The organism is Roseixanthobacter psychrophilus, from assembly GCF_043195195.1.
GTDB lineage: Bacteria > Pseudomonadota > Alphaproteobacteria > Rhizobiales > Xanthobacteraceae > NCEH01.
Map to the genome: position 1 here is coordinate 1 of NZ_JBAFWT010000003.1, position 112575 is coordinate 112575.

General features: G+C 63.7%; 113 protein-coding genes and 1 tRNA gene (1 of these 114 only partly in view). 73 read left to right on the plus strand and 41 right to left on the minus strand.

All coding sequences use genetic code 11. From position 1 onward, the window contains the following. Together V5F77_RS04025 and V5F77_RS04030 are read right to left on the minus strand one after the other, a co-directional pair. On the minus strand, positions 1-188 hold a 188-nt coding region (locus V5F77_RS04025), incomplete at its 3' end, for a hypothetical protein (RefSeq protein WP_429004042.1). A gap of 243 nt (positions 189-431) precedes the next feature. Continuing rightward, complete coding sequence (locus V5F77_RS04030) at positions 432-1058, minus strand: glutathione S-transferase family protein (RefSeq protein WP_429004043.1); 627 nt, start codon at positions 1056-1058, stop codon at positions 432-434. Positions 1059-1324: 266 nt separating this feature from the next. On the opposite strand from V5F77_RS04030, the gene V5F77_RS04035 reads away from it, so the two are divergent. The 5 genes from V5F77_RS04035 (at position 1325) to msrP (ending at position 5612) form a co-directional block, all read left to right on the plus strand. Then, positions 1325-2527, plus strand: a complete 1203-nt coding sequence (locus V5F77_RS04035; protein ID WP_429004044.1) for a pyridoxal phosphate-dependent aminotransferase — start codon at positions 1325-1327, stop codon at positions 2525-2527. Between the two features lie 181 nt (positions 2528-2708). Then, entirely contained in the window at positions 2709-3191 is a 483-nt protein-coding gene (locus tag V5F77_RS04040) for a DUF992 domain-containing protein (protein WP_429004045.1), read from the plus strand. 134 nt (positions 3192-3325) lie between these two features. Continuing rightward, complete coding sequence (locus tag V5F77_RS04045; protein WP_429004046.1) at positions 3326-3814, plus strand: DUF992 domain-containing protein; 489 nt, start codon at positions 3326-3328, stop codon at positions 3812-3814. Positions 3815-3834: 20 nt separating this feature from the next. Then, positions 3835-4536 carry a DUF992 domain-containing protein gene (locus V5F77_RS04050; RefSeq protein WP_429004047.1) on the plus strand — a complete coding sequence of 234 codons (702 nt, stop codon included), beginning with the start codon at positions 3835-3837 and terminating at the stop codon, positions 4534-4536. Between the two features lie 110 nt (positions 4537-4646). Further along, positions 4647-5612, plus strand: coding sequence for a protein-methionine-sulfoxide reductase catalytic subunit MsrP (gene msrP / locus V5F77_RS04055; protein WP_429004048.1), 966 nt, complete (start codon positions 4647-4649; stop codon positions 5610-5612). A 5-nt stretch (positions 5613-5617) separates the two neighbouring features. On the opposite strand, the gene V5F77_RS04060 is transcribed toward msrP, so the two are convergent. From V5F77_RS04060 to V5F77_RS04070, 3 genes are all read right to left on the minus strand, one after another. Next, on the minus strand, positions 5618-6445 hold the full coding sequence (locus V5F77_RS04060) for a COG3904 family protein (RefSeq protein WP_429004049.1): 828 nt from the start codon (positions 6443-6445) through the stop codon (positions 5618-5620). A 6-nt stretch (positions 6446-6451) separates the two neighbouring features. Continuing rightward, the gene (locus V5F77_RS04065; protein WP_429004050.1) at positions 6452-7765 is read right to left on the minus strand and encodes a hypothetical protein; all 1314 of its coding nucleotides are present in this window, start codon (positions 7763-7765) and stop codon (positions 6452-6454) included. A gap of 124 nt (positions 7766-7889) precedes the next feature. Continuing rightward, positions 7890-9122 (minus strand): ornithine decarboxylase, encoded by a 1233-nt coding sequence (locus tag V5F77_RS04070; RefSeq protein ID WP_429004340.1) that lies wholly within the window; start codon positions 9120-9122, stop codon positions 7890-7892. A 342-nt stretch (positions 9123-9464) separates the two neighbouring features. Here V5F77_RS04070 and V5F77_RS04075 point away from each other — a divergent pair, with 342 nt between their 5' ends. From V5F77_RS04075 to V5F77_RS04090, 4 genes are all read left to right on the plus strand, one after another. Continuing rightward, complete coding sequence (locus V5F77_RS04075; RefSeq protein WP_429004051.1) at positions 9465-9929, plus strand: hypothetical protein; 465 nt, start codon at positions 9465-9467, stop codon at positions 9927-9929. Further along, entirely contained in the window at positions 9926-10612 is a 687-nt protein-coding gene (locus V5F77_RS04080; RefSeq protein WP_429004052.1) for a ribonuclease T2 family protein, read from the plus strand. The genes V5F77_RS04075 and V5F77_RS04080 overlap by 4 nt, the downstream gene beginning before the upstream one ends. 25 nt (positions 10613-10637) lie before the next feature. Beyond that, positions 10638-11489, plus strand: coding sequence for a 23S rRNA (adenine(2030)-N(6))-methyltransferase RlmJ (locus tag V5F77_RS04085; protein WP_429004053.1), 852 nt, complete (start codon positions 10638-10640; stop codon positions 11487-11489). Positions 11490-11657: 168 nt separating this feature from the next. Then, positions 11658-12251: a glutathione S-transferase family protein gene (locus V5F77_RS04090; RefSeq protein WP_429004054.1), complete on the plus strand. Its 594-nt coding sequence runs from the start codon at positions 11658-11660 to the stop codon at positions 12249-12251. A gap of 169 nt (positions 12252-12420) precedes the next feature. On the opposite strand, the gene V5F77_RS04095 is transcribed toward V5F77_RS04090, so the two are convergent. Together V5F77_RS04095 and V5F77_RS04100 are read right to left on the minus strand one after the other, a co-directional pair. Beyond that, a complete protein-coding gene (locus V5F77_RS04095; RefSeq protein ID WP_429004055.1) occupies positions 12421-12813 on the minus strand; it encodes a DUF1236 domain-containing protein in 393 nt (130 codons plus the stop codon). A 249-nt stretch (positions 12814-13062) separates the two neighbouring features. Further along, the gene (locus V5F77_RS04100; RefSeq protein ID WP_429004056.1) at positions 13063-14463 is read right to left on the minus strand and encodes an aspartate aminotransferase family protein; all 1401 of its coding nucleotides are present in this window, start codon (positions 14461-14463) and stop codon (positions 13063-13065) included. 228 nt (positions 14464-14691) lie between these two features. On the opposite strand from V5F77_RS04100, the gene tmpT reads away from it, so the two are divergent. Beyond that, a complete protein-coding gene (gene tmpT, locus V5F77_RS04105; RefSeq protein WP_429004057.1) occupies positions 14692-15330 on the plus strand; it encodes a thiopurine S-methyltransferase in 639 nt (212 codons plus the stop codon). Between the two features lie 25 nt (positions 15331-15355). Here the strand turns inward: tmpT and V5F77_RS04110 are convergent, their stop codons facing one another. From V5F77_RS04110 to V5F77_RS04120, 3 genes are all read right to left on the minus strand, one after another. Beyond that, positions 15356-16840, minus strand: coding sequence for an aldehyde dehydrogenase (locus tag V5F77_RS04110; protein ID WP_429004058.1), 1485 nt, complete (start codon positions 16838-16840; stop codon positions 15356-15358). A gap of 303 nt (positions 16841-17143) precedes the next feature. Further along, positions 17144-17368 (minus strand): DNA gyrase inhibitor YacG, encoded by a 225-nt coding sequence (gene yacG / locus V5F77_RS04115; protein ID WP_429004059.1) that lies wholly within the window; start codon positions 17366-17368, stop codon positions 17144-17146. Beyond that, positions 17365-17985, minus strand: a complete 621-nt coding sequence (locus V5F77_RS04120; protein WP_429004060.1) for a Maf-like protein — start codon at positions 17983-17985, stop codon at positions 17365-17367. The genes yacG and V5F77_RS04120 overlap by 4 nt, the downstream gene beginning before the upstream one ends. Before the next feature lie 230 nt (positions 17986-18215). Between V5F77_RS04120 and V5F77_RS04125 the strand changes: the two genes are divergently transcribed. Beyond that, positions 18216-19217, plus strand: coding sequence for an alpha/beta fold hydrolase (locus V5F77_RS04125; RefSeq protein WP_429004061.1), 1002 nt, complete (start codon positions 18216-18218; stop codon positions 19215-19217). A gap of 75 nt (positions 19218-19292) precedes the next feature. Here the strand turns inward: V5F77_RS04125 and V5F77_RS04130 are convergent, their stop codons facing one another. From V5F77_RS04130 to V5F77_RS04155, 6 genes are all read right to left on the minus strand, one after another. Continuing rightward, positions 19293-19751 (minus strand): arsenate-mycothiol transferase ArsC, encoded by a 459-nt coding sequence (locus V5F77_RS04130; RefSeq protein WP_429004062.1) that lies wholly within the window; start codon positions 19749-19751, stop codon positions 19293-19295. A gap of 1 nt (position 19752) precedes the next feature. Beyond that, positions 19753-20238, minus strand: coding sequence for a UPF0262 family protein (locus tag V5F77_RS04135; protein ID WP_429004063.1), 486 nt, complete (start codon positions 20236-20238; stop codon positions 19753-19755). Between the two features lie 4 nt (positions 20239-20242). Beyond that, complete coding sequence (hisD, locus tag V5F77_RS04140) at positions 20243-21550, minus strand: histidinol dehydrogenase (protein ID WP_429004064.1); 1308 nt, start codon at positions 21548-21550, stop codon at positions 20243-20245. A gap of 101 nt (positions 21551-21651) precedes the next feature. Next, complete coding sequence (locus V5F77_RS04145; RefSeq protein ID WP_429004065.1) at positions 21652-22101, minus strand: DUF2948 family protein; 450 nt, start codon at positions 22099-22101, stop codon at positions 21652-21654. Between the two features lie 129 nt (positions 22102-22230). Continuing rightward, on the minus strand, positions 22231-23520 hold the full coding sequence (gene murA, locus V5F77_RS04150) for a UDP-N-acetylglucosamine 1-carboxyvinyltransferase (protein ID WP_429004066.1): 1290 nt from the start codon (positions 23518-23520) through the stop codon (positions 22231-22233). A 68-nt stretch (positions 23521-23588) separates the two neighbouring features. Further along, positions 23589-23882 (minus strand): hypothetical protein, encoded by a 294-nt coding sequence (locus V5F77_RS04155; RefSeq protein WP_429004067.1) that lies wholly within the window; start codon positions 23880-23882, stop codon positions 23589-23591. A 299-nt stretch (positions 23883-24181) separates the two neighbouring features. On the opposite strand from V5F77_RS04155, the gene V5F77_RS04160 reads away from it, so the two are divergent. Beyond that, positions 24182-24257, plus strand: a tRNA-Thr gene (locus V5F77_RS04160). 57 nt (positions 24258-24314) lie between these two features. Here V5F77_RS04160 and V5F77_RS04165 read toward each other — a convergent pair. The 11 genes from V5F77_RS04165 to V5F77_RS04215 form a co-directional block, all read right to left on the minus strand. Then, positions 24315-25400: a site-specific integrase gene (locus tag V5F77_RS04165; RefSeq protein WP_429004068.1), complete on the minus strand. Its 1086-nt coding sequence runs from the start codon at positions 25398-25400 to the stop codon at positions 24315-24317. Positions 25401-25418: 18 nt separating this feature from the next. Beyond that, a complete protein-coding gene (locus V5F77_RS04170; RefSeq protein WP_429004069.1) occupies positions 25419-25673 on the minus strand; it encodes a helix-turn-helix transcriptional regulator in 255 nt (84 codons plus the stop codon). After that, positions 25660-25860, minus strand: coding sequence for a hypothetical protein (locus V5F77_RS04175; RefSeq protein ID WP_429004070.1), 201 nt, complete (start codon positions 25858-25860; stop codon positions 25660-25662). Before V5F77_RS04175 ends, V5F77_RS04170 begins: the two co-directional genes overlap by 14 nt. Next, complete coding sequence (locus V5F77_RS04180) at positions 25857-26162, minus strand: ribbon-helix-helix protein, CopG family (protein WP_429004071.1); 306 nt, start codon at positions 26160-26162, stop codon at positions 25857-25859. The genes V5F77_RS04175 and V5F77_RS04180 overlap by 4 nt, the downstream gene beginning before the upstream one ends. 3 nt (positions 26163-26165) lie before the next feature. Beyond that, a complete protein-coding gene (locus V5F77_RS04185) occupies positions 26166-26861 on the minus strand; it encodes a metallophosphoesterase family protein (RefSeq protein ID WP_429004072.1) in 696 nt (231 codons plus the stop codon). A gap of 3 nt (positions 26862-26864) precedes the next feature. Further along, on the minus strand, positions 26865-27737 hold the full coding sequence (locus V5F77_RS04190) for a hypothetical protein (RefSeq protein ID WP_429004073.1): 873 nt from the start codon (positions 27735-27737) through the stop codon (positions 26865-26867). Between the two features lie 3 nt (positions 27738-27740). Further along, the gene (locus tag V5F77_RS04195; protein WP_429004074.1) at positions 27741-27941 is read right to left on the minus strand and encodes a hypothetical protein; all 201 of its coding nucleotides are present in this window, start codon (positions 27939-27941) and stop codon (positions 27741-27743) included. A gap of 8 nt (positions 27942-27949) precedes the next feature. Further along, a complete protein-coding gene (locus V5F77_RS04200; RefSeq protein ID WP_429004075.1) occupies positions 27950-28762 on the minus strand; it encodes a ParB/RepB/Spo0J family partition protein in 813 nt (270 codons plus the stop codon). 27 nt (positions 28763-28789) lie between these two features. Further along, entirely contained in the window at positions 28790-28990 is a 201-nt protein-coding gene (locus V5F77_RS04205; RefSeq protein ID WP_429004076.1) for a hypothetical protein, read from the minus strand. Then, positions 28987-29337: a hypothetical protein gene (locus V5F77_RS04210; protein ID WP_429004077.1), complete on the minus strand. Its 351-nt coding sequence runs from the start codon at positions 29335-29337 to the stop codon at positions 28987-28989. Before V5F77_RS04210 ends, V5F77_RS04205 begins: the two co-directional genes overlap by 4 nt. A 155-nt stretch (positions 29338-29492) precedes the next feature. Further along, a complete protein-coding gene (locus tag V5F77_RS04215) occupies positions 29493-30101 on the minus strand; it encodes a S24 family peptidase (RefSeq protein ID WP_429004078.1) in 609 nt (202 codons plus the stop codon). A 118-nt stretch (positions 30102-30219) separates the two neighbouring features. Here V5F77_RS04215 and V5F77_RS04220 point away from each other — a divergent pair, with 118 nt between their 5' ends. From V5F77_RS04220 to V5F77_RS04285, 14 genes are all read left to right on the plus strand, one after another. Then, positions 30220-30495, plus strand: coding sequence for a hypothetical protein (locus tag V5F77_RS04220; RefSeq protein ID WP_429004079.1), 276 nt, complete (start codon positions 30220-30222; stop codon positions 30493-30495). Then, positions 30495-30935: a VRR-NUC domain-containing protein gene (locus V5F77_RS04225; protein ID WP_429004080.1), complete on the plus strand. Its 441-nt coding sequence runs from the start codon at positions 30495-30497 to the stop codon at positions 30933-30935. Before V5F77_RS04220 ends, V5F77_RS04225 begins: the two co-directional genes overlap by 1 nt. Before the next feature lie 110 nt (positions 30936-31045). Next, positions 31046-31834 (plus strand): ATP-binding protein, encoded by a 789-nt coding sequence (locus tag V5F77_RS04230; protein ID WP_429004081.1) that lies wholly within the window; start codon positions 31046-31048, stop codon positions 31832-31834. A 5-nt stretch (positions 31835-31839) separates the two neighbouring features. Beyond that, positions 31840-32442 (plus strand): DUF669 domain-containing protein, encoded by a 603-nt coding sequence (locus tag V5F77_RS04235; RefSeq protein WP_429004082.1) that lies wholly within the window; start codon positions 31840-31842, stop codon positions 32440-32442. A 91-nt stretch (positions 32443-32533) separates the two neighbouring features. Next, positions 32534-33631, plus strand: a complete 1098-nt coding sequence (locus tag V5F77_RS04240) for a hypothetical protein (RefSeq protein WP_429004083.1) — start codon at positions 32534-32536, stop codon at positions 33629-33631. Further along, positions 33628-33807 carry a hypothetical protein gene (locus V5F77_RS04245; protein ID WP_429004084.1) on the plus strand — a complete coding sequence of 60 codons (180 nt, stop codon included), beginning with the start codon at positions 33628-33630 and terminating at the stop codon, positions 33805-33807. Before V5F77_RS04240 ends, V5F77_RS04245 begins: the two co-directional genes overlap by 4 nt. Further along, positions 33800-34834 carry an oxidoreductase gene (locus tag V5F77_RS04250; protein WP_429004085.1) on the plus strand — a complete coding sequence of 345 codons (1035 nt, stop codon included), beginning with the start codon at positions 33800-33802 and terminating at the stop codon, positions 34832-34834. The genes V5F77_RS04245 and V5F77_RS04250 overlap by 8 nt, the downstream gene beginning before the upstream one ends. Next, positions 34831-35001, plus strand: a complete 171-nt coding sequence (locus tag V5F77_RS04255) for a hypothetical protein (RefSeq protein ID WP_429004086.1) — start codon at positions 34831-34833, stop codon at positions 34999-35001. Before V5F77_RS04250 ends, V5F77_RS04255 begins: the two co-directional genes overlap by 4 nt. After that, on the plus strand, positions 34998-35330 hold the full coding sequence (locus tag V5F77_RS04260; RefSeq protein ID WP_429004087.1) for an HNH endonuclease: 333 nt from the start codon (positions 34998-35000) through the stop codon (positions 35328-35330). Before V5F77_RS04255 ends, V5F77_RS04260 begins: the two co-directional genes overlap by 4 nt. After that, a complete protein-coding gene (locus tag V5F77_RS04265; protein ID WP_429004088.1) occupies positions 35324-37009 on the plus strand; it encodes a DEAD/DEAH box helicase in 1686 nt (561 codons plus the stop codon). Before V5F77_RS04260 ends, V5F77_RS04265 begins: the two co-directional genes overlap by 7 nt. Positions 37010-37167: 158 nt before the next feature. After that, positions 37168-37371 (plus strand): hypothetical protein, encoded by a 204-nt coding sequence (locus V5F77_RS04270; protein ID WP_429004089.1) that lies wholly within the window; start codon positions 37168-37170, stop codon positions 37369-37371. Further along, positions 37371-37697 (plus strand): helix-turn-helix domain-containing protein, encoded by a 327-nt coding sequence (locus V5F77_RS04275; RefSeq protein ID WP_429004090.1) that lies wholly within the window; start codon positions 37371-37373, stop codon positions 37695-37697. Before V5F77_RS04270 ends, V5F77_RS04275 begins: the two co-directional genes overlap by 1 nt. After that, a complete protein-coding gene (locus V5F77_RS04280; protein ID WP_429004091.1) occupies positions 37697-40087 on the plus strand; it encodes a hypothetical protein in 2391 nt (796 codons plus the stop codon). Before V5F77_RS04275 ends, V5F77_RS04280 begins: the two co-directional genes overlap by 1 nt. 1107 nt (positions 40088-41194) lie before the next feature. After that, entirely contained in the window at positions 41195-42226 is a 1032-nt protein-coding gene (locus tag V5F77_RS04285) for a Rha family transcriptional regulator (protein WP_429004092.1), read from the plus strand. A 52-nt stretch (positions 42227-42278) separates the two neighbouring features. Here the strand turns inward: V5F77_RS04285 and V5F77_RS04290 are convergent, their stop codons facing one another. The 5 genes from V5F77_RS04290 to V5F77_RS04310 form a co-directional block, all read right to left on the minus strand. Beyond that, complete coding sequence (locus V5F77_RS04290) at positions 42279-42707, minus strand: hypothetical protein (RefSeq protein ID WP_429004093.1); 429 nt, start codon at positions 42705-42707, stop codon at positions 42279-42281. A 77-nt stretch (positions 42708-42784) separates the two neighbouring features. Further along, positions 42785-42988, minus strand: a complete 204-nt coding sequence (locus tag V5F77_RS04295; protein WP_429004094.1) for a hypothetical protein — start codon at positions 42986-42988, stop codon at positions 42785-42787. Continuing rightward, positions 42985-43254, minus strand: coding sequence for a hypothetical protein (locus tag V5F77_RS04300; protein WP_429004095.1), 270 nt, complete (start codon positions 43252-43254; stop codon positions 42985-42987). The genes V5F77_RS04295 and V5F77_RS04300 overlap by 4 nt, the downstream gene beginning before the upstream one ends. Positions 43255-43258: 4 nt before the next feature. Then, complete coding sequence (locus V5F77_RS04305) at positions 43259-43579, minus strand: DUF6874 family protein (protein WP_429004096.1); 321 nt, start codon at positions 43577-43579, stop codon at positions 43259-43261. A 109-nt stretch (positions 43580-43688) separates the two neighbouring features. Beyond that, positions 43689-43886, minus strand: a complete 198-nt coding sequence (locus V5F77_RS04310) for a hypothetical protein (protein ID WP_429004097.1) — start codon at positions 43884-43886, stop codon at positions 43689-43691. 537 nt (positions 43887-44423) lie between these two features. On the opposite strand from V5F77_RS04310, the gene V5F77_RS04315 reads away from it, so the two are divergent. The 33 genes from V5F77_RS04315 (at position 44424) to V5F77_RS04475 (ending at position 86908) form a co-directional block, all read left to right on the plus strand. Then, a complete protein-coding gene (locus tag V5F77_RS04315; protein WP_429004098.1) occupies positions 44424-45011 on the plus strand; it encodes a terminase small subunit in 588 nt (195 codons plus the stop codon). Positions 45012-45240: 229 nt separating this feature from the next. Further along, complete coding sequence (locus tag V5F77_RS04320) at positions 45241-45717, plus strand: helix-turn-helix domain-containing protein (protein WP_429004099.1); 477 nt, start codon at positions 45241-45243, stop codon at positions 45715-45717. Further along, a complete protein-coding gene (locus V5F77_RS04325) occupies positions 45714-45914 on the plus strand; it encodes a hypothetical protein (protein WP_429004100.1) in 201 nt (66 codons plus the stop codon). The genes V5F77_RS04320 and V5F77_RS04325 overlap by 4 nt, the downstream gene beginning before the upstream one ends. Then, positions 45911-48256, plus strand: coding sequence for a hypothetical protein (locus tag V5F77_RS04330; protein WP_429004101.1), 2346 nt, complete (start codon positions 45911-45913; stop codon positions 48254-48256). The genes V5F77_RS04325 and V5F77_RS04330 overlap by 4 nt, the downstream gene beginning before the upstream one ends. Next, the gene (locus tag V5F77_RS04335) at positions 48253-48462 is read left to right on the plus strand and encodes a hypothetical protein (RefSeq protein WP_429004102.1); all 210 of its coding nucleotides are present in this window, start codon (positions 48253-48255) and stop codon (positions 48460-48462) included. Before V5F77_RS04330 ends, V5F77_RS04335 begins: the two co-directional genes overlap by 4 nt. After that, the gene (locus V5F77_RS04340) at positions 48459-48635 is read left to right on the plus strand and encodes a hypothetical protein (RefSeq protein WP_429004103.1); all 177 of its coding nucleotides are present in this window, start codon (positions 48459-48461) and stop codon (positions 48633-48635) included. The genes V5F77_RS04335 and V5F77_RS04340 overlap by 4 nt, the downstream gene beginning before the upstream one ends. 6 nt (positions 48636-48641) lie before the next feature. Next, the gene (locus V5F77_RS04345) at positions 48642-49067 is read left to right on the plus strand and encodes a hypothetical protein (protein WP_429004104.1); all 426 of its coding nucleotides are present in this window, start codon (positions 48642-48644) and stop codon (positions 49065-49067) included. After that, a complete protein-coding gene (locus V5F77_RS04350) occupies positions 49060-51351 on the plus strand; it encodes a portal protein (protein WP_429004105.1) in 2292 nt (763 codons plus the stop codon). Before V5F77_RS04345 ends, V5F77_RS04350 begins: the two co-directional genes overlap by 8 nt. Positions 51352-51359: 8 nt before the next feature. Beyond that, entirely contained in the window at positions 51360-52250 is an 891-nt protein-coding gene (locus V5F77_RS04355) for a hypothetical protein (protein ID WP_429004106.1), read from the plus strand. 13 nt (positions 52251-52263) lie between these two features. Next, entirely contained in the window at positions 52264-52449 is a 186-nt protein-coding gene (locus tag V5F77_RS04360) for a hypothetical protein (RefSeq protein ID WP_429004107.1), read from the plus strand. An 89-nt stretch (positions 52450-52538) separates the two neighbouring features. Beyond that, a complete protein-coding gene (locus V5F77_RS04365) occupies positions 52539-53642 on the plus strand; it encodes a N4-gp56 family major capsid protein (protein WP_429004108.1) in 1104 nt (367 codons plus the stop codon). A 60-nt stretch (positions 53643-53702) separates the two neighbouring features. Continuing rightward, entirely contained in the window at positions 53703-54113 is a 411-nt protein-coding gene (locus V5F77_RS04370; protein ID WP_429004109.1) for a hypothetical protein, read from the plus strand. 56 nt (positions 54114-54169) lie between these two features. After that, on the plus strand, positions 54170-54664 hold the full coding sequence (locus V5F77_RS04375) for a hypothetical protein (RefSeq protein WP_429004110.1): 495 nt from the start codon (positions 54170-54172) through the stop codon (positions 54662-54664). Continuing rightward, positions 54664-55374, plus strand: a complete 711-nt coding sequence (locus V5F77_RS04380) for a phage adaptor protein (protein ID WP_429004111.1) — start codon at positions 54664-54666, stop codon at positions 55372-55374. Before V5F77_RS04375 ends, V5F77_RS04380 begins: the two co-directional genes overlap by 1 nt. Next, the gene (locus tag V5F77_RS04385) at positions 55371-55985 is read left to right on the plus strand and encodes a phage adaptor protein (RefSeq protein WP_429004112.1); all 615 of its coding nucleotides are present in this window, start codon (positions 55371-55373) and stop codon (positions 55983-55985) included. The genes V5F77_RS04380 and V5F77_RS04385 overlap by 4 nt, the downstream gene beginning before the upstream one ends. A gap of 7 nt (positions 55986-55992) precedes the next feature. Then, on the plus strand, positions 55993-56898 hold the full coding sequence (locus V5F77_RS04390) for a hypothetical protein (protein WP_429004113.1): 906 nt from the start codon (positions 55993-55995) through the stop codon (positions 56896-56898). Continuing rightward, complete coding sequence (locus tag V5F77_RS04395) at positions 56898-57473, plus strand: hypothetical protein (RefSeq protein WP_429004114.1); 576 nt, start codon at positions 56898-56900, stop codon at positions 57471-57473. Before V5F77_RS04390 ends, V5F77_RS04395 begins: the two co-directional genes overlap by 1 nt. Before the next feature lie 2 nt (positions 57474-57475). Then, positions 57476-59221, plus strand: a complete 1746-nt coding sequence (locus V5F77_RS04400) for a hypothetical protein (RefSeq protein ID WP_429004115.1) — start codon at positions 57476-57478, stop codon at positions 59219-59221. Position 59222: 1 nt separating this feature from the next. Further along, positions 59223-59681 carry a hypothetical protein gene (locus V5F77_RS04405; RefSeq protein ID WP_429004116.1) on the plus strand — a complete coding sequence of 153 codons (459 nt, stop codon included), beginning with the start codon at positions 59223-59225 and terminating at the stop codon, positions 59679-59681. Between the two features lie 68 nt (positions 59682-59749). Next, the gene (locus V5F77_RS04410) at positions 59750-63388 is read left to right on the plus strand and encodes a non-contractile tail sheath protein (protein WP_429004117.1); all 3639 of its coding nucleotides are present in this window, start codon (positions 59750-59752) and stop codon (positions 63386-63388) included. Positions 63389-63464: 76 nt separating this feature from the next. Next, positions 63465-63941: a GNAT family N-acetyltransferase gene (locus tag V5F77_RS04415; RefSeq protein ID WP_429004118.1), complete on the plus strand. Its 477-nt coding sequence runs from the start codon at positions 63465-63467 to the stop codon at positions 63939-63941. A gap of 60 nt (positions 63942-64001) precedes the next feature. Then, a complete protein-coding gene (locus V5F77_RS04420) occupies positions 64002-65087 on the plus strand; it encodes a tail fiber domain-containing protein (protein WP_429004119.1) in 1086 nt (361 codons plus the stop codon). 29 nt (positions 65088-65116) lie between these two features. Further along, a complete protein-coding gene (locus V5F77_RS04425; protein WP_429004120.1) occupies positions 65117-66079 on the plus strand; it encodes a VgrG-related protein in 963 nt (320 codons plus the stop codon). A gap of 1 nt (position 66080) precedes the next feature. After that, the gene (locus tag V5F77_RS04430; RefSeq protein WP_429004121.1) at positions 66081-67331 is read left to right on the plus strand and encodes a hypothetical protein; all 1251 of its coding nucleotides are present in this window, start codon (positions 66081-66083) and stop codon (positions 67329-67331) included. A gap of 78 nt (positions 67332-67409) precedes the next feature. After that, positions 67410-81452 (plus strand): PLxRFG domain-containing protein, encoded by a 14043-nt coding sequence (locus tag V5F77_RS04435; RefSeq protein WP_429004122.1) that lies wholly within the window; start codon positions 67410-67412, stop codon positions 81450-81452. A gap of 85 nt (positions 81453-81537) precedes the next feature. Further along, the gene (locus V5F77_RS04440) at positions 81538-81882 is read left to right on the plus strand and encodes a hypothetical protein (RefSeq protein WP_429004123.1); all 345 of its coding nucleotides are present in this window, start codon (positions 81538-81540) and stop codon (positions 81880-81882) included. A gap of 10 nt (positions 81883-81892) precedes the next feature. Next, a complete protein-coding gene (locus V5F77_RS04445; RefSeq protein WP_429004124.1) occupies positions 81893-82225 on the plus strand; it encodes a hypothetical protein in 333 nt (110 codons plus the stop codon). 2 nt (positions 82226-82227) lie between these two features. Beyond that, on the plus strand, positions 82228-83613 hold the full coding sequence (locus V5F77_RS04450) for a hypothetical protein (RefSeq protein ID WP_429004125.1): 1386 nt from the start codon (positions 82228-82230) through the stop codon (positions 83611-83613). Next, on the plus strand, positions 83610-83840 hold the full coding sequence (locus V5F77_RS04455; protein WP_429004126.1) for a hypothetical protein: 231 nt from the start codon (positions 83610-83612) through the stop codon (positions 83838-83840). Before V5F77_RS04450 ends, V5F77_RS04455 begins: the two co-directional genes overlap by 4 nt. Position 83841: 1 nt before the next feature. Continuing rightward, complete coding sequence (locus V5F77_RS04460; RefSeq protein ID WP_429004127.1) at positions 83842-85035, plus strand: SGNH/GDSL hydrolase family protein; 1194 nt, start codon at positions 83842-83844, stop codon at positions 85033-85035. Beyond that, positions 85019-86143, plus strand: coding sequence for a peptidoglycan-binding protein (locus V5F77_RS04465; protein ID WP_429004128.1), 1125 nt, complete (start codon positions 85019-85021; stop codon positions 86141-86143). Before V5F77_RS04460 ends, V5F77_RS04465 begins: the two co-directional genes overlap by 17 nt. Continuing rightward, complete coding sequence (locus tag V5F77_RS04470) at positions 86140-86478, plus strand: hypothetical protein (RefSeq protein ID WP_429004129.1); 339 nt, start codon at positions 86140-86142, stop codon at positions 86476-86478. The genes V5F77_RS04465 and V5F77_RS04470 overlap by 4 nt, the downstream gene beginning before the upstream one ends. Positions 86479-86614: 136 nt before the next feature. Further along, on the plus strand, positions 86615-86908 hold the full coding sequence (locus V5F77_RS04475) for a DUF6378 domain-containing protein (RefSeq protein WP_429004130.1): 294 nt from the start codon (positions 86615-86617) through the stop codon (positions 86906-86908). Between the two features lie 426 nt (positions 86909-87334). Here the strand turns inward: V5F77_RS04475 and V5F77_RS04480 are convergent, their stop codons facing one another. Continuing rightward, positions 87335-88267 (minus strand): LysR family transcriptional regulator, encoded by a 933-nt coding sequence (locus V5F77_RS04480; RefSeq protein WP_429004341.1) that lies wholly within the window; start codon positions 88265-88267, stop codon positions 87335-87337. 301 nt (positions 88268-88568) lie between these two features. Between V5F77_RS04480 and V5F77_RS04485 the strand changes: the two genes are divergently transcribed. From V5F77_RS04485 to V5F77_RS04495, 3 genes are all read left to right on the plus strand, one after another. Then, a complete protein-coding gene (locus V5F77_RS04485) occupies positions 88569-89117 on the plus strand; it encodes a hypothetical protein (RefSeq protein ID WP_429004131.1) in 549 nt (182 codons plus the stop codon). Between the two features lie 88 nt (positions 89118-89205). Beyond that, entirely contained in the window at positions 89206-89349 is a 144-nt protein-coding gene (locus V5F77_RS04490; protein ID WP_429004132.1) for an alcohol dehydrogenase catalytic domain-containing protein, read from the plus strand. A gap of 5 nt (positions 89350-89354) precedes the next feature. After that, entirely contained in the window at positions 89355-89456 is a 102-nt protein-coding gene (locus tag V5F77_RS04495; protein ID WP_429004342.1) for a zinc-binding dehydrogenase, read from the plus strand. Between the two features lie 158 nt (positions 89457-89614). Here V5F77_RS04495 and V5F77_RS04500 read toward each other — a convergent pair whose 3' ends face one another. Continuing rightward, positions 89615-90523, minus strand: a complete 909-nt coding sequence (locus V5F77_RS04500) for an AraC family transcriptional regulator (protein ID WP_429004343.1) — start codon at positions 90521-90523, stop codon at positions 89615-89617. Between the two features lie 95 nt (positions 90524-90618). On the opposite strand from V5F77_RS04500, the gene V5F77_RS04505 reads away from it, so the two are divergent. Beyond that, the gene (locus V5F77_RS04505) at positions 90619-91368 is read left to right on the plus strand and encodes an SDR family oxidoreductase (protein ID WP_429004133.1); all 750 of its coding nucleotides are present in this window, start codon (positions 90619-90621) and stop codon (positions 91366-91368) included. Positions 91369-91493: 125 nt separating this feature from the next. Here V5F77_RS04505 and V5F77_RS04510 read toward each other — a convergent pair whose 3' ends face one another. After that, the gene (locus tag V5F77_RS04510; protein WP_429004134.1) at positions 91494-92372 is read right to left on the minus strand and encodes a LysR family transcriptional regulator; all 879 of its coding nucleotides are present in this window, start codon (positions 92370-92372) and stop codon (positions 91494-91496) included. 112 nt (positions 92373-92484) lie between these two features. On the opposite strand from V5F77_RS04510, the gene V5F77_RS04515 reads away from it, so the two are divergent. Genes V5F77_RS04515 through V5F77_RS04530 form a run of 4 tightly spaced genes read left to right on the plus strand, consistent with a single transcriptional unit; the run spans position 92485 to position 95426 of the window. Next, positions 92485-93117 (plus strand): glutathione S-transferase family protein, encoded by a 633-nt coding sequence (locus tag V5F77_RS04515; RefSeq protein ID WP_429004135.1) that lies wholly within the window; start codon positions 92485-92487, stop codon positions 93115-93117. Positions 93118-93166: 49 nt separating this feature from the next. After that, complete coding sequence (locus V5F77_RS04520; RefSeq protein ID WP_429004136.1) at positions 93167-93934, plus strand: enoyl-CoA hydratase/isomerase family protein; 768 nt, start codon at positions 93167-93169, stop codon at positions 93932-93934. 53 nt (positions 93935-93987) lie between these two features. Beyond that, positions 93988-94665, plus strand: a complete 678-nt coding sequence (locus tag V5F77_RS04525) for a peroxiredoxin-like family protein (protein WP_429004137.1) — start codon at positions 93988-93990, stop codon at positions 94663-94665. A gap of 47 nt (positions 94666-94712) precedes the next feature. Then, a complete protein-coding gene (locus V5F77_RS04530) occupies positions 94713-95426 on the plus strand; it encodes an SDR family oxidoreductase (RefSeq protein ID WP_429004138.1) in 714 nt (237 codons plus the stop codon). A 133-nt stretch (positions 95427-95559) separates the two neighbouring features. Here the strand turns inward: V5F77_RS04530 and V5F77_RS04535 are convergent, their stop codons facing one another. Next, positions 95560-96423, minus strand: a complete 864-nt coding sequence (locus V5F77_RS04535; protein WP_429004139.1) for a LysR family transcriptional regulator — start codon at positions 96421-96423, stop codon at positions 95560-95562. Positions 96424-96543: 120 nt separating this feature from the next. Here V5F77_RS04535 and V5F77_RS04540 point away from each other — a divergent pair, with 120 nt between their 5' ends. Further along, entirely contained in the window at positions 96544-97530 is a 987-nt protein-coding gene (locus V5F77_RS04540) for a zinc-dependent alcohol dehydrogenase family protein (RefSeq protein WP_429004344.1), read from the plus strand. A 279-nt stretch (positions 97531-97809) separates the two neighbouring features. Here V5F77_RS04540 and V5F77_RS04545 read toward each other — a convergent pair whose 3' ends face one another. Beyond that, positions 97810-98652 (minus strand): helix-turn-helix transcriptional regulator, encoded by an 843-nt coding sequence (locus V5F77_RS04545; RefSeq protein ID WP_429004140.1) that lies wholly within the window; start codon positions 98650-98652, stop codon positions 97810-97812. 93 nt (positions 98653-98745) lie between these two features. On the opposite strand from V5F77_RS04545, the gene V5F77_RS04550 reads away from it, so the two are divergent. Then, positions 98746-99642, plus strand: coding sequence for an SDR family oxidoreductase (locus V5F77_RS04550; protein WP_429004141.1), 897 nt, complete (start codon positions 98746-98748; stop codon positions 99640-99642). A 9-nt stretch (positions 99643-99651) separates the two neighbouring features. Here V5F77_RS04550 and V5F77_RS04555 read toward each other — a convergent pair whose 3' ends face one another. The 3 genes from V5F77_RS04555 to V5F77_RS04565 form a co-directional block, all read right to left on the minus strand. Next, entirely contained in the window at positions 99652-100563 is a 912-nt protein-coding gene (locus tag V5F77_RS04555) for an HNH endonuclease (protein ID WP_429004142.1), read from the minus strand. 126 nt (positions 100564-100689) lie between these two features. Continuing rightward, positions 100690-101889: an MFS transporter gene (locus V5F77_RS04560; RefSeq protein WP_429004143.1), complete on the minus strand. Its 1200-nt coding sequence runs from the start codon at positions 101887-101889 to the stop codon at positions 100690-100692. 17 nt (positions 101890-101906) lie between these two features. Then, the gene (locus tag V5F77_RS04565) at positions 101907-102941 is read right to left on the minus strand and encodes an aldo/keto reductase (protein ID WP_429004345.1); all 1035 of its coding nucleotides are present in this window, start codon (positions 102939-102941) and stop codon (positions 101907-101909) included. Between the two features lie 104 nt (positions 102942-103045). Between V5F77_RS04565 and V5F77_RS04570 the strand changes: the two genes are divergently transcribed. Beyond that, positions 103046-103942 carry a LysR family transcriptional regulator gene (locus tag V5F77_RS04570; protein WP_429004144.1) on the plus strand — a complete coding sequence of 299 codons (897 nt, stop codon included), beginning with the start codon at positions 103046-103048 and terminating at the stop codon, positions 103940-103942. 75 nt (positions 103943-104017) lie between these two features. Here V5F77_RS04570 and V5F77_RS04575 read toward each other — a convergent pair whose 3' ends face one another. Beyond that, positions 104018-104713, minus strand: coding sequence for a cyclic nucleotide-binding domain-containing protein (locus V5F77_RS04575; protein ID WP_429004145.1), 696 nt, complete (start codon positions 104711-104713; stop codon positions 104018-104020). A gap of 243 nt (positions 104714-104956) precedes the next feature. Here V5F77_RS04575 and V5F77_RS04580 point away from each other — a divergent pair, with 243 nt between their 5' ends. The 3 genes in view from V5F77_RS04580 to narH are tightly spaced (at most 15 nt apart) and all read left to right on the plus strand, a layout consistent with a single transcriptional unit that may run on beyond the window. Then, positions 104957-107710: a nitrate/nitrite transporter gene (locus tag V5F77_RS04580; protein WP_429004146.1), complete on the plus strand. Its 2754-nt coding sequence runs from the start codon at positions 104957-104959 to the stop codon at positions 107708-107710. A 15-nt stretch (positions 107711-107725) separates the two neighbouring features. Continuing rightward, a complete protein-coding gene (locus tag V5F77_RS04585) occupies positions 107726-111484 on the plus strand; it encodes a nitrate reductase subunit alpha (protein ID WP_429004147.1) in 3759 nt (1252 codons plus the stop codon). Beyond that, positions 111481-112575: the 5' portion of a nitrate reductase subunit beta gene (narH, locus tag V5F77_RS04590; RefSeq protein ID WP_429004148.1), read on the plus strand. The gene runs 432 nt beyond the window's last position; 1095 of the gene's 1527 nt are visible here — the first part of the coding sequence; the start codon lies at positions 111481-111483; the stop codon falls past the right edge of the window. Before V5F77_RS04585 ends, narH begins: the two co-directional genes overlap by 4 nt.

Genomic DNA, 112575 nt, shown 5'->3' on the forward strand with positions numbered 1-112575 from the left:
GAAGCACTTGCGCGATCGAATGACAGTACCACGGTTACAGCGCAGATCGCCAACATCAACGCAATCGTGAGAGCAGCCTGAGCCAGCGCATCACCGGCCTTGTGGTTGCGCACCGCCCGCGCCAAAGCATCGGGATCCGCGCAGGAAACGTCTTTTTCGAGCAGAGCAAACTCACGAAACTCGGACATGATGCTTCGCCTCGGCCGGTTCGACTAATCGTAGAAGCCGGGATGCCGCGAATCGGTTCCCTTCGACTCATCAAAAGTTGCCAGCGAAGCAAGCCGCGATTGTGGCGACGCCACGTCAGGCCTTTGAATAAGCGTGGCCTTTTCGTGACTTAGATCACGCGAGCGCGACTCTCAAAGCGGGATCAGGTTGTATCGCTCGCGTCAGACCTCAGCGCGCCCCGCCTCAAGCGGGCCCCGCGCACGTCAGGCGGCCTGCTCCAGCGGCCGCCATTCGATCTCCACATGGTCCGGCTCCGCAGCTATGCGGTGCAACCATTTGCGCACATTGTCGAACGGTGTCAGGTCGAACTCGCCCTCGTGCGCCACATGCGTATGCGCGTAGAGCGCGATATCCGCGATGGTGAGCCCGTCTCCCACGAAAAACAGCCGGCCATTCAGATGGCGCTCCATCACCTTGAGCGCGCCGTAGCCCTCTTCCATCCAGCGGTCGATGTCGTGGGTCCGCAACTCGCGACCGCCGCGCACCTGCTGTAGCCAGAACCGAGCCTGGCCGATGCCGGGCTCGTGGTTATTCTGTTCAAAGAACATCCAGCGCAAGGCCTCCGCCCGCGCCAGGGGAGCGGAGGGAAGCAACGAGGTACCGTCTGCAAGATAAAACAGGATGGCGTTCGATTCCGCGAGCGTCGGCCCGCCTGGCAATTCCAGCAGCGGCACGCGTCCGTCGGCGTTCTTGGCCAGGAATTCCGGAGTCCGATGCTCGCCGGACAAGATGTCAATGTCCACCAGGCGGAACGGCCTGCCGAGCTTCGCCAGGAGCATCCGTACCTTGTAGGAGTTACCTGAGGCTTGCGTCGAATATAGCGTCAGCACGGCGGTCCCCTCTCGGCCACTGCCTACATGGAGTCTTCCCGCGCCACTCGCAAGGCGCCCGTTCCGCGATCCGAAGTCCGATCCATCAGTGCATTGCCGGCCATCCATTCACAATGCTTGCTTGTTCGGGAAAACGCCCTCGACTAAGAAAGTGCCGCATGCCGGATCGCCCAGCGGCGGGCCGGCGCTTCGTCTCACCCTTCGCGTCCGACGGACCCAGCGCTGATGCGTGTGGAGCCGGCGGCCTGCGTCCGGAGTCAAAGGCTATGAGCCTCCTTTCGCCCGCTTTGAAGCGCATCAAGCCGTCGCCGACCATCTCCATCTCCAACAAGGCGCGGGAGCTGAAAGCGGCTGGCCGCGACGTGATCGCGCTCAGCGCCGGCGAGCCCGACTTCGAGACCCCGGACAACATCAAGGAAGCCGCCATCGCCGCTATCCGCCGTGGCGAGACGCGCTATACCGCCGTCGACGGCATTCCCGAGCTGAAGGCCGCCATCGTCGCCAAGTTCAAGCGCGACAACGGCCTCACCTACAAGCCGAGCCAGGTGTCGGTCGGCACCGGCGGCAAGCAGGTGCTGTTCAATGCGCTGGTGGCCACCGTCGGCCCCGGTGACGAGGTCATCATCCCGGCACCCTATTGGGTGAGCTATCCCGATATCGTCGAGTTCTGCGGCGGCACGCCGGTGAGCGTTCCGACCAAGCTGGAAGACAATTTCAAGCTGCGCGCGGATGTGCTGGAAGCAGCGATCACGCCCAAGACCAAGTGGCTGATCTTCAATTCGCCGTCCAACCCCTCTGGCGCCGCCTATACCCATGACGAGCTGAAGGCCATCACCGACGTGCTGGTGCGGCATCCCCACGTGTGGGTCCTCACCGACGACATGTATGAGCATCTCGTCTACGACGACTTCAAGTTCGCTACCCCTGCGCAGGTGGAGCCTAGCCTTTACGACCGCACGCTGACCTTGAACGGCGTGTCGAAGGCCTATTGCATGACCGGCTGGCGCATCGGCTATGCCGCCGGCCCCGAGGCCCTGATCAAGGCGATGGGCACGCTGCAGTCGCAGTCCACGTCCAACCCCTCCTCGATCGCCCAATGGGCGGCAGTGGAAGCGCTGAACGGGCCGCAGGACTTCATTCCCAGGAACAACGCGGTGTTCAAGGAGCGGCGCGACCTCGTGGTGTCCATGCTCAACCAGGCGAAGGGCCTCACCTGCCCGAAGCCGGAAGGCGCCTTCTACGTGTTCCCCTTCTGCTCGGGCGCGATCGGCAAGAAAGCCCCCTCCGGCAAGGTGATCGCGAATGATGAGGATTTCGCCACCGAACTGTTGGAAGCGGAAAATGTCGCCGTGGTGCACGGCTCGGCATTCGGTCTTGGACCTGCGTTCCGAATCTCCTACGCCACGGCGACCTCAGATCTGGAAGAGGCCTGCACGCGCATTCAACGCTTCTGCGGCGCCCTGAGCTGAACCCTCCCTAAAGGCAAGCGTGACTTATTCGTCGCAGGGCCTGCGGAATCTACTGATTTCGCAGGCCCTCGATGGAACCTCGGCCTTTCGTAAGCGTTGGCTGAACACTTGGTCCAGGCTAAGGCTTAACGGCGCCGGTCGTTCCCCCCGCCTGCCGGCGTTTTATTGGAGGAAGCACACCATGAAGATTGCTCTGAAGGCCGGCTTCGCCGCCGCTCTGGCCGCTTCGGTTCTCGCGCTCGGCGCAGCCCCCGCGGCCGCGCAGACCCGCGTTCAGGTCGGGACCCTGGTTTGCCAGATGGCTCCGAACGTTTCGTTCATCATCGGGTCGATCCGCGACATGTCCTGCATGCTGCGCCCGGCGGCCCGCGGCGTGCCGCGTGCGTCCTACACCGGCACCGTGCGTCGCTTCGGCCTCGATATCGGCATGAGCGGCAAGGGCACGCTGGTCTGGGCCGTGCTTGCTCCGACCCGCAAGATCGCCGTCAACGACCTGCGTGGCACCTATGTGGGCGCCTCCGCTAACGCGGCCCTTGGCGTCGGCCTCGGCGCGAACGCCCTGGTGGGCGGCTCGCACAACACCATTGCGCTGCAGCCTCTCTCCGTCGAGGCCCAGACCGGTGTCAACTTGGCGCTCGGCGTGGCCGACATGACGCTGCGCTGATCGCAGCTTCGCCCTGCCCCGCCGCTTCGGCGGCGGGGCATTCGCCCGCCATGGCACGGGCATTGGGTATATTCCGGTATTGTGCCCCTTCTGTCGCCGACGTACCACTGGCGGGTCAGACCATGGGGGATTCGATGCGAATTTATTCGGTTCTTGCTGCCATTGTCGCGGGTGGCCTCATTGCCACTTCTGCGAGCGCCCAGGCACCCGCCAAGGTGCAGGTCGGCGTGCTCCAGTGCAACGTCGCCCCTGCCGTCGCCTTCGTGCTCGGCTCCTTGCGGGAGATGACCTGCCAACTCGTGACCGGTTCGCCCACGGCACCGGTTGTTCAGGGTACCTATAAGGGCACCGTTGCCCGCTTCGGTATCGACATCGGTGTCACCGGTGCAAGCAAGCTCGGCTGGGCTGTATTTGCTCCCAACACTTTGCCAGCTCCGGTCAATCTGGCTGGCAAGTATGTCGGCGTCAGCGCCGATGCGGCCTGGGGCCTCGGCGGCGGCGCGAATGTGCTGCTTGGCGGCTCCAACAGCACCATCGCGCTCCAGCCATTATCTCTCGAAGGTACCACCGGTGTTGCGATAGCGGCCGGTATTTCGGACCTCACCCTCACCCCAACGCGTTGAGGCGCGACGGAGGACGCGACATGACCTCGATCCTCCGCTCCCTTCTCCTCGCTTCCGCGGCCACGTCTGGACTTGTGGCGCCGCTCGCGGCCGCGCAGATCGAATTATCACCGGGGGCTGAACCTTCTGCCTCAGCTCAGGTTGACGGCCAATCGCCAGCCGCCCGGACGGCTCAGGCGCCGCTTGCATCCGGCCAGGCTGCGCAGGCGCCAGTTGCGCCCGCCACCCCTCAGGCTGTCTCCCCTCAAGCCGCAGCCGCAGAACCAGCGACAACCGACCTGCAAAAAGTCGAATCCGGCCTGCTGGAATGTCGTGGCGAATCCGCGATCGCTTATGGCTTCGGTTCCACACGCAAGGTGGAATGCGAGTTCCGCGCCTCTATGGGCATGAACCAATATTATACTGGCACGCTGGAACGCGCCGGACTCGACTTCGGCGTGTCAGACCAGGGAAGCATGCTCTGGATGGTGCTCGCCACGACCCCGAAGCTGGGCGCAGGGGCCCTCTCGGGTCAATATGTGGGCCTCTCCAGCGGCGCGTCCCTCGGCCCCGGTTTCTCCGCGAATGTGTTGATGGCAAAAGATGCTAAGTCCAGCATTGCCCTTCAGCCCTTGAGCATTTCCGCCGACAGTGGGCTGAGTATATCGCTCGCAGCGGCGACGCTCACCCTGCACCCGACCCTGCCGCCCGTTCGCACCAATGAGCAAGTGCTCTCCCGCTAGGAACAGGTGTCACGGTGCCGTGAAAACGGTCCGTTGATACCGTTAACACGGGCGTTTGAATTGCCCGGGCATCCGTTCGAACCGATTCTGCGCGGCAACGGAGGCTCTTCATGTTCATTCGACGCAGACGCGGCTGGGAAATTCCAGAAAGCCAGGCGACGCCAGAGAGCGTCTTCTTTTCCCGGCGCGCCATTCTTGGTGCCGGCGCTGGACTGATCGGTGCAAGCGTCCTGCCGCAACTGGCATCCGCGCAAACCGCGGCGGTGGCAGATCCCTCGGCCAGCCTTTATCCCGCCAAGCGGAACCCGATCTATACGCTCGACCGACCGCTAACGCCGGAGGCCGCCGCCAGCACGGTGAACAATTATTATGAGTTTGGCACCAATTACGACGTGGGCAAAGCTGCGGCGAAGCTGAAGGTCCGCCCCTGGACGGTGCGTATCGAGGGGCTGGTGGAACAGCCGCGCGATGTGGCGATAGACGATCTGCTCAAGGCCATGCCGCTCGAGGAGCGGCTCTATCGCCATCGCTGCGTCGAGGCTTGGTCGATGGCCGTGCCCTGGACCGGATTTCCGCTAAAGGCCCTGGTGGATTATGCCAAGCCGCTGAGCGGGGCCAAATATGTGCGCTTCGAGACGTTCCTGGACCGTGACGTGGCGCCGGGTCAATATGGCCGTTTCTATCCCTGGCCCTACGTTGAGGGCGTGACCATTGAAGAAGCCACCAACGACCTCGCCTTCATGGTGACAGGCATCTACGGAAAGCCCGCGCCGAACCAATTCGGCGCGCCGATCCGCCTCGTCACGCCGTGGAAATACGGATTCAAGTCCATCAAGGCGATCGTCAAGGTCTCGTTCGTGGACAAGCGGCCGAAGAGCTTCTGGGAAGTGGTTCAGGGCGCCGAATATGGCTTCTGGGCCAATGTGAACCCCGACGTGCCCCATCCCCGCTGGAGCCAGGCGACGGAAAAGGACATTGCCACGGGCGAACGGCGCCCCACCCTGCTCTACAACGGGTATGGGGAATATGTCGCCTCGCTCTATACCGGGCTGGCGAAGGAAAAGCTCTTCATGTGAGCAGCTTAGCCGCGTTGCGGCGCGACCGTGGCCGCTGGGTTTGCAGCCGCTGGGTTTGCAAGCGGGGTGGAAGCCGGCGTCGTGAGTTTCAGCCGCGCCATTTCTTCTGCCGTGAAGTAGAACAGCTTCTCTTTCGGCGTCTCCATGGCGCGCAACCACACCTCAAGATCCACACCCATGTCACGCAGATAGCGCTGGCACTCGGCTGAAACCCGCTGTGCCTGCGCCATGCCGTCCGGAACCGCCCCACCGGAGGGGGGTGTGGCACCATAAACTTGGTGGACGCCGATCGCGGCCTTGCGCCCCGCATTGCGCTCCACCCCGCCGGCAAAGACAAGCGGACAGGACGAGGCGCAATAGGCCCCCGCCGGCACCTCTGTCGCGAACCCCTTGGCACGGATGAGACGCCCCATGGCCAGAGCATCCTGGACCGAGCCGCCGGGGGAGCGCAACACCACCGTTTTCACATAAGAACCGCGCTTCTCCACCTCCGCCGCGAACAGGGCGGCGGTGCCGGCCGCGATGGTGCCGGTGGCGGAAAGGCGCCCGTCGCTCAGCAGGTCGAAGGTCATGGGGGCGCCCAGTGCTGCGTCGGCGGCCGGGGCCTGCGGGCCGGTTTCGCGCGACGGGCTGAGGGGCGCGCCGCCGGGTGCCTCCTCCTGCCCCGGAACGGGAGAGGACAGCGCCGCTTGGGCTTTGCGGAGCTGGCCGAAATCCTGCACCAGCATGGCTCCGCTGGCGATCAGCAAAGCCGCGAACAGCAGGTGCAGCAGGGCATCGTCCGGCCGGTGGCGCCACGCGCGCAAGGCCTGGAAGAAGGCGGTGGGGGTCATTCCACCTCAGTCCCGCTTGGAGGGACGCACGCCGTGGAGGGCCGTGACCTTCTCCTCCTCGACGGGAAGCTCCGGTTCGGCTTGTTTGTTTTCAGTCACTTGCGATCCCTCGCCCAGGGCAGGAACCAATGGGGCCCGCAGGTCCGCATGGGCGACCTCAACCGCGCGGGCCATGCGCAGGGCGGCGAGAAGATCGGCAGCGCTCATGGTATCGGCATTGGCCTGCGGCTGCCCCTCGCGGCGCATGTGCGCATGCACGATGCATAGGATGAATACAAGGACAGCGGGGAGAAGATCGATCGAAATCGCGCCTGCCCAGCTTGGAATGAAGTCGGAGGCATAGCGTAGCACCGCTTCCGCCGGCGATATCTGCTGGAACCGCGGGGGAATATAGGCGGGCATCTCAATGACATTTTGCGCGGCACCGGAAAGCGCCTTGGACTGAGCCGCGACAGCGTCTTGAACTCGGCCGACGACTTCGTTCTGTCGCCCGATGACATCGGCGGAACGGCCATCGGCCGCGGGGGCGATGAAGCTGGTGGCGAAATCGGTGGCGGCCCGCTTCACGGCGGGAGCGATGGAGGCCTGTTGGAGCGAGGTCAGGATGCCGGCCAAAGCTGTCGCCTCGCCGCCGAAGGCATCGGCGCGGGGCAGCACGCGGCCGGAGCCAGAGGCCAGCTCGCGCATCTTCGCGAGATGCTTAGAGCCTTGATCATAAAGCACTTTCACCTTATCGCCAGAGGCCGACACCTGCTTCGACAGAGCGCCGAGCTGGCTCGACATCTGGGACAGAAGCTGCACCACGGTACCGGAGCCGGTGGTACCGGTGAGGGAACCGGAGCGCTCGGCATCGGCAAGTTGGGAGAAGCGCGCAGCAGCCATGGTGATGTCGGGCGCCAGTCCCTGCGCAGCCAGAGATTTATTGTGATTTTCTTCCAGCGCGCGATCGTAATCCTCAATCGCCCGGCTCATGTGCTGCTCGATCGCGGCCGATCCGGCGAGCGCGCTCGCATTCAGCCAGGAACACATGGCGACGATCATCAGCGATCCCAAAGCCATGGCGCCGAACATCAACATGCGGCTGCCCCTGTCCTCGATATGGGGCAGAAACCGCATCATGAAAGTCCAGAAGGCATAGATGTCGACCGACACGGCAACGGAATAGATGATCGCTGCGAAAAACACCGCCGTGGCGCTTCCATCCAGCAAATCGCGCACGCCGATATAGGTATAAACACCGCTTGCAAGCGCAAGAACCATCAAACAGATGCGCGCCGTCGTCTCAAGCTGGCGCACACCATCCCGCAAGGCCGTGGCCATGGCAATCTCCAGCACGCCCCTTAGGGCGGCACAAAATTTTAGAAGAACACGAAGTCAAACGACGAATAACCAGAAATTCCGTCGGGAATTTGTTGTGAATACGCCGAATTCTGCAGCGTGACGTTCACGCTTCCTCTACGTTCGCCCGCCGTTCGGGCGCCGCCAGTCCGGCGACAACTCCCTCCGCGTCGAAGGGTTGGGTCACCTCCACAAAGGTATCTGGGTAAAAGCCATTGAACCGGGTGCGCAGGGAGAGGGAATAGGCGCCGATGTGGCCGATCTCGATCCAGTCGCCGGTGTCGATGCTCTCCGGCAGATAGAACGGGCGCGAGAGCACGTCGACGCTGTCGCAGGTGGCGCCATAGATGCGGAACGGCACGATCTTGTCGGAGGCGCCGGGCCGGCGGCGGCGGGCGGGGTCGGGAATGTGGCGCGCGGGCAGCAGAAGCTTGCCGGTCCAGCTATCCGACAGCGAGCCCCAGATGCCGTCGTTGATGTAGAGTCGCTGTCCCTTCTTCAACAGCACCCGCACGATCACCGAGAAGGCGCGGGCGACGATCACCCGCCCGGGCTCGGCCACCAGAGGGGTATCGCCGAAGCCGTGCTGCCGCACCGCCGCCATCACGCTGCCCATCAGCTCCGGCAAGGGCGGCATGGGGGGAGAGGGGCGGCGCGGGTCCTCGGCATATTGGGCGGGGAAGCCGCCGCCGATGTCGAGGGCGGTCACCGGCACCTTGGCGATGTCGCGCACCTCGGCGGCGGTCGCGATGGCGCGCTCATAGGTGGTGGGGTCCACGACCTGGCTGCCGACATGGAACGCGATGCCGCAGCGAAAGCCGATGTGGTGGATGCGCTGAAGCAGTTCGGCCGCATGCATGGGTGCCGCGCCGAATTTCTTCGAAAGCTCGTAGGCCGCCTCCCCCTTGCTGGCGATGCGCACGAACAAGGTGAGCTGCGTCGGGTCGAGGTCGAGCGCGCGGACCACGCGCAGGATCTTCGCCACCTCGTCCTCGTGATCGAGCGCCAGCACCGTGATGCCATGGCGCTCGAGCGCGAGGCGGATGTCCGATTGGGCCTTCACCGGATGCATGTAGAGCAGTTCGCTCGCCGTCACGGCGGCGCGGGCGGCGGCGAATTCCGCCGGGCTCGCCACGTCGAACGCCGAGATGCCGAGGCCGGCGAGGGCGTCGAGCACCAGGGGCTCGCCATTGGTCTTCACCGCATAGGCGGTTTTTCCGGGAAACAGGGAGAGGAAGGCGCGCGCATCGGCCAGCAGCACCTGCGGGCGGAAACAATAGACCGGCTGGTCTGGCCGAAGGCGCAGGGCGGCTTCGCTCCCGGTCGCGAAGCGGGGCAGCTCCTGCGGGCCGGGGGCGGCCACGCCGGGTGGCGGCACGACCATTTGGGGCGAGACCATTTGGGGCAAGACCATCTGGGGGACGAACCGGGGGGACGACATGGCGGCATCCATCTTCTTGACGCAGGGTAAAGACCTGCGTGCAGGCCCCTTCCCTTAACGCCGCACCGGGCACGGGGTTCAGGGCGGGTTCGGCTCACAACATGATGACGACGATTCGCAGCACGCAGATGGCACGGTTTCGCTTTTTGTCGCCGGGTGTGTCTCCGCTGCGCTTGACCGGGACAATTGCCGGTTCCATCGTCCCGCCAAATGTCGGATTGAAGTGACGGGAGAGTGGGAATGGGTCGCACGATGCGCAGCGGGCGGGCGTTTGCCGGGATCGCGGCCCTGTTGGCCGGCCTCGCCTTTGGAGTGCCTGCCAAGGCTGCCAGCATTCTCGACAATTTCTGGCTGCCCAACGACAACTACAGCGGCAACCTGCCGGCCTGCACCGAGCCGCTGGCGCTCGGCACCATTTCCATGCGCTTTGCCGAGACCGAGCGCATGTATTGGAACGCGCCGCTGAACATCCTGTCCTATTCCAACGTGCGTGAAACCGCCTTCCGCCCCTGGGGCGAGGCATTCCAGCCGCGCCGCTATTGCACCGCCAAGGTGGTGCTGTCGGATAACAAGATCCGCCAGATCGACTATTCCATCATCGAGGATTCGAGCTTCCAGGGTTACACCTGGGGCGTGGAATGGTGCATCATCGGGCTGGATCGCAACCTTGCCTATGCACCCGGTTGCCAGATGGCGCGTCCGTGATTCGACGCCTCTGCGCCGCCGCCCTGTTCCTGCTTGCAGCGGCGGTCGCGGGGCACGCGGAGGCGCAGGGGTCTGCGTCCAACCCGGGCACGACACCGCCCAGGAGCTTTGACTTCTATATTCTCGCCCTCTCCTGGTCGCCGACCTTTTGTGCCGAGCGGTCGCGCAGCGAGGCGGCGCAATGCCGCTCCGGGCAGCCGTTTGGCTTCATCGTTCACGGGCTGTGGCCGCAGAACGCGCGCGGCTATCCCCAGTCCTGCCAGACCCCGGCACCCTATATCCCGACCGAAACGCTCAACGGCATCCAGGACCTGATGCCGAGCCGCGGTCTCGTGATCCATGAATGGCGCCGGCACGGCACCTGTTCGGGCCTTTCGCCACACGCCTATTTCGCCACCCTGCGTGCCGCGCGGGAAAAGGTGGTGGTGCCGCCCGCCTTCACTGCGCCGGCTGAGCCGCAGACGGTGACGCCGGCAGCGGTGGAAACCGCCTTCATTGCTGCCAATCCCGGCCTCACCGCCGATATGATCGCGGTCGATTGCAGCGCCAACCGCTTGCGCGAGGTGCGGCTTTGCTTCAGCAAGGATCTTTCGTTTCAGTCCTGTCCAGAGGCGGACCGGCGCGGATGCCGGGCCGGGCGCAGCTTGCAGGTGCCTCCGGTTCAGGTGCCTCCCGTTCGATAGGGCGCTGGGAAAGCCGACGCCGCCGATGAATTATCGCCATGCCTTCCATGCCGGGAACGCCGCAGACGTGATGAAGCACGCCGCGCTGGCGCGTGTGCTCGCCTATCTCAACAAAAAGGACGCTCCCTATCGCGTGCTCGATACCCATGCGGGGGCCGGGCTCTACGATCTCGGCGGGGTTTCGGCCCAGCGCACGGGCGAGGCGGAAGCGGGCATCGAGCGGGTGCTGGAAGCCAACCTTCCCGCCCCGGCCGCCGAGCTTCTCGCGCCCTATCTCGACGCAGTGCGCACACTGCGCAGTCATGCTGGTGCCCGCCGCTACCCCGGCTCGCCCGCGCTGGCGCTGGCCCTCGGCCGCCCGCAGGATCGCTTCCTGTTCTCCGAACTGCATTTTGAAGAGCGGGCGAAGCTGGAGAAGAACATAGGCGGCGATCCGCGCGCAAAAGTGCTGTCGCAGGATGGCTGGAACGCCCTCGCCGCCCATCTGCCGCCGCGCGAGCGGCGCGGCGTGGTTCTGGTGGACCCGCCGTTTGAGGAAGGCGGCGAGTTCAAGCGGCTCGCCGACGCGCTCACCACCTTCCACGAGCGCTTCGCCACCGGCATCCTGATGCTCTGGTATCCCATCAAGGACCTGCGCGCGGTGGACGCCTTCCGCCGCGAGGTGGCCCATGTGGGCCTTCCCAAGACCCTGCGGGTGGAACTGGACTTTGCCGAGGTGCGCGCCACGGATGCGCTCTCCGGGAGTGGCCTGATCATCGTCAATCCGCCGTTCACGCTCGCCGACGAGATGCGGACCATACTGACAGCGCTTTCACCGCTGCTGGCCCATGATGGCAAGGGCCGCTCGCGGGTCTCCTGGATCGTCCCGGAACGCTGACGCGCGTCGCAGGATCGCCGCCCGCCATATCGCGAATGAAAGCGCAGCGCGGTGGAAGTTCTTCCACCTGCACCGCCGCGCGCAGAAAATTCGCGAGAAACCGCTTCTCCCATATCCCAAAGGGGATTAGCTCTGCTGTGGGATCCTCACGCCAGAAGAGCCAGCCGCATGCGCCTGCGTTACTCGCCCGCCTCTCCGTTCGCCCGCAAGGCGCGCGTCGCCGCCGCCCATCTCGGCCTTGCGCTGGAGTTGGAGACCGCCGACACGATGAGTTCGGAAGACTCGATCCGCCAGCAAAACCCGCTCGGCAAAATCCCCGTGCTGCTGCGGGACAGCGGCCCGGCTCTGTTCGATTCCCCGGTGATTCTCGCCTATCTCGACCATGTCGCCGGCGGCGGCCGCATTCTGCCTGCCGATCCCGAGACTCGCTTCGCCGCTTTGCGCCTGGAGGCCCTCGCCGACGGCATCATGGATGCCGCCATCCTCCAGATCTACGAGGCCCGTTATCGCAGCGAGGACAAGCGCGTCGAAAGCTGGGTGGCAATGCAAGCCGGCAAGGTGGCCCGCGCGCTCGCCGAATTGGAAGCCAGCCCGCCGCCCGAGGGTGACCCCAACGTGGGCGACATCACGCTCGGGTGCGCCCTGGGCTATCTCGACTTCCGCTTCGGCGGCCAATGGCGCGCGGATCATCCGGGCCTGGTGGCATGGTATGAGCGGTTCGCCGCGCGCTGCCCGGCCTTCTCGGCCAGCGCACCCGACTGAACCCGACCGCCTCCTGACCGATCGCATTGTCTGTGGTCCGATTGCCTCCCGGCAAACGGTCCTCGCGTGCCCACAGAAATGCAAACACGCCCCAGCACATAAAAATCCCGGCCGGGACGAACCCGGCCGGGAAAAGGCCCTTCACGCGCCAGGGCGGTGACGTGTTGGATCAGGGCGTGACGACCTGAATCACCTTGCGGGTGCCGCGATCCACGATCACACGGCGATCGTTGACGACGGTGTAGGCATATTCGTCATGGTTGGGCACGGAATAGACCTGCACGCTGGGGGGCAGCGGCTCGCCGACCACGACCTCATGCTGGTAGCGTACCGAGGGACGGTTCTCCTGAATCACGTAGGAGCGCACCTCCTGCGGGGGTTCAGCCGCCGCGCCCATGGTGGCGCCCACAGCGCCGCCCACGACCGCGCCCACGGGTCCGCCCACCACAGCACCCACCGCTGCCCCGCCAACGGCGCCGGTCGCAGTGGAAGCCTGCGCGAATACAGCGCTGGGAGACGCAATGGCCAGGGCCAGGGCCGCAATATAGATCGGTGACTTCATGATCATATCCTCACGATGGTTGGTCGAAGTTTCAAACGAACTCCACCCGACTTCGTTCCCGTGAGGATAAAAACGTGAAGACCTGAAATATTTTTCAGCAACACCAGATACGAAACAGCCCCTCATGTGACCTGTTGTTTATAGCTACGCTTCCTAATTGGATCACATCTCCGCTTTACAAGCGCCTTACCCTGGGACAACCGCAGGCTCTGCCGTAAATTTGGAACACCAGAGGCGTTTCGCCCCGGTTTACGCGGCCTTGAGCAGATCGCGTCGCTGCAGCTCGGCCTGGGTGAGGTCCAGCACACGCCATGCGGTCGCCACAATCTGGTCCGCTTCCGCATAGCTCAGCGTAAACGGGGGCGCGAGGATGAGACTGTCGCGCACCGCGCGCATCACCAGCCCCTCGGAAAAGGAAAAATCGCGCGCGATCTGGCCGACCGTCCCCTCCTCCGCCGCGAACTTGGCGCGGCTCGGCCTGTGCGGGGTGAGTTCCATGGCGCCGATCAGACCCACCATGCGCGCCTCGCCGACCAGGGGATGCTCGCCAAGCTTCAGCCAGCGCGCCTGGAGATAGGGGCCGATATCATCCTTCACCCGCGCGACCAGCTTTTCCTCATGCATGATCTTGAGGTTGGCGAGCGCAGCCGCGCAGCCGCCGGGATGTCCGGAATAGGTGAAGCCGTGGTTGAAATCGCCGCCGTGCGCGATGAAGCCCTCGGCCACCCGATCCCCCACGATCACGCCGCCAAGGGGGAAATAGCCGGAGGTGACCCCCTTCGCGAAAGTGATGAGATCCGGCTGGACGCCCATATATTGGCAGCCGAACCATTCTCCGGTGCGCCCGAAACCGCAGATCACCTCATCGCACACCAGCAGCACGTCGCGCTCGCGGCAGATCTTCTGAACTTCCGGCCAATAGCTGGCGGGCGGGATGATGACGCCGCCGGCGCCCTGGATCGGCTCGCCGATGAAGGCGGCGACATTCTCCGGCCCCGCCTCGTCGATGGCGCGGGCCACCTCGCGCGCCGCAGCGAGGCCGAACTCCTCGCGCTCCATGTCGCCGCCCTCGGCCCACCAATAGGGCTGCTGCACATGGATGATGCCGGGAATGGGCAGCCCGCCCTGGGCATGCATGGGCTTCATGCCGCCCAGGCTCGCCCCGCCCACGGTGGAGCCGTGATAGGCATTCTTGCGGGCGATGAAGATGTGCTTCTCTGGTTTGCCCAGCGCGGCCCAATAATGGCGCACCATGCGGATGACGGTATCCACCGCCTCGGACCCGCCGGAGGTGAAGAACACCCGCTTCATGCCCTCGGGAGCCACCTGGGCGATGGCGGCGGCGAGTTCCGCGACAGCGGGGTGCGTGGTCTTGAAGAAGGTATTATAATAGTCGAGCTTACGGAGCTGGTCGGCGATGGCATCGACGATTTCATGCCGGCCATGGCCGACCTGGGAGCACCACAGGCCCGACATGCCGTCGAGGATCTTGTTGCCCTCGGAATCGAAGATGAAGCTCCCCTCCGCATGGGTGATCACCCGCACGCCTTCCGCATTCAGCGCCTTCGTATCCGAGAAGGGGTGCAGATGGTGCTCGGCGTCCAGATGGCGCCAGTGGGCGGTGGAATTGGAGGGGGGAACGGACGTCACGATTGCGATGCTCCTTCAGAGCCGAACGACCGATTTTCCTTAGGGCCGCCCTCCGGTTTTAACAAGCACGCCGTTGCTGTCGCGGGGGTGCACGCGACCTGCGGCAGCCGCCTGCCGACGGTCTCCGCGACCGAATGTCCAATCGGAAAATCGCTGCTTTCGCCCGCATCAAACCTGCTAGGACATGGCCCATTGCCGGCAACGGGTACGCGTACGGGAGATGCCCGAATGGATTTGGATTTTTGGCGGACGAAGTGGGAAAACAACCAGATCGCCTTTCACGAGGGCAAGCCCAACGCCCTTCTCGTGAAGCACATCTCTCACCTCAACCTCCACAAGGGGGCCCGCGTCTTCGTGCCCCTGTGCGGCAAGACTCGCGATATCTTCTGGCTGCTGTCCCAGGGATTTGAGGTGGTCGGCGCGGAGCTAAGCCAGCTTGCCGTGGCGCAATTATTTACCGATCTCGACATCTCGCCCGAGATATCTGAGGCCGGTGCGCTCACGCGCTGCAGCGCCCCCGGCATCGACATCTTCATCGGCGACATCTTCGAATTGACGCGCGACACCCTCGGACCGGTAGATGCCGTCTACGACCGCGCCGCGCTCGTGGCCCTGCCCAAGCCCCTGCGCGAGCGTTACGCGGCCCATCTGGTCGATATCACCGCCGCCGCGCCGCAGCTCCTGATCTGCTTCGACTATGATCAATCCCTGATCGACGGCCCGCCGTTCGCGGTCAGCCCCGACACGACCCGCGCGCTCTATGGGGAGACCTATCGCATCTCCCTGCTGGAAAGCGTCCCGGTGCCAGGTGGCCTGAAAGGCACCTGCGAGGCGACGGAACGGGTGTTCCTGCTCGATCGGCCTTGACCGCCCGATCCGAGAGCGGAAACGCCTAAAGCCGCGTCCACACGGTCTTGAGATCGGAATATTTCTCCAGCGCATGGAGCGATTTGTCCCGGCCGAAGCCGGATTGCTTCACCCCGCCGAACGGCACCGTGATGTCGTCGGCGTCGAAGCAGTTCACATAGACCACGCCGGCCTTGAAGCGGCGCGCCACCTTGTAGGCGGCGGCAAGATCCCCGCTCCAGATCGCCGCGCCGAGGCCGTAGAGCGTGCCGTTGGCGATCTTTACCGCCTCATCCAGGCCGTCGAAGCCGATCACCGACAACACCGGGCCGAAGATCTCCCTCTGATCCAGCGAGGAGCCGGGCGCCACATTGTCGAAGATGGTGGGGGCGACGAAGGCGCCGCCGGTCTCTTCCCGCACCGCCGTGCCGCCCACCACGAGCCGCGCGCCTTCCGCGAGGCCGCGATCGATGGCGGCCAGTATCCGGCCCTGGTGCTCGCGGCTCACCACCGCGCCGGCCTTCGCCTGCGGGTCCAGCGGATCGCCCGGCATCCATTGAGCCGCGGCGGCGGCGATGCGCGCGACGAGTTCGTCCTTGATGCGATTGTCCACCAGCAGGCGCGAACCGGCCGTGCACATTTCGCCCTGGTTGAAGAAGATGCCGGCGGCCGCCGCCTCGGCGACGGCATCGAGGTCGGGCGCGTCGTGGGCCACCACGAAGCCGGTCTTGCCCCCCAGCTCCAGCGCCACCCGCTTGAGATTGCTGTCGGCGGAATAGCGCATGAAATAGCGCCCCACCTCGGTGGAGCCGGTAAACGCGATGGCGTCCACGTCCATATGCCGCCCGAGGGCCGCGCCCGCCTCCTCGCCGAGGCCGGGCACCACGTTGAACACGCCGTCCGGGATGCCGGCTTCCTGCGCCAGTTCGGCGAGACGCAGCGCGGTGAGCGGGGATTCTTCCGCCGGCTTCAGCACCACCGAATTGCCCATGGCGAGTGCCGGGGCGAATTTCCAGGCCGCCATGACCATGGGAAAGTTCCACGGCGTCACGCAGCCCACCACGCCGAGCGGCTCGCGCAGGATCAGCGCGAGATTCTCGTCATTGGTGGGCGCGATCTCCCCATAAACCTTGTCCGCCGCCTCGCCGTAATAGGCGATGGTATCGGCGGTGGCCCGCACGTCGATGGATTTCGCGTCCGAGATCGGCTTGCCCATGTTGAGGGTTTCGAGCAGGGCGAGGTCATCGCGATGGGCCCGCACCAGCTCGGCGAAGCGCATGAGAATGCGCTTGCGCTCGGAGGGCTTCAGCCCGGCCCAGCGGCGATCCTCGAAAGCGGTGCGCGCGGCGTGGACGGCAAGATCCACGTCTGCATCCTCGCACGAAGCGATCCGCGCCAGTTCCTGGCCAGTGGCGGGGTTGATCGCGGCGAAGCGCTTGCCGCTCGCCGCCGGCACGAAGCGGCCGTCGATGAAGGCGTCGGTGCGGAAGGAAGGGGCGGCAGGGGCGGCGGCAAGGGTGCTGGCGCTCATGGGCTTACTCCTTCAAGCGTGGCCGGGTGCGTGGGCGGCACCCTCGCCTTTGTCGCCTTGCGCCGTCAAGGCGGGAAGCGCCCCATCGTAAGGTGGATGTGGCGGGAGCCTGCGGGAAGGCGGATCTGCAACGCCTGCCCCCTCCCCCGCACGCGGGAGAGGGGGCGTGCCGGCATCGCGGGAAATCCCTCCCCTCCCGCACCAACGGATTCCCTCTCCCGCGTGCGGGGGAGGGTTAGGGAGGGGGAAGCAAGAAGGGGCAATCAAGAAAAGGAAAAGCGACGCGGGAACGCAACCGCCCCTTCAGGTCTCGCGCTCGGGCGCGCTGCCTTCTCCGTCCTCGTCCTCATCCTCCACCACCGGAATGGCATAGGCGCCCTTGAGCCAGCGGTTCAGGTCCACGTCGGCACAGCGTTTCGAGCAAAACGGGCGATAGCGCTCCACCGAGGGCTTGGCGCAGATCGGGCACGGCTTGGAAGCGAAAGGACCGGCCGGCGTGGCGGCGCGTTTGGGCTGGTTGTCGTTCACGCCGCCCGCTCCGCCCAGCCGGCCCGCACGGGATACCCCTCCCCCGCCAGCAGAGCGATGGTCTCCGCAAGCGGCAGGCCGACCACCGAGGTGTAGGAGCCCATGAGCTTCACCACGAATGAGCCGGCAATGCCCTGGATGGCGTAACCGCCGGCCTTCCCGCGCCATTCCCCGCAGGCGAGATAGGCGCTGATATCGTCATGCGAGAGCCGGCGGAAGCGCAGGCGCGATTCCACGAGGCGGGTGCGCGAGCGCCCGCGCGCCGAGACCACGCACAGGCCGGTGAACACGCGGTGCGCGCGCCCCGAGAGCAGGCGCAGGCATTCCTCCGCTTCGTCCTGCAATTCGGGCTTGGGCAGGATGCGCCGGCCCACCGCGACCACCGTGTCGGCGGAAACGACGATGGCCGACATGCCGGCCTCCTTGGCGCGGGCGGCGACGAGTTCGCCCTTCTTCTGCGCAAGCCGCAGGGCAAGGTGGCGCGGCAGCTCGCCCTTGTCGGGCGTCTCGTCCACGTCGGCCGGCATGAGCAGGTCCGGCTCAATGCCGGCCTGGTTGAGCAGCGCGAGCCTGCGGGGCGAGCCGGAGGCCAATACGAGCTTCACCCTGTCGTTCACGTCTGCGTCACCTCGAACCGGTCGGAAGAACGCCGTCGCGCATGCAGCGCACGGCGCGCGGACGCTAGCGCAAAGGGTTGCGCGTGTGAACGCCCGTTTGCGCGCATCAGGCCGGCACCCCTTCGCCGGGGGCGGACGGCGCTTCCCTCATCCCGATGCCGCCGACCGTTCATAAAGCGCTGCTAGAAGGCGCGCCGGGGGGATTTGGAACGAGGACACGCGCGATGCGCATGAGTTTCGCAGCCACCGGTCTCCTGCTCGCCCTTTCCGCACTGCCGGCCGCCGCCCAGAGCGGCGTTGCCTATGGTCCGGAGCTGGAGGGCTTCGATTATCCCTATCCCGTCGGGCGGTTCGACTTCACCTCCCAGCGCCAGCCGCTGCACATGGCCTATATGGATGTGAAGCCGCAGCAGGCGAACGGGCGCACCATTGTGCTGCTGCATGGCAAGAATTTCTGCGGCGCCACCTGGGAAGGCGTCATCGCGCCGCTCACCAAGGCCGGCTATCGCGTGGTGGTTCCCGACCAGATCGGCTTCTGCAAATCCTCCAAGCCGCAGGATTATCAATTCTCCCTGCACCAGCTCGCCGCCAATACCCATGCCCTGCTGGCGCAGCTCGATGTCGAAAAGCCCATCATCATGGGCCATTCCATGGGCGGCATGCTGGCCATGCGCTACGCCCTCACCTTTCCCGACGACGTCTCCGGCCTGGTGCTGGTCGATCCCATCGGTCTTGAGGACTGGCGCGAGAAGGGCGTGCCCTCGCTGACCGTCGACCAATGGCTCGTGGGCGAACAGCGCAACAATTTCGAGGGCATGAAAAAATACCAGCAGAGCACCTATTACGCCGGCACTTGGAAGCCCGAATACGACAAATGGGTGGACATGCTCGCCGGCATGTATCTCGGCACGGGCAAGGACAAGGTCGCCTACGACCAGGCGCTCACATCGGACATGATCCTCAGCCAGCCGGTGGTGCACGAACTGCACAACATCAAGGCGCCGACCTTGCTGATGATCGGCATGAAGGACAATACCGCCATCGGCAAGGCTGCGGCGCCCGCCGCGGTCCAGAAGATTCTCGGCAATTATCCCGAGCTGGGGAAGGCTGCGGCAAAGGCCATTCCGAACGCCACGCTGGTGGAATTCGCCGAGCTTGGCCATGCGCCGCAGATCCAGGACCCGGCTGGATTCAACGCGGCATTGCTGAAGGGGCTGGACCTGATGAAGTGAAGCCGGCGCGCCGGCTTCAACGATTTTCCCCTCTCCCGCACGCGGGAGAGGGCACCGCGAGTGAAGCGGTCATCCCTAGCGGAAGCGGGCGCGCACGCGCATTTCCAATTCATCGCGCACGGCCCGATAGGCTTCCAGCCGCTGCTCGCGATTTCCCCCCTCCAGGGTTGGATCGGAGGTCGGCCAATATTCCACGTCGAGCGCATTGGTGCGGGTGATTTCCAGCGCCCGGTGATGGGCATCCGGCGACAGGGAGATCGCGAGGTCGAACCCCAGCCCCTCGTACTCCTCCAGGTCCTCCACGCTTTTCGGCCGGTGCCGATGCACGTCGAGCCCCACCTCCTCCATCACGGCCGTGACGAAGGGATCCGCCTCGCCGGCGATAACGCCGGCGGAGCCCACATAGAGCGACTTGCCGAACAGATGCTTCGCCCAGGCGGAGGCCATGACGGAGCGCACCACATTCTGTCCGCAGATAAAGAGAACCGATTGCGGCCGCGCTGAGCGCGAAGACGCCGCGGGAGGCTCGTCCAAGTCATCCTCTCCAATGGAGCGCGCAGATCAGGGTGAACAGACGGCGGGCGGTGTCGAAATCCACGTCGATCTTGTCCTTGAGCCGCTCCAGCAGAAGCTCGGACCCTTCGTTGTGGAGCCCGCGCCGGCCCATGTCGATCGCCTCGATCTGGGTCGGGGAGGCGGTGCGGATGGCCTGGAAATAGCTCTCGCACACCAAGAAATAATCCTTCACCACCTTCCGGAAAGGGGTGAGGGAGAGATGGTGCTGCACCACGGCCTCGCCGGTCTCGCGCTTGATATCGAGCACCAGGCGGTTGTCCACGAGGCCGATATGGAGCGTATAGGGCCCCTCCCCCGGATCGCTCGCGAGCGCGAAGCGGTTGTCCTCCAGCAGATCGTAGATCGCGGTGGCGCGTTCATGCTCCACGTCCGGCCCGCCCCGGCCGATGGAGGCCTCGTCCAGGGTGACGGTGCAAAGGCGGTCGGTGCGGGAGCTTTGCGTCATGGCATCAGGCGTCCGGGCTGCCGGCATTGGAACGGATGAGGATCGAGCGCCCGTGGGCCTGCAGGCGCTCCACCTCGGCGAGACGCACGGCCGCCCCGCCGATCACGCGCAGGGCTTCGGGCGAGCATTTCAGCAATGAGGTCCGCTTCATGAAGTCCAGCACGCCGAGCCCGGAGGAAAACCGGGCCGAGCGCGCCGTGGGCAGCACATGGTTGGTGCCGCCGACATAATCGCCGATGGCCTCGGGCGTATGGGCGCCGATGAAGATCGCGCCCGCGTGCCGCACCAGACCGGCGAGCCGCTCGGCATCGGCGCTGTGAATCTCAAGATGCTCCGGCGCCACCCGGTCCACCAGGGATATGGCGGCGTCCAAATCATCCACCAGGATGATGGCGCCATGGTCGCGCCAGGAGGCGCGGGCGATCTCGGCGCGCGGAAGGGTGGTGAGCATGCCGTCCACCGCCTGCTCCACCCGTGCCGCCAGGGCTGCGTTGTCGGTGATCAGGATCGACTGGGCGGCCGTGTCATGCTCGGCCTGGGCGAGCAGGTCGGCGGCGATCCAGTCGGCATTTGCTTCGCCATCCGCCAGGATCAGCACCTCGGATGGCCCGGCCACCATGTCGATGCCCACCTTGCCGAACACCTGCCGCTTGGCGGCGGCCACATAGGCATTGCCGGGGCCGACGATCTTGTCCACCGGGGCGATGGTCGCCGTGCCATAGGCGAGCGCGGCCACCGCCTGTGCCCCGCCCACGCGATACACCTCGTCCACGCCGGCCAGGCGGGCGGCGGCAAGCACCAGGGGCGCGATCTGCCCGTCGGGCGCCGGCACCACCATGACCACGCGCGGCACGCCCGCGACCTTGGCGGGCACGGCATTCATCAGCACGGAAGAGGGATAGGCGGCAGTGCCACCCGGCACATAGAGGCCGACCGCGTCCACGCTGGTCCAGCGCTGGCCCAGCTCCACCCCGGCCGAGTCGGTATAGCGCTCGTCCTGCGGCTTCTGCCTGAGGTGATGGGATTCAATGCGCGCCTTGGCAAACTCAAGTGCCTCGCGCGTCTCGGCTGGGATCGAGGCGAGCGCGGCATCGATCTCCGCGTCGGTGACGCGAATGCCCCGCGCGGCGAGGTCCACGCGGTCGAGCCGGGCGGAGATTTCGATCAGGGCATCATCGCCCCGGGCGCGGATGTCGGCGATGATCTGCGCCACCACCGACGCCACATCGGCATCTGTTTCCCGCTTGCTGGCGAGGAAAGCGGCGAAGGCTGCGGGAAAATCGCTCTGCTGGGTATGAAGACGGATCGGCATTCCGTCTCCCTAGAGCATGTACCGGAAAAGTTGAATGCCTTTTCCGCTCCGCCCGCGCTTCCCTCGGCTGCGGAGGACAACACTGCGGCCCCGCGGCGGGCCTATCCGACCTTCAGTTCCGGCAGCGGATCGTGCTTGGGCGCGCAGGTGCAGCCCCAGGCGGGCCCGAGATCGCTGAGGCGCGCCTCGATGCATTCCACCGCGAGGCGGATTTCCGCGCCGCCGGAAAAGGTCAGCAGCACATGGCCGGACGGCGCATCGGTGGGTTCGAACGTGACCGCGAGGAGATTGAGCACGGTGTCCGGCTTGCGGGGATCGAAGCCGCGCGCCTGCACCGCGCTGACCCGTTCGAAATGCAGGCCGGAACGCCGGCGCACCAGTTCGTCGGCGGTTTCCTTCTGATCCCAGTCGAACCGGTTGAGCAGCAGCGCGAACCTGCGGGAGCGCGGCAGGAAACCGATGTCCTCCACCTTGATCACCGCATCCTGAAGATGAGCCGAGATGATGGCGAGGTCTTCGCCATCCATGGCGAGAAGCTTGAGACTGTCCATCGGCGTGCGGCCTTCTTATCGCTTCTTGTGATGCTTGGCAGATGGCGACGCGAGGGCCATCCATCAAGGGATGGCCGCATTTTTGCTTTTCAGCCACCCCCCAAGCGCGCCGGGGCGCGCGGATGCGGCTCAGCCGCTGATGCGCTCGATCTGCGCGCCGCAGCGCGACAGCTTCTCCTCCAGCCGCTCGAAGCCGCGGTCGAGATGATAGACGCGCTGCACCATGGTCTCGCCTTCGGCCGCAAGACCGGCGATGACCAGCGAGACCGAGGCGCGCAGGTCGGTGGCCATCACCGGCGCACCGGTGAGGCGGTCAGTGCCGTCCACCGTCGCGGTATCGCCGTCGAGATGGATCTTGGCGCCGAGCCGCGCCAATTCCTGCACATGCATGAAGCGGTTCTCGAAAATCGTCTCGGTGATGCGCGAGCGGCCCTTGGCCATGGTCATCAGGGCCATGAACTGGGCCTGCAGATCGGTGGGGAAGCCGGGGAACGGGGCGGTGGTCACGTCGACCGGATTGATGCCGGCGCCGTTGCGGCGCACGCGGATGCCCTCGTTGGTGGCGTCAATCTCGGCTCCGGCGGCGCGCAGCGTGTCGAGCGCGCTTTCCAGCAGGTCCGGCCGCGCGCCGGAAAGCATCACATCGCCGCCCACCATGGCGGTGGCCATGGCGTATGTGCCGGTCTCGATGCGGTCCGGCAACACCGCGTGGCGGGCAGCGCGCAGCCGTGGGACGCCCTGGATCTCGATCCGCGGCGTACCGGCGCCGGAAATGCGGGCCCCCATCTTCACCAGGCAGTCCGCGAGATCGACCACCTCGGGTTCGCAGGCGGCATTCTCGATCACCGTATCGCCGTGGGCGACGGCGGCGGCCATGATCGCTGTGTGGGTGGCGCCCACCGACACTTTCGGGAACACGATGCGGCCGCCCTGCAGCCCCCTGGGCGCGCGGGCGAGCACGTAACCGGCATCGATTTCGATTTCCGCCCCCAGCGCCCGCAAGGCGTCGAGGTGGAAATCCACCGGCCGGGTCCCGATGGCGCAGCCGCCGGGCAGCGAGACCTTTGCCTCCCCCATGCGCGCCAGCAGCGGGCCCACGACCCAGAAGCTCGCCCGCATGCGCGAGACGAGATCATAGGGTGCGGTGGTATCGACGATCACGCGGGCATCGATCTCCAGCGTCTGGCCCGCATAGGGATCATCCCCGTTGCGCTTGCCGTTGGTGGTGATGTCGACGCCATGATTGCCGAGGATGCGCTGCAGCAAGGCCACATCCGCGAGGCGGGGCACATTTTCGAGGATCAGCTTCTCTTCGGACAAAAGGCTCGCGATCATCAGCGGCAAAGCGGCATTCTTGGCGCCGGAAATGGGAATCGTGCCTTCAAGGGAAGACCCGCCGACGATGCGAATTTTATCCATGCGCTGAACGCTCCTGGTGCCCGAAGACCGCCCTGCCCCTCGTCACGGCCGTCGAGTAAACGCGTTATCTAGCAAGGCCCGCCCTTGGGCACAATGATCGCCGGCTCCAATCCACCGGACGTTGCGTCATCCGGGGCCGGATCAGCCGGCGATGGCGGGGCGCCGGACCCGTGCAAATCCGGAGCCTGGGGAACCGCATCGAGGGCGTCGGGGTCCTGCTCCACATCCCGGCGCGCGCGCCCCTGCGCCTTGCGGCGGGCGAGATTGGCCCGCAGGGCCTGGGCAAGGCGTGCGGACTTGTCCTGCGCGGGCGGCTTGGGAGTGGGCGTCGTGGGAGCGGGCGGCTTGGGTTCGGATGCCATGCCGATAAGGGTTAGCCGCGCCCGCATCGCGAGGCAAGCGGGCCGGCGCGAAGGCGTGAAATGCGCGCGGAACGGATTGCAAGCGCTTCACGCATCGCCTGCTTCACGCATAAGCTCACCTTTTGCCGGGGATCACCCAAACCCGCATGCACGGCGCGCTTGAATCTCGCGTCCGCTCCACGTATGAGGATCGCCTGTTCGGCCCTCGGGTCGCATCAGCAAGTTCGCGCGCCCCATGATGCGGTAATCCGTGCATGCGGGTCCGGCAGAAGCAAACGGGATGCCCCGCACGCTTCCGGGCCGCAATAGCTCAGCTGGTAGAGCACCTCATTCGTAATGAGGGGGTCGGGGGTTCGAATCCCTCTTGCGGCACCATAACTCAATTAAATCAATGGGTTGGACAGGTCTTTATTTACGATTGGACGTCGTGGATTAGGCGTGCTCGGAGTTAATTCTGCGCAGCACGTTGCCGGCAAGGCGCTTCTGATTTGCGCCCCTGGTGTAACGGTCAACCTCCTGGCTTGTAACGTGCCCGGTAAACGACATGATCTCCCGGTCTGTGCAGCCCAATTCCGCGAGCCGAGCCGCTGACGCCTTCCTTAGGCCATGGGCAGAGCATTCGGACAAACCGGCATCGTCGCACTGTTTACGGAACCAGTTCCCGAAGCCGTTCGAGGTGAACGGCTTGTTGTAGCTGGTGACAAGGAATGTCATGTCCCCTGTGGGGCTGGCTTCGATGATATGCGCCAGATCCGGGATAATCGGGATCTCAAGGCGCACCGGCTTGCGATTGCGGTTCTTGAATTGAGTGAACCGAAGCCAGCCGTCCTTGTTTAGATGCTGCTTTCCGAAGGTCACGATGTCGGACCTCCGCTGACCGGTGTAGAGCAGAAGGGCCAGCGCGAGGCGCGCCTTAGTGCCGATGCCATGTGTACGCTCAAATTGTTCCACCTCTTCTGTGGTCCAAGAGTGGAACCCTTCCGAGCTTCTTTTCAGGCACTTTACGTCGCGCGCCGGATTCATCGTCACGCCCTCTATTTCGGCCTCAATCGCCCACGCGAACACCCCACGGAAATATTTCACGCGCGAGTTCGCAGCATCTGGCGTCTCCACCTTTCGGTCGCGTAGAACCTTGATCGCCTTAGAAGTGACCATGCTTATCGGAGCGCCAGCAAAATCCTCTTTGGAGCCCGGCGCGACTGGCTCGCGGAGGCAATGCCCGATAACGAGTTGCCGGACATGCTGCGTACGAGGATCGAGCGCCCTGAAGGTGGGCGAAGCAAAATACTGCTCACACAGCCAGCGGAGGGTCTGAGCCTTGCTTTCAAGCATCTTTCGAGGCTGCCCCCCGCTCGCGATGCGAGCAATGCGGTCATTCTCGGCCTCAATCGCTATTCTGAACTCGGGCAATTCCGGGTCATCAGGAAGGCGCACCTTCGAGCGCCCCCTGGGGCGATAGTAATATCGCACCGTCCCGTATCGGTCAGTGTCCTTATAAACGTACTTTGGAAGTTCCATTCGTCGCTCCGATTTTGGTCAGGCGCGAAAATGCAAAAAGGGATTGTCGCGCCCGTCCTTATCGGGGAGGTCCTCGAATGCCGCGTCAAGCCGCACCCGGTCCCAGACATTTCGGGTATTGACAAGCTTCGGTTTTGGCATTCTGCCGTCCTGAACCAGCTCATCGAACAGCGTCGGAGAGATGCCAATATAAGCTGCGGCCTCGACGCGGCTCAGGCCACGCGGGGCGAGCGACGGCGGCAGGACATGGCGCTTCTCTTCAACTTGTGCCACGGCCCACCTCCCCCTTCAGCCCCGCGCGCATGGTCTGAACCAGGGCGAGTTCGTCGGTGTGCCGCTGCGCCGACTTGTCGTTGCCGACGCTCACCAGCCATGCGACCCGGCGCTTGAGCACATCCGCGCGGCATCCCAGGGCGGACAGCAGGGCGTCTCGTTCCGTTTTGGTGCCTCGGAACATCATGGCTGGCCTCCTCCGTTGGGAGGTGTGGCGCGAGCGCGTGCGTCATTCTCGTGCTTTACGAAATCCGCCTGCCGCGTCGTGAAAAGCGGATCGCGGCCCCTGGCGAATTCACGATGGATGGAGGCGCACACCGTCCAGGCGATGGTTGCCTCTTTCCACCCGTCCACGGCAGAGCCACTCGGCGTCGCAACCTTCTCCTCTGCCGCCTTCACCATGAAGGCGGATCGGCTCATGCCCGCGAGCTTGGCCGCGCGGTCGATCAATTCCAGATCGCTGGAGTTCAGAGAGATGTTGACGCGCATGCCTCAACCCTCCCGCGACTTGTGGGCGGGCTCGGAAATGATTTCCAAGAAGCGAACCGGGCCGCCTGGGACAGCGTTGTCGAAGACGCCAACGACAAGGCGGCCAGTCTTGACGGCGCCCGTATCTAGGTTGGTGCGACCGCCGAGGAGGATTGGCCCTTTGGGAAACGGCGTGTGCCCATGAACCACATGGCCAGCCGGGTGCTCATAGTCCTCGTCGCGCCCCCAGCGGCGCCAAAGCAAGGTTGCTTCGGTCTGATCGGCGATGGAGCGCGTGGGATCGACGCCGGCATGAACGAAGATGCGGTCCCCGTCCGCATAGATCATGGGAAGGCATTCCAGCCATTTGATGTGGGCGCCGGACGCTGTGTTGTTGCCGAGCGGATGACCCTCACTGGAATAAGACTCAAGGGTGGCGACACCTCCATTGGCGATCCATGCTTCGCCCGTGGACTTCTCCTGAAGGGCATCCACCATCATGACTTCGTGGTTGCCCTTCAGACACACCCACCGCCAGCCGTTCGACGGCCCAGCCATGAGGCGCTCGATGATCTGCCGGCTCTGCGGGCCACGGTCTACATAATCGCCGAGGAACACGACTGTGCCGCACTGGCTATCGTTCTCGATCCGCTCCAGAGCCGACTGGAGAAGATCGAAGCGGCCATGCAGGTCCGCAATTGCATAGGTGAAATTGCTCATTGCTCAGACCTCCACGCCAATGATTGCGGGGCGAGCGCCACGCGGACGCCAGTACGTCGGCTCGGGCCAGCCATTCGGGAAGGCGTCCCCGGCGTCGTTCTCCCACCAGCCGAAGTGCGTTCCCTGGCGCCAATGCCCGGTCTCGACGTGCCAATCGTTCGGGGCGATGTGCCCGCTCGGGCCGCCGAGTTCGATTTGCGACCCGTCGCGGGGCGCGGAGGCGATGGGCTGCCAGTCAGGAGCGGGCGTGGTGGTCCAGCCGTGGTGCCACGCGAAGGCGGCATACGCGGCCACGTCGATTGGATCGCCCTTGTGGACGCACATGAATAGGCTTTGCACCAGATCGCCGTGCCAGTCTGGAATAGCCCAGGCATCCCCGAAGCCGCGCTTCTGTTCGACCATCCGCAGCTTCTTCAGTAGCGCGAGAGCGAACCGACCGACGAGTGAGGCGAGAGGATCGACGCACAATTGCTGCCGACGCTCTGCGAGGGCGTCCTCAGCAACCTCTATAACTGCTTGCCGCGTATCCTTGCCGGGATCACTCCTGTCATTTGCGAGGCCGAGGACCGTCTCCAACGCGTGCTCGGCCATCTCCAGGCGCCGCTCCAGATCGTGCACCTGGGAAGTATCATAAATACGCTTCAACCACTCAGCGTTGTTCGCCGCCAGCAGTTCGGTGACGCGGGCTTCGAACGCCGCCTTCAAGCGCTCGATCTCCTGCTGGTGTGACGATCCGGCGCTGCGATCCAGGGCGATACCGTGCATGTTGATGTAGGAGCCAAAGAACAGATGGCTGTAGCCGGCAGCTTCGAGCTTGACGGCGATTTCGTCGTAGACTTCGGGGCTCACTTCGAGCGTGGCGAACGTATGGGTCATGGTTCATGCGCCTCCCGCGCGGATGGCTTCGACGACATGGTTCATGTCGGCGGTGATGGGACGGGGCCGCCGAGGCGGAGCCAGAAAGCGGTCCAGGGCTGCGAGCGCCGCCTTCGCCATGTCTTCACTGGTCGCGCGACCACGGGTTTCCGCACGCTTATTGAGAATGGCTTCCGCCACGACGGGGATGCGAGGATCGCTCATGGCGCGCCTCACAAGCCAAGCAGCTTTTTGAGGCGCTCATGCTCCTCATCGGTGATTTCCAGGGTGGTGACGCCACCCTCAGACTTGGTAGCGGCGCCTTCGAAGAGATCGCGCAGTTCCGCTTTCAGCCCGGTGCGCGGCACGGATGCCGGAAGATGCTTGGCTGTGGCCTTGGTCTTGCCAGCCGCCTTGGCCGTGGCGACAGCCGCCTGGAGGGTTTCGGCAGCAGCCTGCGGCTCGGGTGCCTGCCGAAGCGTGTCGATTGCAAGCGACGCCGACACCTCACCGGCCACCACCATGTGCTGCACTTCCAGGGGCGCGGCCTGGAGAGAAAGCACCTGGGCAACACGCGTCGTGGAGATGCCGGCGTTGTCTGCGATGTCCTTCTCGGTCCATCCGTAGGCGCGCATCTGCTTGTAGAGCTTGCCTTCCTCGTAGGTGGAAATCGGAAGGCCGCCGTTCAGCACCTTCTGGGAGAACTTACGGTCAGCTTCGGAGCTGTAGCGGTCTTCCAAGAGGACCGGAACAGACTTGATGTCGGCGCCATACACCTCCATCGCGCGCCGCACCGCCCGGATGCGGTTGTGCCCGTCGCTCACCCATGCCTTGCCGTCCTCCCACCAGACGCGAAGAGGATCTTTCACACCGATTTTCGACATCGAGAGCGCGATGCCATCGATGTGCGCCGCAAGCTCAGGCGTTTCTTCGCGAACGTTCCAGCCTTCCCGGATATGGATGTCGCTGGGGGCGAGACGGAAGATATCCTGGCGGCCCAAGGCAATATCCTTGATGCCGCCCTGCTTCTTGGCAGGTTCGGTCATTGTATGATCCTCGGAAGGTTTGAGTGGTCAGGCGACCTTGAGATCGGGCGAATGCGCCCGCTCGATGCGCGCTCGGTTGATTGCGGCGTCCATCAGGTTGGTGATGTCGCGGGCCATGAAGTTCGCGTACTTCAGGTGGACGATGACAGCGCGTTCGTCGCCGAGATCGATGTCGTTATCCAGCAGGCTCGCGGCCATGTCGTCGAGCAGATCGGATTGCGTTTTCATTCCGCCGCCGCCTCGATTTCGACCGGAACCGGCTTCACGAGAATCCGGGTGGAGGTTGAAGTCTTTTCGAACTTCGGAAGCAGCTTCGCGAGCTTCGGGTCCGCTCGCATGGCCTCGGTATCGAGGCGCGTAGATGTCGACTCGCTGGCCGAAATGATCCAGGCTGCGCCCTTCGCGAAGCTCAATCCGCGGCGGAGGATTTCCGCCTTGAACTTCTCAAGCTTGGTTTCGATTGATTTCTTCTGCTGGTTGAGCCGGCCGTACTCGTCGGCGACCTTCTCGGCCGACATCTTCGTCAGATCGTCGGCAACCTTTTCGGCTGATATCTTCTTCAGATCGTCGCCCATATCGTGTTCCTCTGCCCATGTTGGCTGAGGAGATAATTTTAGTTTTTCTGAAATTTGTAAACAGAAAACTTTAGAATTTCGAAAATTTTTGTCATGGACAGCAAAAAGCCCAGCGATTGCCGGGCTTTTATGGTTTCAGGAATGTGAGCAATCCCCTAGGTCCGACCAATGCGCGCTCCTTGACGTCGCGCCCGCCTCACCCATCCGATGCGTGCAGCCCATTCAACGTCCTCGTTCACCAAGGGCGGTGCGTTGTAGCTGTAGAGGGTCCAGCATCCCGGAATCGTTCCTGGCACAAGCACCTTCACGAACATCCGCCCGTCAGTGAGGCGAACCACGCATTCCTCGCCTGACAGTTCCGAGATGTCACTACCTGATCGGTGGTCATGATAGATCAGGTAATCACCGTCATAGTACGCTGGCTCCATGCTAGTTCCGCGTATTTCAACGGCAAATGTGTCTTCATCAGCATCAGGCGGCGCTTCGATTTCATCCAGGCCGCCGCCTTGAGCATGATCGTCGTATGCGAACACCTCATAGCCAGCGCCTACATGGCCGACGACCTGTATTAACCGCTTCGTCGGGTCTTTTCCGATGAACTTATAAATAATAGGTAGTTCATCAACCTTGAGTGGCCGGGTACGATTTAATATAGAGGTCACAGTCGCGTTGGATTTCCCAAGCAACTCTGCCAATTTTTGCCTCTGGAACTTACTATCGTGCTTACCACTCAGCACGCGTTTCAATTCATCTATGACATCCATTCATTGGCCTCTCTCATTCCGATCATTGCGCTATCATTTTCGGTTTCCGAAAATTTTTCAATCTAAATTCCAAAATTTTAGGATTGACAAAATTTTCGAAATCCTAAAATTTTAGGCCATGGAACCTGCAAGCACGATCATCAAGAAGCTGGGCGGAGAGGCCACGGTCTCGAAGATCACCGGCACATCCGCAGCGACGCCGTACCGCTGGCAGTACCCGAAATCTGCCAAGGGCACCGGTGGGCTTATCCCTCAGCCACACCACCCGGTCATCCTGGCATATGCCCAGCGCAACGGGATCGAGCTGACCGCAGAGGACTTCCTGCCGCCCAAATGCCCACAGGTGGAGATGCGCCCTTCCCGGCCCCGCAAGTATGCCGAGGCGGTGGCCTGATGTCACACATTCCCGATCCTCGCCGCTTGCCCATCAAGCGCCCCGCCCAGCCAGAGGCGAAGAAGGTCAAGATCGTCCGCAATCACGAGGAGGATGATCTTCAAACCCAGATCGTCGATCTGTTCAACCTCCGGAGCGGCGACGACGTGATCTGCTTCTCGGTGCCAAACGGCGCCCGCGTGGGCTGGAAAGAAGCCAAGAAGCTGAAACGCACCGGCCTGATGAAGGGCATGACCGATCTCGTCTTCGCCAACCTGTTTGGGCTCGCGTTCTTCATGGAGTCGAAATCCAAGAAGGGCTCATTGCGCAAAGAGCAGCGCGATTTCCGCGACTGGTGCCTCGCCCGCAACATCCCCTGGTGTCGCGTCCGCACCCTCGCTGAGGCCGAAGCCTTCCTCCTCAAACACAGTCTGATCCGGCCGCTGCGCACGCTCGGCTGATCCACAACGAGGGGCGTCCGGTCGGCATTTGTGCCGTGCGGCTGATCCCCGTCTCCGCCGGGCGCCCCTCGGCAAGCCGTGAGACGGGACAGCAATTGGAGATATGGATCATGGCAATGGCACTCGCTGGCCTGAAGATGATCAAGGCGACGCTACCGCCTCGCGTCCTGATTTATGGCCCGCCCGGAAAGGGTAAGACGACTCTCGCTTCTGAGTTCCCGAACCCCGTCTTCATCCTCGTGGAAGATGGCCTCCCCTCTGGCCTGGAGCTGGCAGGCTGGGATGAAATCGACCAGTTCGCGACCGTCATGGAAGCTATGGTCGCCGTCCTCGAAGACGATCACGACTTCCAGACGCTCGTGATCGACAGCATCGACAAGCTCGAACCCCTGCTGTGGGACCACCTTTGCCGTGAGAAGAAGTGGGCGTCCATCGAAGACCCTGGCTTCGGCAAGGGCTACATCGAGGCGGACAAGCTCTGGCGGGAATTCCTTGCGCTCGCTGCGCGTATTCGCCGTGAGCGGCAGATGGGCATCGTGTTCATCTCGCATTCCGAGATCGGCCGGTTCGACGATCCCAGCAACGCAAGCTATTCGCGCTACGACATCCGTCTTCATAAGCGGGCGGTTGCCCAATTCCAAGACGAGGTGGACGCAATTCTCTTCCTCAACGAAGACGTGACCGTGAAGGAAGAGAAGACCGCATTTGGCGGCAAGGAAATCAAGGCGAAGGGCGGCGGAAATCGCTGGATTTACACCGAGGGCCGCCCCTCCTTCGTGGCCAAGAACCGCTACGGGCTCCCCGAGAAATTCCAATACAAGCCGGGCGAGGGCTACAACGTTCTCGCTCCCCACTTCCCTATGCCCGCGCGTCCGGCGCTGGGCGAAGCTACGGAGTAACTGTTATGGCCGATCTTGGCATGACGTTTAATGCTGATGAAGTTCCGCCGGATGAGTTCGAAAAGCTGCCTGTCGGGCGCTATCTGGTGCAGATCACGGATAGCGACGTCAAAGAAAACTCCAAGGGCACCGGCAAGTTCGCCGGGTTCTCCATGACCGTCATGGAGGGGCACGAAGAAAACCGCACTTGGTACGAGGCCGCCAACTACGTCCACGACGACAGCGGCGTCGAGCGCAGGGGCCTTCAGACGCTCGCCTCCATCGGCCGGGTCTGCGGGAAGCCGCAGGCGAGCAAGACCGAGGAGTGGCACTTCATTCCGTTCTTCATCACGGTCGAGGACTACACGAGCAAGCAGGGCAAGACGAGCCGTGTGATCCGGGAATACTCGGTCTACGACCCGTCGAGCCACGGCGGCGCCCGAACCACTCAGCAGCGGCCAGCCTCTCGTCCTCAGCCTCAGGCGGCGCAACAGCAGCGACCTTCAGGCGGCGCTCCGGCTCGCGGTGCGAACACCGGTGCCTCCGGCCCTCGCACGTGGCGAGCCCCGGCCCAGCGACCCCCTGCCGCCCCCGTGCACGACCAGATGGACGACGAAATCCCGTTCTGATGTAGCCGGGCGGCCCGCTTCACTGTCCAGGCGCAACGGGCCGCCCACCCCCACCAACGTCATTTCTGACATCATGCGAAGGACGCGGACGATGAACGATATCTCTTTGCCTGCCAAGTCTCCCAATCCCAGCCAGATCACCCTCGAACGTATCCGCCTGTGGGGCGCCTGTAGCAGCGGGCGCGACTGGTTTCGCAGCAAGTTCAAGGATGGTGGTTCCTACACCGACGTCATGACCGCGCTCCGTGATGACGGTCGATCCGACGACGCGAAATGGCTGGCCAGCAGCTTCTTCGGCGATCTGGAAAAATTCCCTGCGGAAGTCGCTAACTCCTTCGTCGAAGACGAAAATCGGCAAGGTGCGAAGCTGATTGCCGAAATCAACGCTCTCGTGGCGTCCATCGGCGACGGCGCCAAGCAGGCGTCCATCGGCGACGGCGCCAAGCAGGCATCCGGCGGCTACGGTGCCAAGCAGGCATCCATCGGCGACGGCGCCACGCAGGCATCCAGCGGAGACTACGCCACGCAGGCATCCAGCGGCTACGGTGCCAAGCAGGCATCCAGCGGCGACGGCGCCACGCAGGCATCCAGCGGCGACTACGCCAAGCAGGCATCCGGCGGCTACGGCGCCACGCAGGCATCCAGCGGCGACGGCGCCACGCAGGCATCCAGCGGCGACTACGCCAAGCAGGCATCCGGCGGCTACGGCGCCAAGCAGGCATCCAGCGGCTACGGCGCCACGCAGGCATCCGGCGGCGACGGCGCCACGCAGGCATCCAGCGGCGACGGCGCCAAGCAGGCATCCAGCGGCGACGGCGCCACGCAGGCATCCGGCGGCTACGGCGCCACGCAGGCATCCGGCGGCTACGGCGCCACGCAGGCATCCAGCGGCGACTACGCCAAGCAGGCATCCAGCGGCGACTACGCCAAGCAGGCATCCGGCGGCGACTACGCCAAGCAGGCATCCAGCGGCGACTACGCCAAGCACGAGGCGAAGGGTGAGGCTTCGGTCATTGCAGCCGCCGGGAAAAACTCGGGTGCAAAGGGAGCTGACGGCACGTGGATCGCCCTGGCCGAATACGACGCCGAGGGAAAGTGCATCGGCTTCGCCACCGGATGCATCGGTCAGGACGGCTTGGTCGCGGACACTTGGTATCGCGCCAGTGGCGGAAAGCTGGTCGCGCAATGACCAGCGAAACCAACACCTTCAGGGTGCACGTACTCTCGCCTACGGGCGAGAGGAGCACCGTACGCATTCAGGCCGACAGTCCTAATGCCATCCGCATGGCCGTTCGCAAGGAGTTGCCGGGCTACCAGATACAGAAGGTCAAGGTTGATCGCTCGGGAGGCCCGGCCAATGGCTGACCTCGGCATCGTCTCCCCCGTTATCAGGGCGATCTACGACCTCTACGCCCAGGCGGACAAATCCTGGGTCAAGCGCTGGTCCGAGCGCTTCATGGCTGTGCTTGCCCGCCACTATGCCGACGCGCGCGCCGACGAAGAGCGCACCTATCTGGGCATCTCTGTGCTGGGCGACGACTGCGAAGCTCGCCTCTGGCTGGGGTTTCGTTGGGCCTATGAGCCCGAAGAGTTCGAAGGGCGCATGAAGCGCCTATTCGAGACCGGCCATATCGAGGAAGCGCGGATCATCGCCGACCTCGACGCCATCGGCGTCCAGATCCACGAGATTGATCCGGCAACCGGCCGCCAATGGGGCGTATCGACGGTTGGCGGGCATATCCGCGGGCATTTCGACGGCGACATTGAGAAGGGTCTGCCCGGCGCGCCGAAGACAGGCCACCTGTTCGAGAATAAGACGCACAGTAAGAAGTATTTCAAAGAGCTGCAAATCTCGAACGTCGAGAAGGCCCAGCCGAAGCACTACGCCCAAATGCAAGGTTACATGCATCTTGGCGGGCGCAGGCGAGCGGTCTACGTCGCAGTCGAGAAGGACACAGACCACTTTCATATCGAACGCGTTGCCTACGATCCGGTTTACGCCGCGCGACTGTTCGCCAAGGGCGAGCGCATCGTCACCGCGCACTCTCTCCCGACCAAACTCCACGAAAATCCCCGCAGCAAACTTGCTTTCAAATGCGGCTTCTGCCCCGCCTTCGGAGTCTGCCACGACGGGAAATGGGCGCGCCGCAACTGCCGGACATGCCTGCATGCCACGGCCGAATTGGATGGCGACGGGCGGTGGTCCTGCGACCGGCATAACCGCGACCTGACCGCAGAAGACCAGAAGGCCGGCTGCGGGGCGCACCTCTACCTTCCCGACCTCGTGCCCGGCAAGCAGACCGACGTCGACCCCGATGCCGAGACCGTCACCTACGTCCTGCGCGACGGTTCCACCTGGGTGGACGGCGCGGAAGGGAGGGTGCCGGCATGACCGTCCCCTCTCCGCACATCGCCAAGCAGATCGAAGACAAGCTGCGGAAGCTCGGCGCCTCGGAAGTTGAGCGCATCGAAATCATGTCGCTCGTCGAAGACATCCACAAGGACAGCTACGGGAGTGGGTACGAGCAGGCCGCCAAGGATTGGGAGGACGGGGAATGAAGCACGTCTCCCTCCCCGAGGCGATGGCGAAGCTCCCTGAGCACGTCGCCCGCCGCATTATGCTCGACATCACCGGGTGCTGGCTCTGGCAAGGCGCCGACAGCGGAACTGGTCGTGGTGGCGGCTACGGCCGCACCTCATACCTCGGCCGCACCACCGCCGTGCATCTGCTGGTCTGGCGGCTGACCGGCGGGCGTCTCCTGCGCCCTGGTGAGCAGCTCGACCACGAATGCAACGTGCGCCGCTGCTGCAACCCGGCCCACCTAAAGCCGCGCTTCCAGCCCGCCAACGTGCGCCTCGCAAACCTGCGGAGGGCCGCAGCATGCTGAAGCTCCGCCCATACCAGCGCGAGGCCCCCGACGCCCTGTATTCCTATTGGGAGGAAGGCGGCGGAAATGGCTTGATCGTGCTCCCTACGGCGGCCGGCAAATCGCTCGTAATCGCCACTCTCTGCAGGGAGTTGTTGCAGGCATTCCCAGATTTCCGGATCGGCATCGTCACGCATGTGAAGGAGCTGATCGCGCAGAACGCGCAGGAGCTTCTTACGGCGTGGCCGCAGGCGCCGCTCGGCATCTATTCGGCAGGGCTGGGGCGCCGCGATCTTCAAGCCCGCATCCTGTTCATGGGCATCCAGAGCGTCCACCGGAAGACAGCGGTTCTGGGGAAATTCGACCTGATCATCGTGGACGAGGCCCACCTCATCCCGCGTGACGCCGGCACCATGTACGGCCGGTTCTTCGGCAAGCTGTTGGAGGCGGTGCGCGACATGCGGGTCGTCGGGCTCACAGCCACGCCATATCGGCTTTCGGAAGGCCGCCTGGATGTCGGGCCGAACCGCCTGTTCGACGACATCGTGTACGAAAAACCGGTGTTTGAGCTGATCGAGCAAGGGTACCTGTCCCCGCTGATCGGACAGCCGACGATCAATGAAATCGACACCAGCAAGCTCCACGTCAGAGATGGCGAGTTTATTGAAAGCGAGCTTGCGGACGCCGCCTCCTCCATCGTTGATGCGGCGGTTGCGGAGATCGTTGCGCTCGGCCGAGATCGGCAAGGGTGGCTCATCTCGTGCGTGAATGTCGCGCATGCGGAAAAGGTCCGTGATGCCGTCCGGAAGCATGGCATCACCTGCGAGATGGTCGTCGGCACAACGCCGAACCGCGACCAAATCATCATGGCCTACAAACGCAAGTCGATCCGGTGCCTCGTCTTCGTCGGCGTGCTCACCACCGGCTTCAACGCGCCGCACGTAGACCTGCTCGCCATGCTTCGGCCGACGCTCTCGACTGGCCTTTACGAGCAAATTGTGGGGCGCGCCTTCCGAGTGGTCTATGCGTCCGGATACGACCTCGACACGCTCGAAGGCCGCCTCGACGCCATTGCGCTCGGCCCAAAGCCCAACGCGCTCATCCTCGACTATGCCGGCAACATCCGGCGACACGGCCCAATCGATGCTGTGCGCCCGAAGCGCGCGGGAGGAAGTGGCAAGAAGGAAGATGAGGAGGTCATCAAGGTCAAGAAGGATGACGTGCGCGCCAAGGAATGCCCGGAATGTAAACACCTCAATGGCTTGGAGGCGTTGTCCTGCAAGAATTGCGGCCATGAATGGCCGATCCCGGATGCGCGCCACAAAGCCCAGGCCGAAGCGGTCGCCATCCTCTCGACGGAGAAGGCCCCGCCGCAGTGGATCGCCGTCGATGACGTTCGATATGCGAGCCATGAGAAAGAGGGCTCGCCCATGTCGGTGGCGGCCAATTTCGTTTGCGGCCTTAAATCCTATCGGTCGTGGCTCTGCTTCGGGCACATGGGGCGCCCCCGCCGCGTCGCTATAGAATTCTGGACCGCGGCGGGCGGAGAGATGCCAGCCCCTACCAGCGCTGAAGAGGCGCTCGACCGAAGGGGTGAGATGGCGCGGGTCGTCGCCATCCGCCTGAAGCTTGGCGGCCGCTACCCGGAGGTGGTTGGCTATCAATTCGAGCCCCGCGAAGCAGCGGAGGCGGCGGAATGATCCTCCCCTCATATCCCGTGAAAGTCCCGCACTGCGGCGGGCCATGCTGGCTGTGCCGTCGCCGCGACGAGGGCAGCGGATTTGAGGCATCCGGCCGCCCGCCCCGCATCATCTGGTCCTGCTTGAACCACCTCCCCCTCGGAAAGAAGGCCATCGCCATGCCCCGCGCCGAATATGACCGCTACGAGCAGGATGCGTTGTCGCAAGCCATCGACGCAGGCGGCACTTATCTGCATGGCATAGGGCAGATGGACGTTTCGCAGCTCGATGATGTCCAGATCATCATCTTTGCGAAAACGATCATCGACACCTTCGGCAAGGCTCTTGCCGAGCGGCTCCAGAACCTGGAGCCCGCACGCTGATGGTCGCGATCTGCCCATGCTGCCGGCAGGCAGTGCCAGACACCGGCTTACTGGTGAGCCTCGAAGTCAACGAGGCAACGCGCTTCGGCGCGACAATCAAGCTTTTGCCCCAAGAGGCAAAGTTACTTCACGAACTGAGTGCCGCGGCTCCCGGCCCATCCAAGTATGATGACCTTTATTATTCGCTTTATGGGTATTGTCATGGCCCTGAGGACCCGAAGGCGGTTGTTAAGGTGGTAATGTCCAGGCTGAGAAAAAAGAGCGCGCCGCTCAACGTGCGGATAAGCGCGGTGAAGTCCTGCGGGTATCGCTTGGAGATTTTGTAATGCCGTCGTTGGGGCTGGATTTTGATGCGACGGCTATTCCCTATTTCGGGTCGGAATTCGAAGGCCTTCCCGATCTGCCGGCGCTTGCCGAATTGCGCTCCTATCGGCAATGGGTCTGCTGGAGATGGGAGCGCAAAGAGACCAAGACCGGCGTCTCGTGGACCAAGCCACCAATAAACCCGATGTCGGGCTATGGAGCCAGCCATAGCCAGCCGCGGCACTGGTCGACCTATGAGCGCGCCGAGGCCGCGGTAGATCGCTACGAGATGGCCGGCGTCGGCTTCGTCCTGACCGAGCCCGATCCGTTCATCGGCATCGACCTCGATAAGTGTCGCGACCCCATGACCGGCGTCATCGAGCCATGGGCGCTCGCCATCCTTGCGCTGGCTGAAACCTATGCCGAGGTGAGTCCCTCAGGCACGGGCGTGCGCCTTATTGCACGCGGCGGCATCGAGAAGGCCACCAAGTGCGACCCCGCCCACGTCGAGATTTACGCCGCCCAGCGTTACCTGACGATCACCGGCCGTCATATCGAGGGCGCTCCGACCGAGATCCGCGAAGCCGCTCAAACCATTTCCGCCCTCGTCGCGCGCGCCGCTGAGTTCCGACCCGTTCCCGCTCCACTGCCCGTGCCGGCCAGGGCTATGGCGGCGCGCACGTCATCGCCCATGGCGCCGTCGTCCGGTGGCGACTTCTTCCGGACGGTAAATGACCTGGCGCTTGCCAACCTCGATATGTGGGTGGGGCACCTATTCCCCGCGGCACGCCGGCAGAACGGGACGGGCGGCTTTCGCATCTCCTCCAAGATGCTCGGCCGCGACCTGCAGGAAGACCTGTCCATCACTTCGCAGGGTGCAGTGGACTTCGGCGTCGCGGACATGGGCGATGCCCGCTCGGGCAAGCGGACACCCATCGACCTTGTGATGGAGCACGGCGGCGCCCCCGACGCCACTGACGCTGCTCTGTGGCTCTGCGACCACCTGGGGCGCGACCCGTCCAGCCTGGGGTGGCAGGACCGATTGGAGCTGGAGCGCGAGGGCGCGGAGATCGCAGCGCGCCTGTCCGCGAATGACGACGGTACCGTGCACGACGAAGAGACCGGCGAGGTGCTTTACGACCCCGACGCCCCTACCAACACCGACGAAGAGTTCCCTGAACGCCTGACCTACGTGCCCGGTCTCGTCGGCGATATCATCGAGTGGATATTGGCCACCGCGCGCCGCCCGAACCGCACCCTCGCCCTGGGCGCCGCTCTCACCATCGTGGGGACGGCCATGGGGCGCTATATGGCTGGTCCCACGACATCCTCCACCGTGCTCTATGTCCTGGCGCTGGCGCCATCTGGAACCGGCAAGGATCACCCGCTCCAGTGCATAAAGCGCGTGCTCATGGCTGCCGGAATGGAAAAGTGCGTCGGCGCCGACGAGTTCGCGTCCGGCCCGGCGGTCATCAGCATGCTACGCCGCACAGCGCTCGCCGTTTGCCCCATGGACGAGTTCGGCAGCTTCCTGAAGCGCATCAACGGCCGCAAGGCGGGTGGCTGGGAAAGCCAGATCACAAAGCATTTCCGCACCATGTGGGGCGTCAACTACAACCTCTTCTCCGGCCAAGAACAGGCGGCGAGCCAGGGGCCGAGCATCAGCGCGCCGCACATTTCGATCTACGGCACAGGCATCCCCGAGGAGGTGTTCGCGGCGCTGGAAGGCGGCGATGTGATCAACGGCTTCATCAACCGCTTCGTCTATATGCCCGTCGTGTCGGAGATCGCGCCCGTCCGCCCCGCCGCGTCCATCTTTCAGGTGCCCAAGACCATCACGGATCGCTTGCGCATGCTGCACGGTGCCGGCGTCGAGCTGCGGCAAAGCCAGATCCTCTCATACATGTCGGCCGTGATCCCCGAGGTGCTGCCCTGGAGTGATCCCACCATCGAGCTGCAGCACGAGGCGATGGAAGCCGACATGATCCGCCTGGGAAGGCGGGACAAGGAGCTTCAGCCCTTCGTCGCCCGCACGGCAGAAATTGCGCTCAGGCTCGCGACAATCGTCGCCCAGGGCCGAAACACGATGAAGCCATCCCTCACCAAGGAGGATCTGGCCTGGGGCCAGGAGGTGGCGCTGTGGTCGTCCGTGAACATGGCGCGCGCCTGCGGCCTCTATATCGCGGACACCGAAGCCCAGGCCGACGCCAACCGCATCCTGCGCATCGTCAAGGATTACGGGGGTAAGGCGTCGCGGCGCATGATCCTTCAGCGCCTCAAGCATCGAATGAAGGGTCGCGATCTGGAGGACGCTATGAAGTCGCTTTTAGAAAGCGGAGCGCTTGTAGTGCTTGGGGAAAGCAAGCCGGAGAAAGGCGGAAGGGCAGTCACTTGGTACGGAACGGGGAGTTAATATGAATTACAATTTATGTATTGCCCGTTCTTCTGGCACGTAGTCGTGGTTGGTTTATTGTATATAACTGGAGGCGGCACGTATTGCTGCCCCCCTAAAAGGGAATGACGGTATCTGGCCGTTTCCATGACCACATTGATACGTCATATAGTACCAAGTCACAGGCCCCGGAAGAGCGTCAGAGAACAAGCCGCCCGGCTTGCTGTAGCTATCAAGAACCTGATACGGCCCAGCGCACGCGTTTGTTGCTTGTTGGTAGCATTCTGTTGGGGACTGGCTGCATTTTGAAATCTGCATTGGCTTGCCAGATGGACCAATAATACCTGTCTGAGCATAGGCGGAACAGACGGATAGCGCGAAGAATGCAGAAGTAAGAAGCGGAACGATCTTCATAGCCACCCCCAGCCGACGTGCCATGCAGGCATATTCGGGCGGCACCATATACCGCACGTTGCGGCATCTCAACCGGCGGGGACTCGACTCATGGCCGCGCCAGTCAATGAAAACGGTCTTCAACAATCTCGCCTTCAGAAAAAACACCCCTCTTTAATTCACGAATATTCTGTTCACTTTGCAGCGATTTGAACAAATCATTCATTTTAGACACGCTTTTAAAGAATAAAATATGTGTAATCCCATTTTGAATATATGATATTTGAAAATTACCCTCCCCATATACGCTGTGCTTTGGATACTTGTGCTTATAAAATGCATTCCTAAGTCGATAATATCTATCATCCTTCGAACGCAACGCTTGAATTAAAAGAAGAGTTACCAACGGAAAAGCGCCGACCAAGGAAGTAAATATACTATTCCAAAAATAACTCATTTCAGAAACTCTGAAATCGCGTGCCTAATTGCTTCCGGTCGCGTTGGCTTTGGGTCAGGCTGCTCAGCGATCCAAGCGTCAATCAGCGCGAGGTCGTGTGGCTGTAGCCGGACTTGCACAGGCACACCCTTGCCGGTCGCGGGCCGGCCGCGCCCCCTCTTTTGTGGTTGCATTTTTTCTGTTGTCGCGCTCATTTATTTATGCAACCATAGAAATCAGGCCGAAGCAAGCGCTGGAACGCAAGCCTCGGCCCTAACCCCAAGCGATGGACAGAACCCATGCTTCAGGCTGTTTCAATCAATACCACGACCCTGCCCGGTACTGAACCGATGACCATGTCAAGTCTGGATATCGCCGAGTTGACCGGTAAGCGCCACGATAATGTGATGCGGGACATCCGCGAAATGTTGGAAACACTGAAAGAAGGGGGTGTCCTCAAATTTGAGGACACCCCCCAGAACCCCCAGAACGGGCAGCGCTACCCCGTCTTCCGCCTCCCCAAGCGCGAGTGCCTGATCCTCATTTCGGGCTACAGCGTCGATCTGCGCGCTCGGATCATTGACCGGTGGATGGAGCTTGAGGCGGCTGAGCAGGCGCGGATTGCTCAGCCCTCTCCGCAGCCGTTTCCGCTCTCCAGGCTGGAGCGCTTGGTTCTAGAGCATATGGCCTTGGTTGACGGACATCAGGCTCGCAAGAACAAGGTGATCGACCACTTCTCGACCTATCACCCGCGGCTGCAAGCCTCGATCGCCGTCGAGACCCTTATTCGCCTCGGCGCGCTGGTTGAATTCAGGGCATCGGTAGGCATACAGGGCTCAGCCCCCTATTTCATTCGCATGACTACGCCAGAGGGGTGGCTGGCTTTGTCGCGGGCCGACAGCGACGCCCCTTATAGTTTCCTCCGCCAGGCCCCGTGGCCCGCGCCAGTGACGGATAATGTCCCCCTCGCCGCACAGCCGCAAAGGGTGCCATGCCCGGTTCTGCCCCTAACCCAGGCGGCAGAGGCCACACTTCGCGCTGACGGCTCGCCAGAGGCTCGTGATGCGGCAATCACGTCCATTGAAGAGCTGATCGCGCAGCAGGCGCCCACGAGCCTGTCAGGTGCCCTGTATCATGTCCGCCTCATGCAGGAAGCCGTGGACTTGATTTCCTCCTGGGTGCCCAGCGACAGCAAGGGGGCCAAGATCTGTGAAGCGCAGGCCCGCATGGTTACCCGTATGGGTGACGGTATCTGCGATGCTCTCAGCGCCATGGGCGGACAGCTTCCAGCGAGCGTCCAGGCGCACCATTCCAGGCCCAGCCGGGCGTAGCTTTGGTTTGACTTGATTGCAGCCCTGCCTCCTCCGTGGTGGCAGGGCTTTTTTATTGCTCCGGGCTTCCCCCCGCCGTCCACAGCACGAAGGCAATGCGCACCAGGGCATAGATGAGAGCGGGGATCGACACGCCCAGGCCAGCGGCCGACACCTGATATGGCAGGATCGGAAGCGCCTGAGAGACGAACGCGAGCGCGTTGAGCGCGCTCGACATGGACAGCGTGCCGCCGATGGCTGGTCCCGCATAGCGCCAGACCTTCTTGCGAACGGCCTCTGTGCTGCCACACAGCATCGCGGCCTCAGCCGCCAGGAAGCCCATGTCGATGCCGATGGCCATGGCCCAGCATTCGACGGCGCTCGCCTGGGTGACGATGTGGATGCCGTGCGAGAGATGCGACAGGGACAGCCCCGTCAGCACCACGGCGACGCTCGCAGCGCCCACGGAAGCCGAACGCTGGAGCCGGAGCTTCTTGCGCATGGTCGGCCGCACCGCGGGCGCAGGAGCCGGCTGGGGAGCGCGCTGGCGCCCCCTGGGGAGGGTAGTAATAGCGGCGGTCATGGCTGATTTCCCTCCTCGTCCTTGATTTCGATGTAGATGATCCAGAGCCACCCATTGAGGGTGCGCACGCGGCCGTCTTCGTCGTCACGTACGCGGAACTTGCCGTCGAAGTCCGTGATGTCGTCGATCAGTTCGCCCGTGAGGACGTATTCGGTGCACTCTGCACGGATGCGGGTGCCGGCTGGGTATGGAGGTGTCATGGCTTCGCGCCCTCCGCTTTCGCGATGGTCTCGCGCACCAAGTCGAGTGTCCCTGCGCCGTTGACCAGATGAGCGATGATCGGGCTTTCCATCACAAAATGGGCGCGCTTCAGCGCCTTCAGCATTTCGGCGTAAAGGTTCATCGCATGCACAAATTTCCGCGCCTTATCGGCCTCGGCAAAATGTGCCGTGGCGTAGTCTGTCGTTTCACCAGGGGCGAGAACAACGGTATAATCTTGTCCTTCATGGACTTCGTAGCACTTCATCTGTTCAGCCCTCCTTCCGGGCGAAGCGCGGGTGGAAGCTGTTGCCAAGCCGGCCCGTGGTGCGGTCCAGGCAGTTGACGATGCCGGTGAAGTCGTGGGTGAAGTTGAAGTCGTCGGCAGCCAGGAGCCGCTCGAAGTCCATCGGGCAGCCATTGGCATGGGTGGCTACGAGGTCCATCCACCTCTGCTGGCAATCCTTCCAGTATTCCAGGCTCTTAGCGCGTTTCGTCATGATGCCTAAATCAGCGGCCCGCTCTATGATTTTTCGGATCAACACATCGTCCTCTGGCGTGCGCTCGAAGCTGATTTTCGTGATAGCGGTCATGTGTCCTCCTTCGCCCCGAAGGGCGTTCAATGCGGTGTGGTGGGTGTTGGTGGGCTATTAGGTAGGCGCCCGATCATGCCGCCCGTGGTGGGAGCGACATGGGCTGGCGTCAGCCGAAGACGATGCCGGATCGCACCGCGTGGTCGAGGCATTCGATCTGGTAGTCGAGCCCCAGCCAGTGCCGGGGCTGGGTCGCGATGATCGCGCACGCCACTGTGGCGTAGGTCTCGCAGCTCACCGCCTCGCCCTCGAACAGGCTGGCGAGGATCGCGTCGGGGTCGATGGGACAAATGACGTGGGGGTTCATGTCGGCCGGTGCTCCGTTTTCTCTCTGCACCCATCAATACTCAACTCTGAAAAGTAATGCAATAAAATTTTCGAAAATCTAAAATCTTTTCACTGTTGGGTGCCCGACCGATCGAGTGGGATGGCCTTTCAAACCGCATCCACAATCGACGAATTTAGTCTCAATCGACGGTCGATTGTTCTCCCCGGACGGCTACAATCCACAATCGACGTCTCAGTCGTTTCTCTATATATTACATACATATATATATGATTTATAGCGATTAAGCGATTGAGTGGTGAAAACCGGAGCAGTGTCATAATTGAAATATTATTGCGCGAAATGGGCTACCCTCTGTATTGGAGGTCTTAATCGCTCGATCGGTTATCAGCCGTTATTTCACACTGAAATTGTGTATATAGTTGAGAACTCGACGTATCGATAAGTTTTTCGATAAGCAAAAGCCTTTCGATTTGCGATAATATTTTTCTGTTGCTTGGTTTTTGCCACTCAGCCAATGTTCGCCTGAACAAAATTTCAGGTTTTCAGCGCGCAACCATGGCTAGCCCACACAACACCCCCGAAAATTTCGGCATCTCGACCAAGCGGGCCGTGTTCGTGCGCGAGTACCTGATCGACCTGAATGCAACGCAGGCCGCCATTCGCGCTGGTTACAGCCCGAAGACGGCGAACGAGCAGGCAGCTCGGATGTTAGCCATTGCAAGCGTTAAGGAAGCCGTTGCTTCCGCGATGCGTGAGCGCGAGGCCCGAACCGAGATCACACAGGACCGTGTGCTTCGCGAAGTCGGTCGCCTTGCGTTCCTCGACATCTCCGGTGCGTTCGCCGAGGACGGATCGCTGAAGGCCCTGGCCGATATGGACCCGGAAACGCGAGCCGCCATTGCCGGACTGGAAGTGTCCGAGCAGGTCGACGCGGAGGGCAACTTCGTCGGGCACCTGAAGAAGATCAAGCTCTCCGACAAGATCGGCGCGCTCACGCTCCTCATGCGCCACCTGGGCATGCTGAACGACAAGATCAAAGTCGCCGGCGACGTCGAGAACCCGCTGACGCTGTTGGTCAAGAGCATCCAGGGCAGCGCAGTCAAGCCCATCGCCAAGCCGCTCCCCGACGATGGGGGTATGTGATGGCCGATCCTGTCCTCATCCCCGGCATGGCGCACTTCGCAGGCACAGGACCGCAGGGCGAAACCTGCGGCTCCTGCGAGCACCACAGGCCGGCAGATCGCCGATGCGCACAGTTCGCCCGGATGATGGCGAAACGCGGCCCTGCGGTGTCCGAGGGCGCTTCAGCGTGCCGGCATTGGGCCACGTCCACCCGTGAGCTGAAGCCGGTCTACGATTTCGGAGGCTCAAAGTGACCTCCATCATCCTGCGCAAGATCGCCTCCCCGCTCCCCGGCGATCCCGACACCATCGTGATCGCCCTCGGGCCGTGCTGCATCATCCGCGGTCAACGCATCGCGCATCTGTCGCCCATCCGTCTTCGCCTTGCGATGCTATTGCTCGGTGCCAATGGGCAAGTCGTCAGCCGCGCGGACCTGTTCGACGCGATGTACGGCGAGCGCGAGGACGGCGGCCCGTTCGAAAAGATCATCGATATCAACTTGGTCCCGGTTCGGCGCGCCCTGAAGCCATTGGGCGTCAGCGTGGTCACCCGTTGGGGCCGTGGCCTCGAAACCATCATCAATCCAATCGCGAACACCTCGGCGGGGTGGGTCCTGCCGGTCAGCGTGGGGGTCGGTGCGAAAGATCAGATCGGGCTCCGTCGAGGGGATCGTCATACCTGTCAATCTGATCAGCCCACGCAAGCTTTCGAACAGGTGCCGGTATGAGCACGTTCTTCCGTCGCCAGTGCCCGCAGTGCGGCAGTGTCTCGGTCTCCATGGTGGACGTGAGGATTTATGCCTGCGACCGCTGTGGGCATCGCGCCAAGACATTCCCGCGCACGACCGATATCATCGGCGAAATGTATGGCGACCGCCGGGAACGGGTGAACGGCCGCGTCATGCCTGCGGAGGGTGCGGAATGAGCATCCCCCACGACTTCATCCCAAATTCCGATGACGCGATGGCGAAGTGCCTTGCCGATCCGATGTGGCGGCTGTGCTCAGGACAACTCTACTGGATCATGGTCAAGTCGGACACTGGCGAAGGCACACGCATCCGGTTCAAGCCCAACCGTGCCCAGCGCCGTCTGCTCGCCTCGCTCTGGCATCGGAACATCATCCTCAAGGCGCGGCAGCTCGGATTTTGTCTCGACCCTTCCACGCGGGTGCTCACGGCCGATCTTCGATGGGTGCGGATCGACAGCCTGAAGGCAGAAGACGAGGTGGTCTCGGTTGATGAGCACCCGCCAGGAGGACGAGGATCGGCGCGCAAGATGCGCACGGCGACCGTTCAGGCCACGGCCATCGTCAAGCGCATGGCGCATCGCATCACGTTCGATGACGGGCGAACTGTCGTCTGCACAGATCAGCATCCGTGGCTTTCGCGAAACGGTGTCATGCAGCCGAAATGGCGCAGCATCTCCGGCACCGGCAACGTTGTAGAGGGGCGGCTGAAGCCCGGAGTTGAGGTTCGATGGATCACCAAGCCATGGGACGACGCGGCTGCCGAAGATGGGTGGTTCGGTGGCATGCTCGACGGCGAAGGGTCCACGGCGAAACGCAATGTTGCTGCCTCGATCAACGTCAGCCAACGCCATGGCCCGGTGTGGGACAGGCTCGTCCGATATGTCCGTGAGTGCGGTTACAATTTTTGCGTCGAAGATGACGTGGCTGAGCGCCCGAGCAAATTTGGCCGCGTTCCCGTTCCGAAGTTGGTCATCTGCCGCATGGACGAGATGTTCCGGCTTGTTGGCCAGACGCGGCCGACGCGGTTCATCGGCAATCGCTTCTGGGAGGGGCGCGAACTACCCGGCAAGCGGAACGGCGGTGTCGGCTGGTCCACCATCGTCAGTATCGAACCGCTTGGCACGCAGGACATGGTTGATCTTCAAACATCAACCGGGACTTACATTGCTGAAGGGTTCGTCTCGCACAACACGACGCTGATCTGCATCCTCTGGCTGGATCACGCCCTGTTCAACAGCGACCAGCGCTGCGGTGTCATTGCCCAGGACCGTGAGGCGGCCGAGGCAATCTTCAGGGACAAGGTGAAGTTCGCCTACGACAACCTGCCGGACCACCTTCGCGGGACGATGCCGCTCGCGCGGGACAGCGCCACCGAGCTTCTATTTGGTCACAACAACTCGTCCGTGCGCGTCGCGACATCCATGCGGTCAGGCACCATTCACCGCCTGCTGGTCAGCGAATACGGCAAGATATGCGCGAAGTATCCCGACAAGGCGAACGAAGTCGTCACAGGCTCATTGCCCGCCGTGCCCCTGGACGGCATAGCCGTAATCGAGAGCACTGCTGAAGGTCAGGCCGGCGAGTTCTACAATATGACCAAGAAGGCCCAGGCACTGCACCAGCAGGCCAAGGACCTGACGCCGCGCGACTATCGCTTCCACTTCTTCGCGTGGTGGGCGAACCCCGAATACGAGATGGACCCGCTCCTCGTCGTCATGACGGCGAAGGACCACACCTACTTCGACAAGATCGAAGGCGAGATGATGGTGACGCTGAGCCTGCGCAAGCGGGCTTGGTATGTCGCCACGCGGGATGCGGACTTCTCCGGCGATCCCGAGAAGATGTGGCAGGAGTACCCCTCCACTCCCGATGAAGCGTTCCAGATTTCGACCGAGGGAAAATACTACGCGATCCAGCTTGCCAAGGCCCGCCGCGACGGACGCATCGGAAAAGTTCCTTTGGTGCAGCACGTCCCGGTCAACACGTTCTGGGACATCGGCGCCCACGACGGCACCGCCGTTTGGCTGCACCAGAAGGTCGGCCAGGAGCATCGCTTCATCGGGTTCATCGAAAATTGGGACGAGCCCTACAGCACCACGATCAAGGCGTTGCAGGACCTCGGCTACGTCTGGGGAACGCACTATCTGCCGCACGACGCCACGGCCAAGCGACAGCAAGGCCACCGTGTCGCGTCGCCCGAGGAGATGCTTGCCGAACTGACGCCCGGATGGCGTTGGGAAATAGTCCCGGTCGTGGACGAGGTGCAGCACGGCAGACAGATGGTCCGCGACATCTTCGGGCAGTGCTGGTTCGACGAGGTATTTTGCAAAGCCGGCCTCGAACACCTCGCGATGTACTCCAAGGAATGGAACGCGCGCCTCGCCAACTGGACGGACCAGCACCGCAAGGACGTCCACACCGAGGCCGCCGACGCCTTCCGCCAATTCGCCCAGGGATGGAGCGAGCCCGCCGTGCGCGCGGGCCAGCGCCCCAAGCGCAGACGAGGGATGGCAGCATGACCACTCAGACCACCTCATCCAAGAAGCGGGCGCAGGAGTTTGCCGCCTTCGATAGCCTGCCACCCGACCTCCGTCGCGCCATCCGCGAGCAGCCCGACGACATGTCGGTGATCGAAATCGCAGATGGCATTCGTGACGGAGAATTCACTGCCCAGGCGATAGCCGAAATGCTCACCCGCATGGCGCAGGACGGGGTGCGGCCATGAACGCGCCTCGCGACATCATGGACGACCTCCAGGCCGTCATGACCGACTCCAAAGCCCCTACGGAGCAGCGGTCGCTTGCCCAGCGCGCGCTCAGCGAAATCGAGCAACTGCGCGCTTTCAGAACCAATTGGATGGGCCGCGAGCCTCCCAAGCAACGTGTGCACCGGAGGTGATGCGAGATGGTCCCACGATACGACCTCGACCTGACGAAGGTCCAGTTTCAGAAGACCTATGGCGACATCACGCTCTACGGAACGTGGTTCGGCAAGGATCGGCGTCCCGCCCTCGTCTTGATGCCCACCTTCCGCATTGGCGAAGTCCGCGTGACGCCCTGCGTCGTGCCGCTTGCGACTGCCTTCCAGTGGGCGCCGGAGACCGGCGCCCCGCGCCATGCCGCCCGCATCTCCCGGATGTTCGCGGAGAGCCTGGGCCTCTCGCCGCACAATCCGATGACCTGCATGCGCATCACCACGATCATCCGCGACCACATCGGCGACCTGATTTGCATGCCGCCGAAGCCCGACGACAAGGTTGCCGTGGCCGACATCATCCGCACCGACGAGCACGGGCGCCAGCACCACAGCGAGGTGACCGAGAATGTTTGACGATCATCAGACCAGCGCGATGGACCTTCGGGACGCGCGCGTCAAACACGACACCCCCGAGGCGCGCCTCCCCGCTGACACCGGCCCATCCCTCAAGCGCAATCGCCTCGACGGCCCCGACATGATGGCGCTGCATGGCCGGCTCATGAGCTGGCATGAGAATGAACTGGCGCGACAGCAGCCCAACCGCGCCGAGCAGGAACAAGACGAGGACATGTACGACAACATCCAATGGGACCCGAAGGATGCCCAGGATGTGAGGGACCGCGGGCAGGTACCGCTCGTCTACAACGTCCTTTCGAGCATGATCGATTGGGTGCTTGGCACCGAGAAGCGGGGGAGAACCGACTTCAAGGTGCTGCCCCGTCGCAAAGACGCTGGCAAGCCAGCGCAGCGCAAGAGCGAGCTTCTAAAGTACCTTTCGGACGTGAACCGCACTCCGTTCCACACGAGCCGCGCATTCGAGGATGCTGTGAAGGTCGGCGTCGGGTGGCTGGAATGCGGCGTTCAAGATGATGACGACGGCGAGCCGGTATATGACCGCTACGAAAGCTGGCGCAACATCCTCTGGGACAGTGCCGGCACCGAGATGGACTTGAGCGACGCACGCTACATCGACCGTTTCAAGTGGGTGGACGAGGATGTGGCGAAAGCCTTGGTGCCGAGCCGGGTAGGCGCCATTGAAGAAGCCGTAGTGAACGGCCCCTATTATGGCTACGACCTGATAGATGGGGACGAGGCGTCGGACTCTCGTGAGGACTACCTCATGAGCACGACCTCGCTCACCTCATCGGCCTTCGCCTATGCGCGCCGCCGCGTCCGGCTGATCGAGATGTGGTTCCGCATGCCGACGCGGGTCAAGCGCATACGCGGCGGAGACTTCAGCGGAGAGATATTCGACCCGCACGCGGACAACCACCGCGAAGCCGTTCAGTCGGGCCAGTCCATTGTGGTCGAAAAGGTCATGATGCGAATGCACGTCGCCCTCATGACCACCAAGTCGATCCTCTACCTGGGCGAAAGCCCGTACCGGCACAACAATTTCCCCTTCACGCCGATCTGGTTCAAGCGCCGGGGGCGCGACGGCATGCCCTACGGCATGATCCGTGGCGCCAAGGACATTCAGCAGGACATAAACCGCCGCGCCGCGAAGGCGCTCGCAATCCTGTCCATGAACAAGGTCATCATGGACGAAGGTGCTGTGGATGATTTGGACGAGTTTGCCGAAGAGGTGGCTCGCCCGGACGCGATCATCGTCAAGAAGTCCGGCAAGGAACTGACTATTAACGCCGACCGCGAGCTGGGCGCAGCCAATCTGGAAATGATGTCGCGTTCGATCCTGATGTTGCAATCTCAGAGCGGCGTCACCGACGAGTTGATGGGACGCACGACCAACGCCAAGAGCGGAGTGGCGATCCAGGCCCGGCAGAACCAAGGATCAATGGCCACGGCTGGGCCGTTCGACAACCTGCGCTTCGCGAAGCAAATCCACGGCGAAAAGCAGCTTTCGCTTGTTGAGCAGTATTTCACCGAGGAAAAAAGCTTCCGCATCACGAACATGCGCGGTACCCCGGAATACGTCACCATCAATGATGGAATGCCGGAGAACGACATCGTTCGCACAAAGGCGGATTACATCATCAGCGAGGCGGACTGGCGGGCATCTGTTCGACAGGCGCAGACTGAAGAGCTTCTGGCGCTCCTACAGCAGCTTGCCCCGGTTGCCCCGCAGATCGCTCTGATCTTGCTCGACCTGTTGGTTGAGGAGATGGACATCTCCAGCCGCGACGAGATGGTGCGCCGTATCCGAGAGCAGACCGGCATGCGCGATCCCGATGCCGAGGAGCCGACGCCAGAAGAGCAGGCAAAGGCCCAGGCGGCAGCCGAGCAGGCGGAGATGCAGAAGCGCATGGTCATGGCGCAGATCGCCGAGAAGGAAGCCAGCGCCCAGCAGAAGGCGGCGCAGGCTGCCAAGACCGGGGCCGACGCGAAGGCGGTGCTCGCCACCATGGCTGGGGCCAACGTCGCCAGCCAGAAGGCCGCGCTCGAAACCGCCCTGATGATGCTCTCTGCGCCGCCCGCCGCCCCGGTGGCCGATGGCGTGCTGCACGAGGCCGGCTTTGTCTCGCGCACCGAAGACGAGAATACGCAGGCCGCCCTCATGGCCGCCGCGCAACAGCAACAACAGGCCGAGCAGGCGCAAGCCGCTGCCCAGCAGCAAGCGGCCCCGCCACCTGACACGTCCCAGCAGCAGCAACCCCAGACGCAACCCCCGAGCATGTGAGAACGATCATGGATGAAGACCTCAAGTTGACCGCAGCCGAGCTTGCGGACCTGACCGAAGAAGAGCGCGCCGGCTATCTTGCCATGGAAGGCGAGCCCGACGCGGGAACCGCTGACGATGCCGGCGCGAAGGAGCTCTTGAAGGCGGATGCCGAGGCTGAAGCGGCCGACGCTGGAGCGGGCGAACAGGATGACCCCACTGCCAGCCCGAAGGCCGACACAGGAACGGAAGAGCAGGCAGCCGCGGCAACCGAGCCGGAGGAACTCCCGCATCATCAGGTGCCGCTCATCAAGGCCGACGCCCCCGAGGATGCCCAGGTGCAGCTCGATGCCATCAAGGCGCGCAAGGCCGAGATGGTTCAGAAATTCGACGACGGCGACATGTCGGCGAAGGAATTCCAGGCTGGTGTTGATGCGTTGGCTGATGAGGCGGACGCGATCAAGCAGTCGCTCTTCAAGACCCGCATCTCCCAGGAGATGGCGCAGCAGCAGGCTGAACAGCGCTGGGTGGACGATGTGCGAGACTTCGCCACCGCTCACCCCGAGGTGCGCAAGAGTGAGCTTCTCTGGGGCGCCTTTGATGTCGCCGTTCGGAAGATCACCTCGGACTCTGCGAACGCCAAGCTGTCCAACAGCAAGCAGCTCGAAATGGCGCACAAGTTGTTCGCCGAGCAGATCGGGATTGCCACCACCACGGCCGTGCCGAAGTCCGACCCCAAGCCGGAACGGAAGGTGCCTCCGACGCTCGCCAAGGTTCCGGCCGCAGATATCTCGGAGACGGACAGCGGTGAATTCGCCGCCCTGGAACGTCTGGCCGCCGCGAACCCGGATGCCTACGAGGCAGCCCTCAAGAAGCTGAGCCCTGAAAAGCTCGACCAATACGAGCGCGGCCTGCGCTGATCAGGGGGCTGTCATGATGAAGTTCGATCTGCGGGTAGGCGAGCGCCTGGTGATTGGCAACACCACCATCAGGCTGGAGAGGAAGACAGGGCAGCTCGCCTGCCTGGTGGTCGATGCAGCGCGCGATCTTGTCGTGCGCCGAGAGCGCGCGTCGTCCGAAGACAAGGGCGAAGTGAAAATCGACCGAAAGATGATTTGAAAATCGCTTTCAAGTCGAGTAACGTATTTCCGTCCACGGCGCATGACGTGCCTCTGCGGAACTAGCTTCCAGCATTGAGGTAATGTCAGATGTCCACCACCATCATCAATTGGGGCGATGCTCAGGCGCAGAAGGCGTGGTCCGGCACCCTCGCCGTGGCGATGCAGCGTAAAAGCTACTTCGAGCGCAAGTTCATCGGCACCGATGAGAACAGCCTGATCCAGCGCAAGACCGAGCTGGACAGCGGCGCGGGCGACCGCGTGTCGTTTGACTTGTCCGTGCAGCTTCGCGGCAAGCCCACGACCGGCGACAACCGCCTGGACGGCAACTCCGAAAACCTGCGCTTCTACACCGACGAAGTGATCATCGATCAGACCCGCAAGTCGGCGTCGGCGGGCGGCCGCATGAGCCGGAAGCGCACCGCGCACGACCTTCGCAAGGTCGCCCGTGACCGGCTATCCGATTACTGGTCGCAGTATTTCGACGAATTCTTCTTCATCTACCTGAGCGGTGCGCGCGGCGTGAACGCCGACTTCATCGAAGATCAGGATTGGACGGGTCACGCCGGCAACGCCATCCAGGCGCCCGACGCCGGTCATATCCTGTTCGGCGGCGCTGCCACCTCCAAGGCCACCATCACCAGCGCGGACAAGATGTCCCGCGACCTGATCGAGCGCGCCTCGGTCAATGCTCGGATGATGCGTGCCCTGGACCCGCGTCGGGCGAACATGATGCCGCTCAACGTCGAGGGCGAGCAGCGCTATGTCGTGCTGATGTCCACCTTCCAGGAGCACGATCTACGCACCTCCGATGCCTCCGGCTGGCTGGATATCCAGAAGGCGGCGGCGGCCTCGGAAGGCCGGAATAGCCCGATCATGAAGGGCGGTCTCGGCATGATCAACAACGTCGTGCTCCACTCCCATGAGAGCGCGATCCGGTTCAGCGATGCCGGCGCCGGGGCCAATCTTCCCGCCGCCCGCGCCCTCTTCCTCGGCCGGCAGGCTGCGGTGGTCGCCTATGGCACCAGTGCGGGCCTGCGGTTCGAGTGGAAAGAGGAAATGCAGGACTTCGGCAACGAGCCCATCGTTGCCTCCGGCACGGTGATCGGCGTCAAGAAGACCCGCTTCAACGGTTATGACTTCGGCGTTCAGACCCTCGACACCTACGCGAACAACCCCAACTCCAACACCTGATTTGACGGCTCCCGCCTTGGCGGGGGCTTCTTCCTTCATCTTCAATAGGGGATTGGCGCCATGCCTTCCGTTCTTCAGTCCTCCGCAGCTCTCGGCCGCGAAAACATCCCGACTTCCGGCGAGGCGGCGGATGTAATTTTCAAGAAGTCCACCTATAAGTTCGCCGTTGACGCAACCAGCGGCGATATCGTCGAACTCGCCATCCTGCCGGCGCGCCACTACATCGTGGACATGCGCTATATGGAAACGGGAGCCGTCACCGAAGGCAACATCGGCGTCATGGCCGGGACCGTTGGCGACACCACGTTCGCCAACCGCTCTATCGCCACCAACCTCATCACCAGCCAGAAGGCCATTGATGCAGCGTTTGCGGTGACTCCCGTGGAATACGACCGCTCCATCGGCGTCGTCGTGACGGCCGCCACGGCCGCCTCCACCGTCACCTTGGTCTTGCAGTACGCGCAGGGCTGATGCCGTCGCACGCGGCGGGCCGGTCCTGCCGCGTCTTCCTCACGGAGAGAATACCCATGCTGATCGAGAGCATCATCCAGCGCCCGAAAGGCACGCATGTCGTGCTTGCGGACGGCGCGGCCTACACCTTCCTGCCGGACGCCTCGGGGCGCCATGTGGCCGAGGTGGATGACGATCTTCATATCGAGGCGTTCCTTCGCATCCCCGAAGGATACCGTCTCGCGCGCGCCGTCGTGGCGCCCAAGACCGTCACCCAAGTCGCCGACGTGGCACAGGTGAAGGAGCCGCTCGAGGCCATTGCTCCTGCCGATCCTGTGACCGCCGCGGTGCAGTTCGGCGTCCAGCCCGTCCTACATTCTCAGGCTGAAAGCGGTGACGATGCGCCGAAGAGCGAGGACGGCGACAAGGACGAAGGCGACAAGAATGCAGCCGACGAGGCCCTGCCCAGCCACGACGATCTGGTGAAAGCCTACACCGCCAAGTTCGGTCGTGCTCCGCATCACAAGATGACGGATGCAAACATCATGAAGCACCTTAAGGGTGAAGACTGATGAGCTTCACGGCCAGCGACATCTTCAAGCGGGTGCGCATCCTGTTGCAGGATGAGGCGTCCGACCGCTGGCCGCTGCCCGAGCTGCTGCTGTGGCTCAACGATGGCGCGCGGGAAATCGCGCTCCTTAAGCCCACCGCCACGGCGACGACGGTGGTTCTACCTCTGGCCCAGGGCACATATCAGGTGCTGCCGGACGGCTATCTCAGCATCATGCGTGCCGTGCGCAACATCACCAGCGGCGACGCACCGGCGCGTGTTGGTGGACGGCCGGTAAAGCCGGTTGACCACGAGCTTTTGGACGCCCAAGCGCCCGGCTGGCATGACCCAACGATCATTCCGCAGGCAGTTGCCGTCAAGCATGTCGTCTTCGATCAGGTGAACCCTACGGTGTTCTATGTGTATCCCGGCAATACCGGAGCCGGGCGCATGGAGGTTGTGCTAAGCCGCATGCCGGAGATCATTGAAGAGCCCGTTACTGCGGATGACATCGACGAATATTCCACATCTGTCGATCTTCCCGACATCTACGCGAATGCCTTGGTCGACTATGTGATGTACCGCGCCTTCACCAAGGATATGGCGGCGGGCGGAAATGCTGCGCGCGCCACGATGCACTACCAGCAATTCTCCCAGGCGCTCGGCATCAAGATCACGGCAGAAGCCCGAGCGAATGTGAACGTCAAGCCACAAGGCGAGAACGCTGCATGATTACCTTCGACGCATTCATGCCGCTTGTTCTGCCATACGCCACAGCGTGTCCCGAGCCGCTGGCCGAAGCAAGCATCCGCAATTCCGCAATCGAATTCTGCGAGCGCACGCGGTGCTGGCGTCTGCTGGACGACACCGTGATAGACGCAGACACGCCAGACGTGATCGCCGTCAGCACGCCTGCCGGGTCGGCGCTGCATAGGATCGAAACTGCATGGTTCGACGGGCGGAAGATCGATCCCGCGTCGTTCGCCAGCGTGCCGCAGGACGATGACGACCAGCGAGGTAGCCCGCGAACCTATTCCCAAAGCAACTTCGGTGAGCTGCGTCTTTTCCCGCGCCCCGATGCCGGCAAGCTGCGGCTCTCGCTCTTCCTGAAACCGGATCGCGCTTCCGACGAAGTGCCGGATTTTCTGCATCAGCAGTTCGGGCAAGAGATTGCCTATGGCGCGCTCGTGCAGATCCTCCTGACGCCCAGCCAGCCGTTCTCTGACCCGCAGATGGCCGCTTACTACAAGAGCAGGTTCGACGCGGCTTGCGACAAGAACTTCGCCATCAGCATCACTGGCCAGCAGCGCGCCCGTCCGCGCACGCGCGCCAGCTTCGTGTGAGGCCACCATGCCCATCCGCTTTGCGAACAACGCCTCCTCGCAGCTTGCAGCGTCTCTCACGTCGGCAGCCACCACCTTGACGGTCACCCAGGGCCAGGGCGCTTTGTTTCCAGCGCTCGGTGCCGGAGACGTGTTCATAGCAACCATCGTTGCGGCCGACAGCACCTATGAGATCGTGCGCGTCACGGCGCGCGCTGTGGACACGTTCACCATCGTCCGCGCCAGGGAAGACACGACCGCTAAGGCATTCCCCATCGGCGCGCGGATCGAGCTGCGCATGACCGCCGGGGCGTTCGTCGAGATGATGGCCGACAAGCTGGAGCGCAGCGGCGGCGTTCTCACCGGCCCGGTCTCCTCGTCCTCGACCATTGAGGCGGACGGCGGGTTCTTCGTCGGCGACAATGAAGTCTGGCACGAGGGAAATTTCGATCCCGACACCAAGGTCGGCACGTCGGGGAACCAGATCATCAATGGCGACAAGCTGACCATAAATGGAACCAGCCCTCGCACGACCTACACCTTCGGCGCCAACTCACGGTCTGTCGGACTGGATGCAGATGGTGCGTTCGTCATCGCCAACGGCCTGGACCTGACCACCGACCCACTCCTAAAGGTGAGCGCGGACGGGAACATCTGGGGCAAAGAGCACGGCGACTTCGACACCTGGGTGACCGACACGCTGAATGCGGCACTTGCCGCCAAGGCGACGGAGATCATGAACAGCGTAGCGACCGGCTATGTGCAGGACGTTCGCCTTGGCGCACAGACCCAGCCATCCGCCAGTGGCTCACCGCCCGGTCCCGGAATGGTGATGATCGCCTGGGGGTACCCTTCCGGTACAACCCCAGAAGCGATATGGGCTCCGCTTCAGATTAAGAAAAATGGCGTCTGGTTCACGGTGGGGAATGCGTGATGGCTACCAACGATCATGGCGTCTTCACGCCCTACGTGCCACTCGATGCAGCGCCCGGAATCACCTTCCTGCGGAATGGGAAGGGGCTGGACTGGTATGCCTTGAGCGTTCTGCCCTCGCCTCCTGCGGCCTGGGTGCACATCGCCGACGATGGCACCCTCGTGGTGATTACCGACAAAGCTGATCGGCTCTTTCCGATCAATGCGCGCGTCGTGTCCGCCGATGGGGTCACCCCTGATAGCCTGCGCGGAAAGCGATGGAACGGCGTTTCTTTCGTCGCCGCGTCCCTGCCTGTCCCGGCGTCCATTACCCGACGCCAGTGCGCTCTGGAGATGCACGGCCGAGCCCTCATCACGGACGCGGAAGCGTTGGCCATGGCCTCGGCCGGGACGCCTCCCGCGTTCGTCGAGACACAGATCGCCGCCATGCCGGCCGGAGACCGACTGGTCGCACGGATTGACTTCGCCGCCACCTCCTACGAGCGCGCCAACCCATTACTCGTGTCGCTGATGGAGGCCAACGGTTCTTCGCCCGCGCAGATCGACGACTTCTTCCGTTCCGCCGCTGCGAGGTAGCCATGCCGGTCATCAAGCTCATCGGGTTTTCCGGCGAGGTGCCGCGCATGCAGCCGCGCCAGCTTCCGGCTGTCGGCGCGCAATACGCGTTCAATTCCCGGTTGGAAAACGGCGCTTTGGTCCCTGTGCGCCGCTCTCGTCTGGCTCGTCGCTTCTCGGACGCGCCGCCCGACACCATAAAGAGCATCTACCTGCATCAGGGCGAATGGCTACAATGGGGTAGCGTGGTCAATGCGGCGCCCGGCCCGGTGGCACAGGACCGGCTCTATTACACGGGCGACGGCGCCCCGAAGATGCGGGTGGCCGGAAAGGTCTATCCGCTCGCCATGCCTCAGCCCGCAGACAAGCTGGTCCCGGTCGCGTCGGGCGAAGCAACTTCCTCGGACATCACCACGCGGCTCTATGCCTACACCTTCGTCTCCGACTTTGGCGAAGAAGGAGAGCCCTGCCCCATAAGCGACGAGGTGGAGTGGCGGCCCGGTCAAACGGTCACGCTCAACGGGTTCGTCAAGCCGCCGAAGGGGCGTGCCATCACGAAGCAGCGCATCTATCGCTCGCAGAGTGGAACGACCGGCACCACGACGCTCAACTTCATCTCCGAGCGCGAGGCGAGTGACCACGATTTCGTGGATGACATCGCCGTGGACGACTTCGCCGAGGCTATCCTCTCGCAGGAATGGCAGCCCCCGCCCGATGGTATGGCAGGCCTCATCTCACTGCCCAATGGCATGATGGTCGGTTTCGTCGGAAAGGACCTCTATTTCTGCGAGCCCTGGTATCCCCATGCTTGGCCCGAGAAATACGTCCTGACGCTGGATTATCCCATTGTGGGCCTTGGCGCATTCGGCACGTCCATCGCCGTGATGACCACCGGCAATCCCTACATCGTCAGCGGCACGGCGCCCGAGAATATGGCGAGCGAAAAAACCGAACTCAACCTTCCCTGCATCAACGCGAGGGGCATCGTGGACTTGGGTTACGCCGTCGCCTATCCGACGCAGGATGGTCTGGCCTCCGTGTCCTCTGCCGGTGCGAGTGTGGTCAGCAGCGCGCTCCTCGCCCGCAACGATTGGCTCAAGTTCAACCCGCAGACCTTCGTCGCGGGCCAGATCAGCGGGCGCTATTTCGCCTCCTACGAATACGTGGACAACGGCACGCCCCGGCGCGGCTCATTCCTGTTCGACCTCTCCGGCTCCACTCCGTTCCTTCTGCGTTGGGCGGCGACCGCCGATGCCGTGCATTACGACGTCCCCACCAGCACGCTCTACGCCCTCGACGATGTTGATGTGAACGAGTTGGACGCGGTGGGTCAGCAGCGCGATGTGATGACGTGGCGCAGCAAGCAATTCGTCCTGCCGCCGCTCCAGGAGAGCTTTTCCTGCATCAAGGTCGATACCGTGTCCGTGAAGACGCGGGCGCAAATGCGCGCCGAAGCTGCCGACCGGCAGGCGACTATCGACCGGAACGCGGCCAAGATGCCGTTCCCGCTCGGTGGTGAACTTAACGGATCGTCTTTCAACACCTACGCTCTCGATGGCGACAGCCTGGAAGTGATCCCGCAAGCCGAGACCGTAGCCGTTCGGCTGTACGCCGATGGTGAGTTGGTCGCCACCAAGACCGGGCTCAACGTGATCGAGCGCCTGCCAGCCGGCTACCGGGCCGAGGTGCTGGAAGTCGAGATCACCGGCACCGCTGAAATCGCCCAGGTGCGCATCGCGTCCAGCATGGACGAGTTGGGAGCATCCTGACATGGCGAACGGCATCTACGATGAACGGCTTGCAGTCCTTCTGGGCGAGCGCGCCAAGAACCCAGGCGACGCCGCTGTGCGCCGCAAGGATCTGGATGCTGCCATTCAGACGGCGCTTGAGGGTTCTGGTGGAGGCCTGCTCGGGGCCGTGAAGATCGTTGACGTAGTGGTCTCGCGCGCGCTCACGTCGGCCGACGTAGGCTGCGTCCTGTGTGTCACCTCCGATGACGACGTGACCTTGACGCTGCCGGGAGACTTCAAGCGCGCCTCCTCCATCCTCGTTGTGCGGGCGGGCGCAGGCGAAGTGATATTCGCGCCGCTCGATAGTTCTTCCACGCTGCGCTCGTTCGTGCCGGGGCATTCGCGGATCGCGGCGCGCTGGGGCATCGCCACGTTGTTTGTGCTCCTGCGCCCCGTCAACGGACCCGCTCTCTGGCTTATGTCGGGCAACACGCTATGACCGGCGTCGGCATCTCATATGTCCCCCATTGGGGCGTGCTATCCGCCTATGGGCGGCCGGAAGACCAGATGCGCACGATTCGGCGTTTCGAACCGGCTTACTGGACCATCGACCACCCGTTGACCGCCTCAGCATCCGTGACGACGCTCGGGCCGGATGGACTGCGGCTTTCTGCCCAGCTTCGCACCAAAGCCGATATCGTGGGCCTGAAATGGGAGAGTGCAGACCGCTGGTCCGCTAAGTCCTGCAAGTACCTTCAATCGAACAACTATGGCGGCTGCGTCCTCGAATTCGACTATTCCTTGAGCGGGTTGCCGAACCTGAACGATGTTGCCGGACTCGTGCTCTCCGTCACCGACGATGCGGGCGTGCAATATTATGTCCGTCTGGCGAACTATGCCACGAGCGGCGACGGCTATTCCGGGCACATCCGCCTGGACTTTGCTGGCGCCCCGGTGCTCGGCGGCTACAACATCTCGGACGGCGCACAGCGCACCGTCATTCCCTGGCATCGCATCACCGAGATGTTCCTGGGCGTCTCGGCACCCGGCTACAATGCGACGCCAGTGCCGATCACCCCTGTGGATGCCACCATTGAGCTGACCAACATCTCGGTCAGCGGGCCGTTCTCGACGCTCAAGGTGGCCGATATCGAGGTGCCGCCGCACAAGCTGCGGATGTGCGACGGCTATGACGACGCCTACAACATCACGCCCGAGCGCCTGGTGGACGGCATCTGGCGGCTCGGCTACCGCGACTGGTACGTGCTCTATATCGGCGCCTCGCATCTCCATGCGCTCGTCTGGAGCAATGAGGAGGGGCATTTGGTGGTGGATGACAGCCACCCCATCAGCCCAGCCTCGCGCCTCTGGTTCGCGGATCTGTTCGCCCGGCTCACGGCACGCGGCTACAGGATCATCGTCTCGCAGTCCTACGAAATCCTGGCCAGCTTCTGCCCGACCGCGTGGCGCCAGCGCGACTTTGCCGGCGTGCTCGCGCGCACGGGCTGGGAACCGCCCTCCACGCTGATCGCCCCGACCAACGGGGACGGCATGAACTATCTGCGGGTGGTCGCGGATTGGGTGTTGAGCGCGGTCGAGGCAGTGGGCGCCGCCCCCTATTACCAAATTGGTGAACCCTGGTGGTGGGATGGGTCGTTCAGCGACAGCGGCCCGTGCATCTACGACCCAACGACGACGGCGCTCTATACGACTGAGACCGGCAACCCGGTGCCGACGCCGTACATCCAGACCACCACGGAGCCCATCGGCATCCATGCCGACTACCTCGCGTTTCTTGGCCGTAAGCTCGGCTTGAGTACCCTATGGCTACGCGACCACGCGCGGGCCGCCCACCCTCGCGTGCAAGTGCTAGCGCTGGTATTCACGCCGCAGGTGCTCAATCCAGGCTCGCCGCTCATCACGGCGATCAACTTCCCGCACGAATATTGGAAGTTCCCAGCCTTCGACATTCTCCAGCTTGAAGATTACGACTGGATCGCGACGAAGGAATGGGAGCTTCACAACTCCACCCTGACCGCTGGCACGGACAAGCTCGGCTATCCCCTGTCGCGCATTCACTATTTCGCGGGCTTCAACCTCCTCCCCGAAACTGCTGATTACGTCTGGCCAAGCATCTTCCGCGCGGCGGGCGACGGATTTGAATGGGGTGCGGCTGAGACGTGCGTTTGGGCTCGCCCGCAGGTGTGGCGCGACGGCTGGATATACCCGTTCGGCGACCTCGTGGCAGGGCCTGGGGCCGACCCTGATCCTGGCCCCGATCCGGTCGAATGGTTCTTCCCGAGCGACCTCAAGATGGTGGCCAACACCTGGGGCGATGCGGTGCTGTCGTTCGCGCCCAATGTCGATGCCCGGCTGCACGTCTATGATATCGAGATCATGTCGGTCGCGACGGCCGGCACAGTTCTGCGGACTATCCGCCTCGCATATCCGTTGACCCAAGGCGGGCGCGTGGTGTGCGATTATCCGGTGGAGCTTTCCGCGCCGGACTTCGGTTTCCCGCCGACCTTCCTGTCGTGGCGCATCCGCGTGGACGGCAAGGAGAGCACGACGGGTATCGTCGGCACGGTGCAGGTGAACAATGCTGCTTTCGTGAAGCGCGCCATCGCCTTCGCTGGCCAGTCGGAAGCCCTTGGCCATTACACCACGTTGTCGGGCGCCGATGGCCGCCGCGACCTCGTATCGGCCGGGGCATTCCGGCGCGATGTAGCCGCCCGGACTGGTCTGCGTGCCGTGGAAGTCATTCCAGTACAAGCGTGCTGGGGCTCCTCAGCCGCTGACAAATACGCCGATGACGATCCGGTCGCGGGTGTCAATTACTGGTGGGATTTGGACGCGGGCGAGCCCGGTCCGCGCCTGGAAGAGTTCTTGGAGATCGTCCGGGGGCTCGGCGTTCCCATCAACGAGATGATCTGGGCACAGGGTGAGAACGACGTTTCGGCATTCGACCCGGCTGCCGTGCCGCGCTTTTCGTCGCCAGCCCGCTATCGGGCAGCGACGGAAGCCATCTTCGCCTACATCCGCTCAGAATTGGACATGCCCGATCTACCGATCTGGTGGCAGACATTGGCGCGCGCTTATTGGGGCGATCCTCCCGATCCCGCTGAACCCACAGGCGCCTTCTACAAGACCGCGCGCGACATTCAGATTTCCATCTCGGCCGCCGACCCGAACATCATGATCGGCTCGTGGGTGCCGGGAGCGGAGGCGATCAGCGGGTATGTGCCGGAAGTCGGGAACCCCGGCTGGATTCACTACACGTCCGCCGTCTACCACGCGACTGCAGCAGAGCTTTCCGAGGCAATCGCCCACCATATCGACCGCATCGGAAGCCCGCCCGCCTGGACGCTGCTTGAGGCCCCCACAGGGCTCGCAGCGGAGCATTCTGGCGTGGGTTCGGACATCGCCATCACCTGGGACGATGCGCCTTCCACCATGTGGCGGATCAAGAACATCTCGGTGGAGACGGGCGACCTTCTGCACGTCGAGAACATCAACGATCCCAACTGGACCTTCACGACGGCCGATCAGCTCTCCGCCTATGGAGCGCCTGCCGGTTTCGTCAACGTCGAGCTGGCCATCGCAGTGCCTGGTGCTTTTGGCCCCGCCGCGACCCTGGTTACGGCCATTGGCAGCGCTCCGGCGCCCACGGGTCTCAGCGCCATCCGCGATCCCGCGAACGCCGATATCCTGATCGCCTGGGACGACGTGGTGGACGCAACATGGACCGTCCAGAACTACAGTGTCATCGACAGCTCGCTGCTGTCCGAGGTGACGGCGAGCGACCCGACGTGGACCTTCACCGAGGCCGCCCAGATCGCGGCGTATGGCGCCCTGGCAGGATATGTCAGCGTGAAGGTGGCGCAGCCCGGTGGCGTCTTCGCTGCCCTGGTGGAGAGTACGCCGGCACATGGCGCACCGACCGGGCTAGCGGCTTCCAAGGACGGCACGACGGGCGACATCACCGCCACATGGGATGCGGTCGCGGGCGCGGTGTGGACCGTGCGAAACCGCAGTGTCGCCACGGCCGAGATCATCAGCGAGATCGACGTGACGGTGACGACGTGGGTCTTTACGGCGGCCCAGCAGATCGCGGCCTACGGCTTCCAGACCGGGAACCTCTATGTCGAGGTGGTCCGCCACGGCGGATCGACCGCCACCTATTTCGATGCCGTCCCGACAGCGTGACACCTGATATCGTATTGACGTATGCGTCAATGACACAAAATGTTGTGCCTCGGACTTTACTGCGGTATTTTGAGCCATGAGCCGTAAAAAGCAGCCACTCGTCGTGCGAGTGCCGGTCTCCGGCGCGCGTCATCTCGTTTACAACGACGATGCGCGGGTTATCGCATGGGCGTCCGAACACATCGGCCAGGGCGAATATTGGCCGCAGGATACGGTCTCCATTGGCTTGGAGCGTGACGGCCGTCTGCTGGCTGCCGCGCTCTTCAATAGCTTCAGCGGAGCCGCGTGCCAGGGTCACATCGCGTCAGACGGAAGCCGCGCCTGGGCGACCCGTGATGTGCTCGCAGCGGTCTTCGCCTTTCCTTTCGTGCAGTCGGAGTGCCAGCGCATCACCGCGCCCATCGCCGCCTCCAACAAGCCGTCCCTGATCCTTGCGATCAAACTTGGTTTCGTGCCCGAAGGTCGCATGGAGCGGGCGTTGCCCGACGACGATCTTGCCGTGCTTGTCATGTTCAAAGAGCGGTGCCCCTGGCTGCCGCGGGTGGAGGGTTGAGCTATGGGTGGCGGTGGTGGAAGCGCGCCGAAGCCTGATCCGAATATCGGGATTGCGGCTTTGAAATCTGCCCAGACTGGCGAAGAGTGGCTGGGTGTGGCCAAGGAGCAGTTCGGCGTTGCCAACGAGCGGCAGGCGAAGCTCGACGACCTCACCTCCCAGGTGACGAAGACCCAGCTCGCCGGCATGGAGAATGCCAACACGTGGGCGTCCGAGGACCGGAGCCGCTACAAGACCGTCTTCCAGCCCATGGAAGATAAGTTCATCGACACGGCACAGAATTGGGCGAGCCCGGAGAAACAGGCCGAGGCAGCGGGCGAGGCCAAGGCCGACGTTCTTGGCGCCGCTCAGACGGCGCAGCAGGCACGCGAACGGCAGATGACCGGCATGGGCGTCAATCCCGCGTCTGGCCGATTTGCCGGCGTTGTGCAGGCTGGCGACACCGCGACCGCTTTGGCATCGGCCGGGGCGCAGAACACTGCGCGCACCACCCTGCGAAATCAGGCCGTGGCTCTCCAGAGCGACGCGATCAATATGGGCAAGGGCCTGCCGTCCCAGGCGACGCAGGCCCTTGGGCTGGGCACCCAGACCGGGAACTCCGTGGTCGGCAACAACGTGGCGACGAACAATGCCTGGATGGGCAGCAACGACTTGCTGAAGAGCGGATATCAGACCGCCATAGCAAGCTACGGGCAGCAAGCCAACATCCTCAACACGCGGTATGGCAAAGAGATCGATGCCTGGAAGGCGCAGCAGGATGCAAGTTCTGCCGAGATGGGCGGACTGATGAAGGGCATTGGCGGTATCGCGGGCCTGTTTATGCCGTCCGACGAGAACGCGAAGGAGGACAAGGTGCCGGCCAAGGGCGCCCTGGACGCCGTGAAGGGGCTCCCCGTTGAGGAATGGAGCTATAAGCCGGGCGAGGGTGATGGTGGACGCCATATCGGCACCTATGCCCAGGACTTCCAACGAGAGACCGGCAAGGGCGACGGAAAGAGCATTCCGATCATCGACGCCATCGGCGTCACCATGGGAGCGGTCAAAGAGCTGGACGCCAAGGTCGAGAAGCTAACGAAGAGCATCGGTGCGTTCAACCCGAAGACGCAAAAGCCGCGCAGCCGTGGCGTCATGCAGGAGGCGGCGTAATGAGCATCGGGTCTGCCCTCGGAGCCTTCATGGATGGCTACGGCTCCATGAACAACAGCATGCGGCGGGACAGCCCCGCCGTGGGCAGCGGGTCCGTGGGTGATGCGAAGGAAAAATCGCTCCCCGCGTACAAGCCCGACGATACGAACTTAGGCGGGTCGAAGCCCAGCGGCGGCAAGTCGGGGCGCATGGACCCCAATGAGGCGTATGGCATCGTCAATGAAGCGCCCGGAGGTGGCTTTGGATCGCTCTCGGCCAAATACGAGAGCGGCGGAAAATCAACCAGCGTTTCCTATGACGACACGGGCGGCTGGTCGTACGGGAAATATCAGTTCGTCGGCGGCGGGAAGACCGCAGACGGCAGCTCCATGCGCAACTTCCTGTCCACGCTCAAGGGCTCGGACCCGGAAGCCTATTCGAAGCTTGAGGGCGCAGGAGGGTTTGCAGCCGCAAGGTCCGGTTCGCGTTCCTTCCGCTCCGCGTGGAAGGAAGTAGCTGATCGTCCAGGCTTCCAGCAAGCTGAGGCGGAGAACGCTCGCTCCACGCTCTTTGCGCCGGCAGCTCGCCGCGTCGCTGAGCGCACCGGTCTCGACGTGTCGCAGCGATCCCCGGCCCTTCAGGAAGTGCTCTTCAGCACTGCAATTCAACACGGCCCCGGCGGGTCGGCCAATCTGTGGCGCAATGCCCTGTCCGGAACCGACCCGAGCGCTCTTTCCGACGCCGATATCATCAACCGTCTCTACGACGAGCGATCCAAGACCAATATTTATTTCAAGTCGTCGAACCAGAATATCAAGGCCAGCGTGGCCAGCCGTTTCGGCCGTGAGCGCAATGACGCGTTGGCCCTACTCGGACAGCAGCCAGTCACCGCGCCTGCGCAGGCTCAGGCGGCTCAGCCGCGCGGCTTGCCACCCATGACGCAGGAAACAGGCTCCCTGGAGCCGCAACGCTGGGGTCTTCTCCAGCAGCTTATGAACGCGAAGGGAACCTAAAATGGCTGGCATGGGAATGGGGATCGGGTCGTTCATGGATGGCTTCTCCGGCGGCGTGCGCATCCGGCAGGGCATGGATGATCGCGCGTACCAGCGGCAGAAGGACGCTCAGGATCGTGAAGACTTTCTTTTTGCCAGGCAGCGTCAAGTCCAGAGGCAGGATGAGGCGCGGAAGCTGAATCTGGAAGATCGCCAGTTCGTCGGCGAACAACGCGACCGGCAGCGCAAGGAGTGGGGCAAATCCGCTCTCGTTGATGATGCCTACAAGGCCAGCGCAGACGAGGCCGATGCCGCCCGCAGAACGGATCTGGCTGCCGCGGTCCAGCCCATCGAAGCCCAGGGGCCAACCCTTGACGGAAAGGGGCTGCCTGCCTGGAAGGTGGGCGAGAAGACCTTTACCGATGAGACCCAAGCAAAGCAGCAGGCCGACGGGACGGTAAAGCCATTCATGGATTACTTCGTCCAGAAGGGCGTCCCACGCATCCAGGAATCCTATATCCGCGCCGGGCAGCCTGAGAAGGCCAAGGCTTTTGGCGAGTGGATCGAGAACGATAAGGTGAAGCGGGGGATGGAGAGTTGGGCAAGAGCCGCCCGTGCGGCATCGCATGGAGACGTTGACGCCTTCGCCAAGCACATGACCGACGCCTATAATTCGGACGACTACTTCGACGACCTCACCAAAATTGAGGGGTCGAAGAAGCTCACCGACAAGGATGGAAATGTCACCGGCTTCGAACTGACTTTCAAGAACCAGAAGACCGGGGAGGCATCGACGCAGACCTTCAGCGGCATGGAAGATATCTATCGCTTCGGCCTCAACTTCCTGTCCCCGGAGAACACGTTCAAATATGGCGCCAAATATATCGAGGACGCCGATAAGCAGCGCGCGGAGATTGCCAAGGAGAAGCGCGCCCAGAGATACAAGCTTGAAACCGACACGAATAAGGCCCTGCTGGGGCAGGCGGTGGAGGCCGCCAAGCATCAGGGGCCGCAGGCATACGACGCCCTTGTGAAGCGGCTGAATGCAGCCATGGGCACGCTTGGGGCGAATGATCTCGCCTATGCACGCCTCCCCGACGACGAAAAGGCTGCTCGAGCCATGGCATATTTACGCGAGCAAGATAAAGCCGCTCAGGCAGGATTGCAGGGAACATCTCAGAATAGCCCACAGATCAGCGCCCCTATGGCCGGTGCATTACAGGCATCTCCGCCGGCGGGACGCTCTATCCCGATGTGGATGCCAAATCAGTAAAAATAACCGGTCTGCGTTTTACCTCCTCGCAACCTTCGATCATTTACAGTCTGAGCACCTTTTATTGGGGTGCTCGCCGTGGTCGACAACGTTTTCCAGAAATCACCCGCTCAACTGGTTCTGGATCAGGAAGAGGCGTCGGCCGCGCCACGTGGCCTGCCAGCGTATTCGAGCTTCGCCCCCCCTACCGCTCCAGCCGCATCCTCGGATGTGATGAAGAGCGCCTACGAGCAGGCGGCAATTCGATATCAGGTGCCCGTCAATGTTCTGATGGCCACATCGGAAGCGGCATCTGACGGACCTAGTGCGCCCATGCTGCGCATCGATGGTGCCGCGCGGAAGCTTCGCCAGGCGCTCGACAGCGGGGCAAAGATCGAAGATGTCGTTCCGCCCGAATTGCTGGGGCGCGCGGCGCAGATCGGGCAGACCATCTACGCCGATCAGACCGCCCCCAAGCCCGTCCAGGCGCCGGAGCCGACGAAACCCGCTGAGCCGGGTCCTGATGAAGGGCCGGGCGTGTGGGGCAGCCTGCGGGATATGACGCTCCAGACGACCGGCGGCGCCTACAAGGGCATTGGCACCCTGGTGCGCGGTGCCGGCGCGCTCCCGCAGATTTTCGCGGAGAACGTTACCGGACCGATCATCAACCGCGTCTTCGGCACCGACTATCACGCTGGGAACCTGCTTGATCCTGCCGCCGACGCGGTGGCTGACATCGGAAAGTCCGGGCAGGACAAGGTGTCGGCTTACACCAAGGATGCCATCAAGAATTCCACGCCCGATGGCGACCTTCTCAAGCCGTCCACTTGGACGTTGGGCAAAAACCCGAGCCTGCGCGGATACATGGCCCTCGGGCTCGATATCTTCGGCGGCATGGTGCCCATCATCGCATCAACCGTCGCGACGGGTGGTGGCACCGCAGGGACGATTGCCGGCGCGGTGACGGGCGGACTGCAAGGCGGTGGCGGCGCCATCGAAACCGCTCGCGACGCCATCAACGAGTTGGCGAACACGCCCTCAGATGGCCCCGGTAGCCCGCCGCTGATCGAACAGCAGTCCGCCTATTATCGCGAGCTGCGCGCGGCGGGGAAAAGCCACGATCAAGCCGTGCGGCTGACGCGGTCGGCGGCGGAGCGGTTCGCGTTCTTGTTCACCACGCCCGTGTCCGCCTTGGGCGGGGCAGCCACCAGCAAGATCATCAATCCCGCTGAACACATCATCTCCAGCCGGTCCATTGCCGCCCGGATCGGCGGACGCGCGGCGCTCGGCGCTTTGGAAGAGGGTTCGCAGGAAACGGCCGAGACCGTCGAGACAAACCAGGGCATCAACACGGGCGCCGGTACCCAGCGCTCACTCACCGATGGCACCTTTGCGGACTTCCTGTTGGGGGCTCTTGGTGGCGCAGCGCCCGGCGCGGCTGGCGGCGCCCTGTCACATCGCGTTGAGCACGCTGGTGCTCCCGAAGCCCAGGTTACGCCAGACGCGGACGCCACGGTTTCCGAGCCCGCCCAGACGGCGCCCCAACTTGCCCAGGAGGCGGTCGCGCCCCTGTCGCCTGCTGGGCCGCTCTCCCGCGCGCTGGAACGCGCGCCTGTTGCGCCGGCTGACGGTCCTCGGGTCACGGTGGTGAGCGACGGCATCGAGCCATTCTCTGCCGTCGTTGAAGCGCAGAACGAAACCGGCACTGTATTGCGCGACGAGCAGGGAAATCGTTACATCATCACGCCCGAGGAACTCAGTTCCGGCGTCGTCACCATCGCCCAATCGGGCGCGCCTGCCGAAGCGCAGGCAGCCGCGCCCCCCGAGACGCCCTCCGCACCGGATCCCGCCGAAGCTGTACCCCCCGAACAGCCTACGGAAATCGAGCCCGTTGTGGAGGGCGTACCAGATCCCGCCCTGAGAGCCGCGCAGGAGCAGCAGGCGCCTGCTCCCGAATACGCCATCCCCGCCACGGTAGAGCCGAAGCGCGACTATGCCAGCATGACCGCTGGCCAGTTGAAGCAGCGGCAGAGCTATCTCGCCAATCAGGCGAAGGTGAATGGCGGCTGGAGCAAGAAGCTCACGGCCGAGAAGTCCAAGGTGGATGAGGCCCTGGTGGCTCTCAAGCCGAAGGAAGGTGCTGACGTCGGCGCCGCCGACGAACAGCCGGCACTGAGCGCCACCGACACGCAGGCCCACGAAGCCGCCACCTCGCCGCACAACGACCTTCCCGATCCGACCCAGGCGCAGAAGGAGGCCGGCAACTACAAGGTCGGCCGCATCTCGCTCGGCGGGCTCGATATCTCGGTCGAGAACCCCCAGGGCTCCGAGCGCAAGGGCGTTGATGCCAGCGGCAAGCCCTGGTCGCAGGAGATGAAGCATCACTACGGCTACATCCGGGGCACCATCGGCAAGGACAAGGATCACGTCGGTGCGTTCGTGCTGCCCGGCACGAAGGAGATCGCCGACGACGCGCCCGTGTTCGTGATCGATCAGCACGCCGCCGATGGGTCGTTCGACGAGCACAAGGTGATGCTCGGTTATTCCAGCCAGCGGCAGGCGGAGCGCGCGTATCGCGCTAATTACACCAAGGGTTGGAAGGGTCTCGGCGCCGTCACTCAGATGACGATGGGCGAGTTCAAGTCCTGGGTGCGCGACCCCGCCAAGACCAGCAAGCCGGCAGCGCAGCAGCGTGGCCTCATGGCCGACACGAGCGCATTTGAGGAGGCGCGTGCCCGTCCGCCCCGCGCTCTTTCCGACGATCAGCGCGAACCTATCGACGCTGAGGAACAGGCCCTCCTGGCCTCCAGCGCCGAAACCCGCACCGCCGAAGCCAAGCTGGCCAGCCGGGACATTCGGAAGCTCTCTGCCGTTGTCGCAGCCGGCTATGACGACGAGACCGCCGCAAAGGTGGTGGGCCGCGACCTGACGGCAGAGGACGTTCGCCGCCTGCGGAGTGAATACCGCATGTCCGCAGAAGAGGACGCGGCGCCGGGCGCCAAGGGTGGGTTACTCGCTGGAAGCTCAACGTTCGGAGTCGGCTCCGCAGGTTCCGTCTTCGCCAAGCACGGCCATGAGATCGTATCCGAATGGCGAGATGGGCAGGCATCCCGGCATCGTCTCGGATCAAAGGCTATGGCCGCCGTCGAGGGCGTTGACCGCGAGGTTGATCGGTCCATCGCTGCCATCCGAGATAAGACCGACGCGTCTCGCAGCGCCTTTGACGCCGATCCATCGTCTCGCAAAAAGGGGCGGCTGAACCTGAACGATTTGGCTGCGGAGGTTGTCCCGAACGAAAGCGGACGCGGCGACCATCGTCTGGTTCTGCGCGACGGCAATGGTGAGGAGGCGGGTGGCGTCAGCTTCTCGCGCACCCCAGATGGCGTGCGCGTCTACGACGCTGGCTTGCTCCCCGAAGCGCGCGGCAAGGGCTTGGTGACCGACGCCTATGCCAAGCTTGCCGATTGGGCGGCCGAAAACGGCCTTCCCCTCAAGTCGGATGCAAACCTCACCTCCGAGGCCAAGGCCATCTACGAGCGCCTGGAGAAGCGCGGCTATCAGGTGGAGCGCCATCCCGAGATGTCGGAGTGGCGTGGTCGGGCCGACGCGCCCGGCAAGGATAGCGCATTCACCGTGCGCGCCGGGGCCGTTCCGGCGAAGAAGTCTGATGCCCCGTCGTCGTCGCGCACTCCCGAGCGAAAACTTGTTGGGAAAAACATTGCAGGCGAGAACGTTTTCGAAGATGCGCGCGGCGTGCGCTCCATTTACGCCGATGGAATTCGACGGACCGAAAGCGTTCGCCTGCATCCTGGCCGTGAAGGCATGGGGATCAGCGTCGGGGAGCGCCGCGACGAATACAAGACTGTCGAGGAACTAGCGGTCGAGAAACCAGAAGCCCCTGCCGTTTCCGCCAACACCGTCTTCACCGAGGACGCGGCGGAAAAAGCGCGCAAGTTGCTTCGCAGCCGCCTGCGTGGCAGCCAGCTCAATTCCGGCATCGATCCCGAGATCATGCAGGCCGGCATCACACTGGCCGGTTATCACATCGAGAAGGGCGCGCGCACCTTTGCGGCCTATGCCAAGGCGATGATTGCCGACCTGGGCGAGGAGGTGAAGCCGTACCTGAAGTCGTGGTACATGGGAGTGAAATACGACCCGCGTGCCACGCGGTTCGACGGCATGAGCACGGCCGCTGAGGTCGAGGCCGCCGACATTGATGTGGTTGGGAGCGAAGGCAATGAACCTGGAGAACTGGATCAGTCAGGCGCGGGAGCACTGGAAGGAGTTCCAGCCGACCCGGTTCAAGGAGCTTCAGCAGACCGGAAAGCTGAAGGAAGCGCTGACCGAAGCGGCCGAGCGGACGCATCGGGAAATGAGCGCTCTGGAAGACAGCGGGATGTCCAACAGCGAGGCGTGGGAGATGACGCGGGAGCGGTACCTGTTCCCGCCCGAGGAGAACCCGAAGGACGAGCCGGTGGCGAGCGAGGCGGCGCGCGCGTTCAACGAACTGACGCGCCTGAAGAGCAAGCTGCTTCAGGAGGGGAACGAGGACGAGTAGAGCCCGCCTCTGGGCAGGCTGCTCAGGATCGCGGAAGCGACTTCACGCTCCCCGCCGAAGAAGCCCCGGCGCGCGGACAGAAGGCCAAGTTCAACAACAACATTGCTGCCATCCGCACGCTCAAGGAGCTTGAGGCATCGGGCGCCCCGGCGACCCAGAAGGAACAGGCGATCCTCGCTCGCTATGTGGGCTGGGGTGGCATCCCGCAGGCGTTCTCCCGCAGCGGCGGCGCCGTGACGAAGGGTTGGGAAAAGGAGGCGGCCGAGATGAAGGCGCTCCTCACGCCCGAGGAATATCGCGCCGCTGAGGCATCCACCCGCAACGCGCATTACACCTCGCCCGAGATCGTGCGGGCCATGTGGGGCGCCATGCGTCACCTCGGGTTCAAGAACGGCCGCGTTCTGGAGCCGTCCGTTGGTGTTGGCAATTTCTTTGCCCTCATGCCCCCCGAAATGCGCAGCGGCTCCGCCCTTCACGGCGTCGAGTTGGACAACATCACGGGCGGCATCGCCAAGCACCTGTACCCGGCTGCCAAGATCGCGGCGCCGATGGGTTTTCAGGACTATACGATCCCCGATGGCCATTTCGATCTGGCCATCGGCAACCCGCCGTTCGGCGCCGAGAAGCTCTATGACGGGCGCCGCAAGGATTTGTCCGGCTTCTCGATCCATAACTACTTCTTCGCGAAGAGCCTCGACGGCCTGCGCCCCGGCGGCGTGTTGGCCATGGTGGTCACCAACCGTATGATGGACGGCGCCAAGGATGCGGCGCGCCAGTATATCTCGGATCGGGCCGACCTTCTGGGCGCGATCCGCCTGCCGAACAACGCCTTCCTCGCCAACGCCGGCACCGAGGTGACCACGGATATCGTCATCCTGCGCAAACGCGCCGATGGCGAGAAGGCGACTGGCGAAAGCTGGATGGAGGTGCAGGACTACACCGACGCCAATGGCAAGGTGGTCCCGCTCAACGAATATTTCGTGCGCAATCCAGACCAGATGCTGGGCGAGTTCGGCGCGCACGGCACCATGTATCGCCCCGACGATCCGGCGCTCATCGCTCGCGAAGATCAGGACACGGACGAATTGCTGGAAGAGGCGATCCACCGCTTGCCGGAAGGCATCATGGACGCGCGCGGCACGCCCGTCGCTGTGGTGAACGACGCGCCGGCACATCGCGCTGCGGACGTGCGCGTGGGCTCGATGTTCCGGGCCGACGATGGCTCGATCATGGTGCGCGGCGAGGACAGTCTTGGCGAGGCCCAGGCGACAGCCGCCTCGTTCCCGTCCGACAAGGCACGCGACCGCGTTTCCGGCATGATCGACATCCGCGATGCCTTTGCCGACGTGCGCCGTCTGCAGCTTGATGCCAGCGCCTCGGATGCGCAGATCGAGGCCGCGCGCGCTCATCTGAACGCGGCCTACGACGGCTTCGTCAAGATGAATGGCCCGGTCAATCAGGACGCCAATAAGCGCCTGTTTCGCGACGATCCGTCCTGGCCGCAGATTTCCGCCTTGGAAGACGGGTACGACAAGGGCATATCTCCTGCCGTTGCGAAGACCACGGGCGAGGCGGCACGTAAGCCGAGCGCGAAGAAGGCGGCCGTCTTCACCAAGCGCACCCAGCGCCCCTATTCGCCGCCCACCTCCGCCTCTTCGGCGAAGGACGCCCTGGTGTCCTCGCTGGCAGAAACCGGCCGCGTCGACATCGATATGATGCAGCGGCTCTATGGCAAGCCCGCTGATGCCATCGTGAGGGAGCTTGACGATCTGGTCTATCAGGACCCGCAGCGCGGCTGGCTGACCCGTTCGGAATATCTGTCGGGCAACGTCAAGCGCAAGCTGGCGGAAGCCCAGGCGGCTACCAATAAGGACGCGGCCTACCGGCGCAACGTCGAGGCCCTGGAAGCGATCCAGCCCGCCGACGTGGCCGCCATCGACATCAACGTGAAGCCGGGGGCGCATTGGGTTCCGCGCGAGGTGATGACCTCCTTCGCCTCGCACATCAGCGGGGATGAGAAGCCCGATGTGATCTACAACCCCTCGAACGCGCGTTGGGTTGTGAGGGCGAGCGGGAAGCCCGAGAATTCGGCGCAGTGGGCGACCGGGCGCGTCAGCATCGCCGAGGTTCTGGAAGCCGCCTCCAATCAGCGGACCATCACTGTCCGCGACCGGGTTGATCGGGACACGACCAAGGTGAATGAGGAGCAGACGCAGCTTGCGAACGACAAGGTGCGTGCTGTTTCGGATGAATGGCGCCGCTGGATTTGGTCCGACGACGGGCGGCGCGAGAGCCTCGGGCGGCTCTACAACGATATGTTCAACACCGACGTGCAGCGCGCGTTCGATGGCTCGCATCTGGCGTTCCCCGGCAAGGTCGGCGACGACATCATCCAGCTTCGGCCCCATCAGGCCAACGCGGTGTGGCGCATCGTTCAGAGCGGCACGACCTTGCTCGATCACGTCGTCGGCGCCGGCAAGACCTTCACGATGGTTGCGGCGGCGATGGAGCTGCGGCGGATGGGGCTCGCAAAGAAGCCCATGTTCGCGGTGCCGAACCATCTTGTGGGCCAGTGGGCGGCGGACTTTGTGAAGCTCTATCCGGGCGCCAAGGTGCTCGCCACCACCAAACGGGACTTCGAGAAGGAGAACCGCAAGCGCCTGTTCGCCCGCATCGCGACCGGCGATTGGGATGCCGTGATCGTGGCGCATTCCAGCTTCGGCAAGGTCGAAGTGGAGCCATCCGAGCAGGCCGCGTTCATTGAGGAACAGATCGCTGATCTTCAGAAGTCCCAGGAGCTGATGCGCGAGGCCGAGGGCAAGGACGGCCGGAACGTCAAGCACATCCAGAACGCGATCACTCTCCGCCGTGAGAAGATGAAGCGGCTGCTCGACGCGCAGAACAAGGATGACAGCCTTTATTGGGGCGAGCTTGGCGTGGACGCCCTCTTCACGGATGAGCAGCACGAGTTCAAGAACCTTGAATTCAGCACCGCCATGCAGCGCGTTGCCGGCCTGGGCAACCAATCGGGGAGCCAGAAGGCTTCCGACATGCTCCTGAAAAAGCGCCAGGTGCTCAAGGCGACGGGCGGCCGAAACCTCGTAGACGCCACCGGAACGCCGATCAGCAACACCATGGCGGAGATGTTCACGGTCCAGCGGTATCTCGACCATCAGACGCTCGAAGCGCAGGGTCTCAGCCATTTCGATGCCTGGGCGCGGATGTTCGGCGAGGTGGTCACCGATTGGGAACTCTCGCCCTCTGGCCAGTACAAGATGAACAGCCGGTTCGCGAAGTTCGTGAACATGCCGGAGCTGATGCAGCGCTATTCCAGCTTCGCCGACGTGGTGAACCGCGACGACATCAACCGCATGCTGGCGGCGCAAGGCAAGAAACTGCCCGTGCCGAAGGTGAAGGGCGGGAAGCCGGAAAACATCGTCGTCGAGCGCAGCCCGGATCAGGCCGCCTATATCGGCGTGCCCACCAAGGACAAGGATGGGAACGACACCGACCAGTACCCGATGGGGTCGCTGATCTGGCGCGCCGAGCATTTGCCGAAGCGGGCCGAGAAGGGCGACGACAACATGCTCAAGATCATGTCGGACGCCCGCAAAGCGGCGCTCGACATGCGGCTGGTCGATCCCGGCTATTCCGACCATCCGGGCAGCAAGGTCAATGTGGCGGCCGACAGCATCCTGCGCCTTCACCGCGCCTGGGAGGCGGATCGCGGGACGCAACTCGTGTTCATCGACCTGTCCACCCCAAAGGCGTCCAGGGGCCGGGAGGCGGAGCGCATTCGCGACCTGATAAAGAAGGCTGAGGCGGGCGACGAAACCGCACAGGAAGCCCTCGATAAGCTCAGCCCTGATGAACTCTCCGCCCTGGAAAGCAAGTTCTCGGTCTATGACGATCTGCGCCAGAAGCTGATCGACCGGGGCATTGCGCCGGAGGAGATCGCGTTCATCCATGACGCGAACACGGACATCCAGAAAGAGGAGCTGTTCGGGAAGGTCCGCTCCGGCCGGGTCCGCGTCCTGTTTGGCAGCACCGCGAAGATGGGCGCTGGCATGAACGTGCAGGACCGCCTTGTCGGGCTGCATCACCTCGACGCGCCTTGGCGTCCCTCCGATCTGGAGCAGCGCGAAGGCCGGATTATCCGGCAGGGAAATCAACTCTATGACCGCGACCCTGACGGGTTCGAGGTCGAGATCAACCGCTACGCGACCAAGCAGACCCTCGACAGCCGCATGTGGCAGACCATTGAGGGCAAGGCGAACTTCATCGAGCAGGTTCGCAAGGGCAACGGTGATCGCGAGATCGAGGACGTCGGCGGAGAAGCCTCGAACGCAGCGGAGATGAAGGCCGCATCGTCCGGCAACCCGCTCATCCTTGAGGAAATGACGCTCCGCCAGCGCATCAAGCGCCTGGGGACCGAGCGCTACGGCCACGACAGCGAGCAGTTCCGCCTGCGCGACAGTGTGCGCAGCCTCAAGCGCCGGATCGAGACTGGTACCCGCCGCATCGCCGAGATGGAGGCCGACGCCAAGATCGAGTTGCCTGCGGAATTCGCAATGACCGTGGACGGCGAGACCTATGACAAGCGCAGGGAGGCTGGGGCGGCCATCCTGTCGGCTGCGGCGATGCTCGATGCTACCTATGGCGAGAGTGCCACGCTGGGCTCCTATGGCGGGTTCAAGCTCACCTTGGACCGCCTGGGCAAGGACCGCTTCGTCGTCACGCTCGCGGCCAAGGGCGAATATGAGACGAACGCATTCAACACTGCCGCCGATCCGCAGGGCGTTGCGCAGCGCGTCGCCAACGCCGTACGCGATCTTGCCGATGATGCCGCCCGGCTGGAGCGGGAGGTGGTTTCCAACACCGCGTCAGTCCCCAAGATCGAGGAGCAGCTTCGGGACTGGCCCAAGGAGGCCGATCTTGCCAAGGCGAAGGCCGACCACGACGCGGTGATCGAGAAGCTCAAGCCGAAGAAGAAAGCCGAACCGAAGGAGGGGGGCGAGGCCGAAATGCCGGCTGCAAAATATTCGCTCTCAAACCTCCCTGTGGTGGATGTCCCCACCGACGAAATTGCGGGCATTGAGAGTAGGGGGCAGGCGCGCCAGAAGGTGCGCGTGCTCGCTCGCGAGCGGTTGGATGGGAAGGTTGTGACCACACTTGACGGCGACGAGGTGCTGATCAGTTGGCAAGGGATCAAGCATGGAACGGAGCGAGCGAATATGCCTGCGCTCGCGGCTATGCTTCAAATGGATCGACTGATCGCATCGTCCCTGAAGTCGCGAATTGAAGGCGACAATCGTGATCGTTTCAACATCTCCGGGCTGCATGAGTATGCAGCCAGAGCGCAAATTAATGGCAAGGCGGCCTCCGTTCGTATCTTTGTCCGCGAGCATGCGGACGGGAAGCGATACTATGATCATGCCATTTTTGAAGAGACCGGCCCCGGCTGGTCACCTGGGGATGGTACCGCAGACGCGGAACCCTCGCTCCACCGTTATGGGCCGGGGCCGGCAACACATAATGTAGGCTCTTCTTCTGCTGCCTTCAAGTCGGTGTCGGACGCTCAAGATCATCTGCGGTCTGGTGCGTATGGTATCCAGATCGGAAAAATGTTGGATGCCGGTCGGGTTGTGATCCACGAGGATCAGGGGTCTCTGCCTGGTTCTGATCACCCTGATGGCCGCGTGCAGGCGATGACATCCCATGGCGGCAAGGTTCACTTGGTCGCCACGAACCTGACGCCTGCGAATGCTCAGGGAGTGCTGTTGCACGAACTCTTCCATGCTGGGGCTCAGAATATGCTGGGCGCACAGCGCTACGCCAAGCTGATGCAGCGTGTGCGCACGAGCTTGGCCGCCGCGGAACAGCGCCGGCTCCAAATGGCGAAGGGCACTGCCGAGAGCTTCTGGCAGGATGCGCTTAAGCGGGTAGACGCAGCGAACGTCCCGGCAAATCTACGAGCAGAAGAGCTGGCAGCCTATGCCATCGAGCATCGGGATGCTGCGCCAGCGGGACTGCGAGAAGCTGTCGACGGCATCATCGGCACGGTGAAGGACTGGGCGGTCCGCACACTCGGGCTCCAGATTGGCGAGGTGACGCCGGCTCAACTCCATGCCTTGGCACGCGCCGTCCTCCGCGCGCCTTCCGCGCTTCGGGGCACCCAGAAGCCCACGCGGCGGGGGCAAACAAAATCATTCTCCCTGAAAGACTTCGAACCGAACGACTTCATCCCGGCGCCCGATGGCACTCTCGACTTTGGCCAGATTGATGCTGAAGTGGCGCGCGTGATCCGGCGAGAGGCGGGCCCGATCCGGGTGAAGGCGGGGAATAAGGATTTCGGCCTTCGTCATATCGAGATGAAGGGGGACGAGATCACGAGCACATACGCGGATGCGCGCGAGTTCGTAGCTGATGTCGCGAACAGCTATGACACTATTTACAGTGCCGGCGGGCGTCGGTTGTTTCTGGTCAAGACTGTGCCCGTAAAACACTGGGGCTTGGTTGTGGAGATAAACCCGACACCAGACGGCTCATCCTATACAGTGGTAACAGGCGGAGCGCGACGCGAGGACTTTTTCAAAAATAAAACACCACTCTGGGGAAGGGCGCAGTCCAACCAGGCTGTTTCCAGCCCCCCTAGCGCGGTCTCGGGCCAAAGTGGTGAAAGCACTATACCCCCTGGCGAGGATGAGGCCAAGGGGTCGCGCTATTCCCTGGCTGACGCAATCAAAACGACGCCCGAGCAGAAAGATGCATGGCTCAGCAATAAGCTCAGCGACACCCTCACGGCCGCCATGCCGGCGCTCCTTGCCACTGTCCCGCTGCGGCCCATGCTGGAGGAGTTGGCCAAGGGCATGCCGGCTGCACGAGAATATCTCCGGACCAAGCAGGCCATGGACACGCTCCGCAACGAGTGGCACGCCAAGGTTGCTGAGACCTCGGATGCGTGGCTGAAATATCGCTCGCACAACCGAGATGAAAACTCCCGGCTGATGGAGATCATGCACGACAGCACGCTGACGCAGAACGACCCGAGCGAACCCTTCAAGCCCACCTTCGGGGCCGAGGAGGCAACGGTCCTGCGCTATGGCGACACCGAAAGCGCTGCCTATTCCACCGCCATGCGCAAGGCGGCAGACGACAAGGACCGGCGCGTTTCCTACAAAGAAATCAAGGCCAAGTTCGATGCCCTTTCTCCGGACGGGAAGGCGCTCTACGGAAAGGTCCGCGACACCTATTCCGAGATGGCCGATGACTTCGAGAAGGTCATTCTCGAAAACATGGATAAGGCCCTCAAGATTGCGGTGCGTCGTGCCGAGCGGGAGCATCGTGCGGAGATGCAGCGCATCACGGACGAGGGCCTCGTCGGCCCCGAACGCGATGAGGCGATCAAGGCCGCAAATCAGAAGCTCAAGACGGTACGGACCAAGACAACTTGGAACGCCCGCTGGCGGCTATCTAAGATGCGCGCACAGTTCGAGAGCAACAGGCTCACCGGCCCCTACTTTCCCCTGTCGCGCTTTGGAGAGTTCTTCGTCACCGTGCGCGATAAAACCGGCAAGGTAGTGAGCTTCTCGCGCTTCGAGGGGCCGGCAAAGCAGCGGGCGTTCGTCAACGAGATGCGCCGCGATCCTGATGTCTCGGTCGAGGTTGGCGTCCTGGCGGAACCTGCCAGCTTGCGCCGACAAGTGGACCCCAACTTTGTGGCCGACGTGGAGGAAATTCTGTCCGGTGCCGGCGCCTCGGATGCGCTGAAAGATCAGGTTTGGCAGCGCTATCTGGAAAGCCTGCCGGACTATTCTGTACGCAAGAATCGCATCCACCGTCTCGGACGCGCCGGCTTCCAGGCCGATGCTCTGCGCGCCTTCGCCAGCAATCTCTTCCACGGCGCGCACCAGATCGCACGCACCAAGTACGGCATGGACCTTTCCGAGCACATCAACGATGCGCGAGAACAGACCAAGAATGCGCCGGACCCGAGGCGTGCCGGCTTCGTCGTGAACGAGATGGAGAAGCGCGACAAATACATCATGAACCCGGAGGGGAGCGCCTGGGCGCAGGCCATCTCCACTGCGGCGTTCGTCTATCACCTCGCCCTGAGCCCCGCATCCGCGCTGGTGAACCTGACGCAAACAGTCATTATCGGCGTTCCCATCCTGGCCGGCTATCACGGCGGCGCGCAGGGCATCGCCAAGGCCAGCGTGGAAATCACGCGCGCGAGCCGGGACTTCGCCATGGGGAAGGGTAAGGCCGAGCGGTCCTCTCGTCTGAACGACGATGAGCGGTCGGCTATGCAGGCGGCCTACACCTCGGGCGTGATCGACAAGTCCCAGGCGCACGATCTGGCCGGCGTCGGGGAAACCGGCATCGAATACAGTGCCCGCCGCCAGAAAGTGATGAACGCCATCTCTTGGGGATTTCACCAGGGCGAGCGCTTCAACCGCGAGGTTACATTCCTCGCCGCGTACCGCATGGCGCGCAGCAAGGGTGAAGCGCATGTGCCAGCGATCAACACAGCTTCGCGGCTCACCTGGAAGACGCACTTCGACTACCAGAACACGTCGCGTCCCAGGCTTATGCACGGCGACGCCGCGCGATCCGTGCTCACCTTCAAGAATTACACCATCAACATGCTGTTCCGCCTGTTCCGCGACACCCACCAGGCGCTTAATGGGGGCACGCTGGAGGAGCGGCGCGAAGCACGCACACAGCTCCTCGGTATCACCGCCATGATGTTCGCCACCGGCGGCATCAAAAGCATGTGGATGTTCGGCATCTCCATGATGCTGGCCTCGCTCTTCTTCAGGCTTTCCGGCCACGGTGACGACGACCCCGAGGAGGAGCTTCAGAAGGCCGTTGTGGGTCTTCTTGGGCCGACCATGGCAGGCATCGCGCTCAATGGCTTGCCGGGGCATCTGATGGGCATTTCACTGTCCGAGCGCATCGGCATGCCCGACCTCTGGTTCCGCTCGCCAGATCGGCAGCTTGAGGGCGCAGACGCCTACCACTATTGGCAGGACCAGATGCTCGGGGCTTCGTTCGGCATCTTGCAGAACGGCTTCCGGGGATACCAGATGATCAGCGAAGGCCACGTCTATCGCGGGATCGAGACCATCGCTCCGAAGGCGATCCGCGACCTGATGCGAACCTATCGCTACGCCACGGAAGGTGCGACGACGCTCAAAGGGAACGAACTGGTGGACCGCGTGTCCGCCGCTGACCTTCTGAAGCAAGCGCTCGGCTTCACCCCGGCCCAGATCGCTGAGCGCTATCAGCTTAATTCCTGGCAGATGAACCGGCAGAGCGATCTTAACGATGAACGCAGGCGTTTGCTAACCGACTATGCTCGTGCAAGTAAATATGGCGACGATAAAGCACTGAAGGCGGTTGAGGAAGGGATCGTCTTGTTCAATTCTAAGGAAACCGGCGATCCAATCACCGGAAAGACCATAATCCAGTCGATGCGAGCCCGTGAAAAGGCCAATGACCGGAACGAAAACGGCATCAATCTCAAGCCGAAGCTGAAGGACTACATTCAGTCGAAATCGGCGCCAGCGATCTACGATTAGGGGGTGGCGTCAAGGACGCCCACGAGATATAGTACCGCCATTCCGAATACGCGCATGACGTGCGGTTCCCATTGGAGCCTGCACCATGTCCGCACCGGCCTGGCTCGATCTGAAGATCAGCCTCGGAAACATCCTCACTATCCTTGCGGGTATCGTCGGCCTCTCGGTCGGATGGACGGAACTGCGTGCCGACAATCGGCGCCAGGATGCTGAAATCGTCATGCTCAAGCTGGCGGATGAGGACGCGCGGTCCTCACTGCGCGAGGCGGCGAAGAACCTTCACGCCGATATCTCTGAAATCAAATATCGCTCCGATCAAATCCTCGAAAAGCTTGTCGATCGGCAGCAGTCAACGAGCGAGCGCGTCGCCCGTGTCGAAACGAAGATCGACGAGGTTCTGAAGGCGGTCAATCCGCCCAAGCGCATGTGAGGGCGGCAAGATGCGAAACGTCGGTATCGATCTTATGAACAACGGCCAGCGCATGGACGCGGTCGTGGCCGTCCCCGTGATGACCGAAGGCGGTAACATCTCGGCCAACGCGACGGGGGCCGCATTCGTGATCTACGGAGCACAGGCGTGCTCGCAAATCACCATCGCCGCCCCTAAGTCGGTCGATGTCGAGGTGCAGCAGGACGGCGCCGGGTTGGCCTTCCCCGTCTATGCCGGCACCTACATGACCTTCTTCGGCCTCACCAACGCGTCCCAGCTTGGCGTCCGCCGTGTGGATCAAACCGCCGTCGCGGTCGCTGTCATTGCGCGCTGGGAGCAGTGAGCATGCGGTCTCTTGGGCTCCTGGCATCTCCTTATCGAAACACCGGGGCTCTCGGTCTCGACCCGTGGGCGGCCGCAATCCTCGCGCGCTATCCTGTAGCGCCGCCCGATGACCTCGTGCGGCGGCTGGACTCCGGCACGCGCATCCTCCGGCCGGCAGGCGTGCTCGATGCGCTCGACGGGTTGTGGGTGCCCAGTGTGCATGATCGTGCGTCGGCGCGGCTCAATCTCGTCCCGTGGACGGGGACGGTGACGAACCTCATCCCCAACAGCACCATGCAGGGCGCGGATGTGGCGGCGAACACCGCCCCGACCGGCTGGAGCACTGTCATGGGTTCCATCGGCCTCACCCGCTCCATCGTCGGCGTCGGGACCGTGGGCGGCCTGCCCTATGTGGATATGCGAATTTCCGGCACGCTCCTGCAATCTGGTCCTGTGTTGGCGTTCAATTGGGCTCCGACATCGGCAACGCCAGCGGTCGCTGGTGGCCGCTACACGCACGGCGTCTATCTCGCTCTCACGGCGGGGACGTTCGGCACCACGCAAGGCGCGGTCAACTTGTTGACGATTGCTGCGGACGGCACCACGACGGTGGACAATGCGAGCGGTCCCAACGTCTTCGGCGGGCTCACCGCGACCCTGGCACAGCAACAGCTCACCATGGTTGCAGGCGCCACCGCCGCCCAGATCGTCCCGCGCCTGCGCATGACGTTCGGCGCAAGCGGAACGGTGGTGGATTTCACCTTGCGGATCGCCGCGCCCCAGCTCGTGCGAATGGATGTGCCCGGCAATTTCATCCCCACGTCGGGCGCCTCAGCCTCGCAGGTGCAGACGCTATATCGCTTCGACCTGACGGAATATCTCGGGGTGACGTGGACGGCGGGTGCGCCGGGAGCACCGGGTGGCTTCACCGGCAACGGGACAACCGGCTATCTCGACACCAACGCCAATCCGAGCGTGGATTTCACGCGGATGTCCCTAAACGCCGCCTGCTATGGCGCGTGGACGGCAATCAACACTACATCAACTAGCGCCATCCTCGGCGACCCCGTAGATGGCGTCGTGTACTTGAGACCTAGAGACTCTAGTGGTGTCGTAGTTGGGCGGATCAATAGCAGCGCGGGATTTGGCACTGCTATAGCGGACGCACGCGGCCTCACCGTGCTCAACCGCACTGGCACGACCGCAGCCCAAATTTACAAAAACGGGGTCAATATATTTCAGGCCGCGCCGCTCTCGTCAACCATGCCGACCACGCTGCATCTGCTGCGGCAGTCTACTTACTACCCCGGCCAGATCAGCGCTGCGTTCGCCGGCGCCTCGCTCACGCCCTCACAGCACCTCGCCACCTATCAGGGCATCGGCGCAATCATGGGAGTGGCCGCATGACCAATCTCTATTTGATCCTCGATCACGACACCGCCCAAGCCGTGCGTGGGCCGACCGCTCCCGGATACGGGCTCGATCCGGTCGAACTGGCCGATGGCGTCTCATGGGTGCTGCCGGCAGAGGCGCCCACCGCGCCCGAGCACGCCATGCATCGCGAGGTGCTGGCCACGATGCCAGTGCGGGCGGTTGCGGATGCGGAGTGGATGCCTGCGGAAGAGGATATCTGACATGCTGATCGAGAGTATTATCCAGCGCGAAGGCGGCACGCCCGTCGACCTCCATGGGCGGCGATATCACTTCTGCCCCGATGCCAGTGGGCGCCACGTTGCGGCAGTTGAAGAGAGCGATGATATCGCAGCCTTCCTCGCCATTGCTGGTGGGTTCCGTGTGGCTGGCGGCCTCTCCATTTCGCCCCGGCGACACTACCGCATCCTTTGCGGCATCGACAGCCTCACGACAGGCGGTGGTGACCCGATCCGCCCGTCGTTCCTCGGCCCATTCGCTGCCGCTCTGAAGTCGCTTTACGGCGACGGCGGACCCGGCCTCATTTGGTTCGATACCCTGAGCCCGAATTTCTATGCCCTCCCCGGCAGCGGCGGGACCGCTGCGCCATTCACGGCCGAAGATTGGGACGCGGGAGCGCGCTCGCACACCCTCTGCGGGCGGGGGACGCTATTCACCGGATCGGACGGCGGTTTGGCCGGTCTTGACCCTGGTGTTCCGTGGGATCGAGCCCGCGTCTATTTCGAGCTTTCGGCAGGCGCATCATGGTCCGGTGATGCCGGCGCCGGAACGGGTGTCACCGCTGACACCACGATCTTCCCGGCCGGAACGCTGTGCTCGGTAGATGTCCGGCGCAATGGCGTCACTGCGCTCGGCCTGTACGACATCACCGGCACGCTTACCCTCTTTGGGGTTGATTTTCTGAACGATGAGGGGGGCATCACGGTCTCGGATTGCGGCGTATTTGAAAGCACGCTGGCCGACCACGCCGGCCTCGACGACGGATGGGCGCACACCTGGGCGCAGCTTATCCAGCCGGACCTGTACCTCCTCAACGCAGGCATGAATGACCGGATCACCAGCCAGACCACGAAATTCGGCGCCGGCATCAATACCCTGGTGAGCCGCTGGCAATCCAGCGGGCGCACACAAGTTGTCCTCGTCCGCCCCTCAGACACGGACGACGCCGACATTACCAATCTGTCCCGTTACGAACTGCCGCTCCGGGCAACGGCCTTGGCACGCGGCTGCGGATACGTGGATGACCGCGATGCCCTCGGCGGGGCTTACGCGCAGGCGCTTGTCGAAGGGCTGATGTTCGACGGCCAACACCCCAACGCGGCGGGAAATCAACGCCGGGCGGACGCCTATGTCGCGGCCGTCAACAGCCTGAGAGGTCGCTATGCTTCGCGCTATTGATGTCGCCCGCAAACTCGCGCCCAAGGCGCATCCCGCATACCTTGCCGCACTGGAGGCGGGCGACATCCAGCTCAAGACGGCTAAGATCACCACGCCGCTGCGGCTGGCGCACTTCCTGGCCCAGGTGCTGCACGAGACTGGCGGGCTGACCGTCGAGCGCGAGAGCGGCTCCTATTCGGCCGCGCGGATCGTCGAGATTTTCGGCGTCGGCGTGCATAGCGCGGGTATTACCAAGGCCGAGGCCAAGAAACTGGCCAACAATGGCCCTCTCTTGTTTGAGCGGGCCTATGGCCTGGGCTGCCCCAAGATGGCCGCCGAACTCGGGAACACCCAGCCTGGGGATGGCTGGAACCTGCGCGGCAACGGCATGAACCAGGGCACGGGCCGCGAATACCACGAGCGCGCATCCAAGCTCACGGGGGTCGATTTCATCGGACAGCCGGAGCTGGCAACGACGGCGGACCATGCGCTCGCTTTTGCGCTCTGTGAGTGGGATGCGACGTTCATCGCCCTGAGCGACAAGAACGACATTCGAGCCGTCACGAAGAGGCTCAACGGCGGCTACAACGGCTATGCCGAGCGCGTCGAGTGGTTCAACAAGATCTACGCGGTGCTCAAGAAGAGTGACGCCCCCGCTTGGCAGGTGGCGAAGGTCAGCCCCGACACGCGCACCCTGCAAAAGAACCTCGTCGCGCTCGGCTACGCGATCAAGATCGACGGCCGCTATGGCCCTGCGACCACTGATGCGGTCGTGGCATTCCAGAAGGCCAACGGCATTCGCGTGGACGGCGTTGCCGGCGATGTCACCCTAGCCACGATGCAGGCGCGCCTTGGCGCATTCGCGGCCGACCCCGCTCCTGCTACGGCCCAGGCAGTGCAGGTGCCATCCCCGGTCGCGGGAGGAGCATCCACGGCGGGCGTCGGGGCTGCTGCCCAGGCGTTCATCGACAAGAGCCAGCTTCTCCAGCCCTACACGGACGTGTCCGAGTGGGTGGGCTACGCCTGCGCCGGCTTGGTCGGGATCGGCGTCTGCATCGCGCTCTACGGGGTGGTGAAAACCTACGTTATCCCCGCAATCCACAAGCCCAGTATGCCGGTGGCGGCATGAGCACGCTCTGGGACTGGCTCGTTTACGGGCTCCCATGGTGGGTCCAGGCGCTGATAGCTCTCGCGCCCATCCTCGCCCTGGTCGCGGTGCTTGCCCGCATCGTGGGCCTGCGCACGGCGCTTCAGATCGGCGGCGCCCTGCTCGCCGGTCTTGCCATCATCGCGGGCCGCCAGCAGGCCCGTCAGCAAGGCTGGAACGAACGGGGAGAGCGTGATGCTCAAGCGGGACGCGAACGCGCCGACGAGCGCGAGGACATTGCAGCGGACGTGCGCAACAGCAGCGATGCTGATCTTGATCGGCGTCTCAATCGCTGGGTGCGTGACGACAAGCGCTGACGACTGCCGGGGGCGGGAGCCGATCTATCTGAGCCCCGCCACGGCCGCAGCCATGACGCGCGAGGAGAAGGCACGGGTGGTGGCATGGAACGAGGGCCTGGAGCGCCAGTGCGGCGCGAAGCCGGCACGGTGACGCATGGATCGCTTTGAATGCCTCGATGCCGCCCGCGTGGCCGTGACGGCGCGGCAGACCCATTACGGCACGCCCGAGCAGAACTTCACCAACGCGGCGGCAATCTGGTCGGTGATCCTCGGCATGCCGGTCGCCGCCCATCAGGTGGCCCTTTGCCTGGACGCGGTTAAGACAGCCCGCCTGATCGCCGATCCGGCCCACGTTGATAGCTGGGTAGACAAGGCGGGATACGCCGGTTGCGGGGTCGAGGTGGCGAGCCAGCCCGCGCATCGCCTTACCGAACGTTGCGGGAGCTAAATCCTCCAACGTTTGTCCAACCCATTGAAATATATGAGGATACGCACCCCCTCTTGCGGCACCATTTCCTCGTTTCAGACCGCCTCACAAGGCTTCAAATTCATTTAAATAATTCCATCTCTGGGTGACTGAGAACAATGCTGCGCTGATCCGGGATACGCAGGTGCGGCGGATGTGGGTCGGGCGCGTGTTCGTAACCCCTGATCACATGACCCAATATGCCCTGAAGGCGGTTGGGACCAGGCTTTCCTCTGACTCGCTCCTGCTGCTACCTCGTGAGAGAAATGGCGGGCGGGATATGACGGCTCGCGGCTATGATGAGGCTTGCCGTCGCGACGGAGGCTCCAGCCTGATGCGAACCGGTTGGAAACCCTTCTGAGGGATGGATGAAGGTCTCAACTTGAGACCATTGGCGAGCTAGGCCCATCAGCCGTCCATCGAGCACGGCTCCCAGGCTGGGGGGCTTCCGATCGATTTCCGCAGTGCCTCGGTGAAGGCCCTCACCTTCGCGCTCGGCTGAGGCAGGGCGCGCAGGAGGTAGATGCCCGCGGGCGCCGCGTTCCACGCCTCGTCACCGAGTCGCAATCGGACCAGCCTCCCGGCCCTCACATCCGATCCGACGACCCAACTCGACAGAAACGCAACTCCCAGGCCCGCCTCGGCCGCCGCACGCAGGGCCTCGAAATCATCTGAACGAAAGGTCACCGTGCCTTTCCCGGCATGGCCGGCCGGGCAGCCGAGCACATCGCGCCAGCCGAGGAGATCCGCGCCATGAAGCTTGTCGAGCAGACGATGCGATGACAGGTCGGCTACGCTATTTGGCGCGCGCTCTCTCGCCAGATAGGCCGGGCTCGCCACTAGCAACCGCGTAAGGGGCGCCAGCTTTGTCGCGATCAGCGTGCTGTCGGTAAGGGCGCCCATGCGGATGACGACGTCGAGACGTTCAACAACCGGATCGGCCAGCCGCTCCGTCAAGTCGAGCTCGATGTGCAGGGCCGGATGCTCGGCCTGCAACGCTGCGACGACCGGCAGGACATAGCGCTTGCCGAAAGTCGGGAAGCAGGCGATCCGCAGCGCGCCCGAGACGGAACCGTCGAAGGCGGCTACCTCGGCATGGGTATCGGCGAGTTCGTCGAGATGCCGCAAGGCCCGCTCATGCAGCCGCTGGCCGGCATCGGTGAGCGTGAGCGCGCGCGTCGAGCGGATGAGCAGGGCAACGCCCAGATCCTCCTCCAGCGCGTCGATCTGGCGCACGATCGCCGAGGGCGTCACCGCGCGCCGGCGGGCGGCCCCGGAAAAGCTCCCTGCCCGGACGACATCGACGAAAGTGGCGAGGAATTCGGCGAAATGAGGTCTCATCTTTGCGATCCAGGCAAAGCCGTTTGCAGGAGGCTCCGGCTTATCGCCGATCCCGGACACTCGCATATTCGCGGCGTTCGCACAGCGGCGGCACCTCGTCGACGGACACATTCGCCGGGGGTGGAGCGAGCCAACGTTCCATCTGGCAAGCGACGGCGGCGATCACGGAAATCTCGATATACGACCAACCCGGACGCTTCGCATAACCCAATTCACCGTCGCTCTTCGACGGATTGGGGCTTGGTCTCTATGAAGGAGGCCACTGTCGTCTAATAGAAACGTTTATTGATAAGGCAATGCCATGAACATCCTCACCGACAAGATCCTTTCGCAGTCCGCCTATACCGCAGAAATCGACGTACCGCTGGATAAGGTCAACATCGCCGAGTGGTTGTTCAACCTACCGGAGGCGGAATATCTGCGCTGCTGCCCGCCCGACCATATCGGTTCCGGCGTCACGACGACGGATGACGGCCGCCGCATGGTCATCAATGTCGAGATGATCGGCACCGGGCTGGTCATCCAGCACTACGTCGCGGAAGAAGCCACCGCCAGCTATTGCCGGATGAACTCGATCTCCGACGTGTTTACGCCCGTGGGACGCACGCAGGTTAACGTGATCTGGGAGCTGATCGCCGAGGCCATCGAAGGCGGGCGCACCCGCTACACCAACCGCGTCACCTCGCACCCAACAGACGTGTTCATGGACTTCGTCGCCGCGCACGGCCAGACCTTCGAGCAGGCTGCCGTGGCCCGGCAGGAAGCGGGTGGTGACCATAACCGCCGCGAGACGCCGCTCTTCGCGGCCAGCATCGCCCGCCGGGCGATGGCCAAGGCCGACGCGAAATGAAGGCGATCATGTTCGATGACTTCAGCAAGGCGGACGTCCTCCGCTTTGCTGAGGTGCGATGCCGGAACCCCGTCCAGGAGACCTGCTGATGAAGGTGCGCGCGGCTGGCGTCAATCGTGCCGATCTGCTGCAGCGTCAGGGCTATTACGGCCACCAGAGCTATGGCGAGAGCGACCTACTCGGGCTGGAGGTGGCCGGGAAGGTGGTTGCGGTCGGCAGCAATGTCGGCTGAAGCCCCTGGTCGGCAATGTCTTTCCGCTCGCGCAGGCCGCCGAGGCGCATCGCATCATGGAAGCCGGCGGCGGGTTCGGGAAGATCGTGTTGAACGTGGCCGTGTGAGGTCTCTGCCGCTGGGGCTTCGCCCGAGCCCTGGGCAAAGATTGAAAATCTTAGCGTTGCTGTCGACCCCGTAAATTCCGGCATCCGGATCGTTGGCCAGACCGTTAAGTGGCCGCTCTCGGCATTCAGCCGACCGTCCGCAATTGGCGCAGCAGAGACTATGGTGACCAAGCTGCGTCTCGTGCAAATTGTCCCGGCGGACAGCCGAGCCGCTTGCGAAATGCCGTACTGAAGGCACTGGCAGACTCATAGCCGATTTCAGCCGCGATCCGATCAAGTGTCTTAGTCCCGCGTGCAAGGGCCGTCTTGGCAATCGCCATGCGCCATCGCGTCAGGTACTCGATCGGGGCGCATCCCAACAACTCGCTGAACCGTGCCGAAAAGCTAGAGCGGGACATACCCGCGATGCCGGCCAGACGCGTGACGGTCCAGTTCGCACGCACATCGCCGTGCATGGCCTGGAGCGCACGTGCGATTGCAGGATCGCCCAAGCCGCGTAGCAGGCCTTCGGACATGGCCGCTGCGCCGCTCCCGCGCCAGCGGAGCGTCTCGACCAGCAGGGCCTCCAGTAGCCGTTCAATGATCAATTCCCGTCCCGGATAATCGGTGGCGCATTCTTCGGAAAGAAGATCGATGAAGCGACCAAAGCGTGTCGCCCTGCCTTCGGAAGCCGGGATGTGGATGAGATCAGGCAGCAGCTTGAGCAGCAGGGAGGCATTCACTTTGTCGAATGTGAAGCTGCCACCCAGCGCGGCGAAGTCGGCGTCACCATCCTGCTCACCGTGGCGGACAGCTTCATTCCTTGGTTGTACGGGCACGCAGGCGACCCCGGGCTGGCTGCTCAGGGCAAACGCGGGCGTAGTGGGAAGGAGAATGAAGTCGCCTTTGGCAATCTGGATGGGCGTTTTGCCTTCAAAGGTCAGCCATGCCTCTCCCGCCAACACGATGGTGAATCCCGGAGCATCATGGGCCTCGTACCGTACCCCCCATTGGCCGCGCCCGGAAATCGGTTTCGATACGGCGGCCTTGGGTCGGAGCAGGCAGATGGTATCGCTCAAAGGATCCATTTCTGGACGATCCATAAATATTTTTAGATTTTTAATTATGTATCGTCTCTTCGGTCTCGTCCATCTTCCTTTCATCGAACGTAAGGAGACAGACCGTGAGCAAGACGATCCTCATCACCGGCACCTCTTCGGGCTATGGCAAGGCGACGGCGGAGCACTTCCTACGATGTGGGTGGAATGTCATTGCCTCAATGCGGCGCCCGGATCCCGATATTTTCGAGGCCCCGACCGACCGCCTGCGCGTGATGCCGCTGGACGTCACCTGTGAGCAGAGCATCGCTGCTCTGATCGATGCGGCTGGCCCCATCGACGTTCTGGTCAACAATGCGGGGGTTGGCGGTGTCGGCGCCTTTGAAGCAATGCCGATGTCACTCATTCGCCAACTCGTCGAGACGAATGCGATCGGCGTCATGGCTATGTGTCAGGCGATCATCCCGCAGATGCGGCAGCGTCGGTCAGGTATGATCGTCAACGTGACATCGAGCGTCACGCTTGGCGAATTCCCCCTCGCCGCCGTCTATACGGCGTCCAAACAGGCGGCCGAAGGCTTCAGCGCTTCTCTCGCGCATGAGCTTGGCTATTTCGGCGTCGGCGTGAAGCTCGTTGAGCCGGGCTATGCCCCAACAACGCGGTTTGGTGCGAACGCTATTATCCCGGTTCAGGACCTGCTGCCGGGTGAGTATGCCGAGTTCGCCCGGCCGATCCTCGCAACCTTCGCAAAGCCGGCGCTGACGACGCGCGAAAGAGATGTCGCGGAGGCCATTTGGGCCGCCGTCCACGATAAGACAGGACAACTCAGATTCCCGGCAGGCGCGGATGCCATCGCGCTTGCCGAAGCCCGCTGACAGGTCGCTTCACTGATTCTAATGGGCGCTCCGAAAGAGCGTCCTAAAGTGGGGTTGTCAGAGTCTGATTTGCGGCGGCCGGAGCATGTCCGCAATTGGCGCATCGCGGTACATCGCGAATAACCCTATTGGGCTAGGATGCTCTCCACATAATCCGCAAACGCGCGCGCCTTGGCGCTAGCGAGGCGCCCTGTCGGGAACACGGCCCACAGATCGACCGGCGGAAGCTCCCAGTCTTCCAGCACGCGCCGCACCGCGCCGCTCTCAAGCTCGGGGGCGAACATCCAGTCGGAATTGACCGTCAGCCCCATGTCGGCGAGCACGGCGGCGCGGATGCCTTCCGCCGCGCTCAGGCGCACGCGTCCGCGCACCGCGACGGACGCCTCCGTGCCCTGCCGGCAAAAGGTCCAGCTGGCGCCGAGCTGGCTGTAGACGATCGCCTCGTGGGTCGCGAGATCGGCCGGCACAAGGGGCGTGCCGGCGCGTGCGAGATAGGCGGGCGTGGCCAGCACCGAGCGCCGGCCGCTGGCGATCCGGCGGGCGATGGCGGCGGAATCGGTCAATTCCCCCATCCGCAGGGACAGATCGACGCCCTCTGAGACGAGATCGATGACGCGGTCATCGAGCAGCACGTCGATCTCGATGTCGGGATGGCGGGCGAGGAATTGCGGGAGGCGTGGAACGATGAGCAGGCGCGCGAAGGTGGTCGCCGCCGAAACGCGCAGGCGTCCCGACAGGCCCGCGCCGGCGCCCCGCGCTTCCAGCTCGGCTTCCTCCGCCTCCCGGATCGCCGCGCGCGCCCGTTCATAGAAGCGCACGCCCGCATCGGTCGGCGCGAGGCTGTGCGTCGAGCGCACGAGCAGGCGCACCTGAAGGCGCTCCTCCAGTTGGGCGATCGTCTTGGAGATGGCGGGCTGGCCGACGCCGATCCGTCGTGCGGCAGCGGAGAACGATCCCGCCTCCACCACCGTCACGAAGGCCTGCATGGCCTGGAAGCGATCCATGCTCATTCCTCCTAGGAATGAGAATTATCGCCTCAACCCGCCTGCCGCAACATCTCAGGAATGAGCATAACAGGCTCACGAACACGCCGAGACGCGGTTCGCGGAGCTGAACATGATCGAAGTCTATGCATTCGCCACGCCCAACAGCGTCAAGGTCCCGATCGCGCTGGAAGAGATGGGCCTTGCCTATGAGCTGAAGCCGGTGAACGTCCGCAAGGGCGAGCAGAAGGAACCCGCCTTCCTGGCCCTGAACCCCAATGGCAAGGTGCCGGTGCTGGTCGAGCGCGACGGCGAAACCGCTTTCGTGCTGACCGAGAGCGCCGCGATCCTGGTCCATCTCGCGGAAAAGACCGGCCTGCTGCTGCCTGCCGGCGGAAGCGAACGGGCGCGCGTGTTCGAGCACTTGTTCTTCCACGCGTCCGGCGTGAGCCCGGCCTTCGGCAATGCCGGCTTCTTCAAGCGGTCCTCACCCGAACCGCAGCCCATTGCGGAGGCCCGCTTCTCCACCGAGGCGGACCGCCTGCTCGATCTTCTGGAAGGCAAGCTCGCCACCCAGCGTTTTGCCGTCGGCGACGCTTTCACCATCGCCGACATCGCCCATTTCGGCTGGCTGTGGCGGCGCGCCTTTCCCGGCGTGACGTTGGAGGCCCGCCCCAACCTCTCCCGCTGGTACGACGCCATCGCCGCGCGGCCTGCCGTGCAACGCGCCATCGCCCGCGTCGAGGCCCTCGTCCCGGCTGCCTGATCCTCCCTCCACCCCAAGCCAACCGCCGCTTACAACGAGGAACCATCCCATGTCCCGCTTCAGCACCTACAAGGACGCCTTCGCCAACGCCCAGCTCACCCGCTCGGACAGCGGCGTGCTCGAAGTCCGCTTCCACACCGACGGTGGAAAGCTGGTCTTCAACGGCCACACCCATGAACAGTTCGTCGATCTGTTCCACCAGATCGGCGCGGACCCGGACAACCGGGTGGTCATCCTGACCGGTTCGGGCGATGCCTTCATGGATGCGATCAGCCCCGAGGGCTTCGATTTCTTCTCGCCGCGCGGCTACGACAAGATCTATCGCGAGGGCAAGAAGGTGCTCATGAACATCCTCGACATCGAGGTGCCCATGATCACCGCGCTCAACGGCCCGGTGTTGCTGCACAGCGAATATGCTTTGCTGACCGACATCATCCTCGCCACGCCGGAAACCGTGTTCCAGGACAAGCCGCATTTCGAGTTCGGCATCGTGCCGGGTGACGGCGTCAACCTGCTCTGGCCGGAAGTGATCGGCAGCGTGCGTGGCCGCTATTTCATCCTCACCCGGCAGGTGCTCGACGCGGCAACCGCGAAGGACTGGGGCGTGGTCAATGAGATCGTCCCGGCCGACGGGCTGCTCGCCCGCGCCCATGAGATCGCCGAGGGGATCGCCGCTCTGCCGCCGCTCACCAGCAGCTACACCCGCATCGCGCTGACGCAGAAGCTGCGCCGGATCATCGACGAGGGCGCCGGCTATGGCCTCGCGCTCGAAGGCATCAGCGCCGCCGAGGTCGCCCGCACGATGGCGGCCGGCTGACCGTCGGCTCTCCCCGGCGCCACACGCCATTCCACCCGATAAGGAGCATCCCCATGTCCCTCCAGGCGAAGCTCGACGCCTTCAAGGCCGATTTCGAAGCGGGCAAGCCGCCCTATAGCGTGTCGCCCGCGGTGATTGAAACCATGCGCCGTGCCACCACGGAGCTCATCGCCTCCGGTGCGGCACGGCAGGCGCTGAAGGCCGGGGAGAAGATCCCCGCCTTCACCCTTGCGGACACCGAGGGGAATGCGGTGTCCTCGGCGGACCTTCTCGCCAAGGGGCCGCTGGTCATCACCTTCTATCGCGGCGTGTGGTGCCCCTATTGCAATATGGAGCTGCAGGCGCTTCAGGAGGCGCTTCCGCAGCTCCGGGACCTGGGTGCGAACCTGATTGCGATCTCGCCCCAGAACCCGGTCAACAGCCGCAAGTCGGTGCGCCAGAACGCCCTGTCGTTCCCGATCCTGTCGGATCCCGGTAACGAGGTTGCCACGGCGTTCGGCCTGCGGTTCGCGCTGCCGGATTATCTGGTGGAACTCTACGCATCGCTGAAGAACGACCTGCCGGCCTTCAACGGCGATCCGAGCTGGACCTTGCCCATGCCCGCCCGCTTCGTGGTCGGCCGGGACGGCATCATCCTCTATGCCGAGGTCAATCCGGACTATACCCGCCGGCCCGAACCGGCGGACATGCTGCCCGCCCTTCGCCGCGCCGCGGGTGCCACCGCCGCCTGATCCACCCGGACATGCCCCGCCCCTGCGAGCGGGAGGAGAACCCACCCATGCAACGGACCTTCCTCATCACCGGCGCCAGCAAGGGCATCGGCCTCGCGCTCTCCCTGCGCCTCGCGGCGCAGGGCCATCGCCTCATCGGCATCGCGCGACACCGGAGCGAAGGCTTTCCCGGAGAGCTCCACACGCTCGATCTCAGCACGCAGGATGCGGGCCAGCGGCTGGCGCAGATCGTCCATGCCGACCCGGTCGACGGCATCGTCAACAATGTCGGGCTGGTGCGCGCCGAGCCGCTCGGGGCGATCGAGGCCGCAACCCTCGACGAGGTGCTGCGGACCAATCTCCATCCCGCGCTTGCCGCCGTCCAGGCCGCCCTGCCGGGCATGAAGGCGCGCGGCTGGGGCCGCATCGTCAACATCTCCAGCCTCACCATCCTCGGCACCGTGGAGCGAACATCCTACGCTGCGGCGAAGGCGGCGCTGGTGAGCTTTACCCGCAGCTGGGCCCTGGAGCTTGCCACCACGGGCATCACGGTCAATGCCGTTGCACCGGGGCCGACCGAGACCGAGTTGTTTCGCGCCAACAATGCGCCGGGCAGCGCGGGCGAGGCGCGCTACCTGTCCGGCGTGCCGATGAAGCGGTTCGGAACGCCGCAGGAGATCGCGGCCGCCATCGCCTTCCTTCTATCCGACGATGCGGCGTTCATCACCGGACAGACCCTGCATGTGGACGGAGGCGCCTCGATCGGAAAAGCATCGTTCTGACCTGCGGCCATACTCCGGATTGGAGGGGCGCTCCCAAGGTCGGCTCCTGGCGCGAACAGGCCGTGCCCGCGGCATTGGCGTTGAATCGAAAATGTATCATTGGCCGCGTGTCGGAAAACAGCCTTCCGCTCGATCAGCCGTGCGGGACTCGCTCAATGATGAGGTCCAGCAAGGCTCGCAGGCGGGGCAAGCGCCGCAGGTCGCGATGATAGCCGATCCAGGTATCGCGGGACGGAGGCTCTTCACCGAGATCGACAAGCGCCAGGCCGGGGGTCGCATCTCCCAGCGAGCGGGGAAGGACGGCGAGCCCGGCGCCAAGGGCGCAGAGCCGGGCCTGGATTTCCCGGCTGTTGCTACGGGATATGATCGTGGCATGGGGTAGGATGCGCATGACCCATTCGACGTCCGGCATGCCGCCGAAGGCCGTATCCATCAGCACCAGTGGGCAGCCGGCACCGTCGCCCGATCGGGGTCGCCAGCGGTCGGAGCCGGCATAGAGCCCGTAGCGGATCGTCACCAGCTTGCGGGCGATCACCTCGGGTTCGTCGAAGGGCGCGATACGCATCACAAGATCCGCCTCCCGCCGCGCAAGGCTGTAGACCCGGGCATCCGTCAGCAATTCGACCGTGACCTTGGGATGCAGGCCGGCGAATTCCGCCAGCACCGGGCTGAGCAAGGTCGTGCCGAACCAGTCGGAGCAGGACAGGCGCAGAAACCCCTCGAGCCCGCCGACGCTACCCGCGAGTTGCCGCTGCAGGGCCAGTGCCTCGTCTTCCATGCGAACGGCGTGCGCGAACATCGCTTGTCCCTCGTCGGTCAGGACGAAGCCGCCGCTGGTGCGCTGGAACAGTGTGGCGCCGGTGGCGGCCTCGAGGACGCGCAGCCGACGGCCCATGGTTGGCTGGGTCTGGCCCAGACGACGGGCTGCGGCGCCGAGGGTGCCCTCCCGCGCGATGGCGAGGAAGATGGGCAAGTCGCTCCATTCGAGGCGTCGCATCTGGGCAACCAAACAATTCTGCATGGATCTCGTGCCAAGAAATACAATCGCCATGCAGTCTCGTCGAGGCCAGATAATGCGTCACAAGGAGTGACGCCATTGATCCGTTCCAGCCCCACCATGACAGCCGCCCTCGTCGAGACGACGAACGGCCCCTTCCGCCTCGTCGAGATCGCACGCCCGACGCCGAACGCCGGCGGGGTCCTCGTCCGTATCCACGCCAGCGGCGTCAATCCGCTGGACACCAAGATCCGCGCCGGCGTCGCGGCCCATGCCCGCCATACGCTGCCCTCCATTCTCGGCCTTGACCTCGCCGGCGTGGTGGAGGCGGTCGCGCCGGATGTCACGGCGTTCCGCCCCGGCGATGAGGTCTATGGCATGACCGGCGGCGTCGGCGGGATTCAGGGCAGCCTCTCCGAGTACGCCGCCGTCGATGCCGACCTGCTGGCGATCAAGCCGGCCAATCTTACTATGCGTGAGGCCGCGGCCCTGCCGCTCGTAACCATCACGGCATGGGAGGGCGTCGTCGATCGCGCGAAGGTCCGGCCGGGCCAGACGCTGCTCGTACAGGGCGGCGCAGGCGGCGTCGGGCATATCGCGGTGCAGATCGGGCGCGCTTTCGGCGCCGTCGTCTTTGCGACCGGCAGTGCAGCCAATGCGGATGTCATCCGCTCCCTCGGCGCCACGCCGATCGACTATGCACGCGAGCGGGTCGAGGACTATGTCGCCCGCCACACCCGCAGTGAGGGCTTCGATCTGGTCTACGACACCGGCGGCGGCGCCGTTCTCGACGCCTCCTTCCAGGCGGTGAAGCGTTTCGGCCATGTGGTCAGCGCCCTTGGCTGGGGAACCCACTCGCTGGCGCCCCTGTCATTCAAGGACGGCACCTATTCTGGCGTGTTCACCTTGGCACCGCTGCTGACCGGCACCGGCCGCGCCCATCTCGGCGAGATCCTGAAGCAGGCTGCTCGATTGGTCGAGGCAGGGAAGCTGCGGCCCCGCGTGGACCCGCGCGCATTCACGTTGGATACGGTCGCGGCGTCTCATGCCGCGGTCACGGGCGGGAACAGTGCCGGGAAGATTGTCGTCTCGATCGTCGAAAACTGATGTCGCGTCGCGAAGTGGAGCGAAGACCGCAATCGGCGCAATCCGTCCATCAGCGCTCAATATCGCTTGGCCTCGCGTGCGCGAGGCTGCTATGGCACTCAAAGATACGCGATGAAATGCAGTGGGATTCCGCTTTTTGCGGACCGAACTAACGAAGCTGCAGCCGCGAAAAATGTAGGCATGTCTGTAGGCATGAAAAATTTTCTACCTCTGATTCAATTTTAAAATCATACAGTTGATCCCTCAGCACGATTCCCTCTTGGACCCGGCATTCGCGGCTCAATCGTGCTTCGGTGCCGATGCGAGCACCGACCTGATCTTCTCGGCATCGGCAGGGGTCGCCGGATTGTAGACCACCATGCCGAGGTCCGGACGGCCGTCCACCGCGAAGGCGGAATATTCAAACGAAACCGGGCCGATAATTGGGTGTCGCAAGTGCTTGATGCCCTCGCCATGGCCGTGGACGTCGTTATCGCGCCACATGGCCGCGAACTCGGGGCTGAGGCGGCACATTTCGTCGACCAGGGGCTTCACTTCCGCGGCCGCTCCCGCCCGCGCAGCGTCCGCGCGGAAGGCGCCGACCACGAACCTTGCCACGCTCTCCCAGTCATACTGGGCGGCGCGGACGCGCGGATCGAGAAAGATGAAGCGCAGGACGTTGCGCTGCTCGGGCGGCAGCTTTCCGTAGTCGGTCAGGATCACCGTCGCGGCCGTGTTCCAGGCGACGATGTCCCACGTGGCGGTGCGGATGAAGGCAGGGCTCGGGTTCAGCGCATCCAGCACGCGCTGAAGGCGTGGGGTGACGCCTTCGTTCTTGCGATAGCGCACGTCGGGTGTGTGCCCGAGGCCGAGCAGGAACAGATGCTCGCGCTCCACGTCGGTCAGCATCAGGGCGCGCGCGATCCGGTCGAGCACGTCGGCGGAGGGAGCGCCGCCGCGCCCTTGCTCAAGCCATGTGTACCAGGTCGCGCTGATATTGGCCCGTTGCGCGACCTCCTCGCGCCGCAGGCCGGGCGTGCGCCGGCGCGCCGGGGAAAAGCCAAGCGCCAAGGGATCGAGCTTCGACCGTCGATCCTTGAGATAGGATCCGAGTGGATTGTCGTCGGCGCCGCGGATATCCATGCTGTTAGTCATCATACCCTGATAAGGTCACTACTTTACCAGGATATCCAGGACGCAGACATAGGTCTCCAGCACAATCAGGAGACTTTGCGCATGCGTGTTTTTGTGACTGGCGCGACGGGGTTCATCGGCTCGGCCGTCGTCAAGGATCTGATCTCGGCCGGCCATCAGGTGCTCGGCCTCGCGCGTTCGGATGAGACCGCGGCGGCCCTGGCGGCCACCGGCGCCGAAGTGCATCGCGGATCGCTCGAGGACCTGGACAGCCTGACGCGCGCGGAGGCCCGATCGGATGGCGTGATCCATCTGGCCTTCAACCACGACTTCTCGAAGTTCGCCGCAAATTGTGAGGACGATCGCCGCGTCATCAAGGCGCTCGGGTCGGCTCTCGCAGGCTCCGACCGACCCTTGATCGTGACCTCCGGGACCGGCATGGCCAACACCGTGCCCGGTCAGCCGGCCAGGGAAGACGGAGCGGTCATCGGTTCCGATGTGATCCCGCGCGCGGCTTCGGAAGAAGCGGCTGCCGCTCTCGCTGCGTCGGGGGTCAACGTGTCGGTGATGCGGCTTCCGCAGGTTCACGATACCCAGAGGCAGGGGCTCGTCACCTATGCGATCGCGATGTTCCGGAAAATGGGCGTGTGCGGCTATGCGGGTGATGGCAGCAACCGCTGGCCGGCGGCTCATGTTCTCGACGTCGCGCGCCTCTACCGGCTGGCGATCGAGAAGGCCAAGCCGGGCGCCAAATATCATGCTGTCGCCGAAGAGGGCGTGGCCTTCCGCGACATCGCCGAAGTCATTGGCCGGCGCCTCGATCTGCCGGTCAAATCCATTACTGCGGACGAGGTCGAAGCTTATTTCGGCTGGCTCGCCTCGTTCGTGAAGCACGACGCTCCGGCCTCAAGCGCTCAAACGCGGGAACAACTCGGATGGACTCCGACCGGTCCCTCCCTGCTCGCCGACCTCGAACGGTTCCCCGTTTCGGCCGGTTGAGCCTCCGCTTCACGGTTTGAAACAATGCTCCCTGTGCCATCGCAGGAAATGGGGATGGGGTCGCTCGATCAGCCTGCGGGGCGCGATGGCGCGGCCGTCTTTGTTGATGAAGGCGCGCACGCCGTCGGGATCGTTGGTCTGTCGAGAAATGAGAATGTCCAGATCATCCGAGAGGCTGATCAGCCCACGATCGAACATCCAGTGCGCCGTGCCCGACAGCGCCAGCCCGTTGCTGACGATGTCGGGACCGTTCGCCTCCACCGGCCGAATATGCGCCGCCGCCACTTCGGCACGCCCGCCGCCATTGATCAGCTTGAGCCCGCTGATGGCACAGCGCTCGTCATAGGCGCGCAGCACGACGCACCGAAAAATGCGATCGCGGACGATCCGGGAGGACAGAGTGTCGACGCGCTCGCGGGTCTGCTCGAACACGAACGGCGCCTGCTCTTCCTGAAAGCCGTAGAAGGACGCGCCCTCATCCACGCGCGGAAGCAGGGGCGCACTGTCATTCAGTCCGAGAGTGACGATCCGGTTGAAATCGTCCGGCGAGAGCGGACGCACAGCGGCTTGGGCGCGCCCCGAAATGCGCCCGTCCGCGTTCAGCACACCGCGCTCGATAACGCCATCGGCATCGCTGAACGGCACCGGGCTCGCGAAATCGAGATAGCTGCCGGGATAGCTGCCGGGTTCGATGAGGGCGAGATACATCCCCTGAGCGTTGTTATCAGGAACGACACGCTCGACCCGGGCGATCGCGAAATAGCCGCGGGTGTCCGCCACCTTCCGGGGTTCGTAATAGACGATCCAGTCCCCGATGCAGGCCTCGACCCGTCCCAGATACGGACGCGGGAACTGATATCGCTCAGCCGGGCTGTCGTCGTAGATCGAGTCTGAGCGGTGAATGAAGACGCCGAATCCCATGTGCCATCCCTGATCCCTGCGCGATCGTAGCGCAGATTGGGGATGGTTCGGCAGCAAGGGGCCCACTCACCTTCGGTGGCGCGTGGGGCATCATCCGCCCGGCACCCAGGCCTGGCGCGGCAACCATCACTGACCGCGTCCGGCGCATCCTGCAGGTCTGGGCAGGCCGCCCGCCGTGATGGGTGTCTTGCGGCGAACCATCAGCAGCACCAACACAAGACCGGACGCGGCCGCAGCCGCACCGGCCAAGGCAACTGCCGGATAGCCCAGCCCGCCGGCGATCACCGCCCCACCCAGCGCCGCGCCCATGGCGTTGCCGAGGTTGAAGGCACCGATATTCATGGCCGAGGCCAGATTCGGCGCGTCCGAGGCGGTGGCCATGACCCGCATCTGCAATGGCGGTACGAGGGCGAAGCTCGCCACGCCCCACAGGAAGATCAGCACGACGGTCGGCAACGCAAAGGGCATCGCCAGCGCAAAGGCGATGAGCAGGACGCTCAGCGAGGCCAGCGTGACGATCAGCGTGCGATCGACCGACCGGTCGGCGAACCTGCCGCCCAGCCAGTTGCCGACCGTGAGGCCTATTCCATAGGTCACGAGCATGGTCGTGACAAAGGCGATGGATGCGCCGGTTTCCTGCTGCAGGATCGGCGCGATATAGGTGAACACGGTGAACATGGCCGTGGAGCTCAGCACAGTGAGGGCGAGCGCCAGCAGCACCGGTCCGCGGCCAAGAACCTTCAATTCCGACACCATGTCCCCTCCGGAATCGGCGGCAACGTCGGGTAGCGTCAGGCGTAGCGCGGCCATGGCAACGACGCCCAGCGCCGCGATGCCCCAGAAAGCCGCGCGCCATCCAACGAGGTCGCCGGCCCAGGTCGCGAGCGGCACGCCGACGACATTGGCGATGGTCAAGCCCATGAACATCGCAGCGACGGCCCCGGCGCGCCGATTTTCCGGCACAAGGCTGGCCGCGACGATCGAACCAACGCCGAAGAAGGCGCCATGGTTGAGCGAGGTGATCAGACGCGCCGCCAGCAGCATCTCATAGCTGGTCGACAGCGCCGCCATCAGGTTGCCGACAGTGAAGATCGCCATAAGGCCGATCAGCAAGGTCCGGCGCGGGACCCGGCCGGTGGTGAGCGTCATCAACGGCGCCCCCAGCATGACACCCATGGCGTAGGCGCTGATGAGCAGGCCCGCGGTCGGAATGGAGACGCCGAGATCGTTGGCGATCACCGGCAAAAGACCCATGGGCGCGAACTCGGTCACGCCGATGCCGAAGGCACCGGCGGCCAGCGCGAGAAGCGGAGGATTCAGTTTCATGAGGAATGGCTTCCGGTTCAGACGAGCGGCGGATTCAGACGGGCGAACCCGTCCTGTTGCCGATACGGCGTGTGGGGATAGGGCGGCAGGACATCGCTGGCCGCATCCAGCGCCGCCGTCTGCTCGGGCGTCAGAGACCAGCCGACCGCGCCGAGGTTCTGGCGCAATTGCTGCTCGTTCCGGGCGCCGATGATGACGGAGGCGACAGTTGGGCGTTGCAGCAGCCAGTTGATCGCGATCTGCGGCACGGTCTTTCCGGTTTCACCGGCGATGGCGTCCAGCGCGTCGACGACACGATAAAGATGCGCGTCTTCCACCGGCGGGGCGAAGAGCGCGGTCTGGTGCAGGCGGCTTCCCTCGGGAATCGGTACGCCCCGGCGGATCTTGCCCGTCAGCCGGCCCCAGCCCAGCGGGCTCCACACCAGAGCGCCGACCCCCTGGTCGGCCCCGAGCGGCATCAGGTCGGCCTCATAGGCACGGCCGATCAGCGAGTAGTAAACCTGATGGGCAACATAGCGCGGGCGTCCATCGCGATCCGCAGCGGCTAGCGCCTTCATCAGCTGCCAGCCCGGATAGTTGGAGACCCCGGTGTAGCGGACCTTGCCCGAGGCGACGAGGGTCTCAAGCGTCGCAAGCACCTCCTCGACAGGCGTCGAGGCGTCGAAAGCGTGCAATTGCAGCAGGTCGATATGATCGGTGCCGAGTCGGCGCAACGCCGCCTCCACCTGGCGGATCAAGCGGCTGCGCGACACACCCCAGTCGCCCGGTCCCTCGCCGGTCGGCAGTCCCGTCTTGGTGGAGATCAGTACGGCGTCCCGACGTCCCTTGATGGCTTCGCCCAGCACCCGTTCCGAGGCGCCGTCGGAATAGACATCCGCAGTGTCGAACAGGTTGACGCCCGCTTCCAGGCAGATGTCGAGCAGACGGCGCGCCTCATTGGCGTCGCTCTGGCCCCAGGCGCTGAACAGGGGTCCCGTGCCGCCAAACGTTCCGGCGCCAAAACTGAGAACGGGAACCCGCAGCCCAGACAATCCCAACTGCCGATATTCCAAGGTGGCCTCCATGAGAGCGATTACGTTTCCACGCAAAGATGGACGTTTCCGAGATCCGGGAGTAGGCCTGCCACAGGCCAAGCATTTTTGATCTGGGTGCAAAGATGGTCATGGAGGGTACGGACCGCGCACGGGAGCTCGAGGTCTTCTCGACCATTGCGCGCATGGGCAGCTTCTCCGCCGCCGGCCGCGCGCTGGGCCTCACGCCATCAGCGGTCAGCCGGACGATCGACCGCATCGAGGCGCGTCTCGGCGTGCGGCTGCTGATCCGCACCACCCGCGCACTCACCCTCACGGCGGAGGGGCAGAGCTATCTCGGCGCCGCCCGGCGCATCCTGGCGGACCTCGACGAGGCGGAGCGGGTAATCGCCGACCAGGGCGCGCCGCGCGGGCGGTTGAGAGTCAGCGCGGCCTTCTCGCATGGCCGGCTTTGCATTGTGCCTTTGCTGGGCGATTTCGCCCGCCGCTATCCGCATATCCTCGTCGATGTCAGCCTGACCGACACCGTCGTCGACGTCGCAGCGGGACAAGCGGATGTGGCGATCAGGTTCGGTCCGCTGGCGGACAGCGCGTTGACGGCGCGGCGGATCGGCGAGACCGGTCGCAGCGTCGTGGCCTCGCCCGCCTATCTGGCGCGGCACGGCACGCCGCGGGTGCCGGAAGACCTGCTCCGGCACAACTGCCTGAACTTCAACTTCCGCCGCGCCGAGCCGGTATGGCCGTTCCGCCGGGACGGGCGCGATTACGCGCTGACCGTGACCGGAACCATCGAGGCCAATAATGGCGAGACACTGGGACAGCTGGCGGTGGATGGCGTCGGGATAACCCGCGTCGGAAATTTCGGCATCGTCGACGACATCGTGGCCGGCCGTCTGGTGCCCCTGTTGGAGGCCTTCAATCCCGGCGATGTCGAGGCGATCCATGCCGTCTTCGTCGGCGGCGCCACCATACCCGCGCGGGTGCGCGTGTTCGTCGACTACCTCACTGAAAGCCTACGCTGAAGTCGTCCGTCCGTTGATGGACGCGCGAATATTCAATAATAATTGAGAAAAACGGGCTCATGATGGAGCCCCCGTTCAATCCGGCAGATCCACCAGCGGATCCGGCTTGGCGTAGGCGATCAGGGCGGAGCGGTCCGCGAAATGAACCGAGGAGCCTTTTGTGCGGACGCCGTGCTCGGTGAGCGTGGCGAAGGCGCGGGACAGGTTTTCCGGGGTCATGCCGAGGCGAGCCGCAAGCGTGCGCTTCTCGACCGGAATTTCCATCGTTCCGTTGCCGCCCTGCTCAAACTCCGCGCGAATGAGCCAGTTGGCCAGCCGCTCCGCCCCGTTGCGAAGCTTCAGGTTTTTTAGATCCCTTATGGTCCGCCGGTAGTCGTCCGCGAGCTTCATCACCACCGCCCGCATGAAGGCGGGGTCGGCCTCCATCGTCGCGCGAACATTCTCCGCCGGCAGCATGAGGATGAGCGATCTTTCCAGGGTCCGCGCCGACTGGAGGTAGACCTGATCGTTCAGCACCGCGGCCAGGATGAAGAGACCCACCGGGCGGACCAGCTCGATGGTCGTCTCCCGGCCTGCGGTTCCCGCGAACAGCTCCGCCGCCCCTTCCACCACCACGTGCAGGAAGTCCGCCCGGTCGCTTTCCCGGATCAGCACCACGCCCGGCGGAAATCGCTGCAGAAACCCTGCCGCCAAGAGACGCGCAAAGGCGTCCTGCGCGACGTCCCGGAACAGCGGCAACTCGCGGATCGCCGCGGCATCCTCGACCCTCATGGGCGTTCTCTCGTTATTTTCGATCGACACGTATCGCTTAACATATGTCAATTGAAGAGTAAATATAGGTCATTCTACGGCCAGTATATTATCATAAAACTTAAAAATTCTCGGATATTCCTCGGCTGTATCGGCCTTCGTCTGTTTATTCTGATTCAAATCAAAGTTGATGGTCCGAAGTTGAAGCAGTTTCCGGTTCGGGCGCTGTGCAGATGCGCCTGAGAAAACCGCCCGAGATCCATCATGCATGCTATCCAAGACGTCGATCGCGGAGATCAGCGCACCTCGCTCGCCATGAGCACGGTTGCCTTCACCGTCTGTTTCGCGGTCTGGACCATCTTCTCCATCATCGGCATCCGCATCCGGCAGGACCTGGGTCTCAGTGAAACCCAGTTCGGTCTGCTCGTCGGTACGCCGATCCTCACCGGTTCCCTGATCCGCGTGGTGCTCGGCATCTGGACGGACAGATACGGCGGACGGGTGGTGTTCACCGCGACCATGCTGGCCGCCGCGGCAGCGACCTTCCTCCTGTCCTATGCCCATACCTATCCGCAGATGCTGGTCGCCGCGCTCGGCGTCGGCATCGCCGGTGGGTCGTTCGCCGTGGGCGTGGCCTATGTCTCGCGCTGGTATCCGCCGGAGCGGCAGGGCACCGCGCTGGGCATTTTCGGCGCCGGCAACGTGGGCGCCGCGGTCACCAAGTTTCTCGCCCCGTTCGTGCTCGTGGCCTTCGGCTGGCAAATGGTGGCGCAGGTGTGGGCGGCCGGCCTCGTGCTGATGGCCGCGGTATTCTGGTTCACAACCAAGGATGACCCGGTTCTCGTCGAGCGCCGGCGCTCCGGCGTGAGGCCCAAGAGCGCCTGGCTCGAACTCGAACCCCTGAAGAACGTCCAGGTCTGGCGCTTCGCCATCTATTATTTCTTCGTCTTCGGCGCGTTCGTCGCCCTGGCGCTCTGGCTGCCCCAATATCTCATCAACGTCTATGGGCTGGACATCAAGACCGCCGGCATGATCGCGGCGTTCTTCTCCGTGCCGGCCAGCCTGTTTCGCGCCTATGGCGGCCACCTGTCCGACGTCTACGGCGCGCGCCGCGTGCTCTACTGGACCTTCCTGGTGGCCATCGCCGCGACCTTCGTCCTGTCCTATCCGCCCACCGATTACGTGGTGCACGGGGTCAACGGACCGATCGCATTCCACCTGGAGACGGGGCTGGTCGCGTTCACGGTCCTGGTGTTCGTGCTCGGCTTCTTCATGGCCCTGGGCAAGGCCGCGGTCTACAAGCACATCCCCGTCTATTATCCCGGCCATGTGGGCTCGGTGGGCGGTCTGGTCGGCATGATCGGCGGCCTGGGCGGGTTCCTCCTGCCCATCCTGTTCGGCGTGCTGCTCGACCTCACCGGGCTCTGGACCAGCTGCTTCATGGCGCTGTTCGTCCTGGTGTCCGGCGCCCTCGTCTGGATGCATGTCGCGGTTCGCCAGATGGAACGGGAAGCCGGCGGCGAGACGCTGGCCAGGCTGCCGCAATTCCCGGAAATGCAGGGCATGCCCGAGCCAAGGGCCACGGCCGTCCCGGCGAAGGGTGGCGTGCTCACCGACTGGCGCCCGGAAGACCCGGATTTCTGGACCCGGACCGGCCGCGCCATCGCCCGGCGGAACCTGTGGCTCTCCATTCCCGCCCTGCTGCTGTCCTTCGCCATCTGGCAGGTGTGGTCGGTTGTGGTGGCCAAGCTGCCGTTGGTGGGCTTCACCTTCACAACGGACCAGCTGTTCTGGCTCGCTGCCCTTCCGGGCATCTCCGGCGCCACGCTGCGGATCTTCTATTCCTTCATGGTGCCGATCTTCGGCGGCCGGCTGTGGACCACGCTCACCACCTGGTCGCTGATCATTCCGGCGCTCGGCATCGGCTATGCGGTGCAGAACCCCGACACGCCCTATGTGGTGTTGCTGATCCTCGCCCTGCTATGCGGCCTCGGCGGTGGCAACTTCGCCTCCTCCATGGCCAACATCTCCTTCTTCTTTCCCAAGGCGGAGAAGGGCAATGCCTTGGCGCTGAATGCCGGCCTCGGCAATCTCGGCGTCAGCGTGGTGCAGTTCGTGGTGCCTCTGGTCATCACCATGGGGGTGTTCGGCTGGCTGGGCGGCGACCCGGCGATGGCGAAGGGCGCGACGGGCCCGGTGCCTCTGTGGCTACAGAATGCCGGCTTCATATTCGTGCCGTTCATCGCGCTCTCGGCCTTCGCGTCGTGGTTCGGCATGAACGACATCGCCGATGCGAAGGCCTCGTTCGCCGAGCAGGCAATCATCTTTCGGCGCAAGCACAATTGGATCATGTGCTGGCTCTATACTGGCACGTTCGGCTCCTTCATCGGCTATTCCGCCGGCTTCCCGCTGCTGTCGAAGATCCTGTTTCCGGACGTCAACGCGCTGCAGTTCGCGTTCGTCGGACCTCTGGTCGGTGCGCTGTCGCGCTCCGGCACCGGCTGGCTGGCGGACAAGTACGGCGGCGGCCGCGTCACCCTCTGGGCGTTCGTGCTGATGATGGCGGGCGTCTCCGGCGTGCTGTGGTTCATCGGCGTCAAGGACCAGGCGGGCGCGTTCTGGGGCTTCTTCGCCTCCTTCCTGCTGCTGTTCTTCGCCACCGGCGTCGGCAACGCCTCCACGTTCCAGATGATCCCCGCGATCATGACCAAGGAGATGGCCCGGCTGATGCCACTGGCCGACGCCGAGGTCCGCCGCCGGCAGGCGGAGAAGGAATCCGCCGCGATCACCGGCTTCACCTCAGCCATCGCGGCGTTCGGCGCCTTCTTCATCCCCAAGGGCTACGGCACCTCCATCGCCCTCACCGGCGGGCCCGAGGCGGCGCTCTGGGGCTTCCTGATCTTCTATGTGAGCTGCCTCGCGATCACCTGGGCCGTCTACACCCGCAAGGGCGGCCTGCTCCACGACATCGAGCGCGCCAAGCGCGGCGCGTCAATCCATCCGGCCGCAGCCGAATAATCAAGGGCGAGACTGATGTCCCATTTCCTCGATCGCCTCACCTTCTTCAAGAAGACCGTGGATGAATTCTCCGACGGCTACGGCATCGTCACCAACGAGGACCGCTCCTGGGAGGACGGCTACCGCAAGCGCTGGCAGCACGACAAGATCGTGCGCTCCACCCATGGCGTGAACTGCACCGGTTCCTGCTCGTGGAAGATCTACGTCAAGGGTGGGATCGTCACCTGGGAGACCCAGCAGACCGACTATCCCCGCACCCGCCCGGACCTGCCCAACCACGAGCCGCGCGGCTGCGCCCGTGGCGCCTCCTACAGCTGGTATCTCTATTCGGGGGCGCGGGTGAAATATCCGATGATCCGCGGACGGCTGCTGAAGCTGTGGCGTGCCGCGCGCGCCGAGCTGCCGCCGGTGGCGGCCTGGGCCTCGATCGTCGAGGATGCCGGCAAGCGGACATCCTACATGAGCGTGCGCGGCCATGGCGGGCTGGTGCGGGCGACCTGGGACGAGGTCAACGAGATCATCGCCGCCGCCAATGCCTATACGGTGAAGGCCCATGGCCCGGACCGGGTGATCGGCTTCTCGCCCATCCCCGCCATGTCCATGGTCTCCTATGCGGCGGGCTCGCGCTATCTCTCGCTGCTCGGCGGTGTGTGCATGTCGTTCTACGACTGGTATTGCGACCTGCCGCCCGCTTCGCCCCAGACCTGGGGCGAGCAGACCGACGTGCCCGAGAGCGCGGACTGGTACAACGCCGGCTTCATCATCGTCTGGGGCTCGAACGTGCCGCAGACTCGCACGCCGGACGCCCATTTCTACACCGAGGTCCGCTACAAGGGCACCAAGAGCGCGGTGGTGAGCCCGGACTATGCCGAGGCCACCAAGTTCGCCGACATCTGGCTTAACCCGAAGCAGGGCACGGATGCGGCGCTGGCGCTCGCCATGGGCCATGTGATCCTGCGCGAATACCATCTCGACCGGCAGGCGGCCTATTTCGAAGACTATATTCGGCGCTATTCCGACATGCCGTTCCTGGTGCGCCTCGTGGCGCGGGACGGCCGGCTGGTGCCGGAGCGGATGCTGCGGGCCTCGGACCTGGCGGGCGGCCTCGGCGAGGCCACCAATCCCGAGTGGAAGACCGTGGCCATCGACACCGCCACCGACACGCTCGTCGCCCCGCACGGCTCGGTGGGGTATCGCTGGGACGGAAGCGGCAAGTGGAACCTGGAGGAAAAGGACGGAACCGGCGGTGACGTCAGCCTCCGCCTGACCCTCGCGGGGCCCGGCGCCGACATCGCGGCGGTGGACTTCCCCTATTTCGGCGGCCGCGCCACCGAGCATTTCGTCGCCACCCAACACGGCGAGATCCTGACCCGAAACGTGCCGGTGCGGACCATTCCCGCGGCGGATGGCGCCACCATCACGGTCGCCACCGTGTTCGACCTGATGATGGCCAATTACGGCCTCGACCGTGGCTTCGGCGGCAACCATGTGGCGCGGAGCTACGACGACGACGTGCCGTTCACGCCTGCCTGGGCGGAGCGCATCACCGGCGTGAAGCGCGACGCCATCATCACGGTGGCGCGCGAGTTCGCCACCAATGCGGAGAAGACCAAGGGCCGCTCCATGGTGATCCTCGGTGCCGGGATCAACCATTGGTATCACATGGACATGGCCTACCGGGGGATCATCAATCTCCTGGTGTTCTGCGGCGCCATCGGCCAGTCCGGCGGCGGCTGGTCCCATTACGTGGGCCAGGAGAAGCTGCGCCCGCAGACCGGCTGGCAGCCGCTCGCCTTCGCGCTCGACTGGAGCAAGCCGCCCCGGCACATGAATTCCACCTCGTTCTTCTATGCCCACACCGACCAGTGGCGCTACGAAACCCTGACGGCGGCGGAGATCCTCTCGCCCACCGCGCCCGAGGGCGATTGGGGCCAGAGCTTCATCGACTACAACGTGCGGGCCGAGCGCATGGGCTGGCTCCCCTCCGCCCCCCAGCTCAAGCAGAACCCGCTGGAGATCGCCGCCAAGGCCAGGGCCGCCGGGCTCGAGCCCAAGGATTACGTGGTCCAGGGCCTGAAGTCGGGCGCGCTGGAATTGTCCTGCCGCGATCCCGACGATCCGGCCAACTGGCCGCGCAACATGTTCGTGTGGCGCTCGAACCTCCTGGGCTCGTCGGGCAAAGGGCACGAATATTTCCTGAAGCACCTGCTGGGCACCACCCACGGCGTGATGGGCAAGGATCTCGGCCCCGAGGGCGCGGTGCGCAACCAGGAGGTCGCCTGGCACGAGGAGGCGCCGAAGGGCAAGCTGGACCTGCTGGTGACGCTGGATTTCCGCATGTCCACCACCTGCGTCTATTCCGACATCGTCCTGCCTACCGCCACCTGGTACGAGAAGAACGACCTCAACACCTCGGACATGCATCCCTTCATCCACCCGCTGTCCGCGGCGGTCGACCCGGCCTGGGAGGCGCGCACCGACTGGGACATCTACAAGGGCTTGGCTAAGGCATTCTCGCAAGTGTCGCGCGAAGTGCTGGGCGTGGAGGAGGACGTGGTCCTCACCCCGATCCTGCATGACACGCCCGGCGAAATGGCACAGCCTTTCGATGTGAAGGACTGGGCGCGCGGAGAGATCGAGCCCATCCCCGGCAAGACCATGCCGGCGGTCAACGTCGTGACCCGCGATTATCCCAACCTCTATGCCCGCTTCACCGCCCTCGGCCCGCTGCTGGGCAAGGCCGGGAACGGCGGCAAGGGCATCTCCTGGAACACCGAGCACGAGGTGGCGGCCCTCGGCGCCCTGAACGGCGTGCGAGAGGGCGGCGCGGCCGAGGGCCAGCCGAGGATCGAGACCGACATCGACGCCGCCGAGGTCATCCTCATGCTGGCGCCGGAGACCAACGGCGAGGTGGCGGTGAAGGCCTGGGAGGCGCTCTCCAAAGCCACGGGGCGCGAACACGCCCACCTGGCCCTGGCCAAGGAAGACGAGAAGATCCGCTTCCGCGATATTCAGGCCCAGCCGCGCAAGATCATCTCCTCACCCACCTGGTCCGGCATCGAGAGCGAGAAGGTCTGCTACAATGCGGGCTATACCAACGTCCACGAACTGATCCCCTGGCGCACCCTCACCGGACGCCAGCAGCTCTACCAGGATCATCTGTGGATGCGGGCCTTCGGCGAAGGTTTCGTCACCTGGAAGCCGCCGGTGGACCTGAAGACCATCGCCGGCGTGAAGGATCTCAAGCCCAACGGCAACACCGAGATTGTGCTCAACTTCCTGACGCCGCACCAGAAGTGGGGCATCCACTCCACCTATACCGATAACCTCCTGATGCTGACGCTGAACCGCGGCGGCCCGGTGGTGTGGATTTCAGAGACCGATGCCAAAGCCGGTGGGATCGTCGACAACGACTGGGTGGAGGTCTTCAACATCAACGGGGCGCTGACCGCTCGCGCGGTGGTGTCCCAGCGCATCAAGGCGGGCATGATGATGATGTATCACGCCCAGGAAAAGATCATGAACACGCCGGGCTCCGAGCTGACCGGCAATCGCGGCGGCATTCATAATTCGGTGACGCGCACGGTCCTGAAACCCACCCACATGATCGGCGGTTACGCCCAGCAGGCCTACGGCTTCAACTATTACGGCACCGTCGGCGCCAATCGCGACGAGTTCATCGTCGTGCGCAAGATGGCCGCGGTGGACTGGCTGGAAGGACCCCTGACCGCCGATCAGACGAAGAACAACGCGCCGATGGAGGCAGCAGAATGAAAATCCGTGCCCAGATCGCCATGGTGTTGAACCTCGATAAGTGCATCGGGTGCCACACCTGCTCCGTCACCTGCAAGAACGTGTGGACCAACCGCGAAGGCGTCGAATACGCCTGGTTCAACAATGTCGAGACCAAGCCCGGCGTCGGTTATCCCCGCGAGTGGGAGAATCAGAAAAAATGGAACGGCGGCTGGCAGCGCAAGAAGAACGGCCGCATCGAACCAAAGATGGGCGCAAAATGGCGCGTTCTCGCCAACATCTTCGCCAATCCCGACCTACCGGAGATCGACGACTATTACGAGCCATTCACGTTCGACTATGAGCATCTGCAGACAGCGAAAGAATCCAAGGCGTTTCCCACCGCACGTCCCCGTTCGGCCATATCGGGACAGCGCATGGAGAAAATCGAGTGGGGCCCGAACTGGGAAGAAATTCTTGGCGGTGAATTCGAGAAGCGCTCGAAGGACGTGAATTTCGAGGGGATCCAGAAGGAAATCTACGGTCAGTTCGAAAACACCTTCATGATGTACCTGCCGCGCCTGTGCGAGCACTGCCTGAACCCGGCCTGCGCGGCGGTCTGCCCCTCCGGCGCCATCTACAAGCGCGAGGAAGACGGCATCGTCCTCATTGATCAGGACAAGTGCCGGGGCTGGCGCATGTGCGTCTCCGGCTGTCCCTACAAGAAGATCTATTACAACTGGTCTTCGGGAAAATCCGAGAAGTGCATCTTCTGCTATCCGCGCATCGAGGCCGGCCAGCCGACCGTGTGCTCGGAAACCTGCGTCGGGCGCATCCGCTATCTGGGGGTCGTGCTCTACGACGCCGACGGCATCGAAGCCGCCGCCAGCGTGCCGGACGAGAAGGATCTCTACGAGGCCCAGCTCAAACTGTTTCTCGATCCGAAGGATCCGGCGGTGATCGCCCAGGCGCGGGCGGACGGCGTGCCGGAAGCCTGGCTGGACGCGGCCCAGCGTTCGCCGGTCTGGAAGATGGCGATGGAGTGGAAGATCGCCTTTCCGCTGCACCCGGAATATCGCACCTTGCCCATGGTGTGGTACGTGCCGCCGCTCTCGCCGATCCAGTCGGCCGCC

Excerpts from the sequence above, each read along its gene's own strand:
- msrP (WP_429004048.1), top strand. The coding sequence starts at position 4,647 with ATGTTCATTCGACGCAGACGCGGCTGGGAAATTCCAGAAAGCCAGGCG.
- V5F77_RS04385 (WP_429004112.1), top strand. The coding sequence starts at position 55,371 with ATGATTACCTTCGACGCATTCATGCCGCTTGTTCTGCCATACGCCACA.
- V5F77_RS04315 (WP_429004098.1), top strand. The coding sequence starts at position 44,424 with ATGGCTAGCCCACACAACACCCCCGAAAATTTCGGCATCTCGACCAAG.
- V5F77_RS04355 (WP_429004106.1), top strand. The coding sequence starts at position 51,360 with ATGGATGAAGACCTCAAGTTGACCGCAGCCGAGCTTGCGGACCTGACC.
- V5F77_RS04165 (WP_429004068.1), bottom strand. The coding sequence starts at position 25,400 with ATGGAACTTCCAAAGTACGTTTATAAGGACACTGACCGATACGGGACG.
- V5F77_RS04450 (WP_429004125.1), top strand. The coding sequence starts at position 82,228 with ATGCGGTCTCTTGGGCTCCTGGCATCTCCTTATCGAAACACCGGGGCT.
- V5F77_RS04540 (WP_429004344.1), top strand. The coding sequence starts at position 96,544 with ATGACAGCCGCCCTCGTCGAGACGACGAACGGCCCCTTCCGCCTCGTC.
- V5F77_RS04580 (WP_429004146.1), top strand. The coding sequence starts at position 104,957 with ATGCATGCTATCCAAGACGTCGATCGCGGAGATCAGCGCACCTCGCTC.
- V5F77_RS04545 (WP_429004140.1), bottom strand. The coding sequence starts at position 98,652 with ATGGATATCCGCGGCGCCGACGACAATCCACTCGGATCCTATCTCAAG.
- V5F77_RS04305 (WP_429004096.1), bottom strand. The coding sequence starts at position 43,579 with ATGACCGCTATCACGAAAATCAGCTTCGAGCGCACGCCAGAGGACGAT.
- V5F77_RS04300 (WP_429004095.1), bottom strand. The coding sequence starts at position 43,254 with ATGAAGTGCTACGAAGTCCATGAAGGACAAGATTATACCGTTGTTCTC.
- V5F77_RS04260 (WP_429004087.1), top strand. The coding sequence starts at position 34,998 with ATGAAGCACGTCTCCCTCCCCGAGGCGATGGCGAAGCTCCCTGAGCAC.
- V5F77_RS04520 (WP_429004136.1), top strand. The coding sequence starts at position 93,167 with ATGTCCCGCTTCAGCACCTACAAGGACGCCTTCGCCAACGCCCAGCTC.
- V5F77_RS04390 (WP_429004113.1), top strand. The coding sequence starts at position 55,993 with ATGCCCATCCGCTTTGCGAACAACGCCTCCTCGCAGCTTGCAGCGTCT.
- V5F77_RS04375 (WP_429004110.1), top strand. The coding sequence starts at position 54,170 with ATGCTGATCGAGAGCATCATCCAGCGCCCGAAAGGCACGCATGTCGTG.
- V5F77_RS04065 (WP_429004050.1), bottom strand. The coding sequence starts at position 7,765 with ATGGCCACGGCCTTGCGGGATGGTGTGCGCCAGCTTGAGACGACGGCG.
- V5F77_RS04475 (WP_429004130.1), top strand. The coding sequence starts at position 86,615 with ATGGATCGCTTTGAATGCCTCGATGCCGCCCGCGTGGCCGTGACGGCG.
- V5F77_RS04470 (WP_429004129.1), top strand. The coding sequence starts at position 86,140 with ATGAGCACGCTCTGGGACTGGCTCGTTTACGGGCTCCCATGGTGGGTC.
- V5F77_RS04040 (WP_429004045.1), top strand. The coding sequence starts at position 2,709 with ATGAAGATTGCTCTGAAGGCCGGCTTCGCCGCCGCTCTGGCCGCTTCG.
- V5F77_RS04380 (WP_429004111.1), top strand. The coding sequence starts at position 54,664 with ATGAGCTTCACGGCCAGCGACATCTTCAAGCGGGTGCGCATCCTGTTG.
- V5F77_RS04535 (WP_429004139.1), bottom strand. The coding sequence starts at position 96,423 with ATGCGACGCCTCGAATGGAGCGACTTGCCCATCTTCCTCGCCATCGCG.
- V5F77_RS04410 (WP_429004117.1), top strand. The coding sequence starts at position 59,750 with ATGCGCACGATTCGGCGTTTCGAACCGGCTTACTGGACCATCGACCAC.
- V5F77_RS04280 (WP_429004091.1), top strand. The coding sequence starts at position 37,697 with ATGCCGTCGTTGGGGCTGGATTTTGATGCGACGGCTATTCCCTATTTC.
- tmpT (WP_429004057.1), top strand. The coding sequence starts at position 14,692 with ATGGATTTGGATTTTTGGCGGACGAAGTGGGAAAACAACCAGATCGCC.
- V5F77_RS04125 (WP_429004061.1), top strand. The coding sequence starts at position 18,216 with ATGAGTTTCGCAGCCACCGGTCTCCTGCTCGCCCTTTCCGCACTGCCG.
- V5F77_RS04525 (WP_429004137.1), top strand. The coding sequence starts at position 93,988 with ATGTCCCTCCAGGCGAAGCTCGACGCCTTCAAGGCCGATTTCGAAGCG.
- V5F77_RS04325 (WP_429004100.1), top strand. The coding sequence starts at position 45,714 with ATGAGCACGTTCTTCCGTCGCCAGTGCCCGCAGTGCGGCAGTGTCTCG.
- V5F77_RS04345 (WP_429004104.1), top strand. The coding sequence starts at position 48,642 with ATGGTCCCACGATACGACCTCGACCTGACGAAGGTCCAGTTTCAGAAG.
- V5F77_RS04060 (WP_429004049.1), bottom strand. The coding sequence starts at position 6,445 with ATGACCCCCACCGCCTTCTTCCAGGCCTTGCGCGCGTGGCGCCACCGG.
- V5F77_RS04465 (WP_429004128.1), top strand. The coding sequence starts at position 85,019 with ATGCTTCGCGCTATTGATGTCGCCCGCAAACTCGCGCCCAAGGCGCAT.
- V5F77_RS04265 (WP_429004088.1), top strand. The coding sequence starts at position 35,324 with ATGCTGAAGCTCCGCCCATACCAGCGCGAGGCCCCCGACGCCCTGTAT.
- V5F77_RS04340 (WP_429004103.1), top strand. The coding sequence starts at position 48,459 with ATGAACGCGCCTCGCGACATCATGGACGACCTCCAGGCCGTCATGACC.
- V5F77_RS04440 (WP_429004123.1), top strand. The coding sequence starts at position 81,538 with ATGTCCGCACCGGCCTGGCTCGATCTGAAGATCAGCCTCGGAAACATC.
- V5F77_RS04350 (WP_429004105.1), top strand. The coding sequence starts at position 49,060 with ATGTTTGACGATCATCAGACCAGCGCGATGGACCTTCGGGACGCGCGC.
- hisD (WP_429004064.1), bottom strand. The coding sequence starts at position 21,550 with ATGCCGATCCGTCTTCATACCCAGCAGAGCGATTTTCCCGCAGCCTTC.
- V5F77_RS04510 (WP_429004134.1), bottom strand. The coding sequence starts at position 92,372 with ATGGATCGCTTCCAGGCCATGCAGGCCTTCGTGACGGTGGTGGAGGCG.
- V5F77_RS04500 (WP_429004343.1), bottom strand. The coding sequence starts at position 90,523 with ATGGATCCTTTGAGCGATACCATCTGCCTGCTCCGACCCAAGGCCGCC.
- V5F77_RS04205 (WP_429004076.1), bottom strand. The coding sequence starts at position 28,990 with ATGAAAACGCAATCCGATCTGCTCGACGACATGGCCGCGAGCCTGCTG.
- V5F77_RS04555 (WP_429004142.1), bottom strand. The coding sequence starts at position 100,563 with ATGGGATTCGGCGTCTTCATTCACCGCTCAGACTCGATCTACGACGAC.
- V5F77_RS04425 (WP_429004120.1), top strand. The coding sequence starts at position 65,117 with ATGGATGGCTACGGCTCCATGAACAACAGCATGCGGCGGGACAGCCCC.
- V5F77_RS04085 (WP_429004053.1), top strand. The coding sequence starts at position 10,638 with ATGAATTATCGCCATGCCTTCCATGCCGGGAACGCCGCAGACGTGATG.
- V5F77_RS04485 (WP_429004131.1), top strand. The coding sequence starts at position 88,569 with ATGAACATCCTCACCGACAAGATCCTTTCGCAGTCCGCCTATACCGCA.
- V5F77_RS04185 (WP_429004072.1), bottom strand. The coding sequence starts at position 26,861 with ATGAGCAATTTCACCTATGCAATTGCGGACCTGCATGGCCGCTTCGAT.
- V5F77_RS04195 (WP_429004074.1), bottom strand. The coding sequence starts at position 27,941 with ATGAGCGATCCTCGCATCCCCGTCGTGGCGGAAGCCATTCTCAATAAG.
- V5F77_RS04190 (WP_429004073.1), bottom strand. The coding sequence starts at position 27,737 with ATGACCCATACGTTCGCCACGCTCGAAGTGAGCCCCGAAGTCTACGAC.
- V5F77_RS04285 (WP_429004092.1), top strand. The coding sequence starts at position 41,195 with ATGCTTCAGGCTGTTTCAATCAATACCACGACCCTGCCCGGTACTGAA.
- V5F77_RS04415 (WP_429004118.1), top strand. The coding sequence starts at position 63,465 with ATGAGCCGTAAAAAGCAGCCACTCGTCGTGCGAGTGCCGGTCTCCGGC.
- V5F77_RS04455 (WP_429004126.1), top strand. The coding sequence starts at position 83,610 with ATGACCAATCTCTATTTGATCCTCGATCACGACACCGCCCAAGCCGTG.
- V5F77_RS04230 (WP_429004081.1), top strand. The coding sequence starts at position 31,046 with ATGGCAATGGCACTCGCTGGCCTGAAGATGATCAAGGCGACGCTACCG.
- V5F77_RS04480 (WP_429004341.1), bottom strand. The coding sequence starts at position 88,267 with ATGAGACCTCATTTCGCCGAATTCCTCGCCACTTTCGTCGATGTCGTC.
- V5F77_RS04240 (WP_429004083.1), top strand. The coding sequence starts at position 32,534 with ATGAACGATATCTCTTTGCCTGCCAAGTCTCCCAATCCCAGCCAGATC.
- V5F77_RS04335 (WP_429004102.1), top strand. The coding sequence starts at position 48,253 with ATGACCACTCAGACCACCTCATCCAAGAAGCGGGCGCAGGAGTTTGCC.
- V5F77_RS04395 (WP_429004114.1), top strand. The coding sequence starts at position 56,898 with ATGGCTACCAACGATCATGGCGTCTTCACGCCCTACGTGCCACTCGAT.
- V5F77_RS04200 (WP_429004075.1), bottom strand. The coding sequence starts at position 28,762 with ATGACCGAACCTGCCAAGAAGCAGGGCGGCATCAAGGATATTGCCTTG.
- V5F77_RS04585 (WP_429004147.1), top strand. The coding sequence starts at position 107,726 with ATGTCCCATTTCCTCGATCGCCTCACCTTCTTCAAGAAGACCGTGGAT.
- V5F77_RS04530 (WP_429004138.1), top strand. The coding sequence starts at position 94,713 with ATGCAACGGACCTTCCTCATCACCGGCGCCAGCAAGGGCATCGGCCTC.
- V5F77_RS04400 (WP_429004115.1), top strand. The coding sequence starts at position 57,476 with ATGCCGGTCATCAAGCTCATCGGGTTTTCCGGCGAGGTGCCGCGCATG.
- V5F77_RS04225 (WP_429004080.1), top strand. The coding sequence starts at position 30,495 with ATGTCACACATTCCCGATCCTCGCCGCTTGCCCATCAAGCGCCCCGCC.
- murA (WP_429004066.1), bottom strand. The coding sequence starts at position 23,520 with ATGGATAAAATTCGCATCGTCGGCGGGTCTTCCCTTGAAGGCACGATT.
- V5F77_RS04360 (WP_429004107.1), top strand. The coding sequence starts at position 52,264 with ATGATGAAGTTCGATCTGCGGGTAGGCGAGCGCCTGGTGATTGGCAAC.
- V5F77_RS04035 (WP_429004044.1), top strand. The coding sequence starts at position 1,325 with ATGAGCCTCCTTTCGCCCGCTTTGAAGCGCATCAAGCCGTCGCCGACC.
- V5F77_RS04215 (WP_429004078.1), bottom strand. The coding sequence starts at position 30,101 with ATGGATGTCATAGATGAATTGAAACGCGTGCTGAGTGGTAAGCACGAT.
- V5F77_RS04220 (WP_429004079.1), top strand. The coding sequence starts at position 30,220 with ATGGAACCTGCAAGCACGATCATCAAGAAGCTGGGCGGAGAGGCCACG.
- V5F77_RS04175 (WP_429004070.1), bottom strand. The coding sequence starts at position 25,860 with ATGATGTTCCGAGGCACCAAAACGGAACGAGACGCCCTGCTGTCCGCC.
- V5F77_RS04515 (WP_429004135.1), top strand. The coding sequence starts at position 92,485 with ATGATCGAAGTCTATGCATTCGCCACGCCCAACAGCGTCAAGGTCCCG.
- V5F77_RS04235 (WP_429004082.1), top strand. The coding sequence starts at position 31,840 with ATGGCCGATCTTGGCATGACGTTTAATGCTGATGAAGTTCCGCCGGAT.
- V5F77_RS04270 (WP_429004089.1), top strand. The coding sequence starts at position 37,168 with ATGCCCCGCGCCGAATATGACCGCTACGAGCAGGATGCGTTGTCGCAA.
- V5F77_RS04110 (WP_429004058.1), bottom strand. The coding sequence starts at position 16,840 with ATGAGCGCCAGCACCCTTGCCGCCGCCCCTGCCGCCCCTTCCTTCCGC.
- V5F77_RS04290 (WP_429004093.1), bottom strand. The coding sequence starts at position 42,707 with ATGCGCAAGAAGCTCCGGCTCCAGCGTTCGGCTTCCGTGGGCGCTGCG.
- V5F77_RS04445 (WP_429004124.1), top strand. The coding sequence starts at position 81,893 with ATGCGAAACGTCGGTATCGATCTTATGAACAACGGCCAGCGCATGGAC.
- V5F77_RS04135 (WP_429004063.1), bottom strand. The coding sequence starts at position 20,238 with ATGACGCAAAGCTCCCGCACCGACCGCCTTTGCACCGTCACCCTGGAC.
- V5F77_RS04075 (WP_429004051.1), top strand. The coding sequence starts at position 9,465 with ATGGGTCGCACGATGCGCAGCGGGCGGGCGTTTGCCGGGATCGCGGCC.
- V5F77_RS04575 (WP_429004145.1), bottom strand. The coding sequence starts at position 104,713 with ATGAGGGTCGAGGATGCCGCGGCGATCCGCGAGTTGCCGCTGTTCCGG.
- V5F77_RS04560 (WP_429004143.1), bottom strand. The coding sequence starts at position 101,889 with ATGAAACTGAATCCTCCGCTTCTCGCGCTGGCCGCCGGTGCCTTCGGC.
- V5F77_RS04155 (WP_429004067.1), bottom strand. The coding sequence starts at position 23,882 with ATGGCATCCGAACCCAAGCCGCCCGCTCCCACGACGCCCACTCCCAAG.
- V5F77_RS04430 (WP_429004121.1), top strand. The coding sequence starts at position 66,081 with ATGGCTGGCATGGGAATGGGGATCGGGTCGTTCATGGATGGCTTCTCC.
- V5F77_RS04210 (WP_429004077.1), bottom strand. The coding sequence starts at position 29,337 with ATGGGCGACGATCTGAAGAAGATATCAGCCGAAAAGGTTGCCGACGAT.
- V5F77_RS04460 (WP_429004127.1), top strand. The coding sequence starts at position 83,842 with ATGCTGATCGAGAGTATTATCCAGCGCGAAGGCGGCACGCCCGTCGAC.
- V5F77_RS04095 (WP_429004055.1), bottom strand. The coding sequence starts at position 12,813 with ATGAAGTCACCGATCTATATTGCGGCCCTGGCCCTGGCCATTGCGTCT.
- V5F77_RS04045 (WP_429004046.1), top strand. The coding sequence starts at position 3,326 with ATGCGAATTTATTCGGTTCTTGCTGCCATTGTCGCGGGTGGCCTCATT.
- V5F77_RS04145 (WP_429004065.1), bottom strand. The coding sequence starts at position 22,101 with ATGGACAGTCTCAAGCTTCTCGCCATGGATGGCGAAGACCTCGCCATC.
- V5F77_RS04570 (WP_429004144.1), top strand. The coding sequence starts at position 103,046 with ATGGTCATGGAGGGTACGGACCGCGCACGGGAGCTCGAGGTCTTCTCG.
- V5F77_RS04050 (WP_429004047.1), top strand. The coding sequence starts at position 3,835 with ATGACCTCGATCCTCCGCTCCCTTCTCCTCGCTTCCGCGGCCACGTCT.
- V5F77_RS04255 (WP_429004086.1), top strand. The coding sequence starts at position 34,831 with ATGACCGTCCCCTCTCCGCACATCGCCAAGCAGATCGAAGACAAGCTG.
- V5F77_RS04405 (WP_429004116.1), top strand. The coding sequence starts at position 59,223 with ATGGCGAACGGCATCTACGATGAACGGCTTGCAGTCCTTCTGGGCGAG.
- V5F77_RS04295 (WP_429004094.1), bottom strand. The coding sequence starts at position 42,988 with ATGACACCTCCATACCCAGCCGGCACCCGCATCCGTGCAGAGTGCACC.
- V5F77_RS04490 (WP_429004132.1), top strand. The coding sequence starts at position 89,206 with ATGAAGGTGCGCGCGGCTGGCGTCAATCGTGCCGATCTGCTGCAGCGT.
- V5F77_RS04090 (WP_429004054.1), top strand. The coding sequence starts at position 11,658 with ATGCGCCTGCGTTACTCGCCCGCCTCTCCGTTCGCCCGCAAGGCGCGC.
- V5F77_RS04550 (WP_429004141.1), top strand. The coding sequence starts at position 98,746 with ATGCGTGTTTTTGTGACTGGCGCGACGGGGTTCATCGGCTCGGCCGTC.
- V5F77_RS04370 (WP_429004109.1), top strand. The coding sequence starts at position 53,703 with ATGCCTTCCGTTCTTCAGTCCTCCGCAGCTCTCGGCCGCGAAAACATC.
- V5F77_RS04310 (WP_429004097.1), bottom strand. The coding sequence starts at position 43,886 with ATGAACCCCCACGTCATTTGTCCCATCGACCCCGACGCGATCCTCGCC.
- V5F77_RS04245 (WP_429004084.1), top strand. The coding sequence starts at position 33,628 with ATGACCAGCGAAACCAACACCTTCAGGGTGCACGTACTCTCGCCTACG.
- V5F77_RS04275 (WP_429004090.1), top strand. The coding sequence starts at position 37,371 with ATGGTCGCGATCTGCCCATGCTGCCGGCAGGCAGTGCCAGACACCGGC.
- V5F77_RS04365 (WP_429004108.1), top strand. The coding sequence starts at position 52,539 with ATGTCCACCACCATCATCAATTGGGGCGATGCTCAGGCGCAGAAGGCG.
- V5F77_RS04330 (WP_429004101.1), top strand. The coding sequence starts at position 45,911 with ATGAGCATCCCCCACGACTTCATCCCAAATTCCGATGACGCGATGGCG.
- V5F77_RS04180 (WP_429004071.1), bottom strand. The coding sequence starts at position 26,162 with ATGCGCGTCAACATCTCTCTGAACTCCAGCGATCTGGAATTGATCGAC.
- V5F77_RS04250 (WP_429004085.1), top strand. The coding sequence starts at position 33,800 with ATGGCTGACCTCGGCATCGTCTCCCCCGTTATCAGGGCGATCTACGAC.